The 113055-nt window shown below is 55.4% G+C and carries 115 protein-coding genes, 2 tRNA genes and 7 pseudogenes (2 of these 124 only partly in view); 66 read left to right on the forward strand and 58 right to left on the reverse strand.

Annotated elements, in window-relative coordinates; genetic code table 11:
- A protein-coding gene (locus H9L05_RS08465) for a 5-formyltetrahydrofolate cyclo-ligase (protein WP_187733783.1) crosses the window boundary here: on the forward strand, positions 1-63 show its end. 513 nt of this gene lie to the left of the window's left edge; the window shows 63 of its 576 coding nt (coding positions 514-576); its start codon lies beyond the left edge, outside the window; it ends in the stop codon at positions 61-63.
- Here H9L05_RS08465 and H9L05_RS08470 read toward each other — a convergent pair.
- From H9L05_RS08470 to mnmD, 4 genes and pseudogenes are all read right to left on the reverse strand, one after another.
- Positions 60-635, reverse strand: a complete 576-nt coding sequence (locus H9L05_RS08470; RefSeq protein WP_187733784.1) for a GDYXXLXY domain-containing protein — start codon at positions 633-635, stop codon at positions 60-62. The two genes, H9L05_RS08465 and H9L05_RS08470, sit on opposite strands and share 4 nt — an antisense overlap.
- Positions 636-657: 22 nt before the next feature.
- The gene (locus tag H9L05_RS26810) at positions 658-1272 is read right to left on the reverse strand and encodes a hypothetical protein (RefSeq protein WP_223285010.1); all 615 of its coding nucleotides are present in this window, start codon (positions 1270-1272) and stop codon (positions 658-660) included.
- Positions 1273-1478: 206 nt separating this feature from the next.
- Positions 1479-1858: pseudogene (locus H9L05_RS08480) on the reverse strand (DUF2157 domain-containing protein); the annotation flags it as partial.
- Positions 1859-1940: 82 nt separating this feature from the next.
- Complete coding sequence (mnmD, locus tag H9L05_RS08485) at positions 1941-2630, reverse strand: tRNA (5-methylaminomethyl-2-thiouridine)(34)-methyltransferase MnmD (protein ID WP_187733787.1); 690 nt, start codon at positions 2628-2630, stop codon at positions 1941-1943.
- Positions 2631-2762: 132 nt separating this feature from the next.
- On the opposite strand from mnmD, the gene H9L05_RS08490 reads away from it, so the two are divergent.
- Both H9L05_RS08490 and rlmN read left to right on the forward strand, forming a co-directional pair.
- Positions 2763-3197, forward strand: a complete 435-nt coding sequence (locus tag H9L05_RS08490) for a thioesterase family protein (RefSeq protein ID WP_187733788.1) — start codon at positions 2763-2765, stop codon at positions 3195-3197.
- A gap of 568 nt (positions 3198-3765) precedes the next feature.
- The gene (gene rlmN / locus H9L05_RS08500) at positions 3766-4833 is read left to right on the forward strand and encodes a 23S rRNA (adenine(2503)-C(2))-methyltransferase RlmN (RefSeq protein WP_187733790.1); all 1068 of its coding nucleotides are present in this window, start codon (positions 3766-3768) and stop codon (positions 4831-4833) included.
- A gap of 71 nt (positions 4834-4904) precedes the next feature.
- On the opposite strand, the gene H9L05_RS08505 is transcribed toward rlmN, so the two are convergent.
- The 3 genes from H9L05_RS08505 to H9L05_RS08515 all read right to left on the reverse strand — a co-directional run bounded on the left by H9L05_RS08505 (position 4905) and on the right by H9L05_RS08515 (position 7991).
- Positions 4905-5633, reverse strand: a complete 729-nt coding sequence (locus H9L05_RS08505) for a hypothetical protein (protein ID WP_187733791.1) — start codon at positions 5631-5633, stop codon at positions 4905-4907.
- 150 nt (positions 5634-5783) lie between these two features.
- Positions 5784-6941, reverse strand: coding sequence for a hypothetical protein (locus H9L05_RS08510; protein WP_187733792.1), 1158 nt, complete (start codon positions 6939-6941; stop codon positions 5784-5786).
- Positions 6942-7025: 84 nt separating this feature from the next.
- Complete coding sequence (locus tag H9L05_RS08515) at positions 7026-7991, reverse strand: YihY/virulence factor BrkB family protein (RefSeq protein ID WP_187733793.1); 966 nt, start codon at positions 7989-7991, stop codon at positions 7026-7028.
- Positions 7992-8180: 189 nt separating this feature from the next.
- Between H9L05_RS08515 and H9L05_RS08520 the strand changes: the two genes are divergently transcribed.
- The gene (locus H9L05_RS08520; RefSeq protein WP_187733794.1) at positions 8181-9011 is read left to right on the forward strand and encodes a hypothetical protein; all 831 of its coding nucleotides are present in this window, start codon (positions 8181-8183) and stop codon (positions 9009-9011) included.
- A 29-nt stretch (positions 9012-9040) separates the two neighbouring features.
- On the opposite strand, the gene H9L05_RS08525 is transcribed toward H9L05_RS08520, so the two are convergent.
- A complete protein-coding gene (locus H9L05_RS08525) occupies positions 9041-9772 on the reverse strand; it encodes a DUF3891 family protein (RefSeq protein ID WP_187733795.1) in 732 nt (243 codons plus the stop codon).
- 616 nt (positions 9773-10388) lie between these two features.
- Entirely contained in the window at positions 10389-11372 is a 984-nt protein-coding gene (locus H9L05_RS08530; protein ID WP_187733796.1) for an NAD-dependent epimerase/dehydratase family protein, read from the reverse strand.
- Positions 11373-11557: 185 nt separating this feature from the next.
- Between H9L05_RS08530 and H9L05_RS08535 the strand changes: the two genes are divergently transcribed.
- From H9L05_RS08535 to H9L05_RS08545, 3 genes are all read left to right on the forward strand, one after another.
- Positions 11558-12628 carry a patatin-like phospholipase family protein gene (locus H9L05_RS08535; RefSeq protein ID WP_187733797.1) on the forward strand — a complete coding sequence of 357 codons (1071 nt, stop codon included), beginning with the start codon at positions 11558-11560 and terminating at the stop codon, positions 12626-12628.
- 48 nt (positions 12629-12676) lie between these two features.
- Positions 12677-13924, forward strand: a complete 1248-nt coding sequence (gene kbl / locus H9L05_RS08540) for a glycine C-acetyltransferase (RefSeq protein WP_187733798.1) — start codon at positions 12677-12679, stop codon at positions 13922-13924.
- A 189-nt stretch (positions 13925-14113) separates the two neighbouring features.
- Positions 14114-15409, forward strand: a complete 1296-nt coding sequence (locus tag H9L05_RS08545) for a cation:proton antiporter (protein ID WP_187733799.1) — start codon at positions 14114-14116, stop codon at positions 15407-15409.
- Between the two features lie 10 nt (positions 15410-15419).
- Here H9L05_RS08545 and cdaA read toward each other — a convergent pair whose 3' ends face one another.
- Positions 15420-16259, reverse strand: a complete 840-nt coding sequence (gene cdaA, locus H9L05_RS08550; RefSeq protein WP_187733800.1) for a diadenylate cyclase CdaA — start codon at positions 16257-16259, stop codon at positions 15420-15422.
- Positions 16256-17140 (reverse strand): dihydropteroate synthase, encoded by an 885-nt coding sequence (gene folP / locus H9L05_RS08555; protein ID WP_187733801.1) that lies wholly within the window; start codon positions 17138-17140, stop codon positions 16256-16258. The genes cdaA and folP overlap by 4 nt, the downstream gene beginning before the upstream one ends.
- A 189-nt stretch (positions 17141-17329) precedes the next feature.
- On the opposite strand from folP, the gene H9L05_RS08560 reads away from it, so the two are divergent.
- From H9L05_RS08560 to H9L05_RS08580, 6 genes are all read left to right on the forward strand, one after another.
- Positions 17330-17875 carry a DUF1599 domain-containing protein gene (locus tag H9L05_RS08560; protein ID WP_187734223.1) on the forward strand — a complete coding sequence of 182 codons (546 nt, stop codon included), beginning with the start codon at positions 17330-17332 and terminating at the stop codon, positions 17873-17875.
- Between the two features lie 124 nt (positions 17876-17999).
- Positions 18000-19106, forward strand: a complete 1107-nt coding sequence (locus H9L05_RS08565) for a BT_3928 family protein (protein WP_187733802.1) — start codon at positions 18000-18002, stop codon at positions 19104-19106.
- Positions 19107-19254: 148 nt separating this feature from the next.
- Entirely contained in the window at positions 19255-19614 is a 360-nt protein-coding gene (locus tag H9L05_RS26030) for an ABC transporter permease family protein (RefSeq protein WP_317175158.1), read from the forward strand.
- Positions 19608-20312, forward strand: coding sequence for an ABC transporter permease (locus tag H9L05_RS08570; RefSeq protein WP_317175159.1), 705 nt, complete (start codon positions 19608-19610; stop codon positions 20310-20312). The genes H9L05_RS26030 and H9L05_RS08570 overlap by 7 nt, the downstream gene beginning before the upstream one ends.
- A 93-nt stretch (positions 20313-20405) precedes the next feature.
- Complete coding sequence (locus H9L05_RS08575; RefSeq protein ID WP_187733803.1) at positions 20406-20936, forward strand: shikimate kinase; 531 nt, start codon at positions 20406-20408, stop codon at positions 20934-20936.
- 82 nt (positions 20937-21018) lie between these two features.
- The gene (locus tag H9L05_RS08580; protein ID WP_187733804.1) at positions 21019-21705 is read left to right on the forward strand and encodes a sterol desaturase family protein; all 687 of its coding nucleotides are present in this window, start codon (positions 21019-21021) and stop codon (positions 21703-21705) included.
- Between the two features lie 70 nt (positions 21706-21775).
- On the opposite strand, the gene H9L05_RS08585 is transcribed toward H9L05_RS08580, so the two are convergent.
- Positions 21776-21946, reverse strand: coding sequence for a hypothetical protein (locus H9L05_RS08585; protein WP_187733805.1), 171 nt, complete (start codon positions 21944-21946; stop codon positions 21776-21778).
- A 266-nt stretch (positions 21947-22212) separates the two neighbouring features.
- Between H9L05_RS08585 and H9L05_RS08590 the strand changes: the two genes are divergently transcribed.
- Entirely contained in the window at positions 22213-22710 is a 498-nt protein-coding gene (locus H9L05_RS08590) for a carboxypeptidase-like regulatory domain-containing protein (RefSeq protein WP_187733806.1), read from the forward strand.
- Positions 22711-22815: 105 nt separating this feature from the next.
- On the opposite strand, the gene H9L05_RS08595 is transcribed toward H9L05_RS08590, so the two are convergent.
- From H9L05_RS08595 to pheS, 5 genes and pseudogenes are all read right to left on the reverse strand, one after another.
- Positions 22816-22892, reverse strand: a tRNA-Asn gene (locus tag H9L05_RS08595).
- A 109-nt stretch (positions 22893-23001) separates the two neighbouring features.
- Entirely contained in the window at positions 23002-23439 is a 438-nt protein-coding gene (locus H9L05_RS08600) for a hypothetical protein (protein WP_187733807.1), read from the reverse strand.
- Positions 23423-23809 (reverse strand): 3-hydroxyacyl-CoA dehydrogenase family protein, encoded by a 387-nt coding sequence (locus H9L05_RS26815; protein WP_394368491.1) that lies wholly within the window; start codon positions 23807-23809, stop codon positions 23423-23425. The genes H9L05_RS08600 and H9L05_RS26815 overlap by 17 nt, the downstream gene beginning before the upstream one ends.
- Positions 23789-24321: pseudogene (locus H9L05_RS26820) on the reverse strand (3-hydroxyacyl-CoA dehydrogenase family protein); the annotation flags it as partial. The pseudogene H9L05_RS26820 and the gene H9L05_RS26815, both read right to left, overlap by 21 nt.
- 63 nt (positions 24322-24384) lie before the next feature.
- Positions 24385-25431 carry a phenylalanine--tRNA ligase subunit alpha gene (gene pheS, locus H9L05_RS08610; RefSeq protein ID WP_187733808.1) on the reverse strand — a complete coding sequence of 349 codons (1047 nt, stop codon included), beginning with the start codon at positions 25429-25431 and terminating at the stop codon, positions 24385-24387.
- Between the two features lie 204 nt (positions 25432-25635).
- Here pheS and H9L05_RS08615 point away from each other — a divergent pair, with 204 nt between their 5' ends.
- The 3 genes from H9L05_RS08615 (at position 25636) to H9L05_RS08625 (ending at position 27506) form a co-directional block, all read left to right on the forward strand.
- Positions 25636-26220 carry a hypothetical protein gene (locus H9L05_RS08615; RefSeq protein ID WP_187733809.1) on the forward strand — a complete coding sequence of 195 codons (585 nt, stop codon included), beginning with the start codon at positions 25636-25638 and terminating at the stop codon, positions 26218-26220.
- Positions 26221-26520: 300 nt separating this feature from the next.
- Positions 26521-26901 (forward strand): hypothetical protein, encoded by a 381-nt coding sequence (locus tag H9L05_RS08620; RefSeq protein WP_187733810.1) that lies wholly within the window; start codon positions 26521-26523, stop codon positions 26899-26901.
- A gap of 131 nt (positions 26902-27032) precedes the next feature.
- Complete coding sequence (locus tag H9L05_RS08625; protein ID WP_187733811.1) at positions 27033-27506, forward strand: hypothetical protein; 474 nt, start codon at positions 27033-27035, stop codon at positions 27504-27506.
- Between the two features lie 84 nt (positions 27507-27590).
- Here H9L05_RS08625 and H9L05_RS08630 read toward each other — a convergent pair whose 3' ends face one another.
- Together H9L05_RS08630 and H9L05_RS08635 are read right to left on the reverse strand one after the other, a co-directional pair.
- Complete coding sequence (locus H9L05_RS08630) at positions 27591-28859, reverse strand: M16 family metallopeptidase (protein ID WP_187733812.1); 1269 nt, start codon at positions 28857-28859, stop codon at positions 27591-27593.
- Positions 28860-28932: 73 nt separating this feature from the next.
- Positions 28933-30423, reverse strand: coding sequence for an ArnT family glycosyltransferase (locus tag H9L05_RS08635; RefSeq protein ID WP_187733813.1), 1491 nt, complete (start codon positions 30421-30423; stop codon positions 28933-28935).
- Positions 30424-30691: 268 nt separating this feature from the next.
- Between H9L05_RS08635 and H9L05_RS08640 the strand changes: the two are divergent.
- The 4 genes and pseudogenes from H9L05_RS08640 (at position 30692) to ytxJ (ending at position 33944) form a co-directional block, all read left to right on the forward strand.
- Positions 30692-32690 (forward strand): annotated as a pseudogene (locus tag H9L05_RS08640) (alpha-ketoacid dehydrogenase subunit alpha/beta).
- A gap of 168 nt (positions 32691-32858) precedes the next feature.
- On the forward strand, positions 32859-33140 hold the full coding sequence (locus H9L05_RS08645; protein ID WP_187733814.1) for a hypothetical protein: 282 nt from the start codon (positions 32859-32861) through the stop codon (positions 33138-33140).
- A 127-nt stretch (positions 33141-33267) separates the two neighbouring features.
- Positions 33268-33603 carry a hypothetical protein gene (locus H9L05_RS08650; RefSeq protein ID WP_187733815.1) on the forward strand — a complete coding sequence of 112 codons (336 nt, stop codon included), beginning with the start codon at positions 33268-33270 and terminating at the stop codon, positions 33601-33603.
- Positions 33600-33944: a bacillithiol system redox-active protein YtxJ gene (gene ytxJ / locus H9L05_RS08655; RefSeq protein ID WP_187733816.1), complete on the forward strand. Its 345-nt coding sequence runs from the start codon at positions 33600-33602 to the stop codon at positions 33942-33944. Before H9L05_RS08650 ends, ytxJ begins: the two co-directional genes overlap by 4 nt.
- Before the next feature lie 78 nt (positions 33945-34022).
- Here ytxJ and H9L05_RS08660 read toward each other — a convergent pair whose 3' ends face one another.
- The gene (locus H9L05_RS08660; protein ID WP_187733817.1) at positions 34023-34427 is read right to left on the reverse strand and encodes an OsmC family protein; all 405 of its coding nucleotides are present in this window, start codon (positions 34425-34427) and stop codon (positions 34023-34025) included.
- Positions 34428-34534: 107 nt separating this feature from the next.
- Here H9L05_RS08660 and H9L05_RS08665 point away from each other — a divergent pair, with 107 nt between their 5' ends.
- Both H9L05_RS08665 and lipA read left to right on the forward strand, forming a co-directional pair.
- Entirely contained in the window at positions 34535-35329 is a 795-nt protein-coding gene (locus H9L05_RS08665) for a hypothetical protein (RefSeq protein ID WP_187733818.1), read from the forward strand.
- Between the two features lie 201 nt (positions 35330-35530).
- Positions 35531-36424, forward strand: coding sequence for a lipoyl synthase (gene lipA, locus H9L05_RS08670; RefSeq protein ID WP_222841364.1), 894 nt, complete (start codon positions 35531-35533; stop codon positions 36422-36424).
- Between the two features lie 88 nt (positions 36425-36512).
- Here the strand turns inward: lipA and H9L05_RS08675 are convergent, their stop codons facing one another.
- Positions 36513-37121 (reverse strand): DUF4136 domain-containing protein, encoded by a 609-nt coding sequence (locus H9L05_RS08675; RefSeq protein ID WP_187733819.1) that lies wholly within the window; start codon positions 37119-37121, stop codon positions 36513-36515.
- A gap of 222 nt (positions 37122-37343) precedes the next feature.
- On the opposite strand from H9L05_RS08675, the gene H9L05_RS08680 reads away from it, so the two are divergent.
- Entirely contained in the window at positions 37344-37643 is a 300-nt protein-coding gene (locus H9L05_RS08680; RefSeq protein ID WP_187733820.1) for a hypothetical protein, read from the forward strand.
- Positions 37644-37724: 81 nt separating this feature from the next.
- On the opposite strand, the gene H9L05_RS08685 is transcribed toward H9L05_RS08680, so the two are convergent.
- Both H9L05_RS08685 and gcvP read right to left on the reverse strand, forming a co-directional pair.
- Positions 37725-38081: a hypothetical protein gene (locus tag H9L05_RS08685; protein WP_187733821.1), complete on the reverse strand. Its 357-nt coding sequence runs from the start codon at positions 38079-38081 to the stop codon at positions 37725-37727.
- 144 nt (positions 38082-38225) lie between these two features.
- Positions 38226-41142, reverse strand: a pseudogene (gene gcvP / locus H9L05_RS08690) (aminomethyl-transferring glycine dehydrogenase).
- Between the two features lie 177 nt (positions 41143-41319).
- Between gcvP and H9L05_RS08695 the strand changes: the two are divergent.
- Entirely contained in the window at positions 41320-42534 is a 1215-nt protein-coding gene (locus tag H9L05_RS08695) for an NAD(P)-dependent oxidoreductase (protein ID WP_187733822.1), read from the forward strand.
- A gap of 123 nt (positions 42535-42657) precedes the next feature.
- Here H9L05_RS08695 and H9L05_RS08700 read toward each other — a convergent pair whose 3' ends face one another.
- The 8 genes from H9L05_RS08700 to H9L05_RS23430 form a co-directional block, all read right to left on the reverse strand.
- Positions 42658-43491 carry a DUF1206 domain-containing protein gene (locus tag H9L05_RS08700; protein WP_187733823.1) on the reverse strand — a complete coding sequence of 278 codons (834 nt, stop codon included), beginning with the start codon at positions 43489-43491 and terminating at the stop codon, positions 42658-42660.
- Positions 43492-43544: 53 nt separating this feature from the next.
- Entirely contained in the window at positions 43545-44126 is a 582-nt protein-coding gene (locus H9L05_RS08705) for a DNA-binding protein (protein ID WP_187733824.1), read from the reverse strand.
- Positions 44127-44270: 144 nt separating this feature from the next.
- On the reverse strand, positions 44271-44474 hold the full coding sequence (locus H9L05_RS08710) for a CsbD family protein (protein ID WP_187733825.1): 204 nt from the start codon (positions 44472-44474) through the stop codon (positions 44271-44273).
- An 84-nt stretch (positions 44475-44558) separates the two neighbouring features.
- On the reverse strand, positions 44559-45182 hold the full coding sequence (locus tag H9L05_RS08715) for a hypothetical protein (protein WP_187733826.1): 624 nt from the start codon (positions 45180-45182) through the stop codon (positions 44559-44561).
- A 74-nt stretch (positions 45183-45256) separates the two neighbouring features.
- Positions 45257-45712, reverse strand: coding sequence for a hypothetical protein (locus tag H9L05_RS08720; RefSeq protein WP_187733827.1), 456 nt, complete (start codon positions 45710-45712; stop codon positions 45257-45259).
- Positions 45682-45879, reverse strand: a complete 198-nt coding sequence (locus tag H9L05_RS08725) for a hypothetical protein (RefSeq protein ID WP_187733828.1) — start codon at positions 45877-45879, stop codon at positions 45682-45684. The genes H9L05_RS08720 and H9L05_RS08725 overlap by 31 nt, the downstream gene beginning before the upstream one ends.
- Positions 45880-45920: 41 nt before the next feature.
- Positions 45921-46388 carry a hypothetical protein gene (locus H9L05_RS23425; RefSeq protein WP_223284823.1) on the reverse strand — a complete coding sequence of 156 codons (468 nt, stop codon included), beginning with the start codon at positions 46386-46388 and terminating at the stop codon, positions 45921-45923.
- Positions 46346-46678: a hypothetical protein gene (locus tag H9L05_RS23430; RefSeq protein WP_223284824.1), complete on the reverse strand. Its 333-nt coding sequence runs from the start codon at positions 46676-46678 to the stop codon at positions 46346-46348. Before H9L05_RS23430 ends, H9L05_RS23425 begins: the two co-directional genes overlap by 43 nt.
- 201 nt (positions 46679-46879) lie before the next feature.
- On the opposite strand from H9L05_RS23430, the gene H9L05_RS08735 reads away from it, so the two are divergent.
- Complete coding sequence (locus H9L05_RS08735; protein ID WP_187733829.1) at positions 46880-48433, forward strand: hypothetical protein; 1554 nt, start codon at positions 46880-46882, stop codon at positions 48431-48433.
- Positions 48434-48491: 58 nt separating this feature from the next.
- Here the strand turns inward: H9L05_RS08735 and H9L05_RS08740 are convergent, their stop codons facing one another.
- Complete coding sequence (locus H9L05_RS08740; RefSeq protein WP_187733830.1) at positions 48492-48776, reverse strand: hypothetical protein; 285 nt, start codon at positions 48774-48776, stop codon at positions 48492-48494.
- Between the two features lie 232 nt (positions 48777-49008).
- On the opposite strand from H9L05_RS08740, the gene H9L05_RS08745 reads away from it, so the two are divergent.
- Together H9L05_RS08745 and H9L05_RS08750 are read left to right on the forward strand one after the other, a co-directional pair.
- Positions 49009-49410 carry a hypothetical protein gene (locus tag H9L05_RS08745; RefSeq protein WP_187733831.1) on the forward strand — a complete coding sequence of 134 codons (402 nt, stop codon included), beginning with the start codon at positions 49009-49011 and terminating at the stop codon, positions 49408-49410.
- 158 nt (positions 49411-49568) lie between these two features.
- On the forward strand, positions 49569-50585 hold the full coding sequence (locus H9L05_RS08750; RefSeq protein WP_223284825.1) for a hypothetical protein: 1017 nt from the start codon (positions 49569-49571) through the stop codon (positions 50583-50585).
- Between the two features lie 39 nt (positions 50586-50624).
- On the opposite strand, the gene H9L05_RS08755 is transcribed toward H9L05_RS08750, so the two are convergent.
- Positions 50625-51002, reverse strand: coding sequence for an RlpA-like double-psi beta-barrel domain-containing protein (locus H9L05_RS08755; protein WP_187733832.1), 378 nt, complete (start codon positions 51000-51002; stop codon positions 50625-50627).
- A gap of 548 nt (positions 51003-51550) precedes the next feature.
- Here H9L05_RS08755 and H9L05_RS08760 point away from each other — a divergent pair.
- The 3 genes from H9L05_RS08760 (at position 51551) to odhB (ending at position 57766) form a co-directional block, all read left to right on the forward strand.
- Complete coding sequence (locus tag H9L05_RS08760; protein ID WP_187733833.1) at positions 51551-52744, forward strand: L-dopachrome tautomerase-related protein; 1194 nt, start codon at positions 51551-51553, stop codon at positions 52742-52744.
- Between the two features lie 217 nt (positions 52745-52961).
- Entirely contained in the window at positions 52962-55817 is a 2856-nt protein-coding gene (locus tag H9L05_RS08765) for a 2-oxoglutarate dehydrogenase E1 component (protein ID WP_187733834.1), read from the forward strand.
- Between the two features lie 164 nt (positions 55818-55981).
- Complete coding sequence (gene odhB / locus H9L05_RS08770; protein WP_187733835.1) at positions 55982-57766, forward strand: 2-oxoglutarate dehydrogenase complex dihydrolipoyllysine-residue succinyltransferase; 1785 nt, start codon at positions 55982-55984, stop codon at positions 57764-57766.
- A 101-nt stretch (positions 57767-57867) separates the two neighbouring features.
- Here odhB and H9L05_RS08775 read toward each other — a convergent pair whose 3' ends face one another.
- Together H9L05_RS08775 and H9L05_RS08780 are read right to left on the reverse strand one after the other, a co-directional pair.
- Complete coding sequence (locus H9L05_RS08775; protein WP_187733836.1) at positions 57868-58221, reverse strand: group III truncated hemoglobin; 354 nt, start codon at positions 58219-58221, stop codon at positions 57868-57870.
- 190 nt (positions 58222-58411) lie between these two features.
- The gene (locus H9L05_RS08780) at positions 58412-59377 is read right to left on the reverse strand and encodes an EamA family transporter (RefSeq protein ID WP_187733837.1); all 966 of its coding nucleotides are present in this window, start codon (positions 59375-59377) and stop codon (positions 58412-58414) included.
- Between the two features lie 139 nt (positions 59378-59516).
- Between H9L05_RS08780 and H9L05_RS08785 the strand changes: the two genes are divergently transcribed.
- Positions 59517-61178, forward strand: coding sequence for a M1 family metallopeptidase (locus H9L05_RS08785; RefSeq protein WP_223284826.1), 1662 nt, complete (start codon positions 59517-59519; stop codon positions 61176-61178).
- Between the two features lie 253 nt (positions 61179-61431).
- Complete coding sequence (gene lpdA, locus H9L05_RS08790) at positions 61432-62838, forward strand: dihydrolipoyl dehydrogenase (protein WP_187733839.1); 1407 nt, start codon at positions 61432-61434, stop codon at positions 62836-62838.
- A gap of 72 nt (positions 62839-62910) precedes the next feature.
- On the opposite strand, the gene H9L05_RS08795 is transcribed toward lpdA, so the two are convergent.
- The 5 genes from H9L05_RS08795 to H9L05_RS08810 all read right to left on the reverse strand — a co-directional run bounded on the left by H9L05_RS08795 (position 62911) and on the right by H9L05_RS08810 (position 67413).
- Complete coding sequence (locus H9L05_RS08795; RefSeq protein ID WP_187733840.1) at positions 62911-64602, reverse strand: DUF2326 domain-containing protein; 1692 nt, start codon at positions 64600-64602, stop codon at positions 62911-62913.
- Positions 64593-64826, reverse strand: coding sequence for an ABC-three component system middle component 6 (locus tag H9L05_RS26825; RefSeq protein ID WP_373285333.1), 234 nt, complete (start codon positions 64824-64826; stop codon positions 64593-64595). Before H9L05_RS26825 ends, H9L05_RS08795 begins: the two co-directional genes overlap by 10 nt.
- A gap of 1 nt (position 64827) precedes the next feature.
- The gene (locus H9L05_RS08800; RefSeq protein ID WP_187733841.1) at positions 64828-65382 is read right to left on the reverse strand and encodes an ABC-three component system protein; all 555 of its coding nucleotides are present in this window, start codon (positions 65380-65382) and stop codon (positions 64828-64830) included.
- Positions 65379-65591: a hypothetical protein gene (locus tag H9L05_RS08805; protein ID WP_187733842.1), complete on the reverse strand. Its 213-nt coding sequence runs from the start codon at positions 65589-65591 to the stop codon at positions 65379-65381. Before H9L05_RS08805 ends, H9L05_RS08800 begins: the two co-directional genes overlap by 4 nt.
- A 241-nt stretch (positions 65592-65832) precedes the next feature.
- Positions 65833-67413: an energy transducer TonB gene (locus H9L05_RS08810; RefSeq protein WP_187733843.1), complete on the reverse strand. Its 1581-nt coding sequence runs from the start codon at positions 67411-67413 to the stop codon at positions 65833-65835.
- A 172-nt stretch (positions 67414-67585) separates the two neighbouring features.
- Here H9L05_RS08810 and H9L05_RS08815 point away from each other — a divergent pair, with 172 nt between their 5' ends.
- From H9L05_RS08815 to H9L05_RS08835, 6 genes are all read left to right on the forward strand, one after another.
- Entirely contained in the window at positions 67586-68458 is an 873-nt protein-coding gene (locus tag H9L05_RS08815; RefSeq protein ID WP_187733844.1) for a hypothetical protein, read from the forward strand.
- Positions 68410-68841: a S41 family peptidase gene (locus H9L05_RS08820; RefSeq protein ID WP_187733845.1), complete on the forward strand. Its 432-nt coding sequence runs from the start codon at positions 68410-68412 to the stop codon at positions 68839-68841. The genes H9L05_RS08815 and H9L05_RS08820 overlap by 49 nt, the downstream gene beginning before the upstream one ends.
- Before the next feature lie 232 nt (positions 68842-69073).
- A complete protein-coding gene (locus H9L05_RS23435) occupies positions 69074-70183 on the forward strand; it encodes a cation-translocating P-type ATPase (RefSeq protein WP_223284827.1) in 1110 nt (369 codons plus the stop codon).
- Positions 70171-71859 (forward strand): HAD-IC family P-type ATPase, encoded by a 1689-nt coding sequence (locus tag H9L05_RS23440; protein WP_223284828.1) that lies wholly within the window; start codon positions 70171-70173, stop codon positions 71857-71859. Before H9L05_RS23435 ends, H9L05_RS23440 begins: the two co-directional genes overlap by 13 nt.
- Before the next feature lie 104 nt (positions 71860-71963).
- Positions 71964-73418, forward strand: coding sequence for an L-lactate permease (locus H9L05_RS08830; protein ID WP_187733846.1), 1455 nt, complete (start codon positions 71964-71966; stop codon positions 73416-73418).
- A 68-nt stretch (positions 73419-73486) separates the two neighbouring features.
- Positions 73487-74026, forward strand: coding sequence for a DUF1697 domain-containing protein (locus H9L05_RS08835; protein ID WP_187733847.1), 540 nt, complete (start codon positions 73487-73489; stop codon positions 74024-74026).
- 172 nt (positions 74027-74198) lie between these two features.
- On the opposite strand, the gene H9L05_RS26040 is transcribed toward H9L05_RS08835, so the two are convergent.
- Both H9L05_RS26040 and H9L05_RS26045 read right to left on the reverse strand, forming a co-directional pair.
- Positions 74199-74588 carry a Rossmann-fold NAD(P)-binding domain-containing protein gene (locus H9L05_RS26040; RefSeq protein WP_317175161.1) on the reverse strand — a complete coding sequence of 130 codons (390 nt, stop codon included), beginning with the start codon at positions 74586-74588 and terminating at the stop codon, positions 74199-74201.
- On the reverse strand, positions 74522-75052 hold the full coding sequence (locus H9L05_RS26045; RefSeq protein ID WP_317175162.1) for an NAD(P)H-binding protein: 531 nt from the start codon (positions 75050-75052) through the stop codon (positions 74522-74524). The genes H9L05_RS26040 and H9L05_RS26045 overlap by 67 nt, the downstream gene beginning before the upstream one ends.
- A gap of 82 nt (positions 75053-75134) precedes the next feature.
- On the opposite strand from H9L05_RS26045, the gene H9L05_RS08845 reads away from it, so the two are divergent.
- Complete coding sequence (locus H9L05_RS08845) at positions 75135-75587, forward strand: winged helix-turn-helix transcriptional regulator (protein WP_187733848.1); 453 nt, start codon at positions 75135-75137, stop codon at positions 75585-75587.
- A gap of 79 nt (positions 75588-75666) precedes the next feature.
- Here the strand turns inward: H9L05_RS08845 and H9L05_RS26830 are convergent.
- A pseudogene (locus tag H9L05_RS26830) lies at positions 75667-75840 on the reverse strand (IS3 family transposase); the annotation flags it as partial.
- A gap of 976 nt (positions 75841-76816) precedes the next feature.
- On the opposite strand from H9L05_RS26830, the gene H9L05_RS08855 reads away from it, so the two are divergent.
- From H9L05_RS08855 to H9L05_RS08875, 6 genes are all read left to right on the forward strand, one after another.
- Positions 76817-77641, forward strand: a complete 825-nt coding sequence (locus tag H9L05_RS08855; RefSeq protein WP_223284829.1) for an aspartate carbamoyltransferase catalytic subunit — start codon at positions 76817-76819, stop codon at positions 77639-77641.
- Positions 77641-77799, forward strand: a complete 159-nt coding sequence (locus H9L05_RS23445; protein WP_223284830.1) for a hypothetical protein — start codon at positions 77641-77643, stop codon at positions 77797-77799. The genes H9L05_RS08855 and H9L05_RS23445 overlap by 1 nt, the downstream gene beginning before the upstream one ends.
- Positions 77800-77878: 79 nt before the next feature.
- Positions 77879-79159, forward strand: coding sequence for a dihydroorotase (locus H9L05_RS08860; RefSeq protein WP_187733849.1), 1281 nt, complete (start codon positions 77879-77881; stop codon positions 79157-79159).
- Positions 79160-79227: 68 nt separating this feature from the next.
- Positions 79228-79470, forward strand: coding sequence for a hypothetical protein (locus H9L05_RS08865; RefSeq protein WP_187733850.1), 243 nt, complete (start codon positions 79228-79230; stop codon positions 79468-79470).
- A gap of 235 nt (positions 79471-79705) precedes the next feature.
- Positions 79706-80167, forward strand: a complete 462-nt coding sequence (purE, locus tag H9L05_RS08870) for a 5-(carboxyamino)imidazole ribonucleotide mutase (RefSeq protein ID WP_187734225.1) — start codon at positions 79706-79708, stop codon at positions 80165-80167.
- A 97-nt stretch (positions 80168-80264) separates the two neighbouring features.
- Positions 80265-81413 carry a 5-(carboxyamino)imidazole ribonucleotide synthase gene (locus H9L05_RS08875; protein WP_223284927.1) on the forward strand — a complete coding sequence of 383 codons (1149 nt, stop codon included), beginning with the start codon at positions 80265-80267 and terminating at the stop codon, positions 81411-81413.
- A 343-nt stretch (positions 81414-81756) separates the two neighbouring features.
- Here the strand turns inward: H9L05_RS08875 and H9L05_RS08880 are convergent, their stop codons facing one another.
- Positions 81757-82146 (reverse strand): DUF2750 domain-containing protein, encoded by a 390-nt coding sequence (locus H9L05_RS08880; RefSeq protein ID WP_187733852.1) that lies wholly within the window; start codon positions 82144-82146, stop codon positions 81757-81759.
- Between the two features lie 529 nt (positions 82147-82675).
- Between H9L05_RS08880 and H9L05_RS08885 the strand changes: the two genes are divergently transcribed.
- The 3 genes from H9L05_RS08885 to H9L05_RS08890 all read left to right on the forward strand — a co-directional run bounded on the left by H9L05_RS08885 (position 82676) and on the right by H9L05_RS08890 (position 85385).
- Positions 82676-83557, forward strand: a complete 882-nt coding sequence (locus tag H9L05_RS08885; protein WP_223284831.1) for a putative sensor domain DACNV-containing protein — start codon at positions 82676-82678, stop codon at positions 83555-83557.
- Positions 83497-83805: a hypothetical protein gene (locus H9L05_RS23450; protein WP_223284832.1), complete on the forward strand. Its 309-nt coding sequence runs from the start codon at positions 83497-83499 to the stop codon at positions 83803-83805. The genes H9L05_RS08885 and H9L05_RS23450 overlap by 61 nt, the downstream gene beginning before the upstream one ends.
- Before the next feature lie 302 nt (positions 83806-84107).
- The gene (locus H9L05_RS08890; protein WP_187733853.1) at positions 84108-85385 is read left to right on the forward strand and encodes a PQQ-dependent sugar dehydrogenase; all 1278 of its coding nucleotides are present in this window, start codon (positions 84108-84110) and stop codon (positions 85383-85385) included.
- A 98-nt stretch (positions 85386-85483) separates the two neighbouring features.
- On the opposite strand, the gene H9L05_RS24945 is transcribed toward H9L05_RS08890, so the two are convergent.
- The 4 genes from H9L05_RS24945 to H9L05_RS08905 form a co-directional block, all read right to left on the reverse strand.
- Positions 85484-85861 carry an RlmF-related methyltransferase gene (locus tag H9L05_RS24945; protein ID WP_262892695.1) on the reverse strand — a complete coding sequence of 126 codons (378 nt, stop codon included), beginning with the start codon at positions 85859-85861 and terminating at the stop codon, positions 85484-85486.
- Positions 85801-86568, reverse strand: a complete 768-nt coding sequence (rlmF, locus tag H9L05_RS08895) for a 23S rRNA (adenine(1618)-N(6))-methyltransferase RlmF (protein ID WP_262892657.1) — start codon at positions 86566-86568, stop codon at positions 85801-85803. The genes H9L05_RS24945 and rlmF overlap by 61 nt, the downstream gene beginning before the upstream one ends.
- A 325-nt stretch (positions 86569-86893) precedes the next feature.
- The gene (locus H9L05_RS08900) at positions 86894-87352 is read right to left on the reverse strand and encodes a cold-shock protein (protein ID WP_187309662.1); all 459 of its coding nucleotides are present in this window, start codon (positions 87350-87352) and stop codon (positions 86894-86896) included.
- 247 nt (positions 87353-87599) lie between these two features.
- A complete protein-coding gene (locus H9L05_RS08905) occupies positions 87600-88139 on the reverse strand; it encodes a pseudouridine synthase (protein WP_187733854.1) in 540 nt (179 codons plus the stop codon).
- A 288-nt stretch (positions 88140-88427) separates the two neighbouring features.
- Between H9L05_RS08905 and H9L05_RS08910 the strand changes: the two genes are divergently transcribed.
- Entirely contained in the window at positions 88428-89102 is a 675-nt protein-coding gene (locus H9L05_RS08910) for a T-complex 10 C-terminal domain-containing protein (RefSeq protein WP_187733855.1), read from the forward strand.
- 67 nt (positions 89103-89169) lie between these two features.
- Here H9L05_RS08910 and H9L05_RS08915 read toward each other — a convergent pair whose 3' ends face one another.
- The 3 genes from H9L05_RS08915 to H9L05_RS08925 all read right to left on the reverse strand — a co-directional run bounded on the left by H9L05_RS08915 (position 89170) and on the right by H9L05_RS08925 (position 90291).
- The gene (locus H9L05_RS08915; RefSeq protein ID WP_187733856.1) at positions 89170-89490 is read right to left on the reverse strand and encodes a hypothetical protein; all 321 of its coding nucleotides are present in this window, start codon (positions 89488-89490) and stop codon (positions 89170-89172) included.
- A complete protein-coding gene (locus H9L05_RS08920; RefSeq protein WP_187733857.1) occupies positions 89487-89687 on the reverse strand; it encodes a hypothetical protein in 201 nt (66 codons plus the stop codon). The genes H9L05_RS08915 and H9L05_RS08920 overlap by 4 nt, the downstream gene beginning before the upstream one ends.
- A gap of 277 nt (positions 89688-89964) precedes the next feature.
- On the reverse strand, positions 89965-90291 hold the full coding sequence (locus H9L05_RS08925; RefSeq protein WP_187733858.1) for a hypothetical protein: 327 nt from the start codon (positions 90289-90291) through the stop codon (positions 89965-89967).
- 172 nt (positions 90292-90463) lie between these two features.
- On the opposite strand from H9L05_RS08925, the gene H9L05_RS08930 reads away from it, so the two are divergent.
- The 12 genes and pseudogenes from H9L05_RS08930 (at position 90464) to H9L05_RS08985 (ending at position 104443) form a co-directional block, all read left to right on the forward strand.
- Positions 90464-91327, forward strand: a complete 864-nt coding sequence (locus tag H9L05_RS08930; RefSeq protein ID WP_187733859.1) for an SDR family oxidoreductase — start codon at positions 90464-90466, stop codon at positions 91325-91327.
- Between the two features lie 444 nt (positions 91328-91771).
- Positions 91772-93226: an aldehyde dehydrogenase family protein gene (locus H9L05_RS08935; RefSeq protein WP_187733860.1), complete on the forward strand. Its 1455-nt coding sequence runs from the start codon at positions 91772-91774 to the stop codon at positions 93224-93226.
- A 264-nt stretch (positions 93227-93490) separates the two neighbouring features.
- Positions 93491-95536, forward strand: a complete 2046-nt coding sequence (locus tag H9L05_RS08940; protein WP_187733861.1) for an FAD-dependent oxidoreductase — start codon at positions 93491-93493, stop codon at positions 95534-95536.
- Positions 95537-95639: 103 nt separating this feature from the next.
- The gene (locus H9L05_RS08945) at positions 95640-96074 is read left to right on the forward strand and encodes a hypothetical protein (RefSeq protein WP_187733862.1); all 435 of its coding nucleotides are present in this window, start codon (positions 95640-95642) and stop codon (positions 96072-96074) included.
- A 489-nt stretch (positions 96075-96563) separates the two neighbouring features.
- A pseudogene (locus H9L05_RS08950) lies at positions 96564-97279 on the forward strand (ABC transporter ATP-binding protein).
- A 90-nt stretch (positions 97280-97369) separates the two neighbouring features.
- Positions 97370-97891: a hypothetical protein gene (locus H9L05_RS08955; RefSeq protein ID WP_187733863.1), complete on the forward strand. Its 522-nt coding sequence runs from the start codon at positions 97370-97372 to the stop codon at positions 97889-97891.
- 94 nt (positions 97892-97985) lie between these two features.
- Positions 97986-99227 (forward strand): ABC transporter permease, encoded by a 1242-nt coding sequence (locus tag H9L05_RS08960; protein ID WP_187733864.1) that lies wholly within the window; start codon positions 97986-97988, stop codon positions 99225-99227.
- Positions 99228-99488: 261 nt separating this feature from the next.
- Complete coding sequence (locus H9L05_RS08965; RefSeq protein ID WP_187733865.1) at positions 99489-100730, forward strand: ABC transporter permease; 1242 nt, start codon at positions 99489-99491, stop codon at positions 100728-100730.
- Positions 100731-100772: 42 nt separating this feature from the next.
- Positions 100773-101888, forward strand: a complete 1116-nt coding sequence (locus H9L05_RS08970; RefSeq protein ID WP_187733866.1) for an efflux RND transporter periplasmic adaptor subunit — start codon at positions 100773-100775, stop codon at positions 101886-101888.
- Positions 101889-101987: 99 nt separating this feature from the next.
- Positions 101988-103109 carry a DUF3616 domain-containing protein gene (locus tag H9L05_RS08975; RefSeq protein ID WP_223284833.1) on the forward strand — a complete coding sequence of 374 codons (1122 nt, stop codon included), beginning with the start codon at positions 101988-101990 and terminating at the stop codon, positions 103107-103109.
- 134 nt (positions 103110-103243) lie between these two features.
- A complete protein-coding gene (locus tag H9L05_RS08980) occupies positions 103244-103777 on the forward strand; it encodes an acyl-CoA thioesterase (RefSeq protein ID WP_187733867.1) in 534 nt (177 codons plus the stop codon).
- A gap of 96 nt (positions 103778-103873) precedes the next feature.
- Entirely contained in the window at positions 103874-104443 is a 570-nt protein-coding gene (locus H9L05_RS08985) for a type 1 glutamine amidotransferase domain-containing protein (protein WP_187733868.1), read from the forward strand.
- Between the two features lie 202 nt (positions 104444-104645).
- Here H9L05_RS08985 and H9L05_RS08990 read toward each other — a convergent pair whose 3' ends face one another.
- Together H9L05_RS08990 and H9L05_RS08995 are read right to left on the reverse strand one after the other, a co-directional pair.
- A complete protein-coding gene (locus H9L05_RS08990; RefSeq protein ID WP_187733869.1) occupies positions 104646-105173 on the reverse strand; it encodes a DUF6992 family protein in 528 nt (175 codons plus the stop codon).
- 75 nt (positions 105174-105248) lie between these two features.
- Positions 105249-105929, reverse strand: coding sequence for a porin family protein (locus H9L05_RS08995; protein WP_187733870.1), 681 nt, complete (start codon positions 105927-105929; stop codon positions 105249-105251).
- A 198-nt stretch (positions 105930-106127) separates the two neighbouring features.
- Here H9L05_RS08995 and H9L05_RS09000 point away from each other — a divergent pair.
- Together H9L05_RS09000 and H9L05_RS09005 are read left to right on the forward strand one after the other, a co-directional pair.
- A tRNA-Val gene (locus H9L05_RS09000) sits at positions 106128-106202 on the forward strand.
- A gap of 383 nt (positions 106203-106585) precedes the next feature.
- Positions 106586-107365, forward strand: a pseudogene (locus H9L05_RS09005) (histone deacetylase family protein); the annotation flags it as partial.
- Here H9L05_RS09005 and H9L05_RS09010 read toward each other — a convergent pair.
- The 3 genes from H9L05_RS09010 to H9L05_RS09020 form a co-directional block, all read right to left on the reverse strand.
- Positions 107362-108060 carry a methyltransferase domain-containing protein gene (locus H9L05_RS09010; protein WP_223284834.1) on the reverse strand — a complete coding sequence of 233 codons (699 nt, stop codon included), beginning with the start codon at positions 108058-108060 and terminating at the stop codon, positions 107362-107364. The pseudogene H9L05_RS09005 and the gene H9L05_RS09010 sit on opposite strands and share 4 nt — an antisense overlap.
- A 61-nt stretch (positions 108061-108121) precedes the next feature.
- Positions 108122-109240: a type III polyketide synthase gene (locus H9L05_RS09015; protein ID WP_187733871.1), complete on the reverse strand. Its 1119-nt coding sequence runs from the start codon at positions 109238-109240 to the stop codon at positions 108122-108124.
- A 153-nt stretch (positions 109241-109393) separates the two neighbouring features.
- Positions 109394-110449 (reverse strand): NAD(P)/FAD-dependent oxidoreductase, encoded by a 1056-nt coding sequence (locus H9L05_RS09020; RefSeq protein ID WP_317175163.1) that lies wholly within the window; start codon positions 110447-110449, stop codon positions 109394-109396.
- Between the two features lie 220 nt (positions 110450-110669).
- On the opposite strand from H9L05_RS09020, the gene H9L05_RS09025 reads away from it, so the two are divergent.
- Entirely contained in the window at positions 110670-111047 is a 378-nt protein-coding gene (locus tag H9L05_RS09025; RefSeq protein WP_187733872.1) for a T9SS type A sorting domain-containing protein, read from the forward strand.
- Between the two features lie 497 nt (positions 111048-111544).
- Here H9L05_RS09025 and H9L05_RS09030 read toward each other — a convergent pair whose 3' ends face one another.
- Entirely contained in the window at positions 111545-112048 is a 504-nt protein-coding gene (locus H9L05_RS09030; protein WP_187733873.1) for an NAD(P)/FAD-dependent oxidoreductase, read from the reverse strand.
- On the reverse strand, positions 112048-112545 hold the full coding sequence (locus tag H9L05_RS09035) for an NAD(P)-binding domain-containing protein (RefSeq protein WP_187733874.1): 498 nt from the start codon (positions 112543-112545) through the stop codon (positions 112048-112050). The genes H9L05_RS09030 and H9L05_RS09035 overlap by 1 nt, the downstream gene beginning before the upstream one ends.
- 310 nt (positions 112546-112855) lie before the next feature.
- Here H9L05_RS09035 and H9L05_RS09040 point away from each other — a divergent pair, with 310 nt between their 5' ends.
- Positions 112856-113055, forward strand: partial view of a DNA/RNA non-specific endonuclease gene (locus H9L05_RS09040; RefSeq protein WP_187733875.1) — the beginning only. Its footprint extends 649 nt past the window's final position; the window shows 200 of its 849 coding nt (coding positions 1-200); its start codon is at positions 112856-112858; its stop codon lies off the right edge, out of view.

Below are 113055 nucleotides of genomic sequence, written 5' to 3' on the forward strand. Positions count from 1 at the left end.
GATACCACCGATGAGCCGCTGACGGCTTGCATCACGCCCGAGCAGGTGTTTCGGTTTCGCTAAGGGCGAGGGGCCGCTGCGCTGTCCTGCGCAATTATTTCAACCCCCGTAATGCGGGCCTGACCCCAGGGGGCGATACTTATGTTGACCAGCAGGGGCTTGCGTGCTCCACGGCGCTCCAACTCCAGGCCGGTACCTTCGGGCACGTAGTAGCGCTCCAGGTTGTAGCGAATGCGCAGGTTGCGGCGCCAGCGGTCGGCTACCCAGCCGCGCAGCACCACTTGGTCGGCGGGTACGTCGGGTTTTTTAGCGTACACGCGTACTGCCTCGTAGGCCTCGCCGGCTGGCCGCAGCACCACATATACGGGGTCGCCCCGGCGCGGGTGCGGACCGGGCTCGCGCCATAAGCTGGTGGGCAGCTGACTGATAGAATAATTCAGGATAACGTAGTCGCCGTAAAGCAAATCGCGCGGGTCAATGGGCGTGGTGCGGAGCGTAATAACGCGGCCGTAAGCGGTGGTAGCGTAACCCGCCACTGCCACAGCCACAATAAATAGCACCTGCGCCAGAATCGTCAGCAGCAATAGTCGCCGCCGCCGCGCCAAGGGCACCTGATCTGATAAGAGCGAAAACATACGGTGCGATGATTAAAGGTGATTAGCGACTACTGGCGCGGGTATTGCGCCGCCGCAAATACCAGCTCAGGCCCAGCAGCAGCACGCCGCCAAGGAGGAAGAAAAGCGATTTATCCATGAAATCCCAGGTCAGCTTGAAGTACGCCGCCATTGTAGTCAGGATAAACAAAATGGTCCCCAGCGTTACGCGATCAGAGTTTTGCTCAGCTTGTGCCCGCCACAATACTGCTCCCGAGTACGCATACAGAACCACCAACGAAGCGACGGCCAAAGGCAAGCCACTCGGCAAATAAAAGCCCGGCAGCAGCAGCAGCCAATCGGTGGCGCTGCCCAGCCGGCCGCGGGTGCGCTTACCGGCCAACGACAGCGCCAACACTACCAGCAAGGCCGCAACGTAAGCCAGCAAGGGCGGCCGCAACATGCCAGCGTAGCTGCCTACTTCCCCATAAAGCGCCAAGCCCAGCATAAATATAAAAGCCGTAATCAGGGGCGGGCCTTGCAGCGCGCGGCCGGCGGGGCGGTCGGTTTGCCAGTCGCCGGCAGCGTAGATGAGCATAGCGGGCACAAAAAACCACGTGATTTTGGCGTGCAGATGCCCGATAAGTAAGCCCGCTTGCCAGAGCAGGCCGCTAGCCAAAACGCCCCCAGCAGTATATCGGGGCGGCGCCACCAGTAGTAGCCCAGCCCGCCAGCCGTCAGCACGGCCGCCGCGTAGCTGAAGGCGCCCAGCTGCCCCGTAGTATAGCCCTGCACCACGCCCCCAATCACTACCGTCAGCACAAACAGAAACCGGCTGCGGTACAAGTACGTCAGCAACGTGCCCGCCACAGCCCAGGCCACGAGCCCCGTTACGTCGTAGCCGATGAGCTGGTACATCTGCCCGGTCAGAATAATAGCTGCCCCAAACAGAATCAGGCCCAAGCCAACCAAGCCAATTCCCACCGAGCTATTGCCGCGGCGCAGAAAAAACTCACCGCTGGCGTAAGCGCCCAAAAAGGCCCCAGCAGCAGCCCAATCCGCAGCCACTCCGGCAAACCCTGCCAGTTGGCCGCTACTAAACTCAACGCACTCAGCCCGACCAGCAAACTGCCCAAGAGCGGCAACAAGCCGATAGCCCGCGCATCTTCCGGGTATAGCTCCAGCAACTGCCGATGCTGCTCAGGACTGATAATGCCCTTCTTTACCCAGTCCGGCCCGTCGGTTTCAAGAAGTTTGCGACTCATGGGTGGGGAAAGGTGAGGTAGTGAAATTGTGAAGTGGTGAAGGTAGGTAAGGAAGACAAGTTGATAAACATCACTCACCACTTCACAATTTCACTACCTCACCTTTCCGGGCTCGCGTCATTTCGCGCTTGCCGGGCGGGCCGGGTATTTTCTCTACTATCCAGCCTGCCGCTTTCAAACTGCGCCGAAAGCTGCCTTTGGCGCAATAGCTCACCAAAATGCCCCCCGGCGCGGTGGCCGCGAATAATTGGCTGAATACGGCTTCGGTCCACATATCGGGTTGCTTTTCGGGGGCAAATGCATCGAAGTAAACAACGTCGTAGTAGTCTGTGGGCAACTGAAAATTCTGCAAGGCCGCGTGGAGCTTTCGCAGTGTAAAACGCGGCGTAAGTTGCACTGCTTCATTCCAGGGCGCGGCATGCAGGCGGTAGTGAAACTCCTGTAGCTCAGGGTTTAGAATGTAGCGCTCCACGCCCAGCGCCGCAATAACGGAAGCGGATAGCGGATATTTTTCCAGTGTATCGTAGAGGATGGGCTGGGGCTCAAGTAGGCTGCGCTGCAACGTGAGCAGCGCATTCAGGCCGGTGCCAAAGCCGATTTCCAGCACCCGAATTTGCCCCCCAGAAGCCGCCAGAGCCGGCTCCAGGCCCGCCGTCAGGTACACGTGCTGCGCCTCCTGCACGGCACCGTGAGTAGAATGGTAGTGCTCATTCAGCGCCGGCACGTACAGAGTGCTGGAGCCATCTTGCGTCACCCGGACTTCTAGTTGCATAGTATGTTTGTTTAGTTAGAACGTCATGCAGGGCGGAGCATCTCGCGTGCTGATGTTACCATAGTATTCTAACGGCGCGAGCGAGATGCTTCGCTGCGCTCTGCATGACAAAACCTATTTACTTTCGCAAACATGGCCCGCGTAAAAGTAGCCTTACCCGACGCATTCCCGCTCACCGTGCAGATTCCGGTGCGCATCACCGACCTCAACTACGGTGCCCACCTCGGCAACGATGCTCTGCTCAGCATTTTGCACGAAGCCCGCGTGCAGTTCCTACAGCATTGCCAACTACCCGAATTCGACCCCGCTACCAAAATCGGCCTAATCATGGCCGACGTGGCCATAGAGTACAAAGGCGAAGGCTTCCACGGCGACGTGCTCCACATTCAGCTGGCCGCCACCGACCTGCACCGCTACGGCTTCGATGTGGTGTATTGGGTGAAAAACCAGGATGGTCGCGAAATCGCTCGGGCCAAAACGGGCATGCTGTGCTTCGACTATAATACCCGTAAACTGCGCAATTTGTCCCCCGAGATGGAAGCCCAGCTTAGTCTGCCCAGCGCATAATAATTATCTTTAACTATTAACCCTATCCATTCTCTTATGCATTGCTGCGTGCAGATACTTAGGCGATTAAGTTTATTGGTGAGCTTGGTTTTGATAACTGCATGGTCGGCGGTGGCGCAGGGTTCTACGTCAACAAAGCCTATTTTAGAAAGCCAGTATAATGAGTGTACGAAAGCATACACTTATGTGGAAAACATGCCCACGTATCTAGGAGGCAATACAAAAAATTTAATCTCAGACTTAGCTCGTGAATTTCAGGTAGCTAGCACGAAAGCTGGTTGTTCGCCCCCATCTCCTGTTTTTGTGAGGTTTACTGTTGACTCCAATGGTGCTATCTGTAATGTTGCTAGCGTTAATAACTCAGAAAACACTCCACACCCAAAGCTATCGGCGGCGTGCGAAGCTGCTCTGGTAGCAGCAGCCAATAAACTGCCTCGTTTCAAACCGGGCATGCAAAATGGGCGACGCGTAGCGGTTAGCTACACATTGAAGCTGGCATCAGCTCAATAACAGGCACAGAAGTCTATATTCTGGAACCCAAGCGCCTGTTACGTTGTATCTTTGCCCTATGATATCCTTGCCCGTACTTACCAAGCGCGACATCCGCAAACTCACCCCCGACGAGCTCAAAACCTTTATGGTGGAGCACGGCGAGAAGCCTTTTCGTGCCAAGCAGGTGCTGGAGTGGCTCTGGAAAAATACGGCTTCCTCGTTTGAGGAGATGAACAATATCAGCTTGACTACCCGCGAGCTGCTGGCCCAGCACTTTGTTATCAATGGCGTGACGGTGCAAAATCAGCAGCTCAGCAACGACGGCACTATCAAGTCGGCGTTTCGCCTGCACGATGGCAACATTGTGGAGGGCGTGCTTATTCCGCACGACACGCGCATGACGGCCTGCATCAGCTCGCAGGTGGGCTGCTCGCTGACCTGTAAGTTTTGCGCCACGGGCTACATGGAGCGCAAGCGCAACCTCGACGCGGCCGAAATCTACGATCAGGTGGTGCGTATTCGGGAGCAGTGCGAAAGCCAGTACGGCACGCCGCTCACCAACATCGTGTACATGGGCATGGGCGAACCGCTGCTGAACTACGCCAACGTAGTGAAAAGCGTGGAGCGCATTACCGCGCCCGATGGCCTGAACATGGCCCCGCGCCGCATCACGATCAGCACGGCCGGTATTGCCAAGATGATAAAGAAGCTGGCCGACGACGACGTGAAAGCCAACCTGGCCCTGAGTCTGCACGCGCCCAACGACACCAAGCGCAACGAAATCATGCCCATCAACGAAGCCAACTCGCTGGCGGCGCTAAAGGAGGCATTGCAGTATTACCACCAGAAAACCGGCCGCAAAGTCACTTACGAGTACATCGTATTCGAGAACTTCAACGACACGCTGGAAGACGCCGCCGAGCTGTACACCATCAGCAAGTGGCTGCCCTGCAAAGTGAACCTCATCGAGTACAACCCCATCGAAAACGCCGACTACCAGAACGCCGAAGCCGACAAAATCGTGGCATTCCACAAGTACCTGGCCGACCGCGGCGTGCAAACCAACATTCGTCGCTCGCGCGGTAAAGACATCGATGCCGCCTGCGGACAATTAGCCGTGAAAGAAAAGCCTGTAGCTGCCTAAGCTGACAAACAAAAAAAGCCCCCAGAACTGCTCTGGGGGGCTTTTTCTTCTTTAAAGTTTATCAGTCATGGCTACTTCTTGCCTTTACTTTCATTGCTATCAAGACCCATTTTTGTAAGGTGATTTGGGCACTGCTCAGCCATAATGAAGGCAATCTTAACCCCAATCTTTTCCATCTCGGAAGAAGATTGGACGGTCTTTATGCCATAGAATATAGACAACTCCTCTAAGTGCTTAAGTATGGCTCCCTGCATGCACTGCTGCATAATCTCGAGGCGGGCTGAGGGCGTAAGTTGCGCAAATGTGGCTTTCGCTTGCTCCGTATCTAAGCGGTTGCAGATGTCATCTACCAGAACCGTTAACACCGGTTTTTCCTCAGGTGTGATGGTGGGCTTGTTTTTGGCCTCAGATAAACCCAACTGCATAACCAAGGGCTGGCTCGCTGGGCAGGTCTTCATTAGCCGCATCGTGGCTTCCCTACCCAACACTTCTCCTACGGCATTCATTTTTCCTTTACCGATCTTGTTTGTCGTCATCAAACTGCTCAGCTGATCGGTGTGCTCGCTCATGGTCGCAGTTACAATCTGAATAAACAGAGTTTTGCCTTCTTCTGGGGTTAAAGTCTTTAAAGGACGTTTTTTCTCCTCTTCTTCTATCTTGCTGCACATCGTAGCCGACAGAGATTTTACTAAGCGAGCTTGCCCCAGCGTATCAGCTATAGCTTTTATCTTGGTGGCACGAGCCTCGAACTGAAAACTTAGTAGGAGGATAAATAATAAGGAAGTGTATAGCTTTTTCATCCCCGCAAATTACAATATTCTGGCAATTGTATTGATATATATTAACTGCTCTGTTGCCTACTAATACGCAGCCAATTCTCGTATGTATTCCCTTTGAACACTCTCAGTAGAAGCGCTAACAATGGCAAGCTTTCAAGCTATATAATTCTGTTACTTCACCTTGCCAAACCGATACGTGACTTCCAGATAAGCCGGCACAACTATTCCGTCTTCGCCATCGGTGCCGTACAAAATGCCCAGGCTGCCGCTCAGCCGGGCGGCGGCAATGCGCAGGCCCGCCAAGCCCCCGAAGCCACCATCGACTATATACGTCTCATTGAGCAGGGACACACGCCGCGATATGCGGGTAGCACCGCCCAGCACCACTACCGGGCTGCTTTCGACTTCACCATCCGCAAATAAGTAGCCCAGCCCGAGCGTCACGTTATTGTCGGCGGTGCCATAGGTGCCGAGGCCGTAGCCTATGCCGCCCGTTTCGCCGAATACGCTGGCAAACAAAACGCCCGCGCCTACGCTGAACTTCTCGGTTACAGCAACCCCAACTTTGGGCGTCACGGCCAGAATATTCAGCCCCGCGCCCGGCACTAGCCCCACGAGCCCGCCAATGGCTATGTTATTGGTAATGCCGTAGTTGGCTCCTACAAAGAAGATGTTGATGTCCTGCACGTACCCCTCGCCTTGCCGCAGGGTGCGGGCGGTGGGTGCGAAAAAGAGGCGGGTGCCGTTGCCAACTGGTTCCCAGCCTTTTCCGGCCTGGTCAGAAGTGAGGGGCTGCATGGTTTTTATATTGGCCCGCTGCACCGTGATGCGCCCTAGGTCCGTGGTCTGAAACTCGTACTCCCCGGCCCGCTGGGCCACAAGCCGGCCCACAAAAGAAGTGCCCGTGCGAAGCTCAACGGAGTACATCTGACCCAGTGAATCAGGCATCCCGATTCTTGCGGTGCCAAAGCCAGGAGTAGCGCTCAGCATCTTCTGTCGCGCTTCGATGCTGACGCGCACGGCCCGAAAGTCATTGATAGTAAACGGGCGCTGCTTGATGCTGCCATCAAGCATGGTGGCTTGCAGCGTAATGGAGCTGTCAGGCGTCAGGCGCTGAATAAAGCGAGCCTCGCGAAAGTCATCAAACGAATAGAATGGGAACAGCCCATAGGTAATCTTTTCCTGCTTGTCAATTGACTCTCCTACGATGGGACTTACCGTCAGCACCCGGATCTGAGAGGAAGTAGTTTCTTGAGCAGCTGCCTTTTGCGGCGCAAAAAAGCCCCCCAGACCGAGCAGGAGCACAAGCAGACTATAAAGAGGTTTCATACAAATGAGTGCGTGAGGGCAGTGCCGTAAACGTACTCGTTTGCGTGAATATTTAAATACCGATACGTCTGAATAATCAGCCTTTTATTTTCGCCAGGTGCCTTGCGCCCGCGGGCGGCCTGTGCTGATTTCCTCCTTCGATTCGCCAATGGGCACTTCGCGTACTTCTATGCGCACGGCGTGCGCTTTGGGCTGAACTTTCTGCCCAAAGGCATCGGCAAACTCCTGGGTAAACTCGGCCCCGAAAAAGATGATGAGCGACGAGTAGTTGACCCACAGCAGCAGAATAATAACGGAACCGGCTGCCCCGTAAGCCGATGCCGGCTCGGCCTTGGCTATGTAGAAGGCAATCAGGAACTTGCCCAGTACAAATAGGGCCGCCGTGATAAAGGAGCCAATCCAGACGTCGCGCCACCGGATGATGGCATCGGGCAGGAAGCGGTAGATCATGGCAAACAGGGTGGTAGTAATGGCAAGCGATAAGGCCAGATCGAGCAGGCGAATAAAAAACACCGCTACCCCAGGCAACAACTGCTGCAAGTAATCGGTGAAGGCAGTGAGTACCGCGCTGACCACAAACGAGATAAGCAGAAGCAGCGCTACGCTCAAAATTAAGCCAAAGGACAACAGACGGTCGCGGACAAACTGCCAGATGCCGTTACGGGGCTTCACTTTCAGATTCCAGATATCGTTGATACTCTCCTGTAGCGTAACGAAGAAGGTGGTGGCGGCAAAGATCAGGGTAGCCACACCTATGAGCGAGGATAAACCGCCTTGCTGCGTCTGGTTGAACTTGTTGATGGAATCCTGAATGAACTTGGCCTCCTCAGCACCTACTATGCCTCTGATTTGCTGAAAAAGCTGCCCCGTAATTGCCTCAGGACCAAGCACAGCGCTGGCCGAGGTGATGACAATGAGCAGCAAAGGTGGCAGTGAAAATATGGTGTAGTACGACAGCGCCGCCGCGTGGCGAAACGAGTTGTTCTGCATAAATTCGCCAGCCGTAGATTTGAAAATGCCAACGATGTCGGAAAGGCGATAAGGTGTCATAATAAAGGGAAAGCGAGCGATAAGCCTGAATGTACTGGCTACTAGTACGGGCTAGTCAGGCTATGCGTTCGGTTCAGACTTCTATATGTCCACCCATGCGCGCTTCCCGTATAGATGCGCCCGCACCCCACCTATCAAGCAAAGCTCAACGCTAGGCCGGTATTTTTCACATCTTCTATCTTCTTGTTAATGAAGGCTTTTTGTCCTTTTCTGCGCACCGTTGGCTTCGGCCTGGCGGTTACTCTTTCGCTTTACATGATGAGCTGCCAGCGAATTCGCGAGGTGGCCACTATCAGCGCTACGCCGGCGTATCCGGCTGGCCAGGGCTTCGACCTGGCGGGCTCTGACCCCCGTGCTATTGCCATTGCCGACACCGTAATGGCCCGCATGGGCGGCTACCAAAACTGGCAGAATACCCGCTACTTGGCGTGGAGCTTTTTTCGGGGCCAATACCAGATCTGGGACAAATACACCGGCGATTTTCACTGGGAGCAAGACAGCTTAGTAGCCAATTATAATCTGCTTACCCGCACTGGTAAGGCCTACAAAGGCGGTAAAGAAATAACAGATACACCTGGCGGTCAGGAGCTGCTGGAAAAAATGTATCCGGCCTGGGTGAATAACTCGTGGTGGCTGATTATGCCCTTCAAACTGAAAGACTCTGGCGTGACGCTTACCTACCGCGGCTTGGGTACGACCTTCGAAAACGAGCCTGCCGACATCCTACAGATGACGTTTAAAGATGTGGGCGTGACGCCCGAAAACCGCTACGAGATTCGGGTGCTGCGCAGCAGCGGGCTTGTGCATGAGTGGTCGTACTTTGCCAAGGCCGATGACCCCCAGCCGGCCTTTCGCCGTCGTTGGAGCGACTATGCGCAGCACGGCAACATTCTGCTGGCCTCCGACCGCAGCGACCCGACCAAGCCCGCCCGCATCACCGATATAGCTGTTCGCCAAACTGTTCCGGTCGGCATTATGGATAGCCCGGTGCCGGTGCAGAAGCTGAAAAGCTCACTATAAGTAGTGTCTGGGGGGCTTTTAGCGAAGCTCTAAGACTTCACTAGCTCCCACCGCAACGTCTCAATAGGAGCTTCGCGCAAGCGGGCCGATAGCTCCGCATCGTCCTTAAATTGGAGTTGTGCTAGGCTACTCGCTTCCACGCTCACCGTAAAGTGAGAAGCCGCAAACGGCCAGGGCGTAATGGTCACGGGGCCGTCGGCGGTGGGGCGTGCCACGTCGTAGCGCCGCCCATCGGGGCCTTGGCTAATTTCGAGGGCGCGGCCCATTTCAGGTAACTCCCGACGACAGAGAATCAGCGAAAGACGGTCGCACCACTGCATGAGGTCGTAGGCTTGTTGGGCATCAGCTTTATTGATGCCCAAGCCCTTGCGCCAACGCTGCTGATTGGCTTTTTGCTCATCCAGGAAAGCGTCCAGCTCCTTTTTTTGCCCCCTGAGCGATTCGTACAGAAAGCTCAGATGCATGCTAGTAAGCAAGCTGCGCCACTGGCCCTGAAAACGCGCGGCCCGGAGTACGCCGGTAGCTTGTTCCATGGAGAAGTCTACCATCGTGAAATCGGCGGGGGCGCCGGTGGGGGTGAGGCCATAATGGCCGTCCCAGGGGCGCTGCTCGTCGTCGTGCTGGGCAATGGCGGCTAGTAGGCCCACCCAGCGGTCGGTGGGGCCAAACGGGGGCCAGTGCCACGCCAGCTGCGCCGCCAGCAACGCGTGCGACTGCTGGTAGACAATCTGCCAGCCTTGGGTGGTGTAGTTGACAATCATGTGATATAGGTCCGAGTTACGCAACAGGAACGCACTATGAACGAGGAGGTTTTCGAATGTGCCTAAATAACAACGCTCTACCGGGTCGCGGTAGAGCGTTGAAAAACCAATCTGTAGAAAGAAGCCAATTCAACTGACGCTGCTCACCGCAGACATATATTTTATTAGCTGGTCAGCCCAATAGGCTGGTAATTCGATAATAACGCCACCGGCTTGAAACTTACCGTCGGTGTATTTTTTTTCGCTGGAGCGAGTGAGTTGCCAAGCAACTGGGGCCTGCACTATCTGTATTTCGGTATATGGGATCTGTACTGCTACGGAAGAGCTCATCATATTTCGGATTACCACATCCTGGGCGTTGAATATGATCTTCAAATCGTAGTTCCGAGCCCCAACCCAGCCGGATATTAGCTCGGTAATATGCACGTTCTCCTCGCTACCATATTGGTCGTGCAGTTGGCGCCAGCCCGGCAGAAGCGGATTCGTCGGGTAGCGAATAGCTCCCAGGCGTATTAGTACTCTAATGAGCTGGTAGAATATATAGTAAAAGCCGACTATTATTAGTAGCTGTACAACTCCTACTAGCACCTCGCCCAAGCTCATAAATCATTGCTGCTTAGCGGCTCTCAGCCACTTGCGGCTCGGCTTGGTGGAGGTGCAAGAGCATGTCAGCCGTCATTTTGTCTAAATCAAATTCAGGCTGCCAGCCCCAATCCTGGCGGGCGCGGGAGTCGTCGATGCTAGCAGGCCAGGAGTCGGCAATCTGCTGGCGCGAATCGGGCTTGTAGGTTACCTCAAAATCGGGCTCGTGACGCTGAATGGCGGCCGTGATTTCGGCGGGAGAAAAGCTCATCGCGCCCAGATTATAAGACGAGCGTATTTTGATTTGCTCGGCCGGGGCGTGCATCAAGTCCAGGGTGGCTTTGAGCGCGTCGGGCATATACATCATCGGTAAGTACGTGTCTTTCTGTAAGAAACACTCGTAGGGCTGACCGGCTACGGCTTTGTGGTAGATATCCACGGCGTAGTCGGTGGTGCCGCCGCCGGGCAGGGTTTTGTAGCTGATCAGGCCGGGGTAGCGCAGGGAGCGCACGTCGAGGCCGTGGTTTTTGTGGTACCACTCGCACCACTGCTCCCCGGCCAGCTTGCTGATGCCATACACCGTGCTGGGGTTCATAATGGTAAGCTGGGGGGTGTTTTGGCGGGGCGTATCCGGCCCGAACACGGCAATAGAGCTGGGCCAGTACACTTGTGCCACCTTGTATTTCACCGCCAGATCGAGCACGTTCAGCAGGCCGTCCATATTCAGGCGCCAGCCAAATTCCGGGTTTTTCTCCGCCGTAGCCGACAGCAGGGCCGCGAGGTGATAAATCTGCTTGGGACGATACTGGTCAATGATGGCTTCGAGACGGGGACGGTCGAGCACGTCGAGCAGCTCGAAGGGGCCAGCTTCCTGCAACTCAGGCTGCTGGGGCCGGCGCACGTCGGCGGCAATTACGTGGTCGGCGGCGTAGCGCTGGCGCAGAGCGTGGGTGAGCTCGAAGCCAAGCTGGCCGCAGGCACCAATAACGAGAATAGTATCGCTGGGGGTGGTTTCCATGCTGAGAAAAAGGGAATGTGGGTGGGGTGGGGCTACAAAGATACCGGGTCGGGCGGTTATGCCAGTATACTTGCCCGTAGGCAAGCTCGGCAACGCCCGCTCCGCAACTCCCGTGCCCAGCCGAAGCTCATCGGGCAGAAGCAGCCACTTTTGTCTACTTTTGGGTAACGCTCAAACAATACTGTATGCGGCTTTTTGCCCTGATACTGGCCTTTACCTGCTGTATTGCCTCTGTGGCGCAAGGCCAATCGGTGGCGCCCGTTACCTATCGCAACCTGGTGATGGAAGGCGGCGGCATTCGGGGCATTGCCTACGGAGGCGCGCTGGCGGAGCTGGAAAAGCAAGGCGTGCTGGCGGGTATTCAGCGGGTGGGCGGCACCTCGGCGGGAGCTATTCAGGCGGCTTTGCTGGCCGTGGGCTATTCGCCCCAGGAAATTATTGAGGTGGTAAATAACACGCCGGTGCAACGCCTCAACGATGGTCGCCTGATCTTTTTCGGGGGCAGCACGCGCCTGATCAAACAGTACGGCTGGTACCGCGGCGACCAGTTTACGAAGTACCTCAGCGACTTGGTAGCCCGCAAAACCGAGAACCCCGACCTCACCCTGGGGCAGCTTCATGCGCTGGCCCAGCAAGGCAAGGGCCGCGACCTGTACGTGACGGGCACCAACCTGACCACTCAGCGCACGGACGTATTCAGCTACGAAACCCACCCCAATTTGCGCGTAGCCGCCGCCGTGCGCATCAGCATGAGCATTCCGCTGTACTTCCGCGCCGTGCTGCTCGATGAGCAGGGCGAGGTAGTGCGCAAGCCGGCGAAAAATCAGAAGGTGAATGTGTTAGTAGATGGGGGCCTGCTGGCCAACTACCCGCTCGACCTGTTCGACCACGCTCGATATTTGCCCCCCAACACCACAGCGCTGGCCTCTGGGGGGCAAATTGTGAATCCCGAAACCCTGGGCATCCGCCTCGACCGCGCCGAGCAGATTGCCTTTGATACCCAGCCCGATGGCCGCCGCGAACTGGCTCCGTATGACATCAACGATTTCGGCAGCTATATGGGCGCCTTCTATACCTTGGCCATCGAAAACCTAAACCCCACGGCCGCCACCGACTGGCCCCGCACCGTTAGTATCAATACGCTGGGGTTCAATCCGAAAATCAAGCAAGTATCAGCGGCGCAAAAGCAGTCGTTGGTAGATAGCGGCCGACAGGGCGTGCAGGATTTCTTCGCGCGTACACAAGCCAAAAAATAACGAAAATTGCCCCCCACTCACCACTTCACAATTTCACCACCTCACCATATGTACACCACCCTCCAACCCGACCTCGAAAACCAGCTGGCCGAAATAAAAGCCAACGGCCTGTTCAAAAAAGAGCGCATTATTACCTCACCTCAGGGGGCCAAAATTGAAACCAACGAGGCCGGCGAAGTGCTGAACTTCTGCGCCAATAATTACCTGGGATTATCGTCGCACCCGGCGGTGATAGAGGCGGCTAAGGCGGCCATCGATTCACACGGCTACGGCATGTCGTCGGTGCGCTTTATCTGTGGTACTCAGGACATTCACAAGGAGCTGGAGCGCAAGCTGGCCGAGTTTCTGGGCACCAAGGATACGATTCTGTACGCGGCGGCTTTCGACGCCAACGGCGGCGTATTTGAGCCTTTGTTCAACGAGCAGGACGCCATCATTTCAGATGCCCTGAACCACGCCTCCATCATTGACGGGGTGCGCCTGTGCAAAGCCCAGCGCTACCGCTACACCCACAACGACATGGCAGACTTGGAAAAGCAGCTTCAGGACGCCACCGCCAAAGGCAGCCGCCACCGCATCATCGTTACGGATGGCTCCTTCAGCATGGACGGCACCATTGCCCGCCTCGACCAGATCTGCGACCTCGCCGACAAGTATCAGGCGTTGGTAATGGTAGACGAATGCCACTCCACGGGCTTTTTGGGCAAAACCGGCCGCGGCACCCACGAGCTGCGCGGCGTGATGGGCCGCGTGGACATCATCACCGGTACGCTGGGCAAAGCACTAGGCGGTGCTATGGGCGGCTTCACCACAGGTCGCAAGGAAATTATCGAAATGCTGCGGCAGCGCAGCCGTCCCTATCTGTTTTCCAACACCTTAGCTCCGGCCATCGTGGGCGCTTCCTTGCGCGTGCTGGAGCTACTGAATGAGAGCACGGAGCTGCGTGACCGGCTGGAAGAAAACACCAAGTATTTCCGCGAAAAAATGACCGCCGCTGGTTTCGACATCAAGCCCGGCGAGCATCCTATCGTGCCCGTAATGCTGTATGACGCCAAGCTGGCCCAGGAATTCGCGGCCAAAATGCTGGATAAGGGCATCTACGTTATTGGCTTCTACTACCCCGTAGTGCCTCAAGGTCAGGCGCGTATTCGAGTGCAGCTTTCCGCCGCCCACACCCGCGAGCATCTGGATAAGGCCATTGCGGCATTTATCGAAGTTGGCCGTGAACTGGGTACGCTAAAAGATCGAAGCGCTGCTCAGCCCGAAGCTGGACAGGTAGTAACGAACACACCTTAGTTCGTATTGATTGAGATAAAAAAGCCCCCAGAGAGTATCTGAGGGGCTTTTTTATGCCTCTCATATGTAAAAAGTAGCTTTTGCCAGAAATAGAACAGCCTGATTTTGGCGGGTGATACTGCTGAGTATAGCCGAACGCCTGACGTTCTGCGTAAGTGACTGCTTAATCACTACTTGCAGTTCGCTTTTATGTCGGTATATCACATTTTCCTTGTCATGCTGGGCGTGGCCATTCTGGGCGTGGCTTGGCTGCCTTCTTTGCTGGAAAAATACCCGCTTTCCTATCCTATCCTGTTCATTGGACTGGGTATGGCTGCCTATACATTACCACTGGGTTTGCCGCCTGCCGACCCGTTTGAGCACCCAAAATTAGTAACGCATTTGTCGGAGCTATGTGTAATTGTGGCGCTGACCGGTACTGGTCTCAAAATAGACCGCCCGTTTTCGTTGGTCGCCTGGCGCACCCCACTTCGGCTGGTGCTGGTGCTGATGGTTATTACCATCGCGGGCATCACGCTGGCGGGCATCACGTTGGCTGGCTTGGCTTTGCCTTCGGCGGTGCTGCTAGCCGCCTGCCTTGCGCCCACCGATCCGGTGCTGGCCGGCGATGTACAGGTAGGTGACCCCGGCGAGGGCCGCGAAGACAACGTACGCTTTGCGCTTACCGGCGAAGCTGGCCTGAACGACGGCCTGGCGTTTCCCTTTGTTTATCTGGCGCTGGCGCTGCTCCCGGCAGCGTTGCCCTTATCAGCTCGTTTGATTGAATGGGCCTGGATGGATGTGCTGTACCGGATTGGGGCAGGTGTGATGCTAGGGTGGCTATCAGGTCTGTTTCTGTCTTACCTGATTTTCAACTTGCCCAAAAAAATCAGCTTAAAGTCGAGCGCGTATGGGTTTGTGGCCCTAGCGGTCACGCTTATTAGCTACGGCCTAACGGAACTGGTGCATGGCTACGGGTTTTTAGCCGTATTCGTGGCCGCTATTACGTTGCGTGGACGGGAGCGCAAGCATGAGTATCACAAGCAGATGCACGCCTTCACCGACCAGATGGAGCGCCTGCTGATCGTGGTTATTCTTATCCTGTTTGGCGGCGCCATCGCCGGCGGGTTGCTGGCGCCGCTCACTTGGCAAGGCATGCTGATCGGCTTGTTGCTGGTGCTGGTGCTGCGGCCTCTGGGGGGCTTATTAACCCTAATAGGATCCAGGCGAGTGAACATGGCCGAACGCAGCGTGATTTCCTTTTTTGGGATTCGGGGCATCGGCTCCATTTTTTATCTGGCCTATGCGCTGGATAAAGCTGAATTTCCTCAAGCGCGGCAGCTGTGGGCCATTCTAGCATTCACGATGCTGGTGTCCATTGGCTTGCACGGCGTGCTAGCAACGCCCATCATGAACTGGCTTGACCGTCGCCACGGCCGAAAAATAGCCGCCGAATTGAGTGAGTCCGAAGAAGCTGAGAAAGCCAAAGTAGCTACGGCTGAGTAAAAAGACTTCTTTACGCGGCTACTTCCGTCGCTGTCGATGCTGCTGATGTAGGAGCTTTTGCGGCCATATCAAACAGCATCTCATTCAGCTTGGCGCGCAAATCGGAGGAAGACAGGTTGCGGAATACCTCTCCGGCGCGCACCAGCGAAATCTGGCCGGTTTCCTCGCTTACTACCAGCACGATGCTGTCTGTCACTTCCGAGAGACCGATGGCGGCGCGGTGACGCAACCCCAGAGATGCCGGAACGTCAGGGTTTTCGCTGACGGGCAGAATGCAGCGCGCCGCCTTAATGCGGTTGTTGGCAATGATAACGGCGCCGTCGTGCAATGGGCTGGTTTTGTTGAAGATGCTCATCAGCAAGCGCTTGCTCACGGCGGCATCGATCAGGTCGCCGGACTCCGCGTAGAATTTTAGCTCCGAGGTCATAGTGAAGGCAATGAGGGCGCCGGTGTTCTTGCCCGCCAGGCTTTTGGCTGCTTCAACAAACGGCGTAATACTCATGCGCTCAGCGGTTTGGTCGCGGCGCCAGGGAAATACGCGGACTCTATCGAAGGCCGTTGCTTTTCCGATAGTGAGCAGAAAGCGCCTGATTTCCTGCTGAAACAAAATAATGCCGGCCAGCACGCCCACACTCATAAATTGCCCCAGAATGCTGGTCAGCAGCTCCATACCGGCGGCTTTCACTACCAGATACAGCAGATAGATGGACATGAAGCCCAAAAAAACCTTCAGCGCCACGCTTCCCGTCAGCAGCTTATACAGCTGATAAAACAATACCGTGACCAGCAAGACGTCAATCACGTCTATCCAGCCTATGCGCAGGAAGCCGACGGAGAACGAGCCAATCACGAGGAGGAGGGGATGAAGGTTTGTTGCACGAGCCGCACTGTGTGGACGGCTTCCGCTACATCATGTACGCGCAATAAACGTGCGCCGTTGAGCAAAGCAATTGTATTAACGGCAATTGTACCGGTAAGTGCAGTCTCGGGAGTGAGACCCAGGGGTTTGTATACCAGTGACTTGCGTGAAAGCCCAGCCAGGACCGGCAGACCCAGCAGCGCCAGCTCAGGCAAGCGACGTAGTAGCTCATGGCTTTGAACTGGCGTTTTGGCAAAGCCAAAACCAGGGTCGAGAATTACATCCGTCACGCCGGAGGCATAGAGCGCGGCCAGCTTGTCGCGGAAATAGCGCACGAGTTCCGTTACGAGGTCGCCCTCGTAGTGGGTTTGCTGCGCCATATTCTGAGGCGTGCCGCGCATGTGCATCAGCACATAGGGCACACCCAGCCGCCCAGCCGTAGCAAACATATCGGCATCGAGCGTGCCGCCGCTTACATCATTGATGATGTCGGTGCCGATGGCTATTGCTTCGGCGGCAACGCTGGCCCGGAAGGTATCGACGGATAAAAAGGCTTCTGGAAAAGCCCCCCGTACGGCCTCCAGCGCAGGTAGTACGCGGGCTTTTTCTTCTTCAGCCGAAATATCCTCAGCCCCCGGCCTGGTAGAATAGCCCCCCAGATCGAGAATGGCCGCGCCCGCTTGCAGCATCGCTTCGGCCCGCCGTAGCAGGTCGTCGGTGCTGGCGATGCGGTTGCCGGCGTAAAAGGAATCAGGGGTCAGATTAAGAATGCCCATGACCTGCGCCCGGCGCAGATCCAATACGCGGCCGTCGCGGCAACGCAGGGTTTGCCTCGGGGAAAAACACGTATCTTTCGCGGCGGTCTGGAGCATGATAATCTAGGGTCTGAGCGCTTAGGGACTTGGTTTTGGGCAAAAAGCTGCATGGTTTCGGGCTTCTTTCAGCAGAAGTCAAAGCGAAACAAGCTTGCGCCACAATTGGCTCTAGTTCTCACCGCCAGCCTACCTTCCAGGTGCCCACGTTTCCACGATCCGAAGTTCCTTAAATCTATAGTGAAAATCTTGCAAACCCAAACCCAGCAGGAGTACGATCAGGTTATTGAGCAGTGCCGGGCGCTGTTTCTGGCCAAAACCCACGATTATGGCACCGCCTGGCGCATTCTGCGCCTGCCCTCCGTTACGGATCAGCTGTATATCAAGGCCCAGCGCATTCGCTCCATTCAGGAAAAAGGCACCCAGCTGGTAGCTGATGGCGTGAACGAGGAGTTCATTGCCATCATCAACTACTGCGTCATTGCCCTGATGCAGCTGCACCTGCCCGCCGACTCGCCCCAGGATTTGCCCCCCACGGAAGTAGCCGCCGCTTACGACCGTGAAATACAAGCCAACCGAGATTTACTGTTCGCCAAAAATCACGACTACGGTGAAGCCTGGCGGCAAATGCGCGTGCCCAGCATCACCGATATTATTCTGATGAAGCTGCATCGCACCAAGCAGATTGAGGATCTGGAGGGCAAAACCTACGTGTCGGAAGGCGTGGAGGCGAACTACCGCGATATGCTGAACTACGCCGTATTTGCTCTGATAAAGCTGGAAGGGGAGAAGTAGCGCGCAGCAGAAGCTTCCGGCCACTTTCCCGACCTTTTTGTTTGCGTATGGGGTTTTAACTCCCAACTTAGTAACCTCTACCTAGCCTCTTAGCGCCTTGAAGTCTGCCAGATACATCCAATTCATGAAACTTATCACGCATATCTGCTGGGTGCTGCTCGGCGCGGTTTTTATTTTTTCGGGATTAATAAAGCTCAACGACCCCGTAGGCATGGGGCTCAAACTGGAGGAATATTTCGAGGTATTTGCCGAGGATTTCGGCTCCTTCTTTCTGGTTTTTAAAGGCTTCGCGCGCACGATGGCCATTCTGCTCAGCTCGCTGGAAGTGGTGCTGGGCGTGTCGTTGCTGCTGCGCTGGCACCTGCGCAAAACGCTGCTCACGCTGCTGGCCTTGCTCGTGTTTTTTGGCTTCCTGACGTTCTATTCTGCCGCCTTCAACAAGGTAACCGACTGCGGCTGCTTCGGCGATTTTATCAAGCTAACACCCTGGCAGTCTTTCTTCAAAGACCTGTTTTTGTTGGGTTTATGGGCGGTGGTGTTCTTCAATCAGCGCTTCCTGCGGCGCGTATTTGCCAAGGGCACGTTGGGCGTAATGTATATCACGGTGGCCTCGGCGGTGGCTATTGGTATTGGCGTGCGGGCCCTCGGGCACTTGCCGTATTTCGATTTTCTGCCCTATAAAGTCGGCAACGACATCGGGGCCCTGATGAAACCGCAGGAGCAGGCGCGCTACAAGTACGTGCTGGAGCGCAACGGCCAGACCCAGGAGTTCGACCAATATCCGACCGACACGACCTGGAAGTACAAGAGCATGGAGGTGCAGAATCCCGAAGCTTCCCGGCCCATTATCACCGACTTCGCCATCTTCGACGCCGACGGCAAAGACCACACAAAGGAAATATTGACGGGCAACAAGCTGCTGCTCATCGTGCAGAATACCAATAAGTCGGACCGCGACCGGTACGACCTAATTAACGCGCTGATTGCCAAAGCACCTACGTTGCCGAATAAGCTCACGCCGATCGTCGTTACCAGCAGCAGCCCCGCCGATTTCGATGCCTTCCGTCACGATGTAAATCTGGCCGCGCCCGTGTATTACGCCGATGCTACCGTGCTGAAGTCCATGATCCGCTCCGATCCGGGTATTATGATTCTGCAGAATGGCGTGGTGAAAGGCAAGTATCACTACCACGACATCCCCGATCAGGAAACCGTCGATCATCTGTTGTAGAACTGTTTTTCTTTCGTCATGCAGAGCGCCGCGAAGCATCTCGCGTGCTGATGTAAGAGTGGTAATCCTACTACCGCTAGCGAGATGCTTCGCTACTGCTTTGCATGACGTTCAGCAGCAGCACAACTCCCTTTTTGCCCCCCAACCTATGTTTTCTTTTGTACTGCGCCGTTTAGGACAAGGTGTGCTGATACTGGCCGGCGTAGCGCTCACCGTTTTTTTCCTGTTCGCGGTATTGCCCGGCGACCCGGTAGCCCTGCTGGCTGGCCAGCGCTCCGACGTAGCCACCCGCGCTGCCATTGCCGCTGACCTCGGCCTCGATAAGCCGCTGCCCACGCAGTTGGTCGGTTACCTCAACGATGTGTCGCCTTTGGGACTGCACCCGCGCGACTCGGCGGGCGTGGCCAAATACGGTGGCACGGCGCTGCTGCCGCTGGGGGCAAAAATGCGCTGGTACTCAAAACGCCTTACCTGCGCCGCTCTTTCCAAAGCAACAAAGACGTGCTGAGCATCCTGCTCGATCACTTCACGGGCACACTGTGGTTGGCGCTGGCCGCCATGCTGATTGCGGCCGTGTTCGGTATTCTGTTTGGCGTGATAGCCGCCGTGCGCCCTCATTCCTGGCTCGATCGGGCGCTCATTACCACCTCGGTGCTGGGTATTTCGGTGCCTTCGTTTGTGGCCGGTATTCTCATCGCCATGACGTTTGGCTTTTACTGGAGCCATTGGACGGGCCTCAACCTAACCGGTCAGCTCTACGAAACCGATCCGTTTACGGGTCGCCACCTGGTGCTGCGCAATTTGCTGCTGCCGGCCTTTGCCCTCGGTATTCGCCCCCTGGCCGTTATTACCCAGCTTACGCGCTCCTCTATGCTCGATGTGTTGAGCCAGGATTACATTCGGACGGCGCGGGCGAAGGGCCTTTCCAGCTACCAGACTATCGTGGGCCACGCGCTCAAAAACGCGCTCAATCCGGTTATTACGGCCGTATCGGGGTGGTTGGCTTCGCTGATGGCGGGGGCCTTTTTTATTGAATATATCTTCAACTGGAAAGGCCTGGGCACGGTAACATTGCGTGCCGTTGAAAACCTTGATTTCCCGGTGGTTATGGGCGCTACCATCTTTATCGCCTTTCTTTTCGTCGTCATCAACATCGTTGTCGATGTGCTGTACGCCGTGCTCGATCCGCGCGTGCGCCTTTCCTAGCGGATGCAGTGAGGGCTGGGGGCAAAATATGCCTGCTCGCAAGCCGTTAAAGGTGGAGAAGTATTTCGATAGAGGAAGAATCTAATAATCACTATGATAGCAGACGATAGCCTTTATTTGATCGGGATGCCGGGCGCGGGCAAAACAACGCTTGGCCTGGCCCTGGCTACGCGCCTGGAAATGCCCTTTCGTGATCTGGATGAGGAGATTGTAGCCCACGAAAAGCGCAGTATTCTCGAAATCTTCGCAACCGACGGGCAGGATTACTTCCGTGAAGTGGAAGCAGCCGTATTGCGGACGTTGATAACCAGCCAGCCCCGCATGGTGCTGGCCACAGGTGGAGGCACGCCCTGCTTTCACCAGAACATGGACCTGCTGCTCGCAACAGGCATTCCGCTGTATTTGGCCGTGCCGGTGCCCGAGCTGTTGCAGCGGCTCCGTCGTAACCTTAGTCGCCGCCCACTCCTGACGGATATTCCCGATGAAAAGGCATTAACGGCCCATATAAGTGAAACCTTAGCACTTCGCCAACGGTTTTACGACCGCGCGCCTTTGCGCTGCGAAGGGATCTGCACGGTGGAAGCGATATGGCATTTGCTCCATACCTACTACACCACAGGCTAGTCAGTTGGCGCTTTGCCAGCCTGCAGTGCTTTATTTGCGCTGTGGTTTGTACTTTTGCTCTGTATAAGAAGCTTATTTGTATATGAATACCGTTCCCTCTCCCACACCTGATTTGCAGCCCACTCCGGCAAAAACGCCCGGCACTATTAAGCCTAAGCATAAAGGCTCAGCGCGGTTGTTTGAAAATCCGGTTCTGGAAAGACTTACGCATACCCATATTGCCCTGCCCGTTTCTATTTTCATGATTACGGCTTTGGGCAGCCTCTATTATGGGCTTACGCATGGCCTGATTGCCGGATTCTCGGCTTTCGGACTGTTTCTGCTAGGCTGGTTTATGTTCACTTTCGCGGAGTATGCTATGCACCGCTACCTGTATCATTTGCCGGCTACTACGCCTAAGCGCGCCAAGTTTCAGTACACCATGCACGGCGTACACCACGAGTTTCCCAAAGACAAATCGCGCTTAGCTATGCCGCCCATTGTGTCAGTTTTCGTGGCCTCGCTGCTTTTCTTCTTGTTTCGGTTCGTATTCGGCAATGCCGCTTTCGCCATTTTATCGGGCTTTATTTTTGGCTACGCGCTCTACTTGTTTGTGCACTACGCTATTCACGCCTACGCACCACCCAAGAATTTCCTGAAAGTATGGTGGCATCATCATGCGCAGCACCACTATCGGCAGGATGAAATTGCCTTTGGCGTGAGCACCACTATCTGGGACCATATCATCGGCACCATGCCCGACCAGAAAACCAATAAACAGCACAACTAATAGTTGCTGCCCAGCAAAAAAGCCCCCAGACGTCGGTCTGGGGGGCTTTTTTTATGGAGCTTGCTATAACCTAGCGACGCATTTTCCGCACCAGAAATGCGATGAGCACTACCACGATAAACACGCCGATGAGGGCAGTCCAGGCGCCGGCTTTGAAAATATCACCGATGAGGTCGCAGCTGCTAAGCGAAAACGTGAGCAGTACGAGGAGGCCGAGGGGAAAAGGACGAAAAGTTTTCATAGGATGTCAGACAGAAGAGGAGGAAAGCCAGCACAAGACCAGACTGCCTGATGATACTGGCTTGGCTCATAAAAGGTTGAGAAGCCTTATTAAATGCAAGACTAGCGACCATCAGAATATAGTGGCAAAATCCTTGCGTTCAAGTCTGGTAGGCAGAAGCTACGGAACACGAATGCCTTACTGCTGCCTGTATATCTGCCAGATAAATAGGATTAACCGTCTATTTGCCTACTTTTCGTTTTCATTTTACTCAAAGCCTTTCCGTCGTGAAACTATCCTTCCTCTTTCTTAGCAGCTTACTTTATCTGCTGCTACCCATCAGGGGAGTAGCCCAGACCGGGAAAAGTGCTTCAAGTGTCCTGGTTTCGCGTCAGGTAACGAAGAGTCAGCCAACAACGACTCAAACACCAACAGCCACCCCTGCCGCAACGGATGTGAAGTCCGCTGAGGTTATCAAGCCCGCTGAGCCCGCTAACCTGACGGGTACAGTAGTGGATGAAACTGGCAAGGCTCTGGCTGGAGTCACGGTGAGCCTGGTAGGAGCGCCCCAAGAGTCCAGCATTACCAACTCGGCGGGGGGATTTCTGCTACGCTCTCTATTGCCTTCGCCCGTGCTGCGTGTGAGCTATGCCGGCTATGAGCAGCAGGAAGTAGCCACGAAAGGAGCAGCCCCGATGGCTATTCAGCTCAATAAGCTGCCGAACTACGAGCGGCAGCGCAAACAACGGGAGAAAGCGGCCGAAAAGGCCTATCGCAAACCCTAGCAGAAGGCTATCGGGTCCTCATGTCATTCAGAGTAACCCTGAGCGCTATCATCACCAAAGAGAAAGGCCAGTAACAGACTGTGTGTAGTCTATTACTGGCCTTTTTGGCGCTCCCTCCTGGGCTCGAACCAGGGACCCTCTGATTAACAGTCAGATGCTCTAACCGGCTGAGCTAAGGAAGCGGTTATGGCGACTTTATCAGTCGTTGCGGGTGCAATGTTAGGGCAAAGCTGTAAAAATCACAAATGCTTTCTGCTTTTTCTTTTAGCTAACTTCATTAATTGGTGATTGTCAGCAGATTACCGGAGATCGAAGTAGCGTACTGACGTAGTGGTCGGGGGCGGGGCCACCGCGCGCCTGGCCTTGTAGCGTAAATTGCGAGCCGCAGCAGTCGTCAACCAGAAACAAGCGGGAAGCATCGACGCTCACTGTAGAACACCCCGAATCGTAGGGGCGATAAGGACAATTGCGCTCGAAAGCGAGGTAAGTGGTAGCATTCTGGCGCACGATGATAAGCCCACGCACGCCGCCGGGTATCTCCACCGCGCCGTTGTCGGTGCGCAGCTGCGGGTAGCGCTGATCCAGAACGCTTATACTTTCTATAAAGCTTACAAATGGAATAAGCGGCTCGGCACTGTTAGAGTCGCCACAGCCTCCGAAGCCGAGCACCAAAGTCAGCGCTAAGGCCAATAGGGTGCGCTGGGGGGCTTTTTTAGCGAGAGTAGTCATAGAATCCCTTACCCGTTTTGCGGCCATGATGGCCCGCATCTACTTTCTGCTGCTGAATGCGGCTGGGCCGAAACTTGGGGTCGTAATGGAATGCCTCGAACATCGCGCTGGTCACCGAGAAGTTGGTATCAACGCCAATCAAATCCATGAGCCGAAACGGGCCCATCCGAAAACCGGTAGCCTCCAGCAGCTCATCCACCACCTCAAACGGCGCTACCTGCTCCTCGACCAGCTTGAGACTCTCGACGTAAAAATGTCGGGCCACCCGATTCACGATAAAGCCTGGGGCATCGGCGGCACGCACGGGCTGCTTGCCAAGCTTTTCAGCCAGAGCCTGCACCGCATCGGCTACCGCTGGGGCCGTCGCCACGCCGCTGATTACCTCCACCAGCGCCATCAGGGGGGCCGGATTGAAGAAGTGCATCCCCACAACGCGCTCCGGGTGCGGAACTGCCGCCGCCAGCCGGGTTATCGGCAACGACGACGTATTGGAAGCCAGAATAGTCTGGGGGGCATTTTGGGCTGCCAGGTTTTGGAAAAGCTCATGCTTCACCGCAAGTTTCTCTACCACGGCCTCAATAATCAGATCGGCCTGCACAATGGCTAAGTCGGTGGTCGGGTGGAGGCGGGCCAGGGCTGCCTCCCGTTCTGCGGGGGTATTTTTCCTTTCTCTACCAGCTTGCCTAAGCCAGCCGCAATAGCTACCTCTGCCTTCGCCAGAATATCAGCGTTCAGATCAAATAAGATGGTCGGGAAGCCGTGCTGCACGCAGAGCTGAGCAATGCCCAATCCCATTGTGCCCGCACCCACCACCGCTATTGTCCTGATCTGCTGCGGAACCGACTGCTCAGGAGCTATGGCGTTTTCGGAGGATGTAGTCATAGCTAATCAAGCAAAAAAAGGGAAGTGGTAGGCGTGTGATCTAGGTTAAAGAGCAGCGGTTTATTAAGAGATAATGCCCTCAAACTGCCGCAGAAACCGCAAATCGTTCTCCGTGAACAAACGCAAATCCTTGATCTGATATTTCAGCATCGTAATGCGCTCAATGCCCATGCCCCAGGCGTAGCCGGAGTACACTTCAGGATCAATGCCGGAGTGCTGAAGCACAGCAGGGTCAACCATGCCGCAGCCGCCAATCTCAACCCAGCCTGAGCCTTTGCAGATGTTGCAGCCCGTGCCTTTGCAGATAAGGCAGGTGATATCAATTTCGGCGCTGGGCTCGGTGAAGGGGAAAAACGACGGCCGGAAGCGGATATTGATATCGGCCCCGAACATCTCCTGCACGAAGTAATAAACCGTTTGCTTCAAGTCAGCGAAGCTTACGCCTTCGTCAATAAAAATGCCCTCCACCTGATGAAACATCATGTGGGCGCGGGCCGAAATGGCTTCATTGCGGTACACGCGGCCCGGCATAATGCTGCGAATAGGCGGCGCTTGCGACTCCATTACGCGCACCTGCACAGTGCTGGTATGAGTACGTAGCAGAAAATCCTCCTTTGGCTCAGCGGGGTTGCGGCGCACGAAAAACGTGTCCTGCATGTCGCGGGCCGGATGGTTTTCGGGGAAGTTCAGGGCCGTGAAGTTGTGCCAATCATCCTCAATTTCAGGGCCTTCTGCCACGTTGAAGCCAATGCGAGCGAAGATGCGCACCATTTCCTCGCGCACTAGGCTCAGCGGATGACGCGTACCCAAAGCCTGCGGCACAGCCGGCAATGTATAGTCAAATTCAGGGTTCTGGGGGGCATTTTCGCGGGCTGCGTCCAGTTCCTGCTGACGCTGCGTAAACCGATCGAGCGCCAGTTGCTTAAGCTGGTTTAGCTCCTGACCCACGGCGCGGCGCTGGTCCTGGGGTACGGTTTTGAGCTGGTCGAACAGGTCAGCTAGCTGGCCCTTGCGGCCTGTGAAGGCCAGGCGAAACTGCTCTACTTGTTCGGGTGTGGAAAGGTCGTGGGCTTCAATGGCCGCCCGCAGCTGGGTGATAGTCTCCTGCATAGTAGAGCAAAGGTACGCGTCCGACTCAAAATCCGATAGGTACTATTTCACGACGTATCAAATTCGGGCTTTCTAGAAATTGGTACGATTGCTGCAAAAAGCTAGACAGAAACGGTAAAAGACTAAACGAGGGGCGCCACCCGTTAGTCTTCCGACGGTGGCCAGAGGTTCTGGTCCGATACTCATCGCCAACTCACCCTTCCTATGAAATCCTTTTTGTTATCTGCCCTGGCGCTGGTCGCCATCTTCCATACTTCCGCTCAAGCACAAACCCCTAATAGCACTCAGTCAACCACCAATGAGTGGTTTGAGCCAGCCGCTGCTCCGGCCGCGCCAGCTTCTGCCGCTCCGGCTTCTGCCGATGACGACGTTTGGGGTAGCGCTCCAACAACTACTGCCGCTCCGGCTCCTGCTTCCGAAGAAGTAACGAACTACCGCACCGGCTGGATGAGTGCTCCTGGCATTAGCCTGAGCACTCACCAGAAGCCTACCACTGATTATTGGGGCAAACCTTTGAAAAAGCATAATAAAGCCGCTAAAAAAGCCGCTGCTACCGTTGCCGCCGCTGGTGCAGAGACTGAAGCTGCCGCCGAAACTGATCCTATGATGCGTTCTTCCGGCGTGATGGTAGCGCCAGGCATGAGCAGTTCGCCTTACCGCGGCGTGAGCACCGACTATTGGGGCCGTCCGCTGAAGCGCAAAATTCGTCGCTCCTCATCTTCATCTTTGGCCTCGCAGCCTACTGCGGCTCCTGCCAACGCCGACGACGATACGCCCACTTCTTGGTAACTGGTCGCCTGCTTAGCACTTGTTTCAAGTAGCTAAATGCGATTTTTAACTTCATTTATCCGTGCTATTAAAATGCACGTATATGGCAAGAGTACTATCACACAATATTTAATTGTGATGATACAAAGGGTTTTACTGGCCTTGTCTTTGCTTTTTCGAAGGCACAGTTATTACAAATTTGCCTCCTGTAGAGGACACTCTAAGTATCTGATGCGGGGATAAAATTCAGAGTAATGGGGTGGCGGCGATAAGCTGTTGCCCCTTTGCTTTGCTTACATAGCCACCTTTTTCTCTTGCCCTATGAAAATTAGTTTACTTGCCGTCGTGGCCCTTGTGTTTTTGTTTGTGGCGGAACCTGCCCAAGCTCAAACTCAGACCAAGAAACGCACCACCACGACTACCAAAAAAACCACCAATGGCTACCACCGCACCAGCAATGTGCGTGCGAAGCCCCGCGCTGGTGCTTACTCCCGCTACGACCGCTCCGGTCGGCGCAATGAGGAAACGACAAAGCTAGCTCCCGGCATGCGCCTGAACATGCCCAGCCCGCCCACTACCGACTATATGGGCCGCCCCTTGAAAAAGCCTGTTGCGAAGGCCGCTTCTAGCTCGTCAACGCTTTCTTCGGAGAAGACACCCGTAAAAAAAACGACGACGGTCACCACGAAAAAGAAGCAATAATCTCCTGATTTTCAAAGGTAAAGCAGAAGGTGCCTGAATAGTTTTTCGAATAATCGACTACTATTCAGGCACTTTTGTACGAGAAATCGTATTAGGGGCGTTACAACCTGTAACAGCTAACCTACTTTACTATGCTTCGACTTGCTTTTTCAGCCCTGATTTTGACTGCCTGTTTGGGTGGAACCAAAGCGTTGGCTCAACAGCAGCCCGCTCCGGCCGCTCCTAAACCTGCGCAGACTGCACCTGCGTCTGAACAACCTGCGACCCAATCGGCGCAACCAGCAGCCCAGGCTGCTCCTAAAACCGACACACCCCCAGCTACTTGGGTTGCCGCGGCGGCTTACGTTGATGAAGCCGAAAGTGACCCTATGTCGCGCAGTGGTGGTCAGCAGGTAGCTCCCGGTTTTACCGCAGCTCCTACTCACCGCGTTACGACCGACTATATGGGTCGTCCTTTGAACAAGCCATTTAAGCGCGTACGTCGTGCCGATGCACAACCTGCTCCGGCTCCCGCACAAGCTACCAACACGCTTGGCAACCAGACGGCTCCACCCGCGGCACCTGCTCCGGCCAAGCAAACCCAGTCAGGTACCAGCGACTGGTAAAACAACCTCATCCGAACAAAAAAGCCCCCCAGCAAGTTGCTGGGGGCTTTTTTGTGAAGCTGCTAAAGCAATTATCAGTTCGCTTTATTCGGCGGCCACCAGTTGCTCAACAGCTTTAGGCTGAGCACGATAATACAACGTGCTGCTATTTTCAGGTCGTAGAATTTCCTGCGCGGCTTCCAGCACGTGCTCCGGCGTAACGGCCTGAATACGGGCGCTTTCCTCATTTACCAGGTTGGCGTCGCCCATAAGCTTGCTGTAGGCCAGGTTCATAGCGCGGTTCAGAAGCTCAATTTCGCTGAACACAATGCTGGCTTCGGCCTGGTTCTTCACTTTTTCCAGCTCTTCGGCGGTTACAGGCGTTGTGCGCAGCTCAGCTACCACGGCCTGCACGGCGGCATCGGCTTCTTCCAGACTTACGCCGGTGTTGAGCTTGCCGCTAATAACCAGCAGGCCAGGCTCCAAGGAACCGGTGCAGGAAGCGGAAATGCCGTTAAAAAGCTGTCGGTCTTTTACCAGCCGCTGATAGAGGCGCGATGACTTGCCCCGGCCCAGCACATCCGAAAGCAGATCGGCGGCCGTGTAGGCGTCATCGGCGCGGCCGGGCATGTGGTACACTTTATAAAACGCGCTCAACGGTACATCAGCCGTGATTTCGAGAAAGCGGGCTTCCGTTTGGCGGGGCTCCGCGGGCAATTGGCGCTCGTAGCGCGGGCCGCCGGGAATGGGGCCAAACCACTTTTCGGCCAAGCGTTGGGCTTCAGCTAACGACACGGCACCGGCCACGACCAGAATGGCGTTCTGGGGGGCATAGTGCTTGGCGAAAAAGTTGCGCACATCATCCATCACCGCGTTTTCGATGTGGCTGATTTCCTTGCCAATAGTCGACCAGTTGTAGGGATGGTGCTGGTAAGCCAGCGGCCGCAGGCGCAGCCACACGTCGCCGTAAGGTTGGTTCAGGTAATTCTGCTTGAACTCCTCCACCACCACTTTGCGCTGCACTTCGAGGCCATTGTCGGAGAAAGCCAGCCCCAGCATCCGGTCCGATTCGAGCCAGAAGCCGGTTTCGATATTGGCGGCGGGCAACGTGAGGTAGTAATTGGTAATGTCGGGGGAAGTGAAGGCGTTATTTTCGCCTCCCACGCGCTGCAACGGCTCATCGTAGCTCGGAATATTCACCGAGCCGGAGAACATGAGGTGCTCGAACAAGTGAGCAAAGCCGGTATGGCTGGGGTCTTCGTCGCGCGAGCCCACATTGTAGAGCACGTTCAGCACGGCCATGGGCGTGGAGTGGTCTTCGTGAACGATGCAGCGCAGGCCGTTGGCGAGGGTGAATTCTTGGAAGTGTATCATTAAAACCTAGGCTAAAATCGAGGTGGAAAGTGAATAGCAAACCAGCAGTGAAGCTATTCGGTTTGGGCGGAAGCTAGCGGCGCGCCTCCAGCCGAAAAGTTACGCAGGAGTCGGTGCTGAATAGAACGCGCGTTTTGTAGTACTGTTGCCATATCGCGCGGGCTTTGGCTCCACAAGTGACCACAGTGCGGGGTGGAGTGGCCCACCCAACCTGCCAGGCCCCTACCCGCGTGATTTGGTGACCATATTGCGCGGTGATGGCGGCCATATAAAACTCGGGGCTGTCATTAAAAATGCCGTCGTCGCCCAAGATGTACTCGCGAAGATGAGGCAGCCGCTTGGCCTGTGCCCGCAAATGACGACCGTATAGTAAGGACGAATTACGCAGGGCCGCATCAGTGGAGTGACGAATATTCAGGAGCTGAACTCCATAGGGCAGGGCAGCCACCAGCAAAACGGCCGCTAAGCGTGTCGTCGGTGAAGGGTAGCGGTGGTAATGAGTTGCTACGGCACGCCCCGTCCATACCAGGCCACCGGCAGCCAGCAAAGCCAGCAAGGGATAAGCGGGCGCATCATACCAAAGAAGCTGGGTTTTCACTATCGAGATAACCAACAGGAACACAACCACAACGCAGCCCAGCACTCGACTCAGCCACCAGCCCCGGCTGCGACGCGGCATCCACCAGCCCAGCCCGATGCCGATCAGGGCCACCACCATCCAGGCCGTGAACTTGGTTTCGGCTAGCTTGCTTAGATACCAGTAAATTGGATGGCCATGGCCTTCTAGCGCCTCGCCGGCCGGCCCGCCCACTTCGTACTGCCACACGCCAGCCAGGTACCCCGGCGCAACCAACTCCCGCACGGTATACCAGGTAATCCCGACGCCTGTAATCAGCAAAAAAGCCCCCCAGGGGGCAAATTTGCGCAGCCGACCCAGCTGACCGGTTAGTAATGTAGCCAGAATAATACCCGGCCCAAACAAGAGACCAGCAATGCCTTTCGTCAGGACGGCTAGGGCGAAGGCAGCACCCGTGCCCCAGGCATGACGAGCGCGCCCGGTAGCCAGATAAGCCAGCCAACTCAGCGTGCCTAACGTAGTCCAGAGGGTGAGCAGGGCATCGAAGTCGCCGGTGCGCGAGACGTGTAAGGTTACGTAGCCCTGCGTGGTCAGCAGAACCAAGGCAGCCAGCAAGCCCGCCCGCCAGCTGCCCAGCCACCGGCTGCCGGCAAAATACACGACGAGTACCGTAGCCAGGGCCGCCAGCGCGGAAGGCAGCCGCAGCGCCACTTCCGTGGGACCCAATAGCTTAAAGCTGAGCGCCATCAGCCACGGCGCTAAGGGTGGTTTACCGTTCCAGAGGTCCGGCTCGCCGCGGTGAGTGAGCACCAGCCAGTTGTTGCTCCGCAGTATTTCAAGGGCGTTGAGGCCGGTGCGGGACTCATCCCACTGTTGGGCGGGCAAGCTGCCCAGCAGCCAGAATAAGGGTAGGGCAGAAGCTGCCAGCACGAGCAGAAGCCGGGCCAGATGGTGCGTAAGGGTGGGGGCAGAGTGGGAGCGTGGCAAAAATAGAATCGCTAAGGCAGCGTTAGTACATAGCCGGAAAGTTGGTAAAAAACCGGCAACTGGAAATATACGATGAGCACCGGCAAGGCAGGCATCTGGCTACGCTTTCAGGTAAAGAAATGCACGAGCCGGTAGTTACTCAGACCACCATTTTAACTCAATTCACCTGAACTATGGGCAAAGATAGGGCAGACCGCGAGCCAGATAGCGTGCTCTTCTGCCCAAACCCGTACTTTTGGCCCCCGCTATCATTCCCTCCTTTGTTCTCATGTCAGTAGCTACCCCCGCCCTTCAATTCGACCGCAAAGAGTATACCCAAGATGTGCTGCTGCACCTGTACCAAGGCTTGCTAAAGCCGCGCCTCATTGAGGAAAAAATGCTCATTCTGCTACGTCAGGGCAAAGTGAGCAAGTGGTTTTCGGGTATTGGGCAAGAGGCTGTTTCGGTGGGTAGCACGCTGGCGCTGGAGGCCGACGAGTATATTCTGCCGCTGCACCGCAACCTGGGCGTGTTCACGGGCCGCAATGTGCCGCTTGATCAGCTGTTTGCGCAGTGGCAGGGCAAAACCACCGGCTTCACGAAAGGCCGCGACCGGAGCTTTCACTTTGGCACCAATGAGCACCACATCGTGGGCATGATCAGCCATTTAGGCCCCCAGCTGGCCGTGGCCGATGGTATTGCGCTGGCAGATTTGCTCGATAAAAACCCGAAAGTGACGCTGGTATACAGCGGCGACGGCGGAGCCTCCGAGGGCGACTTTCACGAAGCGCTGAATGTGGCCGCCGTGTGGCAGCTGCCGGTCATTTTTATGATAGAAAACAATGGCTACGGCCTCAGCACCCCAGCCGCGAGCAGTTTCGGTTCGGCTCGTTCGTGGATAAAGGCCCGGCGTACGGCATGGAAGCGGTGCAGGTAGATGGCAACAACGTGCTGGCCGTGTACGACACGGTTCGTCGCCTAGCCGAGGATATGCGTCAGAACCCGCGGCCAGTGCTGGTGGAGGCGCTGACTTTTCGGATGCGCGGGCACGAAGAAGCCTCGGGGACCAAATATGTGCCGCAGGAGCTGTTTGAGGAATGGACCAAGAAAGACCCGGTGACCACCTACGAGCAGTGGCTGCTGCGCGAAGGCATTCTGGATGAAGAAGCCAAGATGCGCTTCCGCGAAACCATTAAGCGAGAAATTGAGGAAGGCCTGCACGTAGCGGATGCGGTGCCTATGCCAACGGCTAACATAGCCGAAGAAATAGCCGATATGTATCGTCCCTTCGACGCGCCGGCCCACGAGCCCACCGAAAATGCCCCCAGTCCGACAAGCGCTACGTAGACGCCATCAGCGACGCGCTGCGTCAGAGCATGGAGCGCTTTCCAGAGCTAGTACTCATGGGCCAGGATATTGCCGACTATGGCGGCGTGTTCAAAATAACGGACGGTTTTGTGGCACAGTTCGGCAAAGAACGGGTGCGCAATACGCCGCTGTGCGAATCGGCCATTTTGGGCGCGGGCCTCGGGCTTTCTATCAAGAAGAAAAAGGCCATGGTGGAAATGCAGTTCGCTGATTTCGTGACGTGTGGCTTCAACCAAATTGTGAATAACCTAGCCAAAAGCCACTACCGCTGGGGCCAGAATGCTGACGTGGTAGTGCGGATGCCTACGGGTGCCGGCTCGGCGGCGGGGCCGTTTCACTCCCAAAGCAACGAAGCCTGGTTTGTGCATACGCCGGGCCTGAAGGTGGTTTTCCCAAGCAACCCGTACGATGCCAAAGGACTGCTGAATGCCGCCATCGAAGACCCCAACCCCATCATGTACTTCGAGCACAAGCTGCTCTACCGCTCCGTGAGCGGCCCAGTGCCGGATGAGTACTACACGGTGCCCATTGGCAAGGCCAAGCTGGTACGCGAAGGCGATACGCTCAGCATCATCACCTACGGGTTGGGCGTGCATTGGGCTACTCGCCTGGCTGAAGAAATGAACCTCGACGCCGACATTCTCGACTTACGCACGCTGCTACCCTGGGACGAAAAAGCCGTGCGCCAGACGGTAGAGAAAACTGGGCGCGTGCTGCTGCTCCACGAAGACACGCTTACCGGTGGTCTGGGGGGCGAAATTGCGGCCTGGATTGCCGAGCACTGCTTCGAGCACCTCGACGGCCCGGTGCAGCGCGTGGCTTCTCTGGATACGGCCATTCCGTTTTCGCCGCCACTGGAGCAAGCTTTTTTGCCCCAGCAGCGTCTGCGGGAAAAGGTAGAAAAGCTATTGGCTTATTAAGAAACAGGTTGAAAACTGAGGGCGCCGTTTTTCAGCTTGGCGGCCGCGCCACCGCGCAGGAAAAATGCGTCCGTAGCGTTGGATTAATAATTGAGAGGAGAAGATCGAAATCATGCTGAGGCCTGCTGCTAATGCGGGATGATAGTGAGTATTCTTACGTATTTAGCCATGTTCACCCCTAGCTGCCGCTGGCTGTTTGTGCTTGTTGCTCTGACTTTTGCTACTGCCTGCCGGCCCTACCGCCTGCCCAGCCCGACGGCCCCGCCCCAGCCCAAAGCCGCCACCAATACGGGCGACAATGGCGGCGTAGCGCCGGTTACGGCGCTCAAAGGCCAGCGCAACAGCTACGACAAGAATGGCTTGCTGAAAAAGAAAAAGTACGAGCGCCGCCGCCTCAAGCGTAAAGTAGGGCAGCGAATGCTCTTTGGGCATCCATTGCCATTTCAGTAAATCAGGTGCAAATGGCCTGATTAGCGCAACTTTACGTATAGGCAAATACTATTGAAAACTCCTCGGTATAAGGCGTCTGGGGGGCAAATTTATCCGGTTCGACTACTGACCTTTATTCGTTACTCCCATGCGTAGTGCTGTTCTGTTATTCGTCGGGTTTGCGCTTAGCTGCTCCATATCCACCGCTTCAGCCCAGACGGCGGATACCAGCCCAGCTCGTCTGCGGGCCGAAAACCGCAAAGCTCTGCGCGAGGCCCGCAAGTATAAATCTGAGTATAAAGAGTCGCATCTGGCCGTGAATCGGGACGACCTGCGCCGCAGCCAGCCGCGGGCACTGCCGCAGGATGGAAGGGGCAGTCTGCAATTCGATCACACGGGCACTGCGAAGGTAAGCGAACCATCCCGCGTGAATCTGCGTCTAGGAAAGAAGAAAAAGTATAATCAACCTTCCTCCGAACTATGATTCCTTGGCAACAGCTCACCCAAGCAGACCAACTGACTGACATCGCCCGCGAGTCGCATGAGCAGCCGGTTCTTATTTTCAAACACAGCACTACATGCTCAATCAGCGCGGCGGCGAAAAGCAAGCTGGAGCGCCAATGGGCCGATGCTGGGCTTAGTGACGCTAAAATTTATTACCTGGACTTGCTGCGCTTTCGCCCTATTTCCGGGGCTATCGCCGAAACGTTTGGTGTGCGCCACGAGTCTCCTCAGCTACTGCTAATTCAGGCCGGCGAGTGCAGCTATAATGCCTCCCACATGGGCATTCGCCTTAATGAGGTGAAAGATCTGCTCAGCGCTTAAGCCTCTGACATACATAAAACGGCGAGGTCCGGCAGAAGCAATGCTTCCGCCGGACCTCGCCGTTTTATGGGAAATATTCTACTCGTAAGAGAAGTGAACCTGCTGGCGAATTTCCGGGTTCAGACTGAGCGCCACGGGGCAGGTGCGCGCTGCGTTTTCGAGCACAGCCCGATCTTTGGCCGAAAGCATAGCGGGCATCTGAAAGCTAACGTCGATCTGGGCGATGCGACGTGGGTCGCTGGCCATGTGCTTGGTGACGGAAAAGGTCGTCGATGTCAGGTCGAGGCCGCTGCGGTCGGCCACGATTCCCATGATGGTCATCATGCAGCTGCCCAGCGCCGTACTTACTAAGTCGGTGGGTGAAAACCCTTCGCCCCGACCGTGGTTATCCAGGGGAGCATCAGTGAAAATGACGTTGCAGGAAGCGCTGTGCGTGGCTTCGGTGCGTAATTGGCCGGTGTACCGGGCGGTGGCAGTGCTCATAGTCAGATAGTCAGGAAGAGTGCAATACTTTGCGCGCAAATTTACGTACTTTCGGTGGGGCCGCTGTCAGGGGGCCAATTTCGTTTGAATTTCTCAGTTGTATAGCTGTGTTGCTACCCATACGACCTCTGTTTTTTTTCGGCATCGCCCTGCTGCTGTTGGGAGCTGGATCGGTGGCCCAGGCCCAGGATGCCACCCCCAACGAGACGCCTTCGTATCGGAAGGAGTTTACGTATGGCATAAACTTCAACACCAGAGGCGGCCTGATTGGGGGCGTCAACGTGCGCTCTACCCGCGTGCTAAACGACAAATGGTCGCGCTTCTGGAGCATTGAGGGCGTGGAGGTAAAGCACCCCAAAGAGCAGCGCATAGGCAATCAGTTTACGGGCGGAACGTACGTGCTGAATAAGTCGAACTACATGTTTGTGTTGCGCCCATCCTTTGGTGCTCAGCGCGTTATCTTCCGCAAAGCGCCGGAGTCGGGCGTGCAGGTAAACGCCTTATTGGGTGGCGGCCCGTCGGTGGGGCTGCTGATGCCATATAACATTTATTACGACTACACCGAGCGTGTGGGTGGCCGGCCGGGCGGACCTGAGGATATTCGTACGGAGCAATTCGATCCAGCCATACACGGTGATTCCCAGTTCATTGTAGATAAAGCCCCCTTGTTCAGTGGCGCCAATAACGTGAAGCCGACTGCCGGTGTTCATATGCGCGGAGCACTCAGCTTTGAGTATGGCCGCTACCGCGACGCCGTTGCGGGCATTGAAACTGGCTTTCTGTTCGAGTATTTCCCCAGCCGTCCTACTATTCTGCGGGCTACCGGCATCTCCGACGCCAAACTCAACGAGACGTTTTTCCCCTCCGTTTATCTGACAATTTATTTGGGAACGCGGAATTAATCCTGTTTCTACAAGCTGCTACGGGCGAATAGTTATTCATAAAAGCCCCCAGCATACTGCCCTGCAGCGACAACCAACGTGGTGGACCGTTGCAGGGCATCTTTATTCCCTTCTCGTTTGTTATAGCGTCTGCTGCGCGGGCTGAGCCCGACATGCGGCTAACTCCTGCCTGACCCTTACCTTTGTAGTATGGACGAACTGTTGCTGACCTTACCCATTATTCAGCCCGAGCCGGCAGCCCCGGCCCGGCCGCGCAAGCCTGATTGGCTGCGCGTAAAACTGCCTGTCGGCCCCGAGTACGCTAAAGTTCGTCGGCTTGTAGATGAGCATAAGCTGCATACCATTTGCGAAAGCGGCAATTGCCCGAACATGGGCGAGTGCTGGGGCGCTGGCACGGCCACCTTTATGATCCTGGGCAACGTGTGTACACGCTCCTGCTCGTTCTGCGCTGTGGCCACCGGCCGTCCTAATGAGTATGATACCGACGAGCCCCGCCGCGTGGCCGAAGCCATTCAGCTGATGGGCGTGAAGCACGCCGTTATTACCTCCGTAAACCGGGATGAGCTGAAAGACCGCGGCGCCAGCATCTGGCTGGAAACGGTGGTGCGGATAAAACAACTGTCGCCGGCCACGACCATCGAAACGCTTATTCCGGATGTGAAAGCCAACTGGGAAGCGCTGGATACAATGATTGCCGGCGGCCAGGAAGTCGTGTCGCACAATGTTGAGACTGTGGGCAGCCTGTACCGTCTGGTGCGCCCGCAGGCCAAATATGACCGCTCACTGGAGCAGATTCGTCGTACGAAGGCCGCTGGCAAGCGCACGAAATCGGGCATTATGCTGGGTTTGGGCGAAAAGAAAGACGAGATGTATAAGGCCATGGACGACCTCGCCGCCAATGGCTTGGACATTCTGACCTTAGGCCAATACCTTCAGCCGACGAAGCGCCATCTGGAGGTTGCCGAGTTCATTCACCCCGATCTTTTTGCTCATTACCGCGAGGAAGGTCTGGCGCGTGGCCTCAAGTACGTAGAATCGGGGCCGCTGGTGCGCAGCAGCTACCACGCCGAGCGCCACGTAAATGTCCCGATCTGATTAATCACCTCAGGTAAAATAATAATCCATTAAAAAAGCCCCCCAGCACTGCGCTGGGGGGCTTTTTTAATGGAAGCAAAGCGAATAATTAACGACGGGCGTTGACATTAGTGCCATCCTGGGGCGGATAGTTCTCCAAAATGCCCCCCACGATGCGGTACACTTCCTCCTCAGAGATGGTGTTTTTATCTATCTGAGCCTGGCCCTGCCCGCGCCACGCCAATTCCTTGCGCTTAGCATCCACGAGGTCGATGATAACGGTACCGGCTTTGTACTGCGTTACGTTCCCGTACGGCCCGCGACCATACATTCCGTAGCCACCATAGCCATAAAAGGGGTAGCCAAAGCCGCCGCCGTTGATCTGCTGCTTGTCTTCCACCTTAGCATTGTAAGCCACATACAGATCGGGGCTTTGCTCGGTGTAAGTCAGGCCTTTCTTCTTCATTTCGGTTTCAACAGCGGTACGCATGCGCTTGTCCAGAAACGACTGATAGCCACGAGCCGGACCGCCCTCAGCGTCAGAGGTTTGCTGCGGATACCACGACCACGTTTTATACGTGCGGAAATTGATGGAATGGTCGTAGTCGGAGGTGACGCCTACCCGGGAAGAAGTGCAGCTGGTAGCGCCCAATAACAGGGATAAGCCCACGGCTGCCAAAGCAACCGGACGGCGGAATAAACTTGTGAATGCGTTCATATTAAGTTGTCGAAGGGTTGAGTGAAAGAGCTAGGCGCGTTGCCGAACTAACGTAAAGTAGGGCCACCAAAGTACGTGCTTAACTCTGGCTATACAACGCCGCGATGGGGGGCAATGTTCCCAAATATGTGGGCCGGCAAAATGAGTAAAAGCAAATTTTTTCAGGGAAAAAACCTTGATCAACTTGAAATTTCTATATCTTCCCAATCCTAAACTAGACCTATGCACAAACTCTACCCTTGCCTGTTTGGCCTCGCTTTGCTTGCTTCATGCAGCGCCGTCCGCGACGATTCCTTTAGCTCTTCGCGCGGCAACAAAAAACCAGTAGCTCACAACACGGTCGTGGAGTGCATCCTCTACGACGGGATGACCAAGGAGTCTGCTCAACTCACGAACCTCAGCGTAAACTCTGAAGTACAGGTACTTGACACAGTAGACGCCTACTTTGTACGGGCCCGCGTGACGGAGAAAGGGAAAGTTCTCAACGGCTACCTCTACCGCACCTGCTTTTCCCAACGCTAGCAGTTAGCTCGGCTTTACCAATAAAAAAGCCCCCATGCCAAGCATGGGGGCTTTTTTATCTGTTAGAGCAAGCTCGTTCCACTACAGGTCATAATGATTGGTCTTGCCGGAAGAGACTTGAACCGTGGCAGTTACCAGCTGAGTGTTTTTGTAATATGAAAAAACATAATTGCCTGGATTTAATCCCTTTATAACAATCCTGGTTTTTCCATCCTGATAGGAAGCAGCATCAATATACTCGCTTTTCAGCGGAGGAATAGTGGGGTAACTATCAGCTACATACAAACGGTAGTAATAGGTAGCCTCGTCATTACTGTTGAGTATTGGATTGAATGCCACACTTATATCTCCTACAATTGCATCCTCATTTTTTGTGCAGGAAGACGAAAACGTGAAAAGTGAAATGAGCAGCAGCAGAAGCGAATGTTTGGAGTTCATCAGTATCTGAAGATTCATAAAAGCCTGTTGTGGAGTAGCCTTGCCAGACTATATGCTGATTTGGCCAGACGTAGATAATACATAGAACCCTTAAAAAAAGCCCCCGGATATTGTCTGGGGGGCTTTTTTATCTGTTAGAAAAGTTTAGTACGATGGGCCGCGGTCGGTTTCTACCAGCTTCTCCTCGGCGTCCACGTACTCCTCGATGGGCGTGCAGGCGCAGATGAGGTTCCGGTCGCCGAAGGCGGAATCGATGCGGCTGACGGCCGGCCAGAACTTGGCGGCGCGCACATACTCGGCGGGGTAGGCAGCCTGCTCACGGGTGTAAGGCCGGTCCCATTCGGTAGCCATGATGGTAGCCGCCGTGTGCGGCGCGTGCTTGAGCAGGTTGTCTTTGGCATCGGCGCGGCCTTCTTCCACCGCCCGGATTTCATGACGAATTTTGATCATGGCATCGCAGAAGCGGTCGAGTTCTTCTTTGCTTTCGCTTTCGGTAGGCTCCACCATCAGCGTGCCGGCCACGGGGAACGACACGGTAGGCGCGTGGTAGCCATAGTCCATCAGGCGCTTGGCAATGTCTTCCACCTCAATGCCCGCCTTCTTGAAGTGGCGGCACTCCAGAATCATCTCGTGGGCGCAACGTCCTTGTGCGCCTACGTACAGCACTGGGTAATGCTCCTCCAGCCGCGCCTTGATGTAGTTAGCGTTCAGAATGGCAATGCGCGTAGCCTGCGTCAATCCTTCGCCGCCCATCATGGAGATGTAAGCGTAGGAAATAGGCAGAATGCTGGCCGAGCCCCAAGGCGCCGATGAAACTGCGCCAGTAGCTTTCTCATGGCCAACTTCTACTACCACGTGGCCGGGCAGATACGGCGCCAGATCAGCAACCACGCCAATCGGGCCTACGCCCGGCCCACCGCCGCCGTGCGGAATGCAGAAGGTTTTGTGCAGGTTGAGGTGACACACGTCGGCGCCAATGATGGCGGGTGAGGTGAGGCCCACCTGGGCGTTCATGTTGGCGCCGTCCATGTACACGCGGCCGCCGTGCTGATGAATCGTGCGGCAAATGTCGATGATGGTTTCCTCGTACACGCCGTGCGTGCTGGGGTAGGTCACCATCAGGCAAGAAAGGTTAGCGGCGTGCTGCTCAGCTTTTTGCTTGAGGTCAGCCACGTCGATTTCGCCTTTGTCTGTGCTTTTCACCACCACTACCTGCATGCCAGCCATAACGGCCGAAGCGGGGTTGGTGCCGTGGGCCGAAGCCGGAATCAAGGCAATGTTGCGGTGGCCTTCGCCCCGACCTTCGTGGTAGGCGCGAATAACCAGCAGGCCAGCGTATTCACCTTGCGCACCGGAGTTCGGCTGCAAGCTGACGGCGGCAAAGCCCGTTACCTCGCACAGCCACGCTTCCAGTTCTTCAAAAATCTGCTTGTAGCCTTGCGCTTGCTCGCGGGGGCAAAAGGATGGAGGCTACCGATTTCGGGCCACGTCACCGGAATCATTTCGGCGGTGGCGTTGAGTTTCATAGTGCACGAGCCCAGCGGAATCATGGAATGAGCCAGGCTCAAGTCCTTGTTTTCCAGGTGCTTCATGTAGCGCAGCATCTCGTGCTCGGAGTGGTGGGTGTTGAAGATGGGATGCGTCAGGTACTCACTGGTACGCACCAGTTCTTCGGGCCAGGTCAGCTCTACGTCGGCGGGCATCTCAACTGCGGCGGCTTCTTTGCCCAACACTTTGGCAAATACGCGCACGATGTCGGCAACGTCCTGAGCCTCGGTGTTTTGGTGCAGGGAAATACCCACACGCACCTCGTCGAAGTAGCGGAAGTTCAGGCCGGCAGCTTCGGCTTCGCGCTTCACAGCTTGCTGCAGCTCCTTGCTTTCCAGACGCAGGTTCAGGGCGTCGAAGTAGAACTCGTTGCTCTGCTCCACGCCCAGCGCCGTCAGGGCTTTTTCCAGCGTTTGAGTCAGGGCGTGAATATTGGTGGCAAACTGACGAATGCGCTGCGGGCCGTGATACACAGCGTACATGCCAGCTAATACCGATAGCAGCACCTGAGCGGTGCAGATGTTGGAGGTAGCCTTTTCACGGCGGATATGCTGCTCGCGGGTTTGCAGGGCCATACGCAGGGCCTTATTGCCGGCGGCGTCGATGCTCTGGCCGATGAGGCGGCCGGGAATAACGCGCTTAAACTGGTCTTTGGTAGCGAAGAAACCGGCGTGCGGGCCGCCGTAGCCCATCGGTACACCAAAGCGCTGGGAGTTGCCTACGCATACGTCGGCGCCCATTTCGCCGGGCGACTTCAGCAGCGTAAGTGCCATCAGGTCGGCGGCTACGGTTACAAAAAGCCCCCAGCATGCGCCTTCGTGATAAAATCAGTGTAATCGAATACCTGACCGTCGGCGGCGGGGTACTGAAGCATAGCGCCAAACAGGGCCTCATCGGAAAGGTCGGCGGTGCGGTGGTCACCGATTACCAGCTCAATGCCCAGCGGCGTGGCACGGGTGCGCAGCACGTCGATGGTCTGGGGCAATACTAACTCCGAGACGAAGAACTTCGTGGTGTTCTTTTTCTTGGTTTGGCTATGAAACATGTTCATGGCCTCGGCGGCGGCGGTGCCTTCGTCGAGCAGGCTGGCGTTGGCAATCTCGAGGCCCGTGAGGTCAATTACCATCGTCTGGTAGTTGAGCAGAGCTTCGAGGCGGCCTTGGGCAATTTCGGCCTGATAGGGCGTATAGGCCGTGTACCAGCCGGGGTTTTCAAGAATATTGCGCTGGATAACGGGTGGTAGCTGCGTATCGTGGTAGCCCAGGCCGATGTAATTTTTATAGATTTTGTTCTGACCAGCTATCTGCTTGAATTTAGCCAGAAAAGCGCGCTCGGTGAGGGCAGCTGGCAGGTTCAGCGGCCGTTTCAGGCGGATGGCCGCCGGTACGGTTTCGTCGATAAGCTGATCGAGGGATTCCACGCCAATAGTGCGCAGCATTTGAGCTACAGCAACTTCGTCGGGGCCGTTATGACGGTCCACAAACACATCAGCGGGCTTGGTTTTCAGCAACATAAAGAGAAGATAGAGGTGGCGAGAAGATGTGGCCGCGCGGGCAGCCGAACCTTTAACAAAGGTAAGGCGAAAACCTCTCCGGACGATAGGATTATTAGGCTGGTGGAGGTGGAAGCGCCTATACGCCAAAATATTTAACCAGATTTGCCCCCCAACCTACCCAACCTCTTTTCTCAAATGCGCCCCCTAACCATTGGTATCATTCGCGAAGGAAAAACGCCCCCCGACCTGCGCGTAACGCTCACCCCCAAAAAGTGTGTGGAGGCCGAAACGCTCTTTCCCGGTCTGCGCATTGTGGTGCAGGAATGCCCCGTGCGCAGCTTTAAAGACCAGGAGTACCGCGACCTGGGCATCGAAGTTCGCCCGGACGTGTCGGACTGTGACATCCTGCTGGGCGTGAAGGAGGTGCCGCCAGCGCAGCTCATTCCCCACAAAACGTATATGTTCTTTTCGCACACCGTGAAGAAGCAGCCCGCCAACCGGGAGCTGTTGCGGCAGGTATTGCAGAAAGACATCACCCTGATCGACTACGAGCTGCTGACCAATGAGCAAGGCGAGCGAATTGTAGCCTTTGGGCGCTGGGCTGGGATTGTGGGAGCGTATAACGGGCTGCTGACGTATGGGCGAAAGCATCAGCTGTATGAACTCAAACCGGCCTACCAATGCGTCGACATGGAGGATATGCAGGAGGAGTTCTTCAAGGTCAAAAAATTGCCCCCCATCAAGATGGTAGTAACGGGTTCGGGGCGGGTAGCGCAGGGCGCGGTGGAGGTGCTCGACAAGATGGGCATCCGGCGGGTGAGCGTCTACGATTATCTGTACCTGGATTTCAACGAGCCGGTGTACACCCAGCTCCGCAGCAGCGACTACAACCGCCGCCGCGACGGCCGCGTGTGGGATACGCCCGATTTTCACCGCAACCCGCAGGAGTACGAATCCACGTTTGGCGCTTTTTTGCCCGTTACGGATTTGCTGCTGGCTTGTGCCTATTGGCATCCGGCGGCGCCCAAGCTGTTCAGCGAAGCCGACACGCAGCGCCCTGATTTTCGCATCAATACGATTGCCGATATCACCTGCGACGTGAATGGCTCCGTGCCCACGACCAAGCGGAGCACCAGCATACAAGACCCCGCTTTTGATTATAACCCGCGGACCGGCGAGCTGGAGCCGCCTTACTCCAGCCCCACCAACATTACGGTGATGGCCGTGGATAATCTGCCCTGCGAGCTGCCTCGCAACGCCAGCCGTGACTTCAGCCGACAATTACTGGACAATGTGTTTCCGTATTTGGTAAGTGACAAGCCTGAACCGATCATTGAGCGGGCGACCATTGCTACGGGGGGCAAATTGACGGAGCGCTACGCGTATCTGGCTGACTATGTAGCTGATTAACTCACACTATTAAAATCGCATTGTCATCCTGACGAAGGAAGGACCTTATCCCAATTGAACAAAGTCGTTTAATTGGGATAAGGTCCTTCCTTCGTCAGGATGACAATGTAGTGTGGACGCTGTCTAGACGCCGCGCAACACCGGATATTTGGCCTGCACCAGCATATAAACACCATAGGCCATCAGGCCCAGGGCTACAATGGCGAGTACAACAGGACCCATACTGGCGAGCAAGTCGAATGCTCCTTCGGTGCCTTGAGCTGCCTTAGAATTAGACTGCATAGCGGCCTGCAAAAAGAAATAGCCAATGATGGCCATTACAATACCGCGGGCAGTATAGCCAACTTGACCAGTGCGATATACTATTTTTTGCTGCTCGGCCGGCAATCCGCTACTATTAACGTGCTTGGAAAACTTGCCGGAGTAAGCGCGGTAAATCTGGTAAAGGCCGGCGCCAATAATGCCCAGCGCAATAGCGCCAAGTACCCATTGGCCCCACGACTGATCCAGGAGCTTGGCAATCAATGATTGTTGGGTGCTGCCTCTGCCCTGATCGGCGTTACCGCCACTGAACGCGGCCCGGCCCGCCGCGTAGGCCAGACCAGTGTAGAGGAGGCCACTGCCCGCATAGCCGAGTCGGCGGGCTAAGCCTTTCGCATCTGAGCCCTTGTCTTCCGTATCGCGGAAGGCCTGAACGAGGCGCCAGATGACATAGCCAAGTAAACCGAAAGCAACCAAGCCCAGCAAGAACCGACCAAAAGGCAGGTCCTGAATGGTTTGCAGTGCTTGCTCTTTATCCGCCGTTTTGCCCCCCTGAGTACCCGTAGCCGCCATAACTGCCAGGGTGCCCACCACAATATACACTACGCCTTTAGCCGCGAAGCCAAATCGGGCTAAGGCTTTGATACCCGATGAGGGTGTTTGGGGCAAGGAAGAAGTAAGGGAAGAAGTTGACATAGCTGGAAAGTAGAAAAGAGCGGAAAATATGAACCAACAGGGAGTACGCAGCGCTAAGCACTCATTGAGTACATAGTGGGCCGGCCAAGCAAACCTTCAGGTTGGTACAACTCAGCTCCTGCGCGAAATAGGGGTTCGTTTTCAGCTAAGTCGAGGGTGAAGATTGGCTTGCCATCCAGAGCGCCGCTAAAAAATAAGCGCTCCAAATTGCCCCCCGCTGCCATGTACGGAATAAAGAATTGATCGGCCAATTCTGCAATCAGCAGATTACGGATATCGGCCGTTTCCTGCGTTATAATAGTCAGCTCTTCTTCAAAGGGAGTAAGGAACAACAGCTGGTCAGCTGCTAATTCTAGCTCGTATTCCAGCTTCATGTTGGGTCTGATGCCACGGCCCAGCGCATACACAATAGGTTGTTGCTCGCCTTGCAGCAGATAGCGAAATACCTTTTGCTCTAGTAAGGAATGGAATCCGGACAGCACGCAATGGCCGTTGGTGCGTTGCTCCACGGCCCACATATAAGTGGGATACTCGATGTAGCCAGGATAATTACGTGAGCAAAAGAAAGCGGTCTTTGGAAGGGTCAGCAGGTCAAGGTTTCCCAAGGTGTGCAGCTCTTCCGGGGCAATATTCATACGCGGAAGGCCAGAGAAAACTGGCGGCTAAAAGGCTTACAGCCAAGATGAAAGCAGTAGTGAACGGAGTAGAACAAATGAAAGCTCCGCACTAGCTTATTACAGCTGGTACGGAGCTTTTGTTAATAAGGTCAGCCGTAAGGGCTAAAAATTGCGGCTAAACCAGGATTTTATTTCATCGGCTGTCTTGCCAGCTTTCTTTTGAAGCTCGCCCAGCCATTCTTCCTGACGGCCTTCCTGATACTCCATATCGTCGTCGGTGAGGTTGGCGTGCTCCTGCCGAAACTTGCCTTTTACTTCATTCCAGTTGCCACGGGCACGCCACTCAGTGCTTTTGTCAATATCCATTGTCGTAGGGCTTAAGGGTGGAAATGAACTACTTACCCGTTAGCTTACGCCGGCCACGCCGCAAGGTTGAGCTGAGCTAGGCCGCTAGAAATGATTGGTATTCGCGAGGGCAATGGCAAACCATATAACTGTTCCAGTAAGTAAGCCAATTCCGAAGCCGCCGGCTGCTTTACCAATTTTTTTGCGTTGGGCTTGTTGTTGGTAACCAAGCAAATAATGAGGATCGTTAAGTAACGCTGTATCCGGAGCTATAATATTCTGGCTTTGAATAGGAGATAGTCCAATAGCAGCGCCAGTAGCTATCCCGCCCAAAGCGCCCGGAGTAGTTGGACCAAGAAAAATAAGGCTGACAGCAGTGGCGGTAGCGGTTACGAATAAGCTTCCGGGTGCTTTAAAATACTTTTGGGCATCCATACGGCCCTGGTTTGTCATTTCTGCCGGTGTGCGGCCCGTTACTAGAGATGCATCCGTTTTGCTAATAATCACCTTCGTGCCATTGGCATAACGAATCAAGAACACTCCAGTAGCGGCCATATACAGTGTGTCTGAACTTGGAGGTTCAGTGCCGGGTACATAGGATATTTCAGTAGGCGTAATGGCCAGCACTTTCGCCTTTATTTCCTCGCCATTGGTGCGCAGAATAGTGTCCTGAGCCTGGGCGCACAATGCGCTGCAGAATAATAGATAAGTGAGTAGAAAAAGACGCATGAGAGCAGAGAAAAAATACATAGGAATAAAATAAATCAGCGCACCAAGTGCCTGATTTAATTAAGCTTAGGGCATCAATGACCTCCGTTACTGAAAGCTATCATGACAAGCGTATATACAACCACTACCCCAGTTGCCAAGCCCAACCCAAGGCCTCCGGCTGCTTTTCCCAGCTTTTTCCGTTGGGCCTGCTTTTGGTAGCCGCTTACATAATCAGTATCGGCCAGCAACGCCTGATCAGGGACGATCATATTATGAGGTTTTGGAGGCGTGGCGGCAATGACAGTGCCCGCAACAATACCCCCGAGCCCATAAGTAGCTGGAATGCTAACTACAGTGGCTCCAAATGTGCCCCAAAAAGCCCCCCGCGCTTTAAAATACTTTCCCGCATCCTCGCGACCCAAGTCACTCATTTGCTGCGGAGTGCGGCCTAAGCCTATTGCTGGCGCCGTAGCATCTGGCTGGCTTACAATCTCTTTGGTGCCGTTGGAATAGCGAATCAGGAATACATCGGTAGCAAGCAGGTGCAACGTATCGGTGCTGGGGGCTCGGTGGTAGGCACGTACGCCACATCGGTAGGCGTAATGGACAGTACCCGAGCCTTCACCTCATCGCCATTGGTGCGCAGAATGGTGTCTTGGGCTTGCGCGCTTAGTGTGGCGCAAAAGAGAAAGCAGCAAAGTAGAAAAACGCGCATAGTCGTATTTATGAAGTAGTGAATTGAGAAGAAGTGTGCTCTTAGCGCCGCCGTGAGTTGAAGCCGACCAGCAGACTAAACCGCGCCCCGCCGTTGCCGGGTACCACTGCGAAATTCACCGGGAAGTTGATGCCATTGGAGCGAAAGGAGGTGCCGATAGCCAGCGCAACATTGGCACTTACTGGGGTCAGATTGGGGCCTAAGCCAAACTCAAACCCTTTTGGCCCCCGAATACCTACCAGCGCATTGATGCTCGGAATAAACTTGCCCTGCTCTAAGCCACCTATCAGCGGCACTATCTCCAGCAGGCCCGCCGTACCGTTGGGCATTCGGAAAATGCGGGTTTCAAACTGCCAGCCGAACTGAGTGATGAAAGGGTTTAAATCCTTCAAATAGCTGCTTTCACGCGCATTAATCTTATTTATAACGCCTTGCGAAAGGATAGTAAACCCAATGCGCGGACCATTCAAGTGAATCTCCTCATAAGCCGACTCCTCATCGCCGGGCACGACCGGGCCGGGAGGTGGGGGCGAGCCGGCGATAATCTGGGGGCTTTTTGGCTGGTGCTCAGCACTTCCTTGGTGCCGTTGGCGTAGCGAATCATGAATACCTCGGAGCGGCGAACAGTGATGAGCGGGCCGTCGGGGTTATCGGTGCGCTTGTAGCGCACTTCGGTGGGTGTAAGCTCCAGAACCTTAACCTGAAGCTCCTCGCCATTTTGCTTGGTGAGCAGGTCCTGGGCTTGGGCTGAAATGACCGTGAAGGCGGACACCAGCAGGGAAAGTAGAAAGCGTTTCATATAAGTAGGCTGTGAGGTGAAATCCTGTCCGAAGGTGCAGACTTACCCCCTGAAAACACGAACCAACTTTCACGTTTTTCAGACTTTCGACAGACCCCTTTCCTGTTGTAAAAATCTGATTTACAGATAGTGTACAAGCCAATAAATTAGACTTTAGAAAAAGCCCCCCAATCCCTATATTTAGCTTTTATATCTACTCTTATGGATGACTTACGCACGACGCTGGTCACTTTCTCGCCGGACGACCGCAAAGAGTTTGGCCGCTTCGTGCAGCGGCAGCGCAAAAAAGTAAATGGTCGCATGGATTCGCGCCTCTACGAATTGCTGCTGCACGCCAAAGCATACTCAACCGAGGAGCTGCTCGCCAAGCTATACCCCGGTGAGCCTAACGCGGTGGCATACTATGCCTTGCGCAAGCGCCTGATGCGCCACCTCACCGATTACCTGCTGCTGCGCCAGCGCCAACTCGACCCGACGGCGGCGTCCTCGGTGCGCGGCCAACTCACGCTGGCACAGTACCTTTTTGATGTGGGCGTACCCCGCCTGGCCTGGAACATTCTGCGCAAGGCCGAAAAGCTGGCCCACCAGAATGAGCAGTATGAGCTGCTGAACACCATTTATAACCTGCAGATTGCCCAGGCGGGCAGCGAGTATGCCGATGAGCTGGCCGACATCATTCGCCGCCGGAATCATAATAAAAAGGCGGCCGACGAAGAGGAGCGCGCCGGTATTGCCGACAGCCTCATTCGGGAGCGGCTGCGGCAGGCCCGCAGCCGGGGCCGGGCCGGCGAGGCCTTCGATGGTATTATGCGCGAAGTATTGCGCGAGTATGATTTGCAGGAAGCCTTTGCGCGCAGCCCGTCGTTGCTTTACCGCCTTATGTCCATTGCCCGCAGTGCCATGCTGGTGCGCCGCGACTTTGTGTCGTTTGCGCCGTTTGTGCGCCGTTGCTACACGCTCATGGAGAAGCGCCACGGCTTCCGGCCCGCCCACCGCTACTACCAGTTGGGGCTGCTGTATATGATTGCCCACGCCTTGTATCGTTCGCGCCGCTTCACCGAGTCGGTGGCGTATCTGGAGCAGCTGCGGGCGGCACTGTACGCGGGCTCGCGCAGCTACATGGCCGATTTTTATCCCAAGTATATCTTCCTACTGGCTGCTAATTACTCGTTTCTGCGCCGCAACGCCGAGAGTATCAGCTTGCTGGAAAACCTGTTGCAGGGGCGCGAGGTGGCCTTGTCGGCCGCCGACCAGCTTACGGCGCGGCTGGGGCTGGGCTTTCACTACTTCGCCGAAAACCAGTTTGCCAAAACCAACCAAGTGCTTATCGGCATCGGCCGCTCCGACCATTGGTGCGAGCAGAAAATGGGCGTGGAATGGGTGTTCAATAAGAATATGGGCGAGATGCTGGTGCAGCTCGAACTCGGCAACTCCGACCTGGCCTTGAACCGCTTGCGCGCTATTGAGCGTGGCTTCCGCGAACGGTTTGGCGAGGGCGGCCCGTATCAATACGTGCTCTGCTACCTGAACCTGGTGCGCGAAATCCTGGACGACCCCGCCGCCGTGCGCCACCCCAGCTTTCTGGAGCGCGTCAGCCAGATGGCAGACGCGGTGCCATTGGATAGCGAGCGGGAAGATTTGCACGCCATGAGCTTTTACGCCTGGCTCAAGGCCCGTGCCTTGGGTCGGCCCTACTATGAGGTGCTGATGGAACTGGCCGGGGCGGTCAAGGCGCAGGAAAAAGAAACAGCATAAAATCAAAAAGCCCCCCAGACCGAGTCTGGGGGGCTTTTTTTACAATCTAAGAGCAGAACTAGTCTTTCTTGTCAGGAACTTCTTCTACAAGCTTGTCAGCTTCTTTGTTCTGAACAACGGCCGTGTCGCCGGGCTCACGCTTCATGTCTTCTTTGATGTCGGCAGCAGCATTGTCGGTGGCGCCTTCTATAGCGTCGCCAGCGTTTTCGGTTGCGTTAGCAGCGTCGGTGCCAGCACTTTCAGCGGTAGCTTCGGCATTCTCTTGAGTCTTCTCTGAGCAAGAAGCTAGAGCGAAAGGAGCAAATGCGGCTAAAACGAGCAGAGATTTAAAGGAAAATTTCATGGCTTAAAAGAATTAGGGTCGTGAGAGTGGATAATGGCTTCATACCGGTTACCTAGGGAAAGTAACCCGCCTTTGATCTAAATTTTCTAAAAAAGTGAATATAGACGGCGTAAAACTTACCCAAACGCGAGCAGTAAAGACGATGAATCAAGCAACCCGACTATTGGCTTAACTTTTAGGAGCCGATGCCAGTATAGCTAAGACGTTCTTTCCTGATTTGCCTCTCTGACCTATGGATTCCACCGCCCAAACCCCCCAAACGCCCCTCACGCCCACCATTCCGCTTGATGTGACCGATCAGCAGAACGCCGCGCTTCTGGATGATACGCTGAAGCTGCTCAACGGCGGTGTGCCCGACCAAGCTGATAAGCACGGGCTGGCCGAAATCGACCGTTGGATAGAAGTATTGAGCGCTTCGGAGCGCACTGGTCTGGCCAAAATACTTCAGGAGATGAAAACCCTGCGCGAGCAGCTGAACGATAGTGACACGGAGCCCCACGCCATAGCCGAAACACTGGCTACACTGGGCGCCGAAGCCAACAAAGTAGCCGATGAAAGCAACAATCACTTTACTGCTTCCCTCAATCACTTGGGTAAAGTACTGATCAAGCTGGGCTCGTCGCTGTCGCGCTAACCTCAATCGACACCAAAAAAAGCTCCCCAGACCAGTCTGGGGAGCTTTTTTGTGTTTGCGTATTGCTCACAATCAGCGACTTACTGGCCGTAATAGCGACAAAGGCAGCAAGACGCACGCCAGCACCTATTTTTGCAGCCTCTATTCCTTTCCGCCACATGCCTGCCAACACACCGCCCGACCTCACGCTTTACGATCCGTCTGCCCGAATGCAGTTTGGCGACAAGCACTGCTTTTTGTGCGGCTCGCCCACCGATCCGGCCACCAACTCAGTGCCAGTGTTTGCCGATTGGCTCCAGCAGCGTTACGGCCTAGCGGAACGGCAGATTCTGCTGCTCGACCAAAGCATCCGCTTCTACCCGGAGCTCCGGATTCCGTGCTGCACACGGTGCCGCACCCAGTACGTGGAGCCCTTGGAGGCGCAAATGGAACAAACGGCCAAGCTGGGCCTAGCCGCGTGGCAGGCGCTGCCCGAAAAAACGCTGTTTCTGTGGCTGGGCAAGATGTTTTATGGCATTCTTACCACTGAGCTGCTCACCGAGCTCGACCCGTTGGTAAAGCCACGCTACCCGCTCGCCGAAAACGCGCAGATGTTCCGTCGCTTTCAAGCGTTTTTCCAAACGTTTCAGGCCCTGCGTGTTCCCATCGAGTTTGAAGACTTCACGCCGGCCTCCATCTTTATTCTGGAAACCGCTCCGCACGAAGACACCATCGCCTTTGAGTACGACGACGACCTGACCACCATGGTGTTCAGCATCAAGCTCGATAATGTGGTATTGATGGCTTGTCTGATGGATAATGGCATTATTCGGCAAGCCATGCGCCAAGTGTACACCGACGCACAGCGTCCGCTACACCCTATTCAGGTGGCCGAATTTAAGGCCCGCGTCTACTACGCGGCCTATCTGTTCGGCGTGATTCCCGATTATTTTGTACGCCCGCATCAGCCCGGCGACCAGCACCTGACCTACGATACGCTCATCGACGATGTGACAGGGGGCATTTTTGCGCCTTGGCTAAACTCAGCCTACGCACAGTCGTTGCAGGAAATGTGGAAGCGCTGGCATATACCGTACACCGCTATTCTGAGCGATGCGGATGAGCCATTAAGCTTTCTGTATCAGCCCGATGGGAAACCCCGCGAGATGACAACTTATACCTCTGCTTCGGAATAGAAGCAGATAGTCTGGGGGGCAAATTTGGGGGCGGGCAGCTTAGCTGGCCTGCCATTGTAGCTCAGGCTTGGCCACGCGGCTGATGCGCACGTTGTCCCATTTGCCATAGAGCTTTTCGTCTTTGTGCACCAATAAATCAATGGTGCGGCGTAGGCGACGATTCATCGTGTCGTGGAGCACGTACACGCCGTCGAGCTTAGGGGAGATACCGCTAACATGCACTAAATCACCGTATTTAAACTTGCCACCGTTCTGCTTAAGCATATCCCGGGAAAGCGCTATCCAACGGTCTTTGCTTGAGTGGTTACGTTTGATGCGGGAGTTGTCGGCCGTGATTAGCGGATCAGAATCAGTTTGCCCGGGTTCGGCCCAATACACGGTGGCCGTTACTTTATAACCGGGTAAGCGACGGGGCAACACTGCAGGTACAGGTGTTGGCGAATCGAATATAATGTGCCGAGGTGTCAGGTTGGCAACAGTAGGAGTAAGCGGAAGCGGAGCGGAGGTACTTGTTTGCGGGGGGAAAAGGAGTGTTAGGATGAATAAGGCAATAGACATGACAGTTGATCTGGTGACTCTTCTACTCGCCCGAAGAGGATGGGCCGACCACATAATTTTCGCGGACGAAAAGTGTTAACCCTAACTTATAAAAAAAGGTTGCTCTGGATTTTGAGTAGTATATCAACGGCCTCTCGCAGAGGACGAAAGCGCCGTTTTTGGTAGTTAATTGATTTAAAATTGCCCTTATTTTATACGTATTAACTCAGCTCTCATTTCCCCACGAAGGCAAGCGCTTGAGCCTCAGAGCTCCTATAGGCGACTACTGCCTCATCGGTCATGTGAGTGAAGTGCGCCCGCGTCATGAACCTGACCTGTGTCAGGCCGTAAGAAAGCATCTGCCTGCTGGCATAAAAGCAGGTGGGTTTCATCTTTTTCCAGGCATTCTATCTTTCTCTCTAGCTACTATGGTTACTATTTGCCCGGCCAGCGTTTTGCGCTCGGCTACATCCCTGTGTACCGGTCTGTTATTAGTAGGAGCGGTAGTAAGCTGCTCATCGCCATCGGGTGAAAATGCCTCCCGCAGCACCGATTCCGACTCTACTGCTACCAGCCAAACCGCTGCTCCTGCCAACTCACCGCTACAAGTTGTAGCCGAGTTTCGCGAGCCCCAGATTGTTGGGGTGGCGGTAGCGCCCGATGGCCGGGTATTTGGCGTTTTTCCGCGTTGGGATAACAACCCGGTCAATCCCATTGCGGTCATCGGCACGGATGGCTCCGTAAAGCCATATCCCGATGCCAGCTGGTGCATGTGGAACGATTCCGTCCGCAACGAGCCCCAGAAGCATTGGATCTGCCCCCAGAGTGTGCACGTCGATCAGGCTGGTATGCTATGGGTGCTCGACCCCGCCGCGCCCGGCCTGAAAGCCACCGTGCCCGGTGGTCCCAAACTGGTTAAGATTGACCCGAAGACCAATAAAGTTGTTCAAAACATCAGCTTCCCGGCCTCGGTGGCGCCGCGCAAGTCTTACCTGAACGATGTACGCATTGATACCCAGCGCAACTTTGCTTACATCACCGAGTCAGGAATGGGAGCCATTGTAGTCGTGGACTTAAAAACGGGCACTTCACGCCGCCTTCTAGCTGATCATCCTTCCGTGCATCCGGAGCCGGGCCTTACTTTAAAAGCGGATGGCCATCCCATGATCGACCCAACCGGTAAGCCCATGGCCTTGCACGCCGATGGTATTGCTCTGAGTCGTAATGGTGAATACTTGTATTGGTCGCCGCTCACCAGCCACTCGCTTTACCGCATCAAAACAGAGGCGCTTCGCAATGCGGCCTTATCCTCAGCGCAGCTGGGCAGCCAGGTGGAGAAGGTCGGTACCATTCCCGCCACCGATGGCATGGAGATAGATGCTAAGGATAACGTCTATCTCACCTCTTTTGAGAACAACGCTATTATGCGCCGTACACCGGCCGGCAAGCTGGAAACGATAGCTAAAGAGCCCCGGCTTCAGTGGCCAGATACGTATGCTATCACTGCTAATGGCGATTTGTATTTCACGACCTCGGCCATTCATAAAACGCCTACTTGGAACAAAGGTGTAGGTAAGCAGGACCAGACCTACCGCATTTTCAAGACTGCTCTTCCGCAATAATTCCTGGGTTGCGTCGGTTTAACTTATTGAAGCCTTTCCTCAATTGAGGAAGGGCTTTCCTTTTATTTTGAATAGATTGGCTACATCGCAAATCGTAACGATTGCGGGTACGGAAATAAGCACTTGACTTACAGGTGTATTTGTGGAACCGAATATGGGTTTTTAGCTTTGTGATAAGCTATATACATTTGCCCTGACTCACTTAGCTCCTTTACGAATGGACGCTTACTCTTACATCGCCAATGCCCACGGCGACTACATAGACCAGCTTTACAAGACATACCAGCAAGATCCCGAATCAGTGGACTTCGGCTGGCGCAAGTTTTTTGAAGGCTTCGACTTCTCCCAGCAGTTTGCTGATGGTGATGGCCAAGCAGGCCAGCCCACCGGTTCAGGGGTGTTAGCTACACCTGCTTCTACGAATGAGGCAGAAGCAGTGCGCGCTGTGGACACAGTAGCCGCCGATAAGGAAACGCAGGTTCGCAACCTTATTCATGCTTTTCGCAGCAGGGGGCATTTACGAGCCCGAACCAACCCCGTGCGGGAGCGCAAAGACCGCAAAGCGCGTCTCGACATCGCTGATTTTGGCTTAACGGAAGCCGACCTCGACACACCCTTCAAGAATGGGGAATTGTTGGGTTTGGGCACCAGCGCCAAACTGCGCGACATCGTAGCGGCGCTGGAAAAGATTTATACCCGCACCATCGGCTTTGAGTACATGTACATCCGGGACCCCCAGATTCTGGACTGGTTCCGGGATAAAGTGGAAAAGGACTCATTGAGTTTCAACCCCGGCGTTGAGTACAAAAAGCGTATTCTGCGGAAGTTGAACGAGGCAGTTGTGTTCGAGAACTTTCTGCATACCAAGTTTTTAGGGCAGAAGCGCTTCTCTTTGGAAGGTGGCGAAACCACTATTCCCGCTTTGGATGCCATCATCAACAAAGCCGCCGATTTGGGTGTACGCGAAGTGATGATTGGTATGGCCCACCGCGGCCGTCTGAACGTGCTGGCCAACATCATGGGCAAGACCTACGAGCAGATTTTCTCGGAGTTTGAGGGTACCGCCGTGCCTGACCTGACTATGGGTGACGGCGACGTGAAGTACCATATGGGCTACTCTTCGGAAGTTGACACCGAAGCCGGGCATAAAGTAAATCTGAAATTGGCCCCCAATCCTTCTCACCTGGAGGCAGTTAACCCGGTGGTAGAAGGCTTTGTGCGCGCCAAAATTGAGCACCAGTACAACGACGATTACCACCAGATTCTGCCTATTCTGATTCACGGCGACGCCGCTTTAGCCGGCCAGGGTATTGGCTACGAGCTGACGCAGATGTCGCTGCTGGAAGGCTACAAAACGGGTGGTACTATTCACTTTGTCATCAACAATCAGGTTGGTTTTACCACCGACTTCGAAGATGCCCGCTCCAGTATCTACAGCACTGATCTGGCTAAGATTATTGATGCGCCGGTGCTGCACGTAAATGGTGATGATCCTGAGGCTGTGGTATTTGCCGTGCGCCTGGCTACTGAGTACCGTCAGCAGTTTCACGCCGATATCTTCATTGATATGGTGTGCTATCGTCGCCACGGCCACAACGAGTCGGACGAGCCTAAGTTCACCCAGCCGACGCTCTACAATATCATCTCGAAGCACCCAAATCCGCGCGAGGTGTATAACACCATGCTCGTGCAGCGCGGTGATGTAGATGCGGAGCTAGCCAACCAGATGGACCGCGAGTTCCGCGAGATGCTGCAGGCTCGTTTGGATATGGTAAAGCAGAAGCCGCTGCCGTATAACTATCAGGCTCTCGAAAATGAATGGCGCACCCTGCGCCGGGCCAAAAACGAAGACTTTGAGCAGTCGCCCGAGACGGGCATCAGTGAGGAGGCCATTGCCAAAGTTGGCAAAGCGCTAACTACGCTGCCCGAAGGATTCCGCCCCCTGAAGCAGATTGAGAAGCTCACGGAGGAACGCCGCAAGATGTTCTTCGAAACGCGCATTCTCAACTGGGCCGCCGCCGAGCTGCTGGCCTATGGCTCCTTATTGCAGGAGCAGCACATTGTGCGTGTAAGCGGACAAGATTGCCAGCGCGGTACCTTCTCGCACCGCCATGCCGTATTGCACGACGCGGAGACTTCGGCACCCTATAACTCGTTGAATCACATCGGGGAAGGACAGGAGAAGCTGCGGATTTATAACTCCTTGCTGAGTGAGTATGCCGTGTTGGGCTTTGAATTTGGCTACGCCATGGCCAACCCCACCGCTCTGGTGGTTTGGGAAGCGCAGTTCGGTGATTTCGCCAACGGCGCCCAGACCATGATCGACCAATTCATTGTGTCGTCGGAGAGCAAGTGGCAGCGGATGAACGGAGTGGTGATGCTGTTGCCCCACGGCTACGAAGGCCAGGGCCCGGAGCACTCCAACGCTCGCCCTGAGCGTTTCCTGCAGCTTGCTGCCGAGAATAACATCGTGGTAGCCAACATTACCACACCAGCCAACTTCTTCCACGCCCTGCGTCGGCAGTTGACGTGGAGCTTCCGCAAGCCGCTGGTAGTAATGTCGCCCAAGTCGATGCTGCGCCATCCGCTGTGCGTGTCGCCGGTGGAAGAGTTTACGGGGGGCAATTTCCGCGAAGTTCTTGGTGATGTGTACGCCGATGCCAAAAAGGTAAAGCGGGTGTTGCTGTGCTCAGGCAAAGTGTACTTCGACTTGCTGGAAGAGCAGCAAAAGTCTCAGCATAAGGATGTGGCTATCGTGCGTTTGGAGCAGCTGCATCCTTTCCCCCAAAAGCAGCTGAGCGTAGAGCTGGCCAAGTACCCGAAGGCCAAAATATATTGGGTTCAGGAAGAGCCCGAGAACATGGGCTATTGGAACTACCTGCTCCGCTTCATGCGCCGCGAGCTGGAAGACGTGATTGCCCGCAAGCCGTCGGCTTCGCCGGCTACCGGCTATAATAAGGTGCACGTGAAGGAGCAGAAGGACATTGTGGCCCGCGCTTTCGGCATTGCATCTGCCGAGGTAGACGCCGAAAATATCAAAGGCACCGTAGAAGTAGCAAAGAAGCAGGACTAGCTGAGTGCGCGAACCGGCTGTTCGCGCACTCACAGGTTCGTTGAAAAAGCCCCCAGCTCTATATTTTCAGCATAATTCGCTTTTTTGTTTCATCAGTAATTGTGGCAGCCAGTACGCCTGCCGCCTAAACTATCACCCTCCGAAACTCTTCAACCGTTCCACCTATGGGTCTGGAAATTAAAATCCCCGCCGTCGGCGAATCTATCACCGAAGTGACCATTGCCAAATGGCTCAAAAGCGACGGCGCGGCCGTGAAGCGCGACGAAGTAATTGCCGAGCTGGAATCGGATAAGGCGACCTTTGAGCTGCCTGCCGAGGCAGATGGCACGCTGCAGATTCTGGTGGCCGAAGGCGAAACGATTGGTATCGGCACCGTCATTGCCAATATCGGCGGCGAGGGCAATGGCGCTGCCCCGGCCGCTGGAGGCGCAGCACCGGCCAAAGATGCCACGCTGGCCCAGCCTCAGGCTGACCCCGTAGCGCCCGGCCAAAAGGAGTCGGGCAGCAATGGCAGCCAAGGCGCGTCGGCTGAAAAAGCTCCCCAGTCCGCAAAAGATCCGATTACTCAGGGTGAGCAAAATCCGCAGGCCAGTGACCAATCAGGTTACGGTGGTTCGACCGCTGGCTCAGCCGATAAGCCTACTGCGCCTGCCACGGGCGGCAGCGCCCCAGCTACTGGCGGTGGCGAGGTGAAAGAAATGAAGATTCCGGCCGTAGGCGAGTCTATCACGGAGGTAACGGTAGCTAAGTGGCTGAAAGCCGACGGCGCCCAAGTAGAGCGCGACGAGGTAATTGCTGAGTTGGAGTCAGATAAGGCGACATTTGAGCTGCCCGCCGAGGCCGCTGGCACGTTGCGCCACGCAGCCCAGGAAGGTCAGACGATTGCCATCGGGACGGTAATTGCCCGCATTGAGGGTGGTAGCGGTGCCGCTGCGGGAGCAGCTCCGGCTGCACCGGCACCAGCCGCTGCTCAGGGGACAAGTTCGACGTCGGCTCAGCCTGCCACCGCTGCCGCTTCGGGTAGCGCTACGTACGCCACGGGCACTCCTTCGCCGGCTGCCGGCAAAATCCTCGGTGAGAAAGGTATTGCCGCTACTGACGTACAAGGCACCGGCCGTGACGGCCGTATCACCAAAGAAGACGCGCAAAACGCCCAGGCACGCCCAGCTGCACCAGCTCCAACTCCGGCTGCTGCACCGGCAAGCAGTGCGCAGCCAGCGGCTCCTGCCGGCGCTCAACCAGCCGGTGAGCGTGTCCAGCGGCGCGAGCGGATGAGCAACCTGCGCAAGACCGTGGCTCGCCGCTTGGTGGCCGTGAAAAATGAGACGGCGATGCTTACCACTTTCAACGAGGTGGATATGCAGCCTATCATGGACCTGCGTACCAAGTACAAAGACAAATTCAAGGAGAAGCATCAGGTTGGCTTGGGCTTTATGTCCTTCTTCACAAAGGCCTGCTGCGTAGCCCTGAAGGAATTCCCCTCCGTAAATGCTCAGATCGACGGAACCGATATCGTATTCAATGACTTCTGCGACGTGAGCATCGCGGTATCAGCGCCGAAGGGCTTGGTAGTACCGGTGATTCGCAACGCGGAGCAGCTGTCTTTCGAAGGCATTGAGAAAGAGGTAGTTCGCTTGGCTGTGAAAGCCCGCGATAATAAGCTCACCATCGAGGAAATGACCGGCGGCACGTTTACCATCACTAACGGCGGTGTTTTCGGCTCTATGATGAGTACGCCCATCATAAATGCCCCCCAGTCGGCTATTCTGGGGATGCACAACATTGTGCAGCGCCCCATAGCCGTGAACGGGCAAGTCGTGATTCGCCCCATGATGTACCTGGCTCTGAGTTACGACCACCGCATCATCGATGGTCGCGAGTCGGTGTCGTTCTTGGTGCGCGTGAAAGAATTGCTGGAAGATCCAACGCGCTTGCTGCTAGGAGTGTAGCGCTTTAGAATGGACGCAAAAAAAGCCCCCCAGCTACCATAGCTGGGGGCTTTTTTATGACGTAAGCTACGCGGATCTGGCTGTGGATAGGGGGCGGAAAGCTACTCGGCAGAAAGGGCTATGCTTCGGGCTTTCACCTTAGCTTCCTCAGCCTTATCACCTGCAAAATTTTCTTCCACCGCCTTGCTGAATAAGCCAATCCACTGGCGCTGGTATTGACTGCGGGCTGGCATAGCTAATTGTTGAGGAATGGGCTGACCAGTGCTATTGGTGCGGCCAAACAGAGTGCTGCTCCAATAGTCATACAGCGAGGTAAGATGGTTGGGCCAATGCACTGCGGCCACCGCGCTAAAGATGGGCGAGAGCAGCGCATCCTGGTTTACCTTCTGGCAGAAGCAATCTACCAAAACCTTGATGTCACCTTCGGTACGGATGTCGGGAAGAGCAGTTGGCATAAGTAGCTAAATAGCGGTAGAGTGATACATACGACAAGATTCCGACACCGTTGCTCCGCTATGTTAAGCGTGGCGAGTGCCCATAGTAAACATACACAATCTGAGATTATTAATTCAATTTAATGTTAAATAAATTATACTGTTGAGTCTGAAAAGGGAATTTGCACAGCGCAGCAAATACTTCATTAGCTTATCTTTTTGATTCAAGCTCAACGGCTTCACTTTCAACTGTTTTAGGCTGCGTTTTCCGGCCGCCCAGCACTACCAGCATCACCGCTATTACAATCAGCGCCGCGCCGCCCAGCATGCTTATATTGAGCGATTCGCCCGCGAAGGCCCAGCCCAGAAGCACAGCCACCACCGGATTGACGAAGGCGTATGTGCCCGCCAGGGCCGGCTCTACTACCCGCAGTAGCCAGATATAAGCGGTAAAGCCCACAATAGAGCCAAAGCTGACCAGGTAAGCATACGCCCACCACGATTTCGTCGTGACCTGCGCCAGCTCAAACCCATTGGCTTCGCCGCGCAGCAGGCCCACCACCAGCATCACCAGACCACCACAAATCATCTGCATGCCGCCGGCCACAAAAGGAGAAGCCGCCGCCTGCTTTTTCTTGGAATAAAGCGACCCGATGGCCCACACCAAAGCTGCCGTCAGCACCATGGTAATGCCGGTTCCCTGCCGCCCGGGCAAGGCCACGTGAGAGGCTCCCGGATGGCTGGCCAACAGATAAACGCCCCCCAGTCCGAACACCAGCCCCAGTGCCACCAGCGCCGTCGGGCGTTGTGATACGCCGCTCATCCAGCCAAGCACCGCCAGAAACATGGGCACCGTGGCTACCAGCAGCGAGGCCATACCAGTAGGAATATACTGCTCGCCCAAAGTCACGCCGCCGTTGCCGAAGCCCAGCAAACAGACTCCAATAATGAACGCCGTAATCCAGCCCTGCGCACTTGGGCGCGGGGCTCCGCGCAGGCGCATAAATCCGTACAGCAGCACGCCTGCCAGCGCGTAGCGCGTACCGGCCATCAGCAAAGGCGGAATGGAATCGATGGCGAAGCGGATGCCCAGATACGTGGAGCCCCAGATGATATATACCGCTGCAAAAGCGAGCACCAAAGCCAGGCGGGTAGGGGAGGTAGCAGAAGTTGACATGAAGCGAAGCGAGAATGAGGCTGCAAACCTACGGCGGTTTTGGCGGGGCTGCTAGCTGCGCTCTACTACGAAGCTCCCGGCTTGCCGCGTTTCGGTCAGGTTGGCGTTCTTTGCCATGTACTCCCATTACTTCTCTGCTGTGCGTTCTACCTTTCTGCTTTTTCTGGCGGCCCTGCTAAGCTGCTCCCTCGGGGCCTCGGCCCAACTGCTGCAACCCAAGCCCGCCTTTACCCGCGCCGACTCCCTGCGCGGCGCGCTCACGCCGCTCCGCACCTGTTACGACATCAACTATTACCACCTCGATGTAAAGCTGGATGTAGCCAATAAATCTATCAGCGGCTCCAACCTCTTTCACTTCACGGCCACCCAGGATTTCACCCGTCTGCAGTTTGATCTGTTTGCCAATCTGAAGGTGGAGAAAGTGGAATACCAAGGCAAGCCGGTCCCATACACGCGAGAGGCTAATGCCGTGTTCGTCACGTTTCCGGCGCCTATTCAGAAGGGTAGTCGGGCCGAGTTTCGGGTTTACTATTCCGGTCAGCCTACGGTGGCCAAAAATGCCCCCTGGGATGGCGGCTTCGTGTTCACGCAGGATGGCAAGGGCAAGCCGTGGGTGGCTACCGCCTGCCAGGGCGTGGGCGCCAGCATCTGGTGGCCCACTAAAGATCATCAGGCCGATGAGGTAGACAGCATGCTCATCAGCGTAACGGTGCCCAAAGGCCTCAAGGACATCTCGAACGGCCGCTTGCGCAAAACCACTAAACTTAAAGGCGGCGCTACCCGCTTCGACTGGTTTGTGAACAACCCGATCAACAACTACGACGTGGCCCTCAACGTGGCCGACTATACCCACTTCGCGGACGAATACACCGGCGAAAAAGGCAAGCTGACGCTTGACTACTGGGTGCTGCCCGAAAACCTGGCTAAAGCCAAAACGCAGTTTGCGGCCAATGTGAAGCCCATGCTCAAGGCAATGGAAAACTGGTTTGGGCCTTATCCATTTTATGAGGATGGTTTCAAGCTGATAGAAACACCTCACCTGGGCATGGAGCACCAGAGCGCCGTGGCCTACGGCAACAAGTACCAGAACGGCTACCTCGGCGCCGACCGCTCGGCCACGGGCTGGGGCCTGAAGTGGGACTTTATCATCATACACGAAAGCGGCCACGAGTGGTTTGGCAACAACATCACCAGCAAGGACATAGCCGACATGTGGATTCACGAAAGCTTCACTACGTACTCCGAAGCCTTGTTTGTGGAAAGCCAGTTTGGCAAGCTAGCCGCCCAACAGTACATCCATGGGCAGCGCCGCAACATTCGTAACGACAAACCCATCATCGGACCTTACGAGGTAAACCGGGAAGGCTCATCGGATATGTATGATAAGGGCAGCAACCTGCTCAATATGATACGCACGGCCTATGTCCCCGATGACGCAAAGTGGCGTGAGCTGCTCCGGGGCCTGTCCAGCACTTTCTACCACCAAACCGTCACTACCGACCAAATCATTGCTTACTTCAATAAGCAAACCGGCCAGGACCTCACCCCTGTTTTCGACCAATACCTACGTCACTCAGCCCTGCCTACGCTGGAAGTTCGCTTCGTGGAAGGCAAATCTGAAGCCCGCTGGATAGCGAATGTGCCCGGCTTTGCCCTCCCGATTCGGGTGCGCCAAAAAGGCGGCGAGTATAGCACACTGCCTCTCACTACTTCCTTTCAACCCTTGAGCTTGCCGGGTCTTACCAAAGACAATCTGGAGGTAGACACGGAGAACTACTACATCGGCGTGCTGGTGGAGTAAGAGGTGAACTTGTGAAGTGGTGAAATTGTGAGTTTGACGTTCTGCTATTTTTTACGTCTGTCATGCAGAGCGGCCGCGAAGCATCTCGCTCGCTTCGTTGATTAGTATTGCAACGTCAGCGAGCGAGATGCTTCGCGGCCGCTCTGCATGACGTTCTACGTCATAAAACTCACCCCTTCACAATTTCACTTTTCACAAATTCGCCTTGCGTACCTTCGTGGCCGTTGATTTCCATTGAATTCACCTGCTGAATATGAACCAATACGACGTTACCGTTATCGGCTCGGGGCCGGGCGGTTATGTGGCGGCCATCCGCTGCGCCCAGCTCGGTCTCAAAACCGCTATCATTGAGAAATACCCTACGCTGGGCGGCACCTGCCTCAATGTGGGCTGCATTCCCAGCAAGGCCCTGCTCGACAGCACCGAGCACTACCACAATGCCCACACCACCTTCAAGGAGCATGGTATTGAGCTGAGTGATTTGCAGGTGAATATGAATCAGATGATTGACCGTAAAAACGGTGTGGTGAAAGCCAACGTGGACGGCATTCAGTACCTGATGAAGAAAAACAAGATCGACGTGATTCAGGGCCTCGGCTCTTTCGTCGATAAGACCCATATCAAAATCACGCCTACCGGCGAAGGCGAAGAGCAGCAGATTGAGACCAAAAACGTCATCATCGCGACGGGCTCCAAGCCCACCGTGCTGCCCTTTATTCAGCAGGACAAGCAACGCATCATCACCAGCACCGAGGCCCTGAACATTCGGGAGGTGCCGAAGCACATGGTGGTAATCGGCGGCGGCGTTATCGGGCTGGAAATGGCTTCCGTGTACGCTCGCCTCGGCGCCAAGGTGTCGGTGGTGGAGTTCATGGACGCCATCATCCCCACCATGGACCGCGCCCTGGGCAAGGAGCTGAAGCGCGTGCTGGGCAAAATCGGCATCGAGTTCTTCTTCAGCCACAAAGTAACCGGCGCCACCCGCGAGGGCGACACCGTGACCGTGACCGCCACCAACCCCAAGGGCGAGGAAGTGAAGTTTGAGGGCGACTACTGCCTCGTAGCCGTGGGCCGTTCGGCCTACACCCAGGGCCTGAACCTGGAAGCGGCCGGCATTGAGCTGGAAGAGCGCGGCCGCATCAAGGTCGATGAGCACCTGCAAACCAACGTGGGGGGCATTTATGCCATCGGCGACGTGGTGCGGGGGGCAATGTTGGCTCACAAGGCCGAAGAAGAAGGCGTATTCGTGGCCGAAACCATTGCCGGCCAGAAGCCCCACGTCAACTACCTGCTCATCCCCGGCGTGGTGTACACCTGGCCCGAAGTGGCGGGAGTGGGCTACACCGAAGAGCAGCTCAAGGAAACCGGCCGCGCCTACAAAACCGGCTCCTTCCCCTTCCGCGCCTCTGGCCGCGCCCGCGCCTCCATGGACCTCGACGGCTTCGTGAAAGTGCTGGCCGACAAGGAAACCGACGAAATCCTGGGTGTGCACATGATCGGCCCGCGCATCGCCGACCTCATCGCCGAAGCCGTCACCGCCATGGAGTTCCGCGCCTCCGCCGAGGACGTAGCCCGCATGAGCCACGCCCACCCGACGTATGCGGAAGCTATGAAGGAAGCGTGCTTAGCCGCCACGGAGAATCGGGCGATTCATATGTAGTTCTGCTGTAAAATAGAAACGTAAAAGAGGCCGTAGCTCCTAGAGCTACGGCCTCTTTTATTTGTGCGTAATTTAAATTCCGAAAAGTTTATTATTCTGAGATAAGGAAAGAATTTTATAATCTTCAGGGTTCAAATCAGGAGGAAGTTTGTCCCTTAGCACTGGTACAATAAATTGTATATTTGATTTGCTAACAACATCTGCAATTAGCGTAAGTTGATTATCATGAATATTCTCAATTTGGTCATGTAGAATAAAGTGAACACAAGGTATATCGTTCTCATCACAGAACTGAATATAGGCTATGTCAAACGCAGCGATTTGTCCCTTTTTTTTGCCTGTCCCAAGCCCTCCTACAGAACCAATTTTAAGTTCATAAGCTCTCTCTGTTTTATTTTGACTTAAAATAAACTGTTCTCCGTAAAGCTTTTCCGATACTTTGGAGAAGAACTTATTAAATTCAATAATGCTTTTTTCTAAGTCTATTTCAAAAGAGGCGATGCCGTTATTTATGTTTATTAGGCTTTTCTCTATTTCTTCAAGTTTTTCTGTTGATTCATTCCACTGTCTAAGCTGTTCTTCATATCTGCCTTTCTGCTCATATTTTTTATTGAGTGATTGAATTATGTTTTCCAATTCCTCAATCGCTCCAAGTTTGATGAGTTTTTGTGAAATAGATCTTTCACTATTAACGTTGACTTGTATAAGCTGATTAGTATTAACTATATCTTGTTCTAATTTGGGAATTTCTGAACTTATAAATTTTACTTTTTCCTGTAACATTTTATTGTGAAACTCTAGCATCTCTTCAAAAGTAGCCTGCATCTTAGGAATGAATGCATTGGCTGCTTTATATAACTCCTCAAGTTGCTTTGTGTTAATATTTGCGTATTCTTTTTCAATCTCATCTTTTGCTTCAAGAATAATATCTCTTCTAAGGGCTAATCTTGCTAACTCAGTTGATAGTTTATTTATTTCCGCCTTGATGATATTAAGTCTGTTTAGATCTTCTTGATAATCATCATTGACGCTGAAATTGTCTTTTAGTAAATTGAGTTCTTGTATATCTCTATTGATAACAGACAATGCCTGAATTATCTGTGAATGTGATGTTTCCTTTCTTAGTTTTTTTAGTATGGCTTCTTCAGTAGATTTTTGATACTGTAGCTTCTGTTTTTTGTTAGCGGTATTAGTATCAATTCCAAGCCAAAAAAGGTATAATGCTTCGTATTCTTCTGCTTTTGTAGTTATATGAAGTACTTTTATAGTATTATCTAATCTGCTTTTTTCGTAACGTATATTCTTAGCAATTATCTGACGAAAGGTAGGCTTGTCAGAACTGGAATGAAATACAAGTGACTTGAGTTTCTCTAAAAAATCTTTGTCATTATAGCTTTCATTGTTGATTTCCTGTATTTTTTCAGAGCGTTTTAAGAAATTTCTTCTGATAATTATTTCAGCACTATCTTGTTTGGTTAAATCATCTTTAAGAATTAAAGTAATTATAATATTATTGTCTTTTAAGAAGTTTTCAACATCGACATTACTCTTCTCTTTAAATTCTGAGTCGTTATAAATGTTCTTTCCGTCACCACCAAGACAAAAGTCAATTAACTTCAAAACAGTTGTTTTGCCGACATTATTTCCGGATTGCTGGAGCGCATCGGTAGGAGTTTCGTCAATAATAAGATTGAGTCCTTTGTGAAAAAGGACTTCCCTTACTACTTTGGCCTCATTCTCAATTTTGAGATTTTTTAAAAACATTTCTTTATCAAGCCAAACTTGTCCAGTTTAATTAACCCTAATATAAATAACCAATCTAAGGTAAGTACGAACGATTGCAATGATATTTCGCTTTCTTCTCTCGATTTTGTAAATAAATCAAGAAAGTCTATCTCCCCTTCTTTCACTTCTTCTAATTTGTTGCACACTATAGCTCCGTAAAAATAAATGCTATTCTTGGGATTTGTGTCTTTAGGTAGAAGCATCTTAATTAGGTTCTTCAAGTATTTTGCATCTCATAAAGGCATCAATCATGATTACCAGTAATGAAACATTTATTATTTCGTAAGGTTCAGTAATATTTGAGCTTTTGTTGATTTCATTCAATAATCTTTTCTCAACTTCTGAAAATATACTATCAGCATGCGTTTGTATTATTGATAACTCATCTTGCCCAGGATTTGCACTAATAATATCTCCTTTTACTTTTAAATAATGCTGCCTGATATTAGCTAACGTGAAATATGTCATATTAGTATTCTGCTGATCATGTTCTTTATATATTGCAGATAACTTGCCAACAAAAAGTCCGTATTCGTCTATTATAGGTTTGTATTTTTTTACATTATTATAAGCAATCTTCTTTTCTATAGTAAAAGGTTCGTTTTCCTGTTTAGTAGGGTTATTGTCTGCAAGTCTTTTTCCAAGAATGTTGATCAATTTTGAAAGGTTGCTAGTAATATTCCTGCTCTCCTTTAAGATATTGATGTCTCCTAGTGCTGCAAAATTATCCCCAAGCCCTGAGCTAGTTTGATCTATCATTTTCCAACGTTGATATCTCTTCCTGAAGCATAGTTGCTTCCAGACCCAGAACTAGTCTGTTGATTCGCCCTAGCGTTTGCTCCAACAGTTTGAGTGGACGAGTTAATCTCCTTCTTTAAATCATTGTTTTTCAGTAGTTGTAAAATATTCACGACTAAAGATGCTGCGGCAATAGCCCAGCCAGAGAATTTGATAAATTCTTCGCTCATTGTGATTGTATAAATGTTAAGGTCTTGTCCAAAGGTATCAAAAGTGAGCGTGTATTTGCTAAATTCATTAGCTGCTTAACTAAATTAAATGCTACGTAAGCTTCGTTAGCTGCAATTCAGGATGTTGTCCAGCAGCAATAACAGGTAAACACCTATGTCTTCTGCACCAGCTTAAACCCATCCTTCGTCACAAGATACTGCTGACCCTGAATGGTGATGGTTTCGCCTTCCAGCAGCTTGCTTAGGTCCTCGATGTCGCCCTCGATGGTGTGTAGGGAGAAGCCGTGCTGGCGGGCCAGGGCGAGGTAGCGCGGGTTGACGTAGTCGCGCACGCCGCAGAGGATGATGCGCACGTGGGCCGTGGTGTTTTTGAGGAGCTTGGCGTCGCGGGGAAGGTGTAGTTGTCGGCAATCAGGATGAGGTCGGGAGAGTCGGAGCCGGTGAGCTGCTGGGCGTAGAGCAGGGCTTCGGCGTCGTTTTCGGGCGCGTCGCCGCCCCCGCCGGCCTTCATCGTTTCGATGAGCTTGTTTTTGATGGCCTCGTAGCTGTCGGTTTTTACGTGATAAAGGCCGCCGGTTTTGCCTACGCGCTTGTCCTTGTCGTTCTGGTCGTTGCCATCGTTGAAGAACACGAAGGTTTTCTTGTCTTCGAGGGCGCTGAGCTGTAGCCAGGCCAGCAGGTCGAAGGTGTAGGGAAACATGCTGCCGGTGGCGTCCGTCACTACCACTTCCTTCGGCCACTCGGGGTGGCGCTGCATCACGCGGGCTACTACGTTGGCATCGGCGGGCAGGGGCAGCTCTACGGCGGCGGTATCAGCGGTGGCCAGCAGTTCGCCGGCTTTGGTAATGCGGGCCTCGCAGTAGTCGTTTTTGTGCTGCTTGTTCTTCTTTTTCAGGAAGACGCGGTAGAGCCGGGCCGCCGAATCGGGGAGGGCGAAATGAGTAAAGCCCATATCCGCCTCGCCCAGCAGCTGCAAGGGTCCGATGGGAAGCCGCACCGCGCCTTTGGCCACAAAGGGAAACGTTTTGCCATTGATGGGAAAACCGGAGTGGAAGCCCACGCTCTTGCGGATGGCCGCTTCCAGCTCGGCCGTGCACAGAGGCTTGGCGGTGGGCAGCACCTTCACCGCCTGCACGGAGCCGTCGGCGTTTACTTTCAGCTCAAACTTTACAATCTGGGCGTCGCGCTGGGGGCACTTGTAGCTCTGGCGCAGGCTGCGGGCCATCTGACGGTAGGTGAAGCGGCTGGGGGGCAAATTGCAGGCTACGGCTTTGCCCTGGCTCTTTTTGGCGGCTTTCGGCCGACTCTTTTCTAGAAGGCGCAGCTTGTGGGTGAGGCTGTCGAGGTCGGCGCGGCTGGTGGCGGCGGTGGCGTGGCGGGTTACGTACACCACAAAGCCGTGAAAAAACGGCTGGCACTCGGTGGGGCTGTTGCAGCCGGTTTGCTCCACCAGCGTCCACGTCACCGACTCATCTTGCACCAAGCCCGGCACGCCAGCAGCCAGGTTGCGGAGGCGGCTGAGGTTGAGCTGGCGCTGGTTGAACGTGGGGTTCAGGCGAAAGGCCGTGTACACCAGATCAACCCGCACGATGTGACGCTCCTTCAGGCGCAGGGCCTGCAAATCGGCCCCCGAAAAGGTGGAGGGCAGCTGCAGCGCCTCCAGGTCCGGCAGTGGCTGGTAGCGGGCGGTGCGGTAGGCGTTCAGTTGGTCGTAGAAGGTGTTTAGCTCTGTATCGAGCGGTGCGCTTTGGGCGGAGGCGGCGCGGGTAGTGAACAGAAGAATAATACCACAGAGAAAAGCTCGAAACGATATGCATGACATAAAATAGAATAGAAAACACAAGAGAGTGCAAAATACGGGTTTGCTGGAAAGCAGCCGAGGTTATTTTGCCCCCCAGCCTCCATTGCTCAATATCCTCTGGGAGAAGGGGGCGCAGGAATGCCAGCAGCTTTTAGTAATTAGATACTCTAAATCTGACCTTAACTCATCCCTAGTGCTTCCTACCTATCGGCGCCTGCTGTGCGCGTTATTGCTGCTTCTGCCTGCCACACTCCGCGCCCAAGCTACCTTCACCCCAGCGCAGTACGAGCAGGATTTCGACTACTTCTGGACGACGGTAAAGCGCAATTACTGCTACTTCGACAAGAAGCAAACCGATTGGGAAAAAGTCCGGCAAGCGGCTGAGCCGCAGCTGAAAAGCGTCACAACCCGCGCCCAGTTTGTGCGCCTGCTGGAAAACGCCCTGAATGAGCTGTACGACAACCACGCCTCGCTCTCCACGAACCTGCCCGACTCGCGCCGTCTGATACCGTCGGCTACCGATGTGTGGGGGGCATTTATAGAAGGCAAAGCTGTGCTGGTGGATATCCGCCGCGGATTGGGGGCCGAGCAAGTGGGGCTGCGACCCGGTATGGAAGTATTGGCCCTAAACGACATGCCTATAGAGCAAGCTATTCAGCCCTTTATTGGCCGCAGCTTAAAGACCGTAGATGACGCAGCCCGTCAGGTAGCCCTCAACCTGGCGCTGGCCGGCGACCATCGCACCCCGCGCAAGCTAACAGTGCGGGTGGGGGGCAAAAAGCAAGACTTTTACCCCGACAAAAACGGCCTCGCCCTGGAAAACATCCAGTACACCGGACTGCTGGAAAGCAAGCGCCTGGGCACCATTGGCTACGTCAAAATCAACAACAGCCTCGGCAACAACGCCCTGATTGCCGCCTTCGACAGCGCCCTGACGGCCCTAAACGACACGCAAGGTCTTATCCTAGATTTGCGGGAATGCCCCAGCGGGGCAACACCACCGTGGCCCGCGCTATTATGGGCCGCTTTATCACGCAGGAGCAGCCCTACCAGCGCCACGAGCTAACGGCCGAAGAAGTGGAGTTTGGCGTGGAGCGCACCTGGATAGAGCTGGTATCACCCCGACCTAATCCTTACACCCAGCCGCTTGTGGTGCTGGTAGGGCGCTGGACGGGCAGCATGCCCGAAGGCATAACCATCGGGCTGGATGGCATGAAGCGCGCCACGGTAATGGGCACCGAAATGGCCCGCCTGAACGGCGCCATCTACTCTTTTCGGATACCAAACTCAGGGATTGGGTTTAATATTCCGGCCGAGCGACTGTATCGAATTGATGGGTTGCCTCGGGAAAACTACGTGCCACAGGTAATTGTACCGCCATCTGCGGGTGGCAGCGACAAAACGCTGGAAGTAGCATTGCTTCGTTTGCGCAGAAGCTCAAAGCATTAAATCTGCTTTGCCGCTGGCATTAAGTGGCGGCCGCGGCGCTAGCAGTCGTGATCAAAAAGCCCCCCACAGGTTGTAGAAACCGCTGACGCAGCAAGCAAGACCCTTCGGGCAGCCCAGGCACCAGCCTAGCCCCGTGTGGCAGTGCAAAGAGTTAACTCTTGACATGACCTACGTCATGGATTCAGCCGCGTGCGTGGTCTTCCTTTGCGGAGCGGTAAAAAATGAATAGGCTATGCGTGTTCTAGAAGCAAAAAAGGTAAGCGAGCGACCATTACAGCTAGCTCCTGATCAGGCTCCCGGGTGGCACAGCCTAGAAGCGGATGCAGTGCTGGCGCGGCTACAGGTGTCGGCGAAGGAGGGGTTGAGCGAGGAGGAAGTAGCGCGACGCCAGCAGCAGGTAGGCCTGAACCGAATGACGCCAAAACAACAGCAGAGTGCCCTGGTTATGTTTCTGCTGCAGTTTCACCAGCCGCTGATTTATATTCTGCTGGCCGCCACGGTGGTCACTATCTTTCTGCAGGAGTACACCGATGCCATTGTGATTTTTGCCGTGGTGTTTATCAACGCCATTATTGGCTACGTGCAGGAGTCGAAGGCGCTGACCGCCATCAATGCCTTAGCCCAGCGCATGACGGCCCGCGCCCAGGTTATCCGGGACGGCCGCCGGCATGAAATAGAAGCCTTGCAACTCGTGCCCGGCGACGTGGTGCTGGTGCAATCGGGCAACAAGTTCCCGGCCGATGTGCGTCTGGTGAAAGTCCGCGACCTGCAGGTCGACGAATCGGCGCTGACCGGCGAATCGGTGGCCGTGGAAAAGAGCACTGTAGCCGTGCCCGCCGACAACGTGCTGGGCGACCGGCTCTGCCTGGGTTTTGCCTCCACCAGCGTCACGTATGGACAAGCAACAGGAGTGGTAGTAGCCACCGGCGACCAGACCGAGGTGGGTAAAATTCAGCAGTCCATTGCCGGCGCTGAAGACCTGGAGACGCCGCTCACCCTGAAAATCAAAGAGTTCAGCCAACTGCTGCTCTGGGTCATTCTGGGGCTTTGCGTGGTGGTCTTCGTGGTGGGTATACTGCGCGGCGAAAGCAAGGCCGACACCTTTATGATTGTTGTAGCCCTGGCCGTGGGGGCCATCCCGGAAGGCTTGCCGGTGGCCGTTACCATTATGCTGGCTCTGGGTGTATCAAAAATGGCCGCCCGCCGGGCAATTATTCGCAAGCTGGTGGCAGTCGAAACCCTGGGCAGTACCAGCGTTATCTGCTCCGACAAAACCGGCACGCTCACCGAAAACCAGATGACCGTGCAGCGAATAGCCGCTGGGGGCAAATGTATCAGGTAGAAGGCCTGGGCTACCGGCCCGAAGGCCAAATTCGGTGCGGCCAAGAGGTAGCTGACCTTACCTCCAACCGGGCCCTGCAACTCTGTCTGCACGCCGGCTTGCTCTGCAACGACAGCGCCGTAAAGGAAAAAGAGGGAAAATGGATTGTGGAGGGCGACCCGACCGAGGGAGCACTACTTGTCGCGGCCGGCAAGGCGGGCTTCCAGCGGACCCAGTTGGAGGAAGCCTACCCGCGCTTGGACACCATACCGTTTGAGTCCCATTACCAGTATATGGCCACGCTCCACGGCGGCGTTAGGGCTGTTATTTACCTGAAAGGGTCGGTGGAAGCCGTGTTGGAGCGCTGTGCCAAGAGTATGCAGGCCAATGGGGACCTGGCCCCACTGGATAAGGCCGTGATTATGCATCAGGTAGAAACTATGGCCAATGAAGGGATGCGCGTACTGGCCTTTGCCACGGCCGACGCCCCCGCTACCCTGGCAGCCATCAGCCACGACTACACCAGCCGGGACCTGGTGTTTCTAGGCCTGCAAGCCATGATTGACCCGCCACGCCAGGAAGCCATAGAGGCCGTGCGGCTCTGCCAGGCAGCGGGCATCGACGTGAAAATGATTACCGGTGACCACGCGGCCACGGCCGCCGCCATTGCCGGCGAAATTGGGCTGAAAGGACGCCAGCACAACGGCAAGCTAGTGGCCCTGACAGGCAAGGAGCTGCAGCAGATCGACGATAAAACGCTGGAAGAAGTAGCAGAAACTACCTCCGTGTTTGCGCGCGTGTCGCCCGACCAGAAGCTGCGGCTGGTCAAAGCCCTGCAGGCCCGCGACCGGGTGGTGGCTATGACTGGTGACGGCGTCAACGACGCGCCGGCCCTCAAGCAGGCCAACATCGGCATTGCCATGGGCATCACCGGCACCGACGTGGCCAAGGACGCGGCCGACATGGTGCTCACCGACGACAACTTTTCTTCTATTGAAGGGGCTGTGGAAGAGGGCCGCGGGGTGTTCGACAACCTGACCAAGTTTATAGTCTGGACGCTGCCTACCAACCTGGGTGAGGGCCTTACCATCCTAGCGGCTATTGCCTTTGGTACTCAGCTGCCCGTGCAGCCGATTCATATTCTGTGGATAAATATGACCACGGCCGTGCTGCTGGGCCTGACGCTGGCTTTCGAGCCAAGAGAGCCCGGCATTATGGATCGTCCGCCCCGCCCGGCCAGTGAGCCCATCCTTACCCGCGACCTGATCATGCGCACGCTGCTGGTGGGGGTGCTGATGTTGGTTGCCACGTTTGGCTTGTACCTGTATGAGCGGCGGTACCAGGGAGCCTCGCTGGCCGAAGCCCAGACGATGGCTACTACGGTACTCATCGTGCTGGAGGCGTTTTACCTGCTGAGCTGCCGCTCCCTGGTGAGGCCAACGCAGGAAGTTGGTTACTTCTCCAATATGTGGGTGTACTACGGCATTGCCGCCATGCTGGCCCTGCAAGCCGCCTTTATCTACGTGCCTTTTATGAATACCCTGTTTAGCTCGGCTCCGCTAAATGCCCCCCAGCTACTGCGCATTCTAGGAGCGGGCCTCGTCCTGTGGCTTATCGTGAGCGTGGAGAAGCACCTGCGGTTTCGTAGCCTTGTCCGAAGCGCCCGGCAGCCCCGAACATTGCCGGCAGTTGGCTAGTACATCCGCAAAATGCCCCCAGTTACCGGTAGCGCCGGTGCAGGCGTTGGGACAACGCTGTACTCGTAACTTCCTGGGTTTCCTCGCTCTCCTTTTTGACCTCTATGATATATCTGCTCGCGCTGCTGCCTATTCTGCTGCTCGTTGTTGTCTCGTTGACGAAGGGCGTTAAGGCAGCGGTGCTGGTAGGCTGGGTGGTGACGACGATCCTGTTCTTTTACTGGGGCGCGGGCCTGAATCACTACCTGGGGGCGCTGGCGGTATCGTTGCTGACGACGGTCAATATTCTGCTGATTGTGCTGGGCGCGGTGTTTCTCTACACCATCATGCAGCACACCGGACTTATCGGGCAGCTTACGCACTCTCTGGATCAGCTTCACCCTTCCAAGGAACTTCGGTTTTTCCTGCTGGCTATTGGCCTGACGGCCTTTTTTGAGGGCGTGGCGGGCTTTGGCACTCCCGGCGCTATTGTGCCCCTTATTCTGATTGCCCTGGGTTTCGAGGCAGTGCTGTCGGTGTCGGTAGTGCTGCTGTTCGATGGCTTGTTCGCCTTGTTCGGGGCCGTGGGTACGCCTATTCTGATTGGGCTGCAATTACCCCTGGGCTTGTCGGCCGCCGAGGTGCAGACCATCGGTATTACGGCGGCCGGGCTCATCAGCTTGGTGGGACTGCTGGTGCTGGGGCTGGTGTTTCGGCTGGTGGGCCGGCAGCACGGCGCGCTCAAGAACCGACGTCAGGTGCTGGTACTGTATGCGTTTATCATAGTGCCATTTTGTGCGCTGGCCTGGCTGGCGCCCGAGCTGGCTACCGTATTTGGTGCCCTGCTTATGCTGGGCCTAGCGGTGCTGTATCTGCGGCAGCGCGGCACGAGTATCAATCTGTGGCCCTGGCTGCCGTACGCGGCGCTAGCCTTGCTATTATTGCTGCCTAAGCTCCTGGCTCCCTTGCGGCTGTGGCTGGGTTGGGAATTAGTCTTCGCGGATATGTTTGGCTCCGGCATTCGGGGTAGCCTCAAGCCGCTGCAGTCGCCGTTTCTGCCGTTCGTAGCGGTAGGGCTAGGCGTGGCTTATTTCCGCCACAGCCCCTCCCTGCACCTGCGCGAACCGTTGGGCAAAATGGTGAGCGTGTTTGGGGTGTTGTTTCCGTCGGTGGCTATTGCCCAGCTGATGATTTATTCCGGCGTGCAGCAGCCCTCTATGGTCAAGTACATAGCCGAGCTACTCAGCCGGCTCGGACCCGCCTACCCGGTGCTGGCACCCTTCATCGGTGTGATGGGCGCTTTTATTACGGGCAGCACTACTATTTCCAACCTGGTTTTTGGAGCCTCCCAGCAGCACACAGCCGCCTCTCTGGGCCTGAGCACTACCGTGGTACTGGCATTGCAGCTGGTAGGGGCGAGTCTGGGCAATGCTATCTGTCTGTTCAATATCATTGCCGCCGCCTCCGTCGCGGGCATCAAGAACTACAAGACTATCCTGGCGAATAATCTGGTTCCTACGCTTCTGGCTGCGTTATTGGCGGGGCTGCTGGGCATGGCCTGGCTGCTGATCAGCGCTTAAGCAGGCCTGGGGGCTTTTTGTAGCTTGGCTGATCAACTTACGCCATCACAAAAAGCCCCCCAGATCACATGACCTACATCGCCTTGCTACGCGGCATCAACGTGGGCGGCCACCGCGTGACGATGGAAGTGCTGCGCCGCCTCTTCACGGAGCTAGGCTTTGCCAACGTGCGCACCTACATCCAAACCGGCAACGTGTTCTTCGACGCGCCCGTGCAAGACAGAGCCTTGCTTACCGCCCGCATTGAGCAGCACCTAGAGCAGGCCCTGGGCTATGCCGTGCCCACATTTCTGCGCAGCCCGGAGGAGCTGGAGCATCTGCTGGTCCTCAATCCCTTCAGTCACCTCACCGTGACAGACGACATGCGTCTGTGCCTGATGTTTCTGACCGACTCCGCGCCTACCGGCCTGGTGCTGCCGCTCCGCTCACCCAAAGGGGATATGGAAATCGTGCACCTCACCGACCACGAAGCCTTCGTTATCTGGCACATCATCGACGGCCGCGCGCCAGCTACCCTATCTTTTCTGGATAAAACACTTGGGCGCCGGACCACTACGCGCTTCTTCCCCACGGCCGCCAAAATTCTGGCAGCCGCAAGGAATAGTTGAGTAGCGCGGAAGTACTCACACCTCCTTAACAGGCTGTTTGAGCTAGCAAACAAATGCCTTTATCATGTAGAGACGCAATATTTTGCGTCTTTTCGTCGAATAGTTCTTTCGCAAGGAGACTCCAACTATTGCGTCTCTACGCTGTATTACCTGAACAGCTTCTGAAGCGCAGTTATGAAGCTTGCTTCAGAGCGTCGGCGACAGCTTTGGATAGGGGAGTAGTCGGGCGGGCGATGAGCTTGGAAAGTTGCCGGCTGTCATCGAAGAGAGCACCCTGGGAGGCACTTACGTCCCAGCCAGCAATAGCCTCAGCCAGCCCTTTGGGCAAGCCAAAACCAGTAAGCGCAGCGGCATACTCGGCGGCGGGCAGATCCCGGTAAGGAATCGTTTTGCCGGTCTGGCGCGAAACTTCAGCAGCCAGATCAGCAAGCGTATAGGATTCGTCGCCCGCTAGCTCGTAGGTCTGGCCGGCGTGCCCTTCGCCGGTGAGGGCCGCTACTGCCGCCTCGGCAAAGTATTCCCGTGTAGCCGACGAGATGCGACCTTCCTGCGCGCTGCCCAAAAATGCCCCCCGGCCAATGCGCCCGGAATCGAGCCCAGGTGGTTTTCGGTGTACCAGCCATTGCGCAGCAGCGTGTACTCCAGACCGGATTCTTTAAGCAGCGCCTCGGTAGCAAGATGCTCATCCGCCAGGCTCAGCGACGAAGTATCGGCGTGCAATACGCTGGTATACACAATTCGCTGTACACCAGCCTGCTTGGCAGCCTCAATGACGTTGCGGTGCTGGGCTATGCGCTGTCCCACTTCGTTGGAAGAAATTAAGAGCAGCGTATCGACGCCGGCCAGCGCGGCGGGGAGCGTATCGGGCTGGGAATAGTCAGCTTGGCGGGTCGGTACACCTAAGTCAGCGGCCTTGGCCTTGGAGCGCACCAGCCCAATAATGTGGTCAGCCCCAATCTGGGCTTTTAGTTTTTCAACAACTAGGCGGCCTAGCTGCCCGGTGGCTCCTGTGATGGCGATAGTCATAGAGTATGTGTGTAATCAGTGAATGAAAAGCCAAAAGTAAAATGTATACTTACATAAAGTAAGTACGTACAGAAAGGTAAGTATGAAAAAAGATTCGATTTTGCCCCCCAAGCAACCTGATACGCTTTCCGACAAGTTTCAGCGCGGCGATTTGATGGCAGAGGCCTGCCCGTCGCGCACCGTGCTCAAGCACATGACCAGCCGCTGGGGAGTGTTGGTACTCATTGCCTTACAAGGCCCCACAACCCGACGCTTCAGCGAGTTGCGCCGGCTGATTGGCGGCGTGAGTGAGCGGATGCTGGCTCAAACCCTGCAATGGCTAGAAGCAGATGGCCTAGTAAATAGAGTAGCCTTTGATGTGGTGCCGCCGCACGTGGAGTACAGCCTGACACCGCTGGGCCAGCAGGCCGCCGAGAAGGTGCGGGACCTGGCGGATTGGATTGAAACCAGCCTGCCGCATATTGCACAACGGTGGGCGAAACAGCCAAACCAAGAAGGAGCCCAGGAACCGGCCGTATCAGCGGATTTGCGCTAATGATTATATAATAGAAAAAGTAATTCGCGTCGTAGCTCTAATTGGCTGCCCAGAAATGGGGGAAAGCTCATTAGGTTGTCTAGCTAAGGTGAACCAAGCTGAGATATTGTTTCAAGTTACTTTTCAAATGGTTGGGTGCGAGGTAGCCGAGCGAAGAATGACGCCTTCCGGCGTTGTGATAAGCGATATGGTAGCTGATTTCCAGGTTGGCTTCGGTTAAGGCAGTGAAACGGCCACCGTCGACTAATTCGACCTTTAAGCGCTTCTAAAACGATTCGGCAAGGGTGTTGTCGTAGCAGTTGCCGCACCGGCTCATCCTTTGCAGCGCACCGTATTTGGCGAAAAGGCCTTAAAACAGGAGGCCGTGTACTGGCTGCTCTAGTCATAGTGCACGATGCGCCCGGCCGCCTAGCCGGCGGGCGGCGCAGGGCTGTGGAGTTCAGGGTCTCGTCGTATTAACGCCGTATGTCGGGCGAAGCCCTAATGGTTTTGGCTGCTATCACAGAAGAAAGCCCCCCAGAACTGTCCAGCCGAACCAAACCACCTCCATACCCATTGTGCTGCCCGAAAATGAAGCAGACCCTGAACTACCAAGTAGTTCAGGGTCTGCTTGCCCCCGGAAAGTGGTGGCCCACCAGCTGAAGCGAGCGGAATAAAGAGCTAAAGTTAGAGCGGATTGTGCTTGCCAAACAATTGGTTACGCGAGCCATAATTTTTTTTGATGGCGAAAAGACTCGCAAAAGTGCGTTGTCTAGTCCATTAGGTCGAAAATAAAATTTGCGAAAAGCGGCGCGAAAAAAAACCACCATGGCCGATGAGCTACCGAGCGCAACAATGCCGTAGTTTTGCAGCATGCTTCAACCAAAAAACTTGTTGATGAAGCGCGGAGATACCCTGCTCGGCAGGGAGCCGCGAGTGGACCAAAAGGTCTTCGCCGCCATCGGTTCTCCCGATTTTGCCTCTGGTATTTCCGTTATTTTTTTTGAGTGCTGCCCCGCTACCGTTTCGGATTCCGAAACGGTTTTTTTATGTCCGTTGAGTTCATCGACTGCTGCTCCGCACCCGATTAATATATCCCCCGGACGCCAACACCCTCTCTGCCAACGGTGGCGGCTGCCGCCATTGCCTCGGCCCACACCAGCCGCCAGTTTCTCCGGCATGGGTAGTGGTAGATAAGAATGCACATTGTCCGTTTTAGCTAGACGCCCTCACTTTTCCTTCACTTTGGTATGGCACGTAAAGACCTGCTCGACATCGCATCCCTTCACCGTGAGGAAATCGAGTTCCTGCTCGACCAATCCACATCCTTTAAAAAGCTGTTCACCCGGTCGGTGAAAAAAATCCCCGCCCTCGAGGGCAAGTCCGTGCTCATGCTGTTCTATGAGGCCAGCACCCGGACGCACTCCTCCTTCGAGGTCGCGGCCAAACGCCTCTCGGCGGAGGTAACGAATTTCAACGTCGACCATTCCTCCATCACCAAGGGCGAGTCGGTGCGCGAAACAATCGAGACGCTCCAGGCCATGCGCACCGACTACATCGTCGTCCGTCATAGTCACCCTGGACTGCCCGGCATGATTGCCCGCCAAACCACGGCTTCGGTCATTAATGCCGGCGACGGGGCGCACGAGCACCCGACGCAGGCCTTGCTGGACGCCTTCACCATCAAGGAAAAATTTCCTGACCCTCGGGGCAAAAAAGTCCTCATCATCGGCGATATTCTCCACTCCCGCGTGGCGCGCTCTACCAGCACGTTGCTGCAAAAGCTAGGCGTCGAGGTCGCTTATCTCGGCCCGGGGTCGCTGGTGCCCAAGTATGTCCCGGAAAGCATTCGCCGCTTCACCGACTACGAGGCGGCCATGGCCTGGGCACCCGATGTGGTGTACCTGCTCCGTGTGCAGATGGAGCGCCAGGACGTGCAGTTTTTTCCCAACGTCCGGGAATACCACCGGGTCTACGGCATCACCAACGCCCGGCTGGCGGAAATCCGTGACCGCGGCCTCTACATCATGCACCCCGGCCCCGTGAACCGGGGGTCGAGCTGTGCGACGCCGTGATGGACTACGAGCGCAGCCTGATCACTAACCAGGTCGAAAATGGCATCTCCATCCGCATGGCCGTGCTCGACTGGCTCACCCCCGGCGGGGACTTCCCGAAGCAGGAATCAACCTATGCCACGCGGCAGCGGGCTAGCTCGACAGTGGTGATGCCCTGACCGCCGGACGCAACGGCTGACGCCGCTCTTTCATTTATATCTTCCATACCCCTTGCCGGTTTACAGCAATTATTACTTCATGCTTCTCCTTCAAAACGCCCGCATAGCCTCCGAAAATTCACCCGTGCTTCTTGAGAGCGATGTCCTGATTGTCGAAGGAAAAATTCAGGGCATCGGCCTCAACCTGGCCATTCCCGAGGGTGCCCGCATCATCGACGCGCGTGGCCGCATCCTTATGCCGGGCATGTTTGATGCCCACGTCCATTTCCGCGCGCCCGGATTTGAGAACAAGGAAACCATCACCACGGGCAGCGAAGCGGCCATCAACGGCGGCATTACTGGCGTGGTCATGATGCCTAACACCCGCCCGGCCCTCGACTCGGCAACGGCCGTGGCTACGGTGCTGGAAAATGCTAAGGACCGGTCCCGCATTCCGGTGTACACCTCCGGCTGTGTCACTAAGAACCGCGAGGGCAAGGAACTGGCGGAAATCGAGGGCATGCACAGGCTCGGCGTGACAATGCTCACCGACGACGGGGATACCACTAGCGACCCGGCGGTGCTGCTGCGGGCCATGCAGTACGCCACCGAGTTTGGAATGTTTTTCGCCAGCCACTGCGAGGTGCCGGAGCTGGCCGGGCCGCGCGCCCTCAACGAAGGGGTGATGAGCTACCGGCTTGGCATCAAGGGCTCGCCGGCTTGCGCTGAGGAAATCATCATCGACCGCGACATCCGCCTGGCCCACGCGGCGGGCGCGCACGTGCATATCCAGCACGTGTCCAGTAAGCTCGGTATGGAAACTATCCGCTCGTGGAAGTCGCGCGGCGACGTGAAGGTGACGGCGGAAGTAACTCCGCACCACCTGTTATTCACCGACGAAGACATCGGCGACTACGACACGAATTACAAGATGAACCCACCGCTACGCACGCAGGCGGATTGTGATGCCCTGCTCGAAGGGCTCATCGAAGGCGTATTCGACCTGATTGCCACCGACCACGCGCCGCACACGCCGTTCGAAAAAGCACAGGATTTCATCAGCGCGCCCAACGGTATCACTGGCTTGGATACAGCCCTGGTGTCGCTCCATCACTTCTTCGTTGAACCCGGCAAATTTGGGTGGGATTTAGTGGTGAAGCGCTATTCGGCGGAGCCACGCCGCCTGATGGGCCTGCCGGTACCCGCCATTGAAGTAGGCCAACAAGCTGAGTGCGTCTTATTCGATACTGAAGCGGAAACGACCTTCACGCGTGAATTCATGAAATCCAAATCCCAGAACACGCCCTTCATCGACCAGACGTTGAAAGGCCGGGTAGACTTAGTGGTTTTAGGTGCGGAAATCCTGCTAGAGCGCAGATAGGTAGAATGTCATGCTGAGCTTGTCGAAGCATCTCCACCGCTTCGTTGCAACCTCGTGCAAAATTATTAATGACAGAAAAGGAGAAAAATCAACTCATCAAAGGGCTATTCCTGACAACAGGTATCGTCCTTGGTGTCATGCTCAGTCAAGTAGAAGATGGAACAGATGGGATTCTTTTTGCAGTACTGAGTGCTGGGCTATTCTTCGCAGCATTTCTTGTCGCTGATAATACAGGAAAAAGTAAACTCCTTCTGTATTCTGCTGCAATTATAGTCTGGCTCATTATGTACAGGTTTCTTCAACTGCCATAACTGTTTCAGCCCAGTATGTACGTCTACATTCTGACCAATCAAACCGTTTTGTATATCGGCAGATGTACTGATTACGGCATTTAATCCGACTTGAGAAGCAATTGATTTAGATATTTGGGAAGGTTGATCCCAACGAAGCGGTAGAGATGCTTCGGCAAGCTCAGCATGACGTTTTGATAACTTCGATGAATACACCTTCCTCCCCTAATACCCCAAGCCCCTAGTCGGCGTGATCATGGGCTCCAGCAGCGACTGGGACACCATGCAGCATGCCGTGCAGATTCTCGCGGACTTTGGCGTGGCCCACGAAGCGCGGGTGGTGTCGGCCCACCGCATGCCCGACGACTTATTTGCTTACGCTGAACAAGCCGGTCCGCGCGGCTTGCAGGCTATCATCGCCGGTGCGGGTGGTGCCGCCCACCTGCCGGGCATGATGGCCGCCAAAACCGCGCTGCCTGTGCTGGGGGTGCCGGTGGCCAGTCGCCATTTGCAGGGGGTGGACTCGTTGCACAGCATCGTGCAAATGCCCAAAGGGGTGCCCGTGGCCACGTTTGCAATTGGCGCTGCCGGGGCGGCTAATGCGGCGCTGTTCGCCGTCAGCCTGCTGGCCCTGCACGACGCGGCCCTGGCGGCCAAGCTGCAGGCGTTTCGCGCCGAACAAACCGAAGCCGCTCGCGCCATGACCCTGCCCATATGAGCAACGACAGTCACGTAACCACCATGATTCCTGTTTTCCCAGGTAGTGTAGACGCCGCAGGCCAGCGGGCTACCCTGGGGGTGCTAGGGGCGGCCAACTGGGTCGGATGTTTGTGCACGCCGCCCAGCGCCTGGGCTACTTCACCGCCGTGCTGGAGCCCGACGCGCAAAGCCCGGCCGGGCTCGTGAGTCACCACCACATCCAGACCGGCTACGACGACCCGGCCGGGCTGGCTCAACTGGCCCACCTGTGCCAGGCCATTACCACCGAGTTTGAAAACGTGCCGGCCCAGGCCCTGCAAACGCTGGCGCAGACCCGGCCTGTGGCGCCTGGCGCGGCCGTGGTGGGCATTGCCCAAAACCGCATTGAGGAAAAAGCCCACTTCGCGGCCTGCGCTGCCGTGTCGGGGGTGACCTGTGCGCCCTATGCGGTGATTGAGACACCGGCCCAGCTGCAGGCCGTCCAGGATAACCGAGCGGATTTGCTGCCTGGCATCCTTAAAACCGCGCGCATGGGCTACGACGGCAAGGGCCAGGTTCGCGTCAAGACCGCCGAGGAACTGGCTGCTGCCTGGGCGGAGTTGGGCAGCGCCGCATGCGTGCTGGAAAAGATGCTGCCGCTAACCGCTGAGTGTTCGGTGCTGGTGGCGCGCGGCTGGGACGGGCAAGTCGTCAGTTTTGCCCCCCAGCGCAACGTACATGTCGACGGCATTTTGGCCGTGACCCACGCCTACAAAGGAAATTTGCCCCCCGCCCTGGCAACTAGTGCCCGAGATGCGGCCGTTTCCATCGCTCAGCATCTCAGTTATGTCGGGGTGCTGTGCGTCGAGTTTTTTGTGGTGAAAGACGGCAGCGCGCACGGCAGCTTGGTGGTCAACGAGATGGCCCCGCGCCCGCACAACAGCGGCCACTACACCCTGGACGCCTGTGACGCGTCGCAGTTTGACTTGCAGGTCCATGCCATGGCGGGCTTGCCCTTGCCACAGCCGCGCCAGCATTCCCCAGCCATCATGCTCAACCTGCTGGGCGAGGTGTGGTTTGATGCCAACGGTCAACCGCAGGAGCCGGACTGGCACTCCGTACTGAGCTTGCCAGGAACCCACCTGCACCTGTACGGCAAGGTGCAGGCGCGCGCCGGCCGCAAGATGGGTCACCTGACCATCACCGGTCCGGATGTCGCCAGTGTCAAAGCCGTGGCGCGCCGCGCCGCTGGTTTGCTCCACTTGCCGGGGCAGGACGCCATCTAGAGGCCATTTTCTGCTCTTGACCAGCCTCCCGCACTTTGTGCAACGGTAGGCGCCGCCAAGCTCGAAAAGAGGCCACAAGAATGAATCCCCAGCGGCTGTGCGCTAGTGGTTTACAACCGAGAAAGCCTCTCGCGTCGTGACTCCAGTTGCTTGTCCAAAAATGGGGTGATTATTAATACTCTGAACTCTAGTATAAACTCGTTGGGCGCACTTATGAATGGCCGTTATTAAGTATTTATGCTTACTACAACAATCAGTCGCTTATCATAATTCGCCTTCTAAGACAGTGAAAAGGCAAGAGGTGCTGAGTTAAATATGGTGTGACGCGTCCGCTTGAGATAGCTTAATAGTTGGAAAGCTCGGCCTGTAAATCTCGCAGCAGTTCCTCGGACGAGACCACAAAGCCGGTCTTGTCGTTCATCGGAAAGGCATCAATCAAGTGGCCTATGTTTGCTGCTTCGGGCACCACCTGCTGCATGAAGTGTTCCAAGGCGAGTGGCTCGACCGTGTAGGGGCTCCATTCCCCAACTTTATTCAACTCGGCATAAGCGGCTGCCGGCCAGATGGCCAGCAGGTGTTTCCCCTCTACTTCGCTCATGGCGCAAGTCCCGTACTCGTCCACTAAAACGAAGACTATTTCGGTGTCGGCTACGTGTTTAATAAGATGCTGATAGCGCTTGAATGCTGGTAGCTTAGAGACGGCTTCAATTTCTTTCGGATTGGGGTTGCGCATATAATAAGGATGGGCTCGATAAGGTTCTACTGGCAAGCTTACACGCTCGAATTTACAAGCTCTAGCGAAGCTGCCAATCAGCAACCGTGAAAGTAGATAAAACGCAGATAGAAGGCTGCGCAGTCACTCATATCCATTCCTTAAAAAGTCGCTTGACATAAGAAGAGTTATACCCCCAGCCTCGGAATAGTGACGGTTTGACTCATACTCACCTGAACGATTCATCCGTAGTACTTTTGAAATATCAACCTCTTCCAATAAGGTTTCCTTATCTGTCAGCGCCACGTAACAACTCCTGCGTACGGTTGGCTGCCTGTTTTTGGCAGCGCCGGGTAAAGCTGCCTGATGTGAATTTTGTAACTCCAGCTTCTTCTGCTTTTAAGGTAAGCAGTGGCTAAACCTCAGCAGCTGAAGCACCTGATAAAAAGCCCCCCAGCACCAAAATTCAGTGGTGCGGAAGCTACTCCAGCTTTGACTGATTAGCGCACGTATAGTAGCTTCCTGTTTCCAAAGCTCTGTACTTGTCCGTATGCTTTCTGAACCCACCTACCTAGCGGCCCGCGTGGTGGCCCCGATGATTGAAGCTCACTTTATACGGCATCGGGCAGCGGCCAGCGCCCAGCAGGCGGTCAATCTGGGGCCGCCACCGTCGGCGCATCTGGTGGAAGTGATGATAGATGTAGCGTTTTGGGCTAGTCTGCGCCGGGAGGAGGGGCACCCACCCAAGATTTCGCTGGCTTTGCTGGAGCCCACGCAGGCAACCCAGGCCGTGGAGTTTACCAAGCGTCGCCTTATACCCTATAACCTGCTCAAACTAGCGCCTGCCGTAGAGCTGCCGGGCATTCACCTGGGGGTGTGGTACGATGAAGAGGGCCTCTATGTGTGGGGCACCGCCACAGGCACACCGCCGCTGTGCTTTGTACTGGAGGTAGTGGAGCCCGGCCTGCTGGTAGCCAAGCACCGCCGCGCCGATGGCTTCGGCAAGTTTGTGAACGTGGCCATCCTGCGCGGCGAGCAGCTCCAGCTGGTCGATATCGAAAACACGGCCGTAGATGACTGCCCCGCGCTACAGAAGTTTCTGCCCGAACCAGGGCTGCCCGATGCGGCCGGCGAGCTGGATACTGTGCTGGTGGAGCTGGCGGGCGTGATGCGCGCCCACGGCCGGGGCGGATTGGTGCTGGTGGTGCCCACCGAGTCGAACAAGTGGCAGGAGTCGATTGTGCATCCCATGACTTACCCCGTGCTGCCCGTGTATACGGGCATTGCCGAAGTTCGGCAGCAGGAGCAAGCCAAGTGGGAGTGGCGGGAAGAGATTCAGCGGGCCATTGGCATCGTGGGGGCTTTACAGCCGTGGATGGGGCCACCATCATCACCCGCGACTATCATCTGCTGGCCTTTGGGGCGAAGGTAGCCCGCGCCAGATCCAGCACGCCCGTCGATAAAATGGTGCTCACGGAACCCGTCGTGGAAAGCGAGGCCAAGTACATGCATCCGGCCCAGAACGGCGGCACCCGCCACCTCGCCGCCGCGCAGTTTGTGTACGACCAACGCGACACTGTGGCCCTGGTAGCGTCGCAGGATGGCTTCTTTACAGTGTTTGCCTGGTCAACTTCCCTGGAAATGGTGCACGCCCACCGCATTGATGTGCTGCTGCTGTAGGGGGCTATTGATCTTAGAAAGCATTTTGCGATTTTATATTGGTGTCATGCAGAGCATGTGGCGCATCAAGCCAGGGACGAAGCATATCGCGTGCTGATGAAGGATTACTAATCTTAGTAAACACGCGAGATGCTTCGCTGCCGCTCTGCATGACCGCCAAATTTCCATTATTGATTACCAAACTGACTCTAACCTGTTTATAGGCAACCTATGCTTGTTTTTGCGTAAGGCTATGTAGCTGCCGTGCTTCTGCTTACAGCTTATGTGTAAACCAGCTTTTATACTTCTCAAAACAACGCCTAATGAACAGACGACCACTTGTAGTTACGGCCATTCTTCTCGCTGGCCTTACCGCTGCCTGCAACCAATCGGGCCAGGAGCAGCGCGACCAGGCCCAGAACACCGAAACCTCTTCGATTGCCGACCAGATCAACCGCGCCCCGCTCGAAACCCGGGAGGCCAACGTGCCCGGGCAGCGCCCCACTTTCGCCGGACAAACCCGGGCCAAGGGCGTGAAATCGACTGCTGCCTTTGAGGTGACGGTGCTGGCGAAAGGTCTCAAAAACCCGTGGGCCGTGGAGCCGCTGCCCACCGGCGACCTGCTGATAACTGAGAAACCCGGCATGCTGCGCATTGTATCGGCCACGGGGAAAGTGGGAGAGCCCATCAAAGGGTTGCCCGAGATTTACGTCTCTGGGCAAGGCGGCCTGCTGGATGTTGCGCTGAGCCCAAATTTCAAAACTGACCAAACGATTTATTGGTCTTTTTCCGAGCCGCGCGGCGACAAAGGCAACGCCACCAGCGTAGCCAAAGGGGTGCTTTCCGCCGATCGCCGGAGCCTGAGCCAAGTAAAAGTGATATTTCGGGCGCTGCCCGCCTACGACGGCGACATGCACTACGGCTCCCGCTTAGCGTTTGGGCCGGATGGTATGCTGTACGTGAGTCTGGGTGAGCGCTCCGACAAGGAAATCCGGCCCCAGGCTCAGCAGATGAATAGCCACATGGGCAAAACCCTGCGCATCACTCCCGACGGCAAGCCCGCCCCGGATAACCCATTCATTAAACAGGCCGGTGCCTTGCCCGAAATCTGGACGGTGGGGCAGCGCAACGTACAGGCTACCGCGTTTGATGCGCAGGGGCAGCTTTGGTCCGTGGATATGGGGCCGCAGGGTGGCGACGAGCTGAACCGTCTGGAGGGCGGCAAAAACTACGGCTGGCCCTTGGTAACGTTTGGCGAAGAGTACTCCGGCGAGCCCGTGCCCAACTCCGTCACCACCAAGCAAGGCTTCGTGGACCCTGTCTATTACTGGGATCCGGTGATTGCGCCGTCGGGGGCTCAGTTCTATACCGGCGCCGCTTTTCCGGCCTGGCGCGGCAACCTGTTTGTGGGGGCGCTCAAAGACCGGGAGTTGGTGCGCCTGCAAATCGAGAATGGCCGCGTAACGGGCGAAGAGCGTCTCCTTTCCGACCGCAAGCAACGCGTGCGTGATGTAAAACAAGGGCCGGACGGCGCGCTGTACGTGGTGACGGATGAGGCCGACGGCGAGCTGTGGAAAATTGCCCCCCAGGCTGGCTCGTAGAAAGCAAGACAAGCGCTGGGGGCAAATTGCCGCTGCCTGTATTCATTTAGAACCCAAAAGCCCGACGAGAATAAGGTTCTCGTCGGGCTTTTGGGTTTCTAGAGCAGGTTAAAAAGAGTTGCCCCTCCCAATGTAGATTGGTGGGCATAGCAGTCACCTGGCGTCGAAATAGGGAAAGAAAGTCCGGCCGCAAACTTACTTCTGCGCCGGGTTTGCCCCCAGCGCTTGTCCCGCCACGCCTGCTGCTGTTGGGCGTCCAGAAACGTCCAGGCCACGATGCGGCTGCTTTTCTGACCCTGCGCCATGTTGATGGTGCGCACCTCGACGGCCCCTGCCTTTTCCAGCGACTTATACAGGCCCGGCAGGGTTTCCTTCTTGGATACCAGCGTCGTAAACCAGAAAATGTTGCTCTTGCTTAAAGTGCTTTCCTGGGCCATGCGCCACAAAAACGTAGCCTCGCCGCCGGGATACCACAGCTCCGTGGCCTGGCCGCCAAAGTTCGGGGCAGACGGAGTCTGGGGGCTTTTTGGGTGCCGAGGTTGTGCTCCTTACGCCGGCTGCTGGCTTCGGCCTCGGCCTGGGAGCCATGAAACGGCGGATTGCACATGGTCAGGTCGAAGAACTCCTTGGGCTCGACGATATCGTTGAAAATCTGGGTGGAGGAAATTTGGCGGCGTATGTCTACGTTGCCGGCCAGGGTGCTATTGCTGGCAACTATCTGCTTGGCCATGCGCAGGGCTACCACATCCACATCAGTGCCCACGAAGCGCCAGCCGTACTCCTTATGCCCGATAATAGGGTAGATGCAATTGGCCCCCACGCCAATATCAAGCACCCGAATGCTTTTGCCTCTGGGAACCACGTCGCCATTGACGGAAGCCAGCAAATCAGCTAAGTAATGAACGTAATCGGCGCGGCCGGGAATGGGCGGGCACAGGTAGCCGGCCGGAATATCCCAGTTCTGAATACCATAAAACTGCTTCAGCAACGCCCGGTTCAGCGCTTTTACGGCTTCAGGGTTGGCGAAGTCGATGCTGGTGTCGTCGTACTTGTTCACGGCCACAAACGGCGCCAACTCCGGCGAAGTCTTGATTAGCTGAGGAAAGTCGTAGCGGCCGCGGTGGCGGTTGCGCGGGTGCAACGGGTCTTTCTCGGCGGTATCCTGGGGCGGTTGGGTTGTCATTGGGGTAGAGGGGTAAATGAAGGCGAATCAAGACTGCTCTAGCATTGACTATTGACTAGTAAATCAATAGGCGGTCATGCAGAGCGGAGCCGAAGCATCTCGCGTGCTGACGAAGGATTACTACTCTTACTAAACACGCGAGATGCTTCGCTCCGCTCTGCATGACCGCCTGCTTAAGCTACAATATGTACTCGTATGACAGGCAATCCAAGTCAGTACAGCGCTACTCAGGCGCTAGCAAACGCAAAAGCGGCCGCAGCTCCGAGGAGTTGCGGCCGCTTTATGCCGAAGGTTAGTACGCTGGCGTAGATCGTTTTATCAAAAGCTAAGCCTCGGCCAATTTAACAGAAACGGCGGTTGGTCCTTTCTGGCCCATGGCCACTTCGAACGTCACCTTGTCGTTTTCTTTGATCTGGTTGATCAACCCATTGGCGTGCACAAAAATGCTTTCCTGGGTCTGCTGATCCTTGATAAAGCCGTAGCCTTTCGAGTCATTAAAGAAAGACACCACACCCTTCCGAATAACGTCGGGCTGCTCCATGTCTTCCTGCTTCATGGTCGTAATCTGGATATCCTCCTGATTAATAACCTTCTTCTTTTTTGGATCCGGAGGAGAATCAACGATGTTGCCGTTTTCGTCAACGTAAGCCAGCATATCCTCTAGGCTCTGACCCTTCTGCGCGTTTGCTTGGCGCTCCTCTTTTTTCTCAGCCTTATCGGTACGCTTCTTTAATCGTTTTTTCTCATTCTCTTTTTTACCAAACGTTGCTTGTGATCTAGCCATTTTTATTTTTTGATTTTAAGTAATACACATTGTAATGCCAGGCAAAGCCAGAGGCTCAAAGCAGGCCATCATCTTACTACAGACGGCGAAAAACTAAAGTTCAGCACAAGGCATAAACGTCTTAGTATAAAGCTGAACCGCGGGGAGCACCTGCCTGATGAAAGAAGGAACGGGGCAGGGAATCATCAAAGTTACAGCAATTCAACTTCTTCCTGTTGTTGAGGCAGGTAAAAGCTGTCAAGTTCTATTACGTCGCCGGGGGCAAATCGTGCAAATAGATAGCGCCAACCCGCACGCGCAGCAGGCGCAGCGTCGGAAAACCGACGGCTGCGGTCATTTTGCGCACTTGCCGATTCTTGCCTTCCGTGAGCGTAATGGATACCCAGCTGGTGGGGCCGTGACGGTCATCGCGAATTTTGCGGGTACGGGGGGCAAATTCCGGTGCCGTTTCTAATTTAAATGCGGTGCAGGGCGTGGTCTGGTATTTTACGTCGCGAATACCAATTTCGACGCCTTGTTGTAATTGCGCAATTGCCTCGTCCGTAATTATTCCGTCGACCTGGGCGTAATATTCTTTCTCTACTTTTTTGCTGCGCACCAATTCGCTCATTTTTCCGTCGGTGGTGAGCAATAATAGCCCTTCACTCGACTCATCCAAGCGCCCGATAGCCATCGTGCCTTCCGGAAAATTGTGTAAGTCGCCGAGCAACTTCTTCTTTTTTAATTCACAGACGAACTGACTTAAATAGCCATACGGCTTGTGAATTATGAAGTGTTGATGCGACATGTACGAGACGAATTAAATTAACTGGATGGGTAAGCGACGGATACTGCAATTGTTTCGGCAGGAAATAAGGCTGGTACGCAAAGATGTGTTATCTTATTACTAATCAAGAATTAAACTGATAATAAGCATCTTGGCTCCTCCCGTGGCGTGTGCGCTAACCGTTTGATGGAACAGCCACAACTAGCGCCGCTTCTACACCTTGACCCAACCTCGGCTCAACAGTCATCGTACAGCGGCCGACGGCAATGTATTAGCTAATGCCTATTTTCCATTTTCTGTTCCCTGACCATGAAATCCGCTCTGTTTTTCCTTTCCTGCGCCTCCGCTTTGTCGTTGGCTTCCTGCAATACCGACAAAAAAGCCGCCGTTGATGCGGCCACGACGCCCTCGGCCGATACGGCCGTGGTAGCTGATAACGACGTGGTGATGCTCTACCGCGAGCAAGGCAACCGCGTAGCCAATCGCGTCACTACCGATTTGGGTATTACCGACACCGCTCAGGTTCGCGAGGTGCGGCGTGTGTACGATACCCGCGCCACCCGCCTCGGGGAAGTAGACACCCGCTACGCCGCCGACACCACCGGCCGCACCACGGCCCTGCGCGAAATTGACCGCGACACCGACACCAAAATCAAGGACATTGTGAAGGACGATGACCGTTACATGACCTACGAGGAAAAGCGCGCCACCTATTACACGGGCGAAGAATACGCTGCCGAAGCGGAAGAGGATGTGCCTCAGTCTGGCGCTTCAAGTGCCGCCCCGCGCCCTGCTACTCCTGCTCGCCGCCAGGGCCCGGCCATTGTGAAGTCTGAGAGGAAGAAGAACGGTGAATCCAAAACCGTGTACGCCGACGGTCGCACCGTGAAAGTGGACAAAGACGGCGACCGCAAAATCGAATATCCTGACGGCACGAAAGTAAAGCGCGACGCCGATGATGGCGAGCGCAAAGTGAAAGACTAGATTTTGAGCCAAGCGCTTATTCAACAAAAAGCCCGCATCAGTCATGGTGCGGGCTTTTTGTTATAGCTTATTGTGCTACACCAAACGCCTGTAGCTCCTTCGTAATGCGCTCATTCCAGCGTGCCTGAGCGGCGTCGTTCGTGCCATTCCCAGTTTCGCCGTCGTACTGTTCCTGCATGCGGTTCATTTCCTGATACGACAACAGGTATTGATGCTGCAAGTGGCCAGCGTAATAATCGACTGACAGCGTATCCTGCCGAATTCGATGCTTAAAGCGCTCCACCACCAGCTTTACCACATCGAAGTGGCGCTGCTCGTGGTTGAGCGTATAGGGTGTGCGGGCATGGTCGGCTACCCAGGAGGAACTGCGCACCACGAAGGTTTTCATGGCAATACGGAGCTGCATTTTGCCCCCACAACCTTCGTGGAGCCTTGATACGCGAAGTTGGGAAATATCACCGCTGCGGTATTACCACCAGATTGGCGGGTACCCTTAAAATCAGCAAAATCGAGGGGGCGCTTGGGGTCGTAGAACAGCGTGTCGGCTTCCTGATTATCGATGTAATCGGTGAAGAAAACCTGCACGCCAGTAGCCAGTTTGGCGTTGTGGGGGCATTTTGCTTTACCCAGGTGTGCAGGTACCGCATCGCTTCAGTTAGCGCCTGACGTAGCGTGGGCTCCACTACGGCAAGCTGGCCGGCGGGGCGGCCATAGCGGGCCGCGCCCTGGTACTCGGTTAGTGCTATCGTTTGGCCGTCGCGCTGCCAGTCGAAGGCCATTTTTATCGTCATGCGGCCATCTACGCGGCCGGGCGCTTTGGGGTCAGACGTCTCCGTGACTTTACACTCCCGCAAACGGATGGTTATGGGCGCAGCTGCTTATTGGCAGGAAGTGTTTGTTGAATAAACTTCCGAATAGCACTAGCGCCACCGCCTTGCAAATCAATAGCTTGCGCTTTGGAAGCTGGTGCAGCAACGGTAGAAGGCGGCAGCAACGAAGCCACGGCGCGGCGGTCGGGGCGCTCGTCTACCACCTGCGCTACGTAGAACTCCTGGGGGGCAAATGTTTGGGTAGGAGCCAGCAACCGAATGGGCGGCACCGGCCCCGCCGACTGCGCCGCCAGTAAAAGCACCCCCGCAAGTAAGGCTACTACCCAGCGCATTGCCGGGCGCAGAAAAGTCAGCAACATGGAGGGATAAGTGTGTGAAGCCGGAAGCTAGTAATCAAGGCTTCTACATCGGAGCCCTGGCAAAACGTTCCCGCCCGCCAACCGTCAAAAAGCCTCCAGCTTCCGCCCAACTGAACAATAACCCTTCGTAGAAGCTCGCGTTGTTAGCTTTCATCCTAATCAATTACTAGCTATGGAAAATAAGCCCACGACATTGCCGCCCCAGAAGCAGGATCAGCAGCCCGGCCTGGAGCAGGAAATGACGCCCCAACCCGAATATATTCGGCCCAACTATAAAGGCAGTGAAAAGCTGCAAGGCAAAGTAGCCCTCATCACCGGCGGCGACTCCGGCATCGGCCGCTCCGTGGCGGTGCATTTTGCCCGCGAGGGGGCCGATGTGGCCATTACGTATCTGCCCACCGAGGAAGAAGATGCCTATAAAACGCGCCAGCTGGTAGAAGCGGAAGGCCAGCGCTGCCTCACCCTGCCCGGTGACCTGCGCGACCGGCAGTACTGCCAGCAAATAGTGGAGCGCACCGTCGATGAGTTGGGTGGCCTGAATATCGTAGTCAACAACGCCGCCGAGCAGTTTCCCAGTCAAGACCTGAAGGAAGTGTCGGATGAGCAGTGGGAAGACACCTTTCAGGTTAATTTTTTCTCCTTCGTCCGCGTGACGCGCGCCGCCCTCAAGCACCTCAAAGAAGGCGACTCCATCATCTGCACCTCGTCGATTAATGCCTACCGGGGTAACCAGCAGCTCGTCGATTATTCGGCCACGAAAGGCGCTATCACGGTCTTTGTCAGGTCGATGGCTCAGCAATTGGCCGAGAAGAAGATCCGCGTCAACTCAGTGGCTCCCGGCCCCATCTGGACACCGCTTATTCCCGCCAGCTTCCCGCCGGATAAAGTAGCTTCCTTCGGCAAAGACACCACCATGAAGCGCCCCGGCCAGCCCTCCGAAGTAGGCCCCGCCTACGTCTTCCTCGCCTCCGACGACTCCACGTATTTCACCGGCCAAACCCTGCACCCTAACGGCGGCGAAACGGTGAATACGTAAGCCGCTTAAGCTGTAAAAGATGCGTTTAATACCAATTGAACGTCATGCAGAGCGGCCGCGAAGCATCTCGCGTGCTGAGGTTGCCACACTAACCGTCATGCTGAGCCTGTCGAAGCATCTCTACTGGTTAGTAGAATCAATACTATTGCAACGAAGCGGGAGAGATGCTTCGACTCCGCTCAGCATGACGTTCTCTTTTGTTGATTAGCACTCCTCACATCAGCACGCGAGATGCTTCGCGGCCGCTCTGCATGACGGTCGAATTAGGTACTGCGATATAAAAAAGCCCCCAAACATTTCCTGGGGGGCTTTTTTTATATAAGATCATTTAGGCTAAGCCAACGCAGCTAGAGCAGTACTTAGTTGGGTTTAAACTCGCCATGAATAGCAGCGCGCCAAAATTTCATACCTTAGAAGACGTTCTTTCCCGACTTACCCACCCGCATGGAAACCCTCGATACTCCGATTGCTGCCGCCTCCGCCCCCTTTGATCCTGCGCTGCTGCCGGAGTTGTTTGGGCGGCTCAAAACCCGCAGCGAAGTCCTGCGGCGGGAGGGCGCCAGCGAGCGGATTGCACGCCTGCGTAAGCTGAGCCAGTGGATAGAAAACAACCGCACACGCATTCAGCAGGCCATGTACGCCGACTTCCGCAAGCCCGCGGAGGAAGTGGATATGTCGGAAATCTACGTGTCGCAGGTAGAGCTGAAGCACACCATGCAGCACCTGGCCCAGTGGATGCGCTCCCGCCGCGTGGGCACGCCCCTGGCCATGATGGGTACGAAAGGCTGGGTGCAGCCCGAGCCCAAAGGCGTGGTGCTCATCATTGCCCCCTGGAATTACCCCTTCTACCTGGCCGTCGACCCCCTGACTTCCGCCCTGGCCGCAGGCAACTGCTGCATTCTGAAGCCGTCCGAAATGACGCCCGCCACCAGCGTCCTCATCCGGCAAATGGTGGAGGAGGTGTTTGACCCCAGCGAAGTAGTAGTGTGCGAGGGCGACAAAGACGTGTCCACGGCCCTGCTGAAGCTGCCTTTCGATCATATTTTCTTCACCGGTAGCCCACAAGTTGGCAAAATAGTCATGCGAGCCGCCGCCGAGCACCTCACCTCCGTGACCCTGGAGCTGGGGGGCAAATCGCCGGTGCTGGTGGATGAAACCGCCCACCTGCGCGACGCGGCCGAGAAAATTGTGTGGGGCAAATTCCTCAACGCCGGCCAAACCTGCGTGGCTCCTGACTACCTGCTGGTGCACGAGAAAGTGCGCGACAAGCTGATCGACGAAATCAGGGCCGCCACCCGCCGCCTCCACGACCCTACCGGCGAAGGCGTGCAGCAGTCGAATACTTTTGCGCGCATCGTCAACAAGCATCACTTTCAGCGCGTGAGCAAGCTGCTGGAAGAAGGCCAGCGCCTGGGGGGCATTTTGGAGATGGGCGGCATCGTCGATTCATCGGACAACTTTATTGAGCCCACTCTTCTGGCCGAAGTGCCAGTGGAAGCTGGTTTGTGGAAAGAAGAGATCTTCGGCCCCGTGCTGCCCCTGCGCACCTACAGCACCCTCATGGAAGCCGTAGACTTTATCAACGACCGGCCCCGCCCGCTGGCTCTCTACCTCTTCAGCCGCAGCGCCGAAAACCGCCGCTACGTCCTCAAGCGCGCCCCGGCTGGCGGTGTTGCCCTCAACGATACCATTATTCATCTCATGCACCCGGAGCTGCCTTTCGGCGGCCTCGGCAACAGCGGCATGGGCCGCGCCCACGGCCGCTACGGCTTCGACTCATTTTCCAATCTGAAAGCCGTCTTGAAACAGCGCGTCGGCCAAACCTCAATCAAGCTCCTTTATCCACCTTACACGCCCAAAGTGAAGCAGATGATAGAAATGGTGATGAAGTGGTTTTAAGCATTGGTCCGTGCCGTGTTGAGACGCAAGATTTTGCGTCTCGTCGTTGAACGACGCATTACAAAGCGAGCCCACCATATCTAATAATATCAGCAACGACGAGGCGCAAAATCTTGCGCCTCTACCACTTTATGTGACGTCCGTTTCCGCCGTCAGACAACTTTTCGCGCCCCAAACTACGCGGCATGCCGAGTATATCGAAAAAAATACCGATATTTTCAGACCCGTGATCAGCGCGGACAATACTCTGCTTCTGAATTGATTATGAATCCCACTCCCGCCCACCGCACCCTTCTCAACGCCCTCGCCGACACCTTTATCCCCAGCATTGAAGGCAAAACCGAGAAGGCAGAGTTTTGGGCCCAATGCGGCTCCCAGGGCATTGACGTCGATAAAGCTTTTGCCGCCATTTCTGCACAGCCGGAAGGCGCTCAGCAGGAGTTTAAGCAGTTACTCAAGCTGTTGGAAAACCCGGCGTTAGGATTGACCTGGTTTGGGCCGCTCAAGCCCTTTGTGCGCCTGGATGCAGCCCAGCGCCAGCAGATGCTGCAAAGCTGGGCGGGAAGTAATGTGCCCCAGTTGCGTAAAGGGTTTCACGCCCTTCGCAAGCTGCTCACTTTCCTCTACTACGGCTCGTCGTCGGCGGAAAAAGGCAACGCTACCTGGGCGGCGCTGGGTTACCCTGGCCCGCTGCCCGAGGAGGTCGTGAACACCGAAAAACCGCTGAAAACCCTGCGCCCCACCAACGATATTACCTACGACTGCGACGTGCTGGTGATAGGCAGCGGAGCCGGAGGCGGCGTGGTAGCCGCCGAATTGGCTGTGGCTGGCCACGATGTGTTGGTGCTGGAAAAAGGCCCCTACTGCCACGGCTGCGACTTCACCCAGCGCGAAGTAGATATGATGGGCCAGCTTTATGACGCGCGCGGCGCCCTGTGCACCCAGGATGGCGGCGTAGCCTTGCTGGCCGGCAGCTGCCTGGGCGGCGGCACCACCGTCAATTGGGCTGGCTCGTTTCGTACTCCTGATTATGTGCTGGAAGAATGGGCCAAGGAGCACCAGGTGCCACACTTTACGTCGGCTGAGTTTAAGAACAGCCTCGACGCCGTAAGCCGGGCTTTGAGCGTGAATACGAATTATCAGCGGCACAACGGCCAGAACCAGGCGTTGCTGGAAGGCTCGGCCAAGCTCGGGCAGAGTACCAGATTGATTCCGAGGAATGAAAAAGGCCTCACCGACTCCGAGGCGGACTTCCAGGGCTTGGGCTACACTACCATGGGCGACCGGTACGGCATCAAGCAAGGCACTTTGAATACCTATCTGCCCCAGGCCTTCGCCCACGGAGCCCGCCTGCTGGCCGATACCCGGGTGGAGCGCGTGACGATACAGGCCGGCCAGGCCACTGGCGCCGAAGCCGTGCACACCACCTCCGATGGCAAGCAAGTGCGCGTGACAGTGCGGGCGCGGCGCGTGGTGGTGGCTGGTGGCGCCATCCAGACGCCGGCGCTGCTGTTGCGCAGCGGTTTGCGCCATCCGCACTTAGGTCAGCATCTGCATTTGCACCCCACGGTGGCTGTTTCGGGCCTGTATCCGCAGCTGATAAATCCGTGGCATGGGCCGAGCATGTCGGTGGTCAACGACTGCTTCACGCGCCTCGATGGCACCAACTTCGGGGTGAAGCTGGAAACGCCCCCCGCCCACGCGGGCCTGATGGCTATGGTGCTGCCCTGGCAATCGGGCGAGCAGCACAAGCAGCTGATGCTCAACGCGGCGCATTTGGGCAACTTCATTGTGCTGACCCGCGACCGGGATGGCGGCCGCGTAACAATCGATCAGCACGGGGCTCCCTTGGTCGACTACGTGCTTAGCCCCTTCGACCGCAATTCTATGCTTCAGGGCGTGCGCGCCGCCGCCGAAATTCATGTAGCAGCTGGGGCGCACACGGTGTATTTGCCCCACGGCACTTTGCCCACGCTGCATGCCCAAAATGGCGTGATACAAAACCCTGAGGTGCTGGAGAAGCTGCCGCACCTAGGCTGGAAGCCAAACCAGTTTAGCCTCTACAGCGCCCACCAGATGAGCACCTGCCGCATGGGTGGCGTGCGAGCAACGCACCCATTAGCCCCCAGCGGCGAAACCTACGAGGTCAGCAACCTGTACGTGGCCGATGGCTCGGCCTTTCCTGCTTGTAGCGGCGTCAATCCCATGCTGACCATTATGGCGCTGGCCCACTATACTGCCCAGGAAATAAAGGCCAGATTGGTAGCCAACGGCGAAAAAACGAGGCGGCAGATGGCCGTTAGTGAGTAACGCCTGAGCGGTGCGGCGGGGGGCAAATAGTCGGGGCAGGAGGGAGGAGATGACCATTTGCCGGATTTTCGCGTATGCAGGGCACACTCCTACATTCTGTCCCATGCGTTCCGCCCCTTTCTTTCTTGCTCTGGCCCTGCTGATGGCCACTACGTTTAGCTGTGCCCGTCGCAAAAAGGCTAATATTCCGAATGCTCCTACTACCACTGCTGCCCCGGCGCCGGCCCCGGCCGCGCCCGTAGAGCGCCGCGCCGCCCGCGACCTGACCGACGTGATGACCGACGAGCTGAAATTGCTCCCCGATCAGCAAGTGAAAGTGCGTGCCATCCTGACTTCCACCGTGGAGCAGGTGAATGATGCCCAGAAAAAGCATGGTGCCGACCGCACAGCCCTAATGACTGATTTGAAAGCCATTAATGCCCGCTCGGAAGGCCAGCTCAAACAGGTGCTTACGCCTACTCAATACCAGCAATACCAGACCAAGAAGCGGGCAATGCAGGCTGAAATGCAGTCCCGTAAATCGAGCGGAGGACGCTAGAAAGATTTTGGGCTGTTAAGGTCTAAAGCAATACGAATGCAATAAAGATAGGCGGTCATGCAGAGCGGAGCGAAGCATCTCACGTGCTGATGTTGCAATGGTAACTCAATGACGACACGCGAGATGCTCCGCTCTGCATGACCGCCTTGATAAGTGTTTAAGAAAAAGCCCCCCAGCGTGATGCTGGGGGCTTTTTCTTGTATGATAGTTTCGTTTACCATTAGTCTTATAAAGATAACTAGCTGACGGATAATACTTTGAAAATATATTGGTTTTAGCAATTATACTTCGGTCTCATGAGGCAACCGTTGGTCTAGTCTGAGCATCTTTTGAGTTGCTGGATACATATATAGAAAAGTAAAGACACTGGTTATCAGAGCTTATTCATAAATTAAGACTACGGTCTCTTTGAATTATAAAGAAAATTCTTCTACTTTGTATTGCCTACTACTAGGTTAGGCACTTAACCCGGTTTTTGCTCTTCCTGCTATGATTGAGTTGCGCGATATCCGTAAAAGTTACGCAGTAGGCCCCAACAGACTGGCCGTGCTCAAAGGCATCGACCTGCACATCCGGGAAGGGGAGTTAGTGAGTATAATGGGCTCATCCGGGTCGGGGAAAAGCACCTTGCTCAATATCCTGGGCATCCTCGACGACTATGACAGCGGCGAGTACCACCTGGCCGGCAACCGCATTGACCGCAACCTTTCGCAGACGCGGGCAGCCCAGTATCGCAATCAGTTTCTGGGGTTTGTGTTTCAGTCGTTTAACCTGTTGAGCTTCAAAAACGCCATGGAAAACGTGGCGCTGCCGCTTTACTATCAGAAAATAGGGCGAAAGGAGCGCAACCGCATGGCCCTAGAGTACCTCGACCGCGTGGGCCTGCTCGACCGCGCCGACCACTTGCCCAGCGAGCTGTCTGGGGGCAAAAACAGCGCGTGGCCATTGCTCGCGCCCTCATTAGCCAACCCAAGCTCATCCTGGCCGACGAACCCACCGGCGCCCTCGATACGCATACCACCCAGGAGGTGATGGACATTTTCAAGCAGGTGAACCGCGAAGGCATGACGGTTATCATCGTGACCCACGAAAACGACATTGCCGCCCAGACTCACCGCGTAATTAGGGTGCGCGACGGCCTGGTGATAGATGATGAACAAGGCACGGATGAAGAGATGCTGGCCGCTCAGCGCTTCATCAGCTAAATCACGAACACCACAAAACAGCTGCTTCGCTAAGCTGAATACCTTCCCGCTTACTGCCTTTTAGAACAAACGAGCTAACCTTTCTGAGCTATGAAAAAGAACTTACTGATGTGGGCGCTGCTACTGCTGGTGGGCACCGCCCAGGCCCAGGTCACGACCAACGTGGCGAAAACCGTATCCGGCAATGTGGATAAGCAGGCTTTGTCTAAGCAGATAACGCAGCTGATGCGCAACCCCAAGAAGCCAAATCAGGACTTGCAGTTTGTGCTCAGTGGCTGCCACGCCCAGCAGATTATCCGTGACAATAAAGCCGATGTGCAGATGTCGCAGCCGGTGTCGGTGAGCTACAGCAAGGGCGAATCGGGCTGGGGCGTGAAGCTCAAAGACGGCCTGTTTGAAATGAAGCTGGACTTTGAATGGGCCGACGTAACAAACCTGAGCTATGAGGCAGAAACCGATGACGACGACCAGAAATACTACGAGCTGAAAATAAAAAGGCAGAAAAAGGGTGGCGACAGTATCACCTTCGATTTACCACTGTACACGACCAACGAAGCGGTAGTTAAAAACGTGATGCAGCGCTTGGAAAAAGTGCGCCAGAGCTGCAAGTAGGGCTAAAAAAGCCCCCCAGCAAGACATACGTCGGCTCATTAGTGGCACCGACAAATCAACTTCCACAGTACTTCATAAAGCAGCCTCAAAAGCCATGTTCGACATCGATAAGTGGCAGGAGATCTTGGGTACGATGCGCCGCAACAAGCTGCGCACCTTCCTGACTGCGTTTGGGGTGTTTTGGGGAATTTTTATGCTCGTGCTATTGCTGGGTGCTGGCAAGGGAATGGAGAACGGCATTTTCAAGGAATTTGGTGCCGGTGCCCGCAACAGCTTGTATATCAGCGGCGGTAAAACGTCCATTCCGTACAATGGCCTCAAGCCCGGCCGCGAAATCAAGCTCACCAACGTTGACCAAGATGCTATTCGCCGCCAGATAGATGGCGTAGACTTGCTGGCCACCCGCAACCGGCTTTTTGGCGAATATACCATTATGCGAGGCACCAAAAATGGCTCTTACCAAGTGTTTGGGGCCAGTTCCGATTTTTTCGAGCTGAACGGTGAGGTGCTCCATTCAGGCCGCTTGCTCAATCCGATGGACGTGATTGAGCGGCGCAAAGTGATGATTCTGGGCGAGAAGGTGCGTAAAGTGCTCTTTGGCGATGAGCCGGCTTTGGGCGAGTATGTGCAGGTGAAGGGAGTTTTCTTCAAAATAGTGGGCACCTTCACCAACACCCAAAATCAGGGCCGCAACGAAGAACGGGCCTACACGCCGTTTAGCACCTTCCAAACGACGTTTAATCAGTACAATCAGGTGCAGCTTTTTGGTCTGACCTCGCAGCCAGGTATTCCAGTAAAGCAGGTCGAAGACCAGGTGCGCATGCTACTAGCCTCGCGGCACAAGTTTGACCCTGCCGACAAGGAGGCCCTTGACTTAGAGAATAACGAAGAGGAAGTACAGCGTTTTCAGGGCTTATTTAATGGTATTAAGCTTTTTGTGTCCATCATTGGCGTGCTTACGCTGGTAGCGGGCGTGGTCGGGGTGAGCAATATCATGCTCATTATTGTGCAGGAGCGTACCCGCGAAATCGGGGTGCGCAAGGCCTTGGGTGCTACGCCCTGGAGCATTATCAGCATGATTCTGCAAGAGTCGGTGGTCATTACGGGCTTATCGGGCTACCTGGGGCTGCTGGCCGGGGTGGCCGTGCTGGACGCGGTACGCTATGCGCTGGAACAGGCCGGCGGTACTACCTCCTACTTCGACCGGCCGGAAGTAGACGTGACGGTGGCCGTTAGCGCCATTATACTGCTGGTTATAGCTGGTGCCATAGCCGGTTTGGTGCCCGCCATGAAAGCAGCCAATGTGAAACCTATTGAAGCTTTAAGAGCCGAATGAACTGAATAAAATGAGAACAAAAACTCCCCTCCTTACCAAGGATGGGACGCCATGCCAAAGGGGCGGCTGGGGTGGTTGAGGACGTTGCTGATGTTGTTTAGTCAGCTTCGTTAAAAAGCCCCCCAGACAATCAAACAACTAAACAACAACCGCAACCACCCCAGCTTTGGCTGCGCCAAAGCATCCCCTCCTTGGTAAGGATGGGAGCTAATCGTTCGGACTCTCCCCTCTGGCTTCAACACTGCCTTATTCTTAACTCCCATGTTTGACCTAGATAAATGGAGCGAAATCTGGAGCACCGTACGGCGGCACAAGCTGCGCACGGGGCTGACGGCGTTTGGCGTGTTCTGGGGTATTTTCATGCTGGTAGTACTGTTGGGCGCAGGCAAAGGCTTCCGTAATGGGGTAGAGCAGGAGTTCGATGTAGCCAAAAACGCCGTTTTCGTTTGGACCCAGCGCACCAGCGTACCCCACATGGGCCTGAAAGCGGGCCGGTTTATCCAACTCACCAACGACGACGTGCGGGCCATTGAGCGCCAGGTGCCGGAGGCCGCTTTCATATTGCCGCGCTGCGAGCTGCATGGCACGTTTACGGTGCAGGTGCCGCCCAAAAGTGGGGCATTTACGGTGAAGGGCGAGTACCCTGGCTACCCCGCTATTCAGGCTTTGGATTTGGAGCGGGGACGCTTCGTGAATGAAATGGATATCCGGGAGCGGCGCAAGGTGGCCATTATCGGCAACCGCGTGGTAGATGTGCTCTTTATGGGCGCTGACCCTATGGGTAAGTATATCAATATCAAGGGCATCTACTTCCGGGTGGTGGGCGTGTTCAAAGGTACCGGCCGGCCCGAGGAAGCCCAGCAGAATGCGCAGACCATCTTCGTGCCGCTGACTACTCTGCAAATTGCTTTCAACCAGGTAAATAAGGTCGACTACTTCGCCTTTATCCCGAAGCCCGGCATTCCGGCAGCCGTTGTGGAAACCAAGGTGAAGGAGGTGCTCCGACGTCAGCACAAAGTAGCGCCCACCGACGACCGCGCTTTCGGCTCGGCCAATGTGGAGGAGGAATACGCCCGCGTGCAGGGCCTGTTTACGGGCATTTCGGGCTTTAGCTGGCTAGTAAGCATCGGGACCATTTTGGCGGGCATTATCGGTGTGAGCAACATCATGCTGATTGTGGTAAAGGAGCGCACCAAGGAAATCGGGATTCGTAAGGCCTTGGGCGCCACGCCCTTCAGCATCGTGAGCCTGATTGTGCAAGAAAGCATCGTGCTGACGGCCGTGGCTGGTATGGTGGGGCTGCTGGCCGGCACCGCGCTGATGGCTGGCATCAATAACCTGATTGCGGGTGAGCAGATGAGCTTTTTTGCTAATCCTCAGGTAGATGTCGGCGTCGCCCTTACGGCTATCGGGCTGCTGGTTTCGGCTGGTGCCCTGGCCGGACTTGTACCCGCTACCATTGCTGCCCGCGTGCAGCCGGTAGTAGCTTTAAAAGATGAGTAAGGCAGAAATTGCCCCCAGAATACTTAATTCAATCTACTACCCATGAAACGTTTCATCCTTGCTCTCCTAGTGTTACTGCTGTTGGCTGGTTTCGGCTGGCTGGGCTACTACTTCTACCGCCAGGCCAACGTGGACCCTATCGTGTACAAAACGGAGCAGCCGTTTGTCGCTGACATTGTGAAGAAAACAGTGGCTACGGGCAGCATTGTGCCACGACGGGAAGTGCTGATTAAGCCCCAGGTATCGGGGATTGTGGAGGAGCTGTATGTGGAGGCGGGCCAGCCCGTGAAGGAAGGTCAGCTCATTGCCCGCATTCGCACCGTGGCCAACGCCGCCAGCGTCAACAGCGCCAAAACCGGCATTCAGGCCGCGCGCATTGCCTTGGAAACCAGCAAAATGGAGCTGGACCGGCAGCAAAGGCTCTATGATCAAAAGGTAATTGCCCAGCAGGAATACCTGCGCTTCCTAAATGATTATCGGGCCAAGCAGCAGGCCCTGGACGCGGCCGAGAGCAACCTCCAGATTGCTCAGCGCGGCGCGTCCCGCAACACCGGCGGCTCGCTGAATCTGGTTCGTTCTACCATCACCGGACTGCTGCTGGATGTGCCGATTAAAGTGGGTGCATCGGTGGTGGAGCGCAATAACTTCAACGAAGGCACCACCATCGCCTCCGTGGCCGACATGAAAAGCCTCGTGTTTGAGGGCAAAATCGACGAGAGTGAAGTGGGCAAAGTGCGCGAAGGCATGGACCTTAACCTGACCATCGGGGCGCTGGAAAACCAGGCGTTTCCGGCCACGCTTGAATACATTGCCCCCAAAGGCGTGCTGGAAGAAGGCGCCATCAAGTTTCAGGTGCGCGCCCGCCTGAACCTCAAGCCGGGGCAGTTTCTGCGGGCTAATTATTCGGCCAACGGCGACATCGTGCTGGGCCGCCGCGACGACGTGCTGGCTATTCGCGAAAGCCTGCTGCAGTTTGGTAAGGTGAACAAGGACAGCGTGTTTGTGGAGATCGAAAAAGCCCCCCAGCAGTTCCAGAAGCGCATGATCAAGACAGGCTTGTCGGATGGCATCAACGTCGAAATCGTGTCGGGCCTGAGCAAAGAGGATAAAGTGAAAGTGCTAGGCCCGCCAGCCGAGGACGAGAAGAAAAAGTCGTAAGGCGCCGGTAGGCATTGACTGGTATGCAAACGGCGCCACCAGGGTAAAACTCTTACCTCGGTGGCGCCGTTTGCACACCATTACTTACTTCCCCTAGCTGTGCGCCGCCAATCCTACACCCTGCATTTCAATCCGAAGCTCAGCCTTAATGCTGATAAAAAGCACGTGCGCGACGGCCTCTCCACGGTGTTGCGCACCGGCGACAACCTCTGGCTGAGCTGCGACGAGCGCACCACTATCGAGCGCCTGCGCCTCATTGGGCCCCACGAGTTTGGCGAGCATTGCTCTTATGAGCTTACCGACCTGCTCGACCTGCCTTCGGATGACGATGAGGAGATTGACATTGAGGGCATGGGTGAGGCAGATAACTACCTCTGGCTGATCGGCTCGCATAGCCTGAAGCGGAAAAAGCCCAACCACAAAGACACAGACACGGCTAAGCAGATAGCGCGTTTGGCCAAGATCGAAGAAGAGCCGAACCGGTACTTGCTGGCGCGTATTCCGCTGGTATTGAACCCCGAAACCGGCGACTATGAGTTGCACAAAGAAGCGCCGCACCCCACTGACTCTACCAAAATGCTGACTGTTTCGCAGCTGCACAGCAACAGCGACACCAATGCCAATGAACTGTTCGACTTCCTGTCGGACGACCCGCACCTGAAGCCATTTATTAAGATTCCGGGCAAAGACAACGGGTTTGATATTGAAGGTTTGGCGGCGGCACCCGATGGCCGCTTGTTTGTGGGACTACGGGGGCCGGTGCTTCGGGGCTGGGCTATTGTGCTGGAGCTGTTGCCGATAGAAGATAAAAAGGGCCGCCTGCGCCTGGATAAGCTAGACGGCGCTGAGCAGGTCTATTACAAAAAGCATTTCCTGGCGCTGGGTGGGATGGGGCTGCGTGAGCTGCGCCAGCTCGGCCCCGATATTCTGATGCTGGCCGGCCCCACTATGGACCTTGACGGCACCATCGCGGTGTACCGCTGGCCCAACGCGCTTGTGCAGCCCCAGGACAGCCTCATCGGCCCCGACAAGATCCATCGCCTCTTCGATGTGCCGCACGGCCACGGGCCTACCTCGGGCCAGGATAAAGCTGAGGGCATGGCCATACTCGACGATAAGCACGTACTCATCGTGTTTGACAGCCCCACGGAAGCGCGCAAAAAAGCCCCCCACCAAGTGGTAGCCGACTCCTTTCTGCTGCCCTTAACATCAGCCAGTTAATTTATTGGTTGGTCATGCAGAGCGGCAGCGAAGCATCTCGCGTGCTGACAAAGGAGTAGTAATCTAACGGCGCGAGCGAGATGCTTCGCTACCGCTCTGCATGACGTTCTAAAGAAAAAATACTCATCCCGCCTATGGCCTCTGATGCGCCCTTAATTCGTACGCCCGAAACCACGCACCGCATTCATTTTCAGGATTGCGATATGCTGGGCCACCTCAATAATGCCCGCTACCTCGACTATTTTCTGAATGCCCGCGAGGAGCATACCACCCAGCACTACTCCCTGAACCTGGGCGAGCTGGCCCGCGAGTCGCAGGCCGGATGGGTGATTACCAAGCACCATATTGCCTATCTGCGCCCCGCCAACCACGGCGAACAAGTGCTCATTCGAAGCCAGCTTATTCATTTCGACAACTCCAATCTGGTGGTTGAAATGCAGATGCTGAGCCAGGATGGCACCCGCCTGAAAGCGCTGCTCTGGTCAGAAATGGCCTTCGTGAACGTGCGCACCGCTACCCGCACCGACCACGCCGACGCTATGATGGACATGCTCGATGCCTTAGATATTGAAGACGTAGAATACGACCCCGATGGCTTCGATGAGCGGGTGCGCTACGTGCGCAAGCAGCTCAAGCGCGAGCGGGGCGAAAAGGAAAGCACGGAGTAACCTGTTCAGCTTGCTTTGCGTTAAACCTAAACCGGAACCGCCCTGCGGGGTCCGGTTTTTTGTTTGTGTAGTGTGTACTCTAAAAAGCTAGAAGTCATGTCATTATTTGGAAGTGATAAACTAAAAGGAAAGAAAATAGCCATCGTCGCCACCGACGGTTTCGAGCAGTCGGAGTTGGAACAGCCGAAGAAATATCTGGAGAATGAGGGTGCCGAAACCCACGTTATTTCGCTGAAGAGCGGTTCTATCAAGGGCTGGGACAAAGACGATTGGGGCGACAAGGTGAGCGTAGACAAGCTCATCGGCGATGCCCGCGTAGAGGATTATGATGCGCTGGTGTTGCCTGGGGGGCAAATCAACCCCGACAAGCTGCGTGTAGAGCAAAAAGTAGTGGACTTCGTGACGGAGTTTATGCACTCGGGTAAAGTAGTGGCCGCCATCTGCCACGGCCCCTGGGTACTGGTAGAAACGGGCCTGCTACGCGGCAAAAAAGTAACCAGCTACCCCAGCATCAAAACTGACCTGAAGAACGCCGGTGCCCTTTGGGAAGACAGCGAAGTGGTGGTAGATAAAGGCCTCATCACCAGCCGCAACCCCAATGATATTCCTGCCTTCAATAAAAAGATTGTAGAGGAAATTCTGGAAGGCGTACACGCCACGCGCTAGCCGGATGCCAGTTAGATAATTAGTAAAAAAGCCCCCAGATACTGTCTGGGGGCTTTTTTCTTACGCTGTGATTTGGAATGTAGAGACGCGGATTCGCGTGTCGCCGTTGAACGATGGGTATCGTGCCGTTCGCATAATTCGCATAAACAACCTCAGCAACGATTAGACGCGAACCGAAGGTCGGCAAAGCCAATACGCGTTTCTACAGAAGGCGTAGCAAATCGGCGGCGAACTGATGGTACAGGAAGTAGAAGCACACATCAAACACCAGTAAAAAAGCCCCCTGCACCCACAACGAGCGGCCGAAGCCAAGGAGGCGCTCGGGGCGGCGGTCGGTGGAGGCGGCGCGGGCCCGGAGCCAACTGCCTGTGGCTATGTAAGCTACGTCGAGGCCGGCGTTGAACAGCAGGATTTTCTCGAAGTTGAATTGTGCCGTTAAGCTGTCGGCCAACGTCATACCGGCAACCTGGTTGGGGTGGGCACTCAGGATGCCAAATACGGCTAGCGCCACGTTTACCAGGTTCCAGCCCACGTTCATCTGATGGAAGTAGTGCGCCTCCGTGCGCTTATCGGTGCGAGCCACCAAGTAGCCGCTCACCACCAGGTTCAGCAGGGCCCATGCGCCGAGCACGCCCATGCCGCGCTCGGCCAGCAGCTCCCGGCTCCGGTTGAGCAGGGGCAAAGCGTCGGTAGGATCGGGAAGGGCAAGAAGCAGGGTGGCCAACGGCATAGCAAACGGTAAGAAAATGACACAAAAAAAGGAAGCCCAATGGGCTTCCTTTTTGAAAAGCATGATAGGGGCGAATTAGTTAGAAATGCCGATTCCGAGGTACACCTGGAACACGCCGTTTTTCACGTTATCGTAAGCATCAGCACCGGCATCTTGCGGGTCGTTGTAGATGTCGGCCAAGCCAAGGTCATAGCGGGCGCCGAGGCGAGCCGGCCCAATGCGGGCTTCTACGCCGCCTACCACGCCGTACTCCAGGCTGTTGAGGCCAACATCCGAAATGCTGCGCTCGCGCCCGGCGTACTTGGCATTTACGAGCAGTGAAACCTGCGGGCCAACGTGCAGGCTGACGTTGTCGACGATGTTATAAACGAGCAGCACCGGCACTTGCAGATAGTCGAGGCGGGTTTGCTCTTTGCTGCCGGCGGGTTGGCCAGTTACCAAGTCAAACGCTTGGGCATCAAAGCCTTTGCGCGAAAACAAGAACTCCGGCTGAATGGAGAATTTGTTGTTGAGGGCAAACTGCGCATACACGCCGGCGTGGTAAGACTTAAGGCTTTCGAGGTCCTGATAAGCGTCTTTGTCCTGACCGCGCAAGTCGGCCAGGTTGAAGCCGGCTTTAATCCCGAATCCGTTGTTGCGCGAGTCGCTGCTGCCAAAGCCGTAGTCGGTGGAGGAACGCACGCCGATGGGGCCATCCTGGGCGGAAGCGGAAAAAGCGGCGGCGCAAAAGATGAAGAGGAGGAGTAATTTTTTCATAAGACAAAATGGGTAAGAAGGGGAGAAAACCTGCTGCCAGCTAGTGATAGGACTAAGGTGAGACGGACTGGGTTGTAGGTTTCTATAGCACGTTACGCGCAAGCTTCGCGGAGGTTAAAAAAAATGTGGCTCCCCTGAGTAGCAGCAATGCCTGAGGCGTGTATATTTGGCCCTTTCCGGCCGCCGCCAGTTGGCTTTGGGGTATTAGCTCAGTTGGTTCAGAGCACTACCTCGACAAGGTAGGGGTCACTGGTTCGAGCCCAGTATGCCCCACTTAAAGCCGAGCCCCGCTACGTGTAGCGGGGCTTTTTTGTGCCCAAGTGCTAACAAACGGGCTGCCTTTGCATTACTAAGTGGTAGGCTAGGCCGTCATGCAGAGCAACGCGAAGCATCTCGCGTGCAGTCGTTGTAATGGTAACTCAACGAAGCGGGAGAGATGCTTCCTTCGTCAGCATGACAATACTGTTGCACGCGAGATGCTTCGGCTCCGCCTCTGCATGACGGACGAGTTTCATACTACTAACCCATTACATGCTTTCTATTGCCTGGGCGCCGCTTTATGCCCACCCGCTGCCTGATGGCCACCGTTTTCCCATGCTGAAGTACGAGCTGCTACCCGAGCAACTCCTGCGCGAGGATACAATTACGGAAGCCAACTTATTTGCCCCCAGCCCCCTTCGGCAGCCGAAATTCTGCGCACGCATACGGCCGATTATTACCGGCGTCTGCGGCTTGGCCAGCTCACGCGTCAGGAAGAGCGGGCAACGGGTTTTCCGTGGTCGGAGCAGCTGATAGCCCGCGAAGTCACGATTCTGGGCGGCACGATTGAATGCGCGCGGCGGGCTTTGCAGCACGGCATAGCAGCTAACATTGCCGGTGGCACCCACCACGCTTTCGCCGATCGGGGTGAGGGTTTCTGTTTGCTTAACGACCAGGCCGCAGCAGCCAACTATCTATTAGCCAATGAGCCAGCCGTGCAGAAAGTCCTGATTGTGGATCTGGATGTGCATCAGGGCAATGGCACGGCGGCTATTTTTCAACATAAGCCGCGGGTATTTACCTTCAGCATGCACGGCGCCCGCAACTACCCGCACCGCAAAGAGCAGTCGGACCTCGATTTGCCCTTGCCCGACCAAACCGACGACGCCACCTACCTGAAGCTGCTCGCCGATACAATGCCTCGCCTGCTAGACGAGGTGCAGCCCGACTTTGTGTTTTATCTGGCCGGCGTCGATGTGCTGGCTACTGATAAGCTCGGCCACCTTGCCCTTACCCGTGAAGGTTGCCGCCAGCGCGACGAGTTTGTGCTAGAACTTTGCCACCGCCACCAGCTACCGGTAGTAGTGTGCATGGGTGGCGGCTACTCCGAGCGCATCGCCGACATCGTAGAGGCGCACGCCAATACGTTTCGGATCATGCAGGAGCTGTATTTCTAGATAATTACCTGCCACCGGAAGGCCCAGCGCCAGCTTAGCTCATATTTCTCAATGTCAGCCTGCTGAAGAATGCGCTGCCAGTCAGATTTAGTAAAAGCCCGCGCTACCGACAAAGGCGCATCATTTCGCACCAAATAGGAGCCCCGAAACAAGCGTGTAAGCCACTTAATGCTGTGGTACGCCACCGGGTGCCGATGCAAGTCATTGATAATCACCGCCACGCTGGCCTGTTGACGCAGTTGGCGCAGCAAGCCGGCCAATTCAGCATCGGTGAAATGGTGGCAAAACAAGCTGCAGGTAATCACGTCGAAATGCTGGGCCCGAAACTCCGGGGCAAATATGTCCTGTTGTAGGAAGCTGATTTCGGGATAAGCCTGGCTTTTTTCAGTGGCGTAGCTCAGCATAAACGGGTTAGCATCAATGCCAACCAGCTCTACGGGAATGTGCTGGCGCTTGGCCCAGCGGGCAATGTAGCGCAGGGTGTCGCCGCCGCCGCTGCCCAGGTCGGCGAGGCGCAGCGGGCGTCTGGGGGGCATTTTGGCGCGCAGGCGAGCCAAGGCATCCGTTACCACTGCATAGCCGCCCAGGTGGGTATTGATGAATTCCAGCTCATCCAGATTCTGCCGCAACGCATCGGAGGCCAGAGTCAGATCGTCCATGAGTTCGGGCTCGGTGGCACGCTGGCGAAGATTCATGCGTCTGGGGGGCTTTTTTAAGTAATAAACGAGGTGCTTGACGCAGAGATATTTGGTGAAATTAATTGTCGCCAAAAGCTACCTTCAGCAGCATCGCCTCCAGCGTGAGGCCCGGCCCGAAGGCGAAGCTCAGCACCGGCGCGTCTCGGTCGGGTGCGGTCAGCGACTGTAGCAGCTCGTGCAACACAAAAAGCACCGTGGCCGACGACATGTTGCCGTAGTCGCGCAATACCTGGTACGCGAAGCGGTTGTCGTGGGTGGTCAGGCCAAGCTCCTGCTCAATGGTTTCCAGAATCTTGCGCCCGCCCGGATGAATGGCAAAGTGCTGAATGTCGGGCAGTTGAACGGGCAGGTTTTCGAGCAAGCCGTCAGTCAGCTCCCGGATGCCTTTTTGGATGAGGCGCGGCACATACGACGAAAGTGTCATCTCGAAGCCGAAATCGTTGATGTGCCAGGCCATATCGGCGTGGCCGTTAGGCTCAATGCCGCAGTGAAAAGCCGCCAGCTCCAGACTGGCGCCTGTGGCTGCCGGCACGGCCCGCACCAGCGCCGCCGCCGACCCGTCGCCGAACAAGGCGTTGGACACCAGGTGGTCTTCCTCCTGGTTTTTCTGAAAGTGAATGGTGCAGAGCTCCGTGCTCACAATAAGCACGTTGGCGCCGGCATCGGCTTTACAGAAAGCATCGGCCAGCTTCAGCGCATTGAACGCCGCGTAGCAACCCATAAAATTGACGCAGGTACGCTGCACATTGGGCCGCAGCCCCAGCTTCTGCACCAGCTCCAGATCAAGGCCCGGCGCGTACATACCCGTGCAGCTCACCGTAATCAAGTGCGTGATGCTAGCCAGCGTCACCTCGGGCACCTGCCGCAGGCAGTCCTGCGCCGCCCGCACCGACAAAGGCAACGCACACTCACGGTATACCGCCATACGTTGCCCCACCGACGGAAAAGGCTCTAGGTCAGGAGTGTTAGGAAAGAAATCGAACTCGCCGTTGGACCGGCTATAATCAGCCAAAACAGAGTAGCGCTGGCCAATACCCGTGACGCGGTAGAGCGCACGCAGCTTACGCGCCTCATTGTCGTCGAGTTGCAGGGCCTCGGCCATAAAGGTGGCAATTTGGGGCTGCGGAATAACATGGGTAGGGTTGGCCGTGCCGATGGCACATAGGTAGCTGCTCATTAAGCGAAGTATACGCAAATTACCGCCCCGGTGCCGGTGCAAGTTTTTGCCTGATTAGGAGCTCTATCGAAGAGCATAATTATGCTTACGTAGGAGACGGACAATCAGGTTTTTCCGTCCGGCGCTACCTGATTTCTGACTGTACTAACTGCCTCAAAATACTTCACCGTGAGTTTGCCGCATCAGGGCGCGCACGGCTCCGGGCCAGTAGCGCAACCCGCCCACCGCCGCTTCGCTCAAAAAAGGCTTTCCAAACAGACCCTGCACGGCCCGTCCCACCCGCAAACGCCCCCCAAAGTGCGCTTGCCACTCGCGTTGATAAGCAGCTTCGAGGCTCGGCCTTGTGGTGCGGCCTACCAGAAACTCGTGGATGTGTGCGCTGGCTATCTGAGCGCCGTGAATAGCCATGGCCATGCCGTTGCCACAGAGCGGCGTAATCAGGCCCGCCGCGTCGCCACACATCAGAATGTGGTTTTCCACGCAGTTTTTGGGCGCGAAGGATATTTCGTTGATAACCTCCGGCTGCGGGTACAGGAACTCAGCGTCCCGAAAAATGCCCCCCAGCCGCGGATTCCGGGCTAATACCTGTTTTTCCATCGCCGCAATAGTGCCGTGGGCCTTCAGGTTCTGGCGAGTAGTTAGGTAGCAGAAGCAATATTTATCTTCTTCAATAGCCGAGATGCCAGCATAGCCATCGGCGAAGTTGTGCAGGGCAATCAGGTTGCGCGGAAAGTCGAGCCGCACGTGGTATTTAACGCCCAGATACGGTGAGCGCCTGGTGAAAAACGGACGCTGCAGCTGGCGGTCGAGGTTGGCGCGCTTACCGTACGCGCCCAGCACAATGCGGGCCTGTAGAATTCGGCCGTCGGCTAGGCTTACGTGATGCTCGTCGCCATTGAATGTGACATTCGTGACGGTGGCTCCCTGGTGAAACTCTACACCGCGCGCCTCGGCTTGCTGATACAGGAAATAATCCAGTGTATAGCGGCTCACCCCAAATCCACCCAGGTCGAGCGGGGCGGTGAGCGTGCGGCCCGCCGGCGAGCTGAGCATGAACTGCGTAATGTTGGCCGGCTCCAGCACTGCTGGATCTACGCCAAGCCGCCGCAGGTAAGGCAGCACCTCATTAGACACATACTCGCCGCAAACCTTGTGGAACGGGTAATGCTTGCGCTCCACCACCGTGACGTGGTACCCCCGGCCCGCCAAATCCAGAGCGGCTGTAAGGCCCCCAAACCCCCACCAATAATGAGAACTTCCAAATTTTTTTTGAATATAAAATGGTGAAAAACAGGGGTGAATCCTTTATTTATAGAAGATAAGTTATATTTTATGTATCTTGTTGGAATTCAAGCGCTACCTTTGCAAACCAAATTGAGCGTCTGACGTTAAGAATTTAACCGACGCGCCAATCGCCTAACGGTCTGATATGATGAAAACTCTACGATTACTATTGTGTTTTTGCGCCTTGGTGCTCGGCCCGCTGTGCACCGGCGTACCGGCTGTCAATGCGCAGCCTGCTAGTCCTGCTACAGCCAGCCGTCCGGCTGCGGATGAAAAAAATGTATTGGTGTACCCCAACCCCAGCACCGGTATTGTTCATATCGATATTAACGGTTTCAATGGCCGCAAAACGGAGCTGCGTATTCTGAACGTCATCGGCTCCGTAATCTACCGCGAATCATTGACGGAATTTAATGGCCGCTTCACCAAAACTCTTGACCTGAGCAGGTTTGCCAGCGGCCTTTACTACGTAAAGCTCGAATCGGATAACGCCAGCGAAATGCGTAAGCTGGTAATCCGATAACCTTACTACTTCATTGCTTAAAAGAAAAGCAGCCTCACCGGATCGGGGGCTGCTTTTTTTATGAGCTAAAAGCAAAAAAACGGTCCTTACGCAATAGTAAGGACCGTTTTTAGGACTTTGCAGTCAAGCGCTACCTAGCGATTCGGAATCCGAATCGGCTGGGGCTTCAGCATAGCCTTGAGGTTATCCAGAGTGTTGAGGGCGATGAGGGCAGTAGCAATCATCAACCCCACAAAAAGAAGGAAAGACATACGAGTGGGAGTTTAAGGCGAGAAAGAAATAAAACCGGAGTCAACACGCCAACGCAACAGGGCCGGTTGGTAAATGTACTCTCTTGAACCTCAGAACCCGGCATCAGGTTTCAGCATAATTATGTGCTTTTTGATCTTTTCCATCATCAACAGGCACAGATAGTAACTACCCGGCCACTTTATCCTGCGGCGGGGCTCTAAACAGCTGCTCTACAACGTAGCGAGCGTCGGCACCCACGCCGCCCATCAGGGCCGATCCCGACTGTTGAGCCACGGCAAGCCGAGGAAGGCTAGGCCCGGCGCGGCCGTCAGGCCACGGTAGTGTTTGGGGTAGCCGTCAGCGTCGAAAACGGAGGCTTCAATCCAGCTAAAATCGGGTCCGAAGCCGGTGGCCCATATCACGGCCTCCAGGGCTGGCGTGCTGGCGTGGCGGCCGCGCAAAATGCCCCCCGGCTCTACGCCCAGCGCCCGCCCGATGAACCGAGCATTAGGGAAAGTACGCAGTCGGGCCAGGTCGCCGCTGACCACGGGCTCAGGCTGCCGCATCATGTGCGCGCCTACCGGCGAATGACGCGACGCCCACAACAGTCTGGTGGCGGTGAGCATCGCCCACATCAGCATATTGTTGGGCATGGCCGGCGTATGCTCGTCGAAGGCGGCGTACACGGGGCGACCGGTTGAGGCTAAATCGGCCGCAATTTGCAGAGCCGAGTTGCCACTGCCGACTACCGCCACTGGCCCGGTACCCACTACCTGCTGCGGGCGTTGGTAGTCGCGGCTGTGAAGCTGAACAACCTTTGAAGGAAGCTGGGGGCAAATTCGGGCTGACGTGGGGCATTGTAAGCACCCGTACACACCACCACCCGCCGCGACTGATACTGCCGGCCCGCCGCAGTACTGACAGCATAGCCGTTTGGAGTTGGCGTTACGCTGCTGACGCGCTGGGACAGATGCAACGGGAAGCGAAAGTGCTCGGCATACGTGCTCAGGTAAGCAGCCGCTTCATCTTTGGTAGGATAGCGAAATTTGCCCCCCGGCCACTCCAGGCCGGGCAAGCTGCTGGCCCAGGCTGGGGAGAATAAGCGCAATGCCTCAAATCGCGACGCCCAGACATCACCCACGGCCGCTCGCTCGTCCAGAATCACGAACGATACGCCCAGGCGCTGCACATAATAAGCTGCCGCTAGTCCGGCCTGTCCTGCCCCGATAATAAGCGTGTCAACCGAAAAAGCGTCAGGAGAAGGCATAGAGGAGTGTTGCAGGAAGTAGAAAAGCTAGCCAAATGTATTTATTGTTGCTGGTCGCTAAAAAAGCCCCCAGAAGGGAACCGCTCTTGTGCTCGATTCCGCGGGGTAGCTGATGGTAGGGCTAGGCCACATAGTTTATCGGCTGAAAAGTCTTCCGGAAATAATTTGAAAGGCCTTTTATATGGAACCGCTAACTGAAGCGTTTGGCCCACGACAAGTACCTGTTCATAAATATTGGCTTAGCAGGGCGCACCTTTGTTGTTCGAACTGCACCCTTGTCTTCACTCATTCTACTTCGTTTTCTTATCCGATGAAGCATATTTTCTATCGATTGCTCTGTATAGGCTTGCTGAGTGGTTTTGTCATTTCCTGCTCCGATGATTCTGTATCACCTGCCGAAGTCCGCGATAATCCGCTGGCGATGGGCAATCCTAGCGGCGCCACTACGGACCCGGCCTCTTACACCAATTACCTGCTGGAGAAACCCCAGTATGCGCTATCGTATCACCG

This window comes from Hymenobacter qilianensis, assembly GCF_014489555.1.
In the GTDB taxonomy this organism is placed as follows: Bacteria; Bacteroidota; Bacteroidia; order Cytophagales; family Hymenobacteraceae; genus Hymenobacter; species Hymenobacter qilianensis.

Bases quoted from the DNA above. Each gene is read 5' to 3' on its own strand.
- H9L05_RS08470 (WP_187733784.1), bottom strand. From the start codon at position 635: ATGTTTTCGCTCTTATCAGATCAGGTGCCCTTGGCGCGGCGGCGGCGA.
- mnmD (WP_187733787.1), bottom strand. From the start codon at position 2,630: ATGCAACTAGAAGTCCGGGTGACGCAAGATGGCTCCAGCACTCTGTAC.
- H9L05_RS08490 (WP_187733788.1), top strand. From the start codon at position 2,763: ATGGCCCGCGTAAAAGTAGCCTTACCCGACGCATTCCCGCTCACCGTG.
- rlmN (WP_187733790.1), top strand. From the start codon at position 3,766: ATGATATCCTTGCCCGTACTTACCAAGCGCGACATCCGCAAACTCACC.
- H9L05_RS08505 (WP_187733791.1), bottom strand. From the start codon at position 5,633: ATGAAAAAGCTATACACTTCCTTATTATTTATCCTCCTACTAAGTTTT.
- H9L05_RS08510 (WP_187733792.1), bottom strand. From the start codon at position 6,941: ATGAAACCTCTTTATAGTCTGCTTGTGCTCCTGCTCGGTCTGGGGGGC.
- H9L05_RS08515 (WP_187733793.1), bottom strand. From the start codon at position 7,991: ATGACACCTTATCGCCTTTCCGACATCGTTGGCATTTTCAAATCTACG.
- H9L05_RS08520 (WP_187733794.1), top strand. From the start codon at position 8,181: ATGAAGGCTTTTTGTCCTTTTCTGCGCACCGTTGGCTTCGGCCTGGCG.
- H9L05_RS08525 (WP_187733795.1), bottom strand. From the start codon at position 9,772: ATGATTGTCAACTACACCACCCAAGGCTGGCAGATTGTCTACCAGCAG.
- H9L05_RS08530 (WP_187733796.1), bottom strand. From the start codon at position 11,372: ATGGAAACCACCCCCAGCGATACTATTCTCGTTATTGGTGCCTGCGGC.
- H9L05_RS08535 (WP_187733797.1), top strand. From the start codon at position 11,558: ATGCGGCTTTTTGCCCTGATACTGGCCTTTACCTGCTGTATTGCCTCT.
- kbl (WP_187733798.1), top strand. From the start codon at position 12,677: ATGTACACCACCCTCCAACCCGACCTCGAAAACCAGCTGGCCGAAATA.
- H9L05_RS08545 (WP_187733799.1), top strand. From the start codon at position 14,114: ATGTCGGTATATCACATTTTCCTTGTCATGCTGGGCGTGGCCATTCTG.
- folP (WP_187733801.1), bottom strand. From the start codon at position 17,140: ATGCTCCAGACCGCCGCGAAAGATACGTGTTTTTCCCCGAGGCAAACC.
- H9L05_RS08565 (WP_187733802.1), top strand. From the start codon at position 18,000: ATGAAACTTATCACGCATATCTGCTGGGTGCTGCTCGGCGCGGTTTTT.
- H9L05_RS26030 (WP_317175158.1), top strand. From the start codon at position 19,255: ATGTTTTCTTTTGTACTGCGCCGTTTAGGACAAGGTGTGCTGATACTG.
- H9L05_RS08575 (WP_187733803.1), top strand. From the start codon at position 20,406: ATGATAGCAGACGATAGCCTTTATTTGATCGGGATGCCGGGCGCGGGC.
- H9L05_RS08580 (WP_187733804.1), top strand. From the start codon at position 21,019: ATGAATACCGTTCCCTCTCCCACACCTGATTTGCAGCCCACTCCGGCA.
- H9L05_RS08585 (WP_187733805.1), bottom strand. From the start codon at position 21,946: ATGAAAACTTTTCGTCCTTTTCCCCTCGGCCTCCTCGTACTGCTCACG.
- H9L05_RS08600 (WP_187733807.1), bottom strand. From the start codon at position 23,439: ATGACTACTCTCGCTAAAAAAGCCCCCCAGCGCACCCTATTGGCCTTA.
- pheS (WP_187733808.1), bottom strand. From the start codon at position 25,431: ATGCAGGAGACTATCACCCAGCTGCGGGCGGCCATTGAAGCCCACGAC.
- H9L05_RS08615 (WP_187733809.1), top strand. From the start codon at position 25,636: ATGAAATCCTTTTTGTTATCTGCCCTGGCGCTGGTCGCCATCTTCCAT.
- H9L05_RS08620 (WP_187733810.1), top strand. From the start codon at position 26,521: ATGAAAATTAGTTTACTTGCCGTCGTGGCCCTTGTGTTTTTGTTTGTG.
- H9L05_RS08625 (WP_187733811.1), top strand. From the start codon at position 27,033: ATGCTTCGACTTGCTTTTTCAGCCCTGATTTTGACTGCCTGTTTGGGT.
- H9L05_RS08630 (WP_187733812.1), bottom strand. From the start codon at position 28,859: ATGATACACTTCCAAGAATTCACCCTCGCCAACGGCCTGCGCTGCATC.
- H9L05_RS08645 (WP_187733814.1), top strand. From the start codon at position 32,859: ATGTTCACCCCTAGCTGCCGCTGGCTGTTTGTGCTTGTTGCTCTGACT.
- H9L05_RS08650 (WP_187733815.1), top strand. From the start codon at position 33,268: ATGCGTAGTGCTGTTCTGTTATTCGTCGGGTTTGCGCTTAGCTGCTCC.
- ytxJ (WP_187733816.1), top strand. From the start codon at position 33,600: ATGATTCCTTGGCAACAGCTCACCCAAGCAGACCAACTGACTGACATC.
- H9L05_RS08660 (WP_187733817.1), bottom strand. From the start codon at position 34,427: ATGAGCACTGCCACCGCCCGGTACACCGGCCAATTACGCACCGAAGCC.
- H9L05_RS08675 (WP_187733819.1), bottom strand. From the start codon at position 37,121: ATGAACGCATTCACAAGTTTATTCCGCCGTCCGGTTGCTTTGGCAGCC.
- H9L05_RS08680 (WP_187733820.1), top strand. From the start codon at position 37,344: ATGCACAAACTCTACCCTTGCCTGTTTGGCCTCGCTTTGCTTGCTTCA.
- H9L05_RS08685 (WP_187733821.1), bottom strand. From the start codon at position 38,081: ATGAACTCCAAACATTCGCTTCTGCTGCTGCTCATTTCACTTTTCACG.
- H9L05_RS08695 (WP_187733822.1), top strand. From the start codon at position 41,320: ATGCGCCCCCTAACCATTGGTATCATTCGCGAAGGAAAAACGCCCCCC.
- H9L05_RS08700 (WP_187733823.1), bottom strand. From the start codon at position 43,491: ATGTCAACTTCTTCCCTTACTTCTTCCTTGCCCCAAACACCCTCATCG.
- H9L05_RS08705 (WP_187733824.1), bottom strand. From the start codon at position 44,126: ATGAATATTGCCCCGGAAGAGCTGCACACCTTGGGAAACCTTGACCTG.
- H9L05_RS08710 (WP_187733825.1), bottom strand. From the start codon at position 44,474: ATGGATATTGACAAAAGCACTGAGTGGCGTGCCCGTGGCAACTGGAAT.
- H9L05_RS08715 (WP_187733826.1), bottom strand. From the start codon at position 45,182: ATGCGTCTTTTTCTACTCACTTATCTATTATTCTGCAGCGCATTGTGC.
- H9L05_RS08725 (WP_187733828.1), bottom strand. From the start codon at position 45,879: ATGCGCGTTTTTCTACTTTGCTGCTTTCTCTTTTGCGCCACACTAAGC.
- H9L05_RS23430 (WP_223284824.1), bottom strand. From the start codon at position 46,678: ATGAAACGCTTTCTACTTTCCCTGCTGGTGTCCGCCTTCACGGTCATT.
- H9L05_RS08735 (WP_187733829.1), top strand. From the start codon at position 46,880: ATGGATGACTTACGCACGACGCTGGTCACTTTCTCGCCGGACGACCGC.
- H9L05_RS08740 (WP_187733830.1), bottom strand. From the start codon at position 48,776: ATGAAATTTTCCTTTAAATCTCTGCTCGTTTTAGCCGCATTTGCTCCT.
- H9L05_RS08745 (WP_187733831.1), top strand. From the start codon at position 49,009: ATGGATTCCACCGCCCAAACCCCCCAAACGCCCCTCACGCCCACCATT.
- H9L05_RS08750 (WP_223284825.1), top strand. From the start codon at position 49,569: ATGCCTGCCAACACACCGCCCGACCTCACGCTTTACGATCCGTCTGCC.
- H9L05_RS08760 (WP_187733833.1), top strand. From the start codon at position 51,551: ATGGTTACTATTTGCCCGGCCAGCGTTTTGCGCTCGGCTACATCCCTG.
- H9L05_RS08765 (WP_187733834.1), top strand. From the start codon at position 52,962: ATGGACGCTTACTCTTACATCGCCAATGCCCACGGCGACTACATAGAC.
- odhB (WP_187733835.1), top strand. From the start codon at position 55,982: ATGGGTCTGGAAATTAAAATCCCCGCCGTCGGCGAATCTATCACCGAA.
- H9L05_RS08775 (WP_187733836.1), bottom strand. From the start codon at position 58,221: ATGCCAACTGCTCTTCCCGACATCCGTACCGAAGGTGACATCAAGGTT.
- H9L05_RS08780 (WP_187733837.1), bottom strand. From the start codon at position 59,377: ATGTCAACTTCTGCTACCTCCCCTACCCGCCTGGCTTTGGTGCTCGCT.
- lpdA (WP_187733839.1), top strand. From the start codon at position 61,432: ATGAACCAATACGACGTTACCGTTATCGGCTCGGGGCCGGGCGGTTAT.
- H9L05_RS08795 (WP_187733840.1), bottom strand. From the start codon at position 64,602: ATGTTTTTAAAAAATCTCAAAATTGAGAATGAGGCCAAAGTAGTAAGG.
- H9L05_RS26825 (WP_373285333.1), bottom strand. From the start codon at position 64,826: ATGCTTCTACCTAAAGACACAAATCCCAAGAATAGCATTTATTTTTAC.
- H9L05_RS08800 (WP_187733841.1), bottom strand. From the start codon at position 65,382: ATGATAGATCAAACTAGCTCAGGGCTTGGGGATAATTTTGCAGCACTA.
- H9L05_RS08805 (WP_187733842.1), bottom strand. From the start codon at position 65,591: ATGAGCGAAGAATTTATCAAATTCTCTGGCTGGGCTATTGCCGCAGCA.
- H9L05_RS08810 (WP_187733843.1), bottom strand. From the start codon at position 67,413: ATGTCATGCATATCGTTTCGAGCTTTTCTCTGTGGTATTATTCTTCTG.
- H9L05_RS08820 (WP_187733845.1), top strand. From the start codon at position 68,410: ATGGGCCGCTTTATCACGCAGGAGCAGCCCTACCAGCGCCACGAGCTA.
- H9L05_RS23435 (WP_223284827.1), top strand. From the start codon at position 69,074: ATGCGTGTTCTAGAAGCAAAAAAGGTAAGCGAGCGACCATTACAGCTA.
- H9L05_RS23440 (WP_223284828.1), top strand. From the start codon at position 70,171: ATGTATCAGGTAGAAGGCCTGGGCTACCGGCCCGAAGGCCAAATTCGG.
- H9L05_RS08830 (WP_187733846.1), top strand. From the start codon at position 71,964: ATGATATATCTGCTCGCGCTGCTGCCTATTCTGCTGCTCGTTGTTGTC.
- H9L05_RS08835 (WP_187733847.1), top strand. From the start codon at position 73,487: ATGACCTACATCGCCTTGCTACGCGGCATCAACGTGGGCGGCCACCGC.
- H9L05_RS26045 (WP_317175162.1), bottom strand. From the start codon at position 75,052: ATGACTATCGCCATCACAGGAGCCACCGGGCAGCTAGGCCGCCTAGTT.
- H9L05_RS08845 (WP_187733848.1), top strand. From the start codon at position 75,135: ATGAAAAAAGATTCGATTTTGCCCCCCAAGCAACCTGATACGCTTTCC.
- H9L05_RS08855 (WP_223284829.1), top strand. From the start codon at position 76,817: ATGGCACGTAAAGACCTGCTCGACATCGCATCCCTTCACCGTGAGGAA.
- H9L05_RS23445 (WP_223284830.1), top strand. From the start codon at position 77,641: ATGGACTACGAGCGCAGCCTGATCACTAACCAGGTCGAAAATGGCATC.
- H9L05_RS08860 (WP_187733849.1), top strand. From the start codon at position 77,879: ATGCTTCTCCTTCAAAACGCCCGCATAGCCTCCGAAAATTCACCCGTG.
- H9L05_RS08865 (WP_187733850.1), top strand. From the start codon at position 79,228: ATGACAGAAAAGGAGAAAAATCAACTCATCAAAGGGCTATTCCTGACA.
- purE (WP_187734225.1), top strand. From the start codon at position 79,706: ATGGGCTCCAGCAGCGACTGGGACACCATGCAGCATGCCGTGCAGATT.
- H9L05_RS08880 (WP_187733852.1), bottom strand. From the start codon at position 82,146: ATGCGCAACCCCAATCCGAAAGAAATTGAAGCCGTCTCTAAGCTACCA.
- H9L05_RS08885 (WP_223284831.1), top strand. From the start codon at position 82,676: ATGCTTTCTGAACCCACCTACCTAGCGGCCCGCGTGGTGGCCCCGATG.
- H9L05_RS08890 (WP_187733853.1), top strand. From the start codon at position 84,108: ATGAACAGACGACCACTTGTAGTTACGGCCATTCTTCTCGCTGGCCTT.
- rlmF (WP_262892657.1), bottom strand. From the start codon at position 86,568: ATGACAACCCAACCGCCCCAGGATACCGCCGAGAAAGACCCGTTGCAC.
- H9L05_RS08900 (WP_187309662.1), bottom strand. From the start codon at position 87,352: ATGGCTAGATCACAAGCAACGTTTGGTAAAAAAGAGAATGAGAAAAAA.
- H9L05_RS08905 (WP_187733854.1), bottom strand. From the start codon at position 88,139: ATGTCGCATCAACACTTCATAATTCACAAGCCGTATGGCTATTTAAGT.
- H9L05_RS08910 (WP_187733855.1), top strand. From the start codon at position 88,428: ATGAAATCCGCTCTGTTTTTCCTTTCCTGCGCCTCCGCTTTGTCGTTG.
- H9L05_RS08915 (WP_187733856.1), bottom strand. From the start codon at position 89,490: ATGAAAACCTTCGTGGTGCGCAGTTCCTCCTGGGTAGCCGACCATGCC.
- H9L05_RS08925 (WP_187733858.1), bottom strand. From the start codon at position 90,291: ATGTTGCTGACTTTTCTGCGCCCGGCAATGCGCTGGGTAGTAGCCTTA.
- H9L05_RS08930 (WP_187733859.1), top strand. From the start codon at position 90,464: ATGGAAAATAAGCCCACGACATTGCCGCCCCAGAAGCAGGATCAGCAG.
- H9L05_RS08935 (WP_187733860.1), top strand. From the start codon at position 91,772: ATGGAAACCCTCGATACTCCGATTGCTGCCGCCTCCGCCCCCTTTGAT.
- H9L05_RS08940 (WP_187733861.1), top strand. From the start codon at position 93,491: ATGAATCCCACTCCCGCCCACCGCACCCTTCTCAACGCCCTCGCCGAC.
- H9L05_RS08945 (WP_187733862.1), top strand. From the start codon at position 95,640: ATGCGTTCCGCCCCTTTCTTTCTTGCTCTGGCCCTGCTGATGGCCACT.
- H9L05_RS08955 (WP_187733863.1), top strand. From the start codon at position 97,370: ATGAAAAAGAACTTACTGATGTGGGCGCTGCTACTGCTGGTGGGCACC.
- H9L05_RS08960 (WP_187733864.1), top strand. From the start codon at position 97,986: ATGTTCGACATCGATAAGTGGCAGGAGATCTTGGGTACGATGCGCCGC.
- H9L05_RS08965 (WP_187733865.1), top strand. From the start codon at position 99,489: ATGTTTGACCTAGATAAATGGAGCGAAATCTGGAGCACCGTACGGCGG.
- H9L05_RS08970 (WP_187733866.1), top strand. From the start codon at position 100,773: ATGAAACGTTTCATCCTTGCTCTCCTAGTGTTACTGCTGTTGGCTGGT.
- H9L05_RS08980 (WP_187733867.1), top strand. From the start codon at position 103,244: ATGGCCTCTGATGCGCCCTTAATTCGTACGCCCGAAACCACGCACCGC.
- H9L05_RS08985 (WP_187733868.1), top strand. From the start codon at position 103,874: ATGTCATTATTTGGAAGTGATAAACTAAAAGGAAAGAAAATAGCCATC.
- H9L05_RS08990 (WP_187733869.1), bottom strand. From the start codon at position 105,173: ATGCCGTTGGCCACCCTGCTTCTTGCCCTTCCCGATCCTACCGACGCT.
- H9L05_RS08995 (WP_187733870.1), bottom strand. From the start codon at position 105,929: ATGAAAAAATTACTCCTCCTCTTCATCTTTTGCGCCGCCGCTTTTTCC.
- H9L05_RS09010 (WP_223284834.1), bottom strand. From the start codon at position 108,060: ATGAATCTTCGCCAGCGTGCCACCGAGCCCGAACTCATGGACGATCTG.
- H9L05_RS09015 (WP_187733871.1), bottom strand. From the start codon at position 109,240: ATGAGCAGCTACCTATGTGCCATCGGCACGGCCAACCCTACCCATGTT.
- H9L05_RS09025 (WP_187733872.1), top strand. From the start codon at position 110,670: ATGATGAAAACTCTACGATTACTATTGTGTTTTTGCGCCTTGGTGCTC.
- H9L05_RS09035 (WP_187733874.1), bottom strand. From the start codon at position 112,545: ATGCCTTCTCCTGACGCTTTTTCGGTTGACACGCTTATTATCGGGGCA.